Here is a 115,343-nt window from a genome sequence, read left to right as displayed (position 1 = left end):
CCGTTGGTGATACTGGTTTGGATTGGCTTACAAAAGCCGAATAGACATGGTTAGCAGATTATTGACAGAATAACGATGGAGGGCAGACTTTCCCGCAAATGAGCGAATAGCGAGCCTTTCGGCTTGCAAAAGCTTGGAATCGGAAGAAATCTCCGGCAAACCCGCCGAAAAATCTGTAACGAGATCATCATGACAGCCAAGCCGACTATCACATTCACCAAGCTTTCTGCGCCAAAAAAAGGTTCGGTGATTCTGTTGCTGGCAGATGATTTGGCGCTTTCGCCCACCGGGTTGCTCTGCGATCCGGCTGGTCAACTTGCTCGCAGCTTTCCGATCAGCGGTTTCAAGGGCAGTTTTGGCGCGGCATCGGAGCTGCTCGCCCCGGAAAGCGCATCGCTGGACAGGCTGACTGCGCTTGGCGTGGGCAAGGCCGATACCCTCAACGAATATTCATGGTTGCGCCTTGGCGGCGCTGCCGCCGCGGCATTCCGCGGGCGCGGCGATGTCGCCATCATTGCAGAGCTGAGCGGCAGGGCCGTGGAGCCTGCACAGGCGGCGGCAATCGGCGCTGGCATTCTTCTGCGCAGCTATCGTTTCGACAAATACAAAACGCGCAACAATGAAGATGAGGATTCGAGCGCCGGCGGTGGGCTGCGCGTAACAATCGCCTGCGCCGATCCAGCCGCTGCAAAGCGCGCATTTGCGAATATTCAGAACGTTGTCGAAGGTGTTTGGTTGGCGCGCGATCTGGTCAACGAACCGGCCAATACGCTGGGCCCGATAGAATTTGCCGCTGCGGCTAAAGCACTGGAATCATTCGGCCTTACGGTGGATGTTTTGACCGAACGGGAGATGAAGAAGCTCGGCATGGGCGCTCTGCTCGGTGTTGCACAAGGTTCTTCCCGCCCGCCGCGCGTGGTCGTCATGCGTTGGAATGGCGGCAAGCCCAAAGAGCAGCCTGTCGCCTTGATCGGCAAGGGCGTGGTCTTCGATACGGGCGGCAATTCCATGAAAACCGCCTCCGGCATGGAGGACATGAAGGGCGACATGGGCGGCGCGGCTGCGGTCATTGGTGCGATGCGCGCCATCGCCGGCCGCAAGGCGAAGGCGAATGTCGTGGGCATCATCGGCATTGTCGAAAACATGGTCGATGGCAATGCCCAGCGCCCCGGCGACATTGTGAAATCAATGTCGGGCCAGACCATCGAAGTTTTGAATACCGATGCCGAAGGCAGGCTCGTTCTGGCGGACGTGCTTTGGTATTGCCAGCAGCGTTTCCAGCCGCGTCTGATGATCGATCTTGCTACCCTGACCGGCGCGATCATGGTGTCGCTCGGCCAGTTCCACGCCGGCCTGTTCAGCAATGATGATGAGCTTTCTCAACAACTTATAGCCGCTGGCCTTTCCACGCATGAGCGCCTGTGGCGAATGCCGCTGGGCGATGATTACGACAAGCTGATCAACTCCAAGAATGCCGACATGAAGAATATCGGCGGCCGGTATGGCGGTGCCGTTTCAGCAGCGCAATTCCTGCAGCGCTTCGTGAAAGACACGCCTTGGGCACATCTTGATATTGCGGGCACCGCTATGTCCGCGCCCGCGAGCGAGATCAATCAGTCGTGGGGAACAGGCTTTGGCGTGCGCCTTCTGGATCGCTTCGTGCGAGACAACTGCGAGGGCGCGTGACGGAAGTTCTCTTCTATCACCTCACTGTTTCGACGCTGGAAGATGCTCTTCCGGGCTTGCTTGAGCGCAGCGTGTCGCGCGGGTGGCGCGCTGTCGTGCAGACTTCGAGCGAAGAGCGCCGCAACGCCATCGACACGGTGTTATGGACGTTTCGCGACGATTCTTTCCTCGCCCACGGATTGGATTCCGAACCCAATGCGGGCGAGCAGCCGATTCTCCTCACCACCGGGCCGGAAAACGACAACTCCGCGCAGATCAGGTTTCTGGTCGATGGCGCGCCCCCGCCGGATCTCGGCTCTTATGAACGCGGCGTCCTTTTGTTCGACGGGCATGACAAGGCCCAGCTTGCAGCAGCGCGCAGCCATTGGCGCGAGTTGAAGGAGCAGGGGCACGCCGTTACGTATTGGCAGCAGACGGAGGATCGCCGCTGGGAACGCAAGGCTTGACGCGCGCCTCTCAACCGAACATCAGACGCAAATGCGCTTTATCTCTCTTCTTCTCCTGATCGCCGGTGCCGCTCTTGCCGGAGGCTACCCGTGGTACATGAACAATTTCAGCGGGCGGGAACTCGGCTCAATGACCGTTTTCCAGCAGCCTGGCGGCTTTCAGCCGGTCACGGTTCGGCTTTCATCCGCAGATGATCCGGTTCGGGCGCTGGTAGACCTCACCAGTCGCGGGCCTGCCAATTTTTCCGGCGGCATAGCGGTTCTCACGCTCACCGCCTCGACCGGCGGCAAAACTGTTCTCGCGGACACGCTTTCCTTTTCAAAATCGGTGCAGCGCGAGCAAAGCCCCCAGTCTACGCAATCGGTGTTCAGAGGTGATGCGGGTCTTATAACGCCGGTCCAGAACGCTGATTATTCGTTCAAGATAGGTCCCGGCGACGCCGAGGGCGTGAATTACAGCAAGGTTGAACTGGTATTGCGCGCAAACGCTGGCAGCGTGGACCCGCGCGCGCAACCCGCCGGTTTTGTCCTCGTCGGCCTTGGTGTCGTCGGGCTTATTTTGAGCAGCAGGCGCAAGCGCGAAAATCCGAACAGCCAGCCGCCAGCGCCGCGTTGGGGGCGGGGCGGAAACGCATAAGCTCGATGAATTACCGGCATTCCTTCCACGCGGGCAATTTTGCAGACGTGATGAAGCACGTCACGCTTGCGCGCATCCTTGAATATTTGAAGCGCAAGGATAAGGCGTTTCGGGTCATCGATACTCATGCCGGGGCAGGGATCTATGATCTTTCCGCCGAGCAATCCGCACGAACCGGTGAGTGGGAAGCGGGCATCGCGCGGCTCGAAAATGCATCGCTGCCGGATCCCGTCGCCGCGCTTTTGGCACCCTATCTTGAGGCTGTTGGCGCGGCGCGAAATCTTGGCAAAACCCTCTATCCCGGTTCGCCGTGGATCACCCGCCATCTGCTTCGCCGTACGGATCGCCTGACTGCGATTGAACTGCATCCGCAGGATTTTGAGCAGCTAAAACAATTATTTGCGGGCGATGTTCAAGTCCGCACAATTCATCTGGACGGTTGGTTGTCCTTGGGTGCGCATGTGCCGCCAAAGGAAAAGCGCGGGCTGATTCTGGTCGATCCACCGTTTGAGCTTCCCGGCGAATTTGACCGACTGGTGGACGGCGCTATCAAGGCCCATCGCCGGTGGCCGGGCGGCGTTCAGGCGCTCTGGTATGCGATCAAGGATCGCAAGGCTGTTGCCGCCTATCGCGATGCGCTGCGCGAAAGCGGAATCCCGAAGATCCTCGACCTCAGCCTGATGATCCGGGAAGGCGGCGCGGTGCCTACGCTCGATGGCTGCGGCATGACCATCATCAATCCACCCTTCGTGCTTGAAGAAGAAATGCGACTCATCCTTCCGGCTCTCGCCCGGCTGCTCGGCGAGCAAAAAGGGGCATCATGGGACGCGGTCTGGTTGGCCGGTCCCGAAACCGGCGCTTGACCGAACGCCTCACCTTACGCATTGTGCGCGCAATCGTAGATTGTAGGGAGAAGGCCATGCGCCGGATCGTAAACAGCCTGATTGCGGGGATTTTGACGCTGGCGCCAATGAGCATCGCAACACCGTCAATGAGCGCGGATGCAATCTATAGTGGTCCTTCGGACTATAGTGGTGCATGCGGAAATAGCGGCGTTCTCGGCCGCATAAAGTCGCGCTTCCACTATCAAGTTACGCATGTTCCGCATTTGCCGAATGTGTCGATCCTTGAATTCAACAATATCCATGAACACCGCTACGAACCGGCCTATGAGGATAGCCCGATTGCACGCCGCTATTGCGGCGCGACAGTCGTACTTTCAGACGGCCATCAGCGCGACATCTGGTATTTGATCGAAGAAAAAATGGGTTTCGCGACGCTTGCCGCCGGGTTTGGACTGGCGAACGAAACGCATGGCTCGAACGTCGAATTCTGCGTTTCGGGCTTTGATCGCTGGTTCGTTTACAACGGTCGCTGCCGCGTTCTGCGCTGATTTCGATGGCCTTCCTGAATCGCGCAGCAATTGCTGCCCTGGCGGTGATTGCCCTTTGTTTTCCGTCGCTTGCGTTTGATCAGCGCCGCGCTGGCGATTTTGATTTCTACGTTCTTTCGCTGAGTTGGTCGCCAAGCTTCTGTGCAGAGGAGGGCGACGACGCCAACAGCCAGCAATGCTCCACCAACCGGCCTTATGGGTTCATCGTGCACGGCCTGTGGCCGCAATATGAACATGGCTATCCGCGCGAATGCTACACGAGTCAGCGGCGCGTGCCGGATTGGATTGTGAATGCCATGCGGGATATTATGCCGTCCGGCAGTCTCGTTGGGCACGAGTGGCGAATGCATGGTTCTTGTTCTGGCCTGAGCCAGCGGGACTACTTCGGCGCCGTACGAACAGCCTATGGAAATCTGTCAATTCCCGAGCAGTTTCAAAACGTTAGACAGGATGACCAAGAGGGCGCCCAGGACATTGAGCGCGCATTCATGTCAGCCAATCCGGGACTGCCGGAGGATGGAATTTCGGTTGCTTGCGGAAAAAATCTCTTGCGCGAAGTCCGCATCTGCATGACGAGGGATTTGAAATTCCGAACCTGCGGCGAGCTGGAACGAACGGCCTGCCGCGCGAACAATTTGCAAGTACCGCGCCCCGGCGGAAATTGATCTAAAGGACTGAAATATATGCCAAAACTTCTCTATGGACCGACATCGCCCTATAGCGCCAAAGTTCGCATGGCGGCCGAGTTGGCGGGCATCGCGCTGGAAACGCAGGTTGTGGACACCAGCGCTGATCCATCGTTGTTGATCGATGCCAATCCGCTCGGCAAGATCCCCACGCTAATCACGGAAGATGGCGTGACGGTTTACGACAGCAGGGTTATCACGCAGTACCTTAACCGATTGAGCGGAAACAAGATTTTCCCGCGCAACGCAGCCAAACGACTGGAAGCCGAGACGCTGGAGGCGCTGGCCGATGGCATTTGCGATTGCCTTTTGACGATCGTTTATGAGCGGCGGATGCGCCCCGAAGAGAAGGTTCACCAACCTTGGGTCGATCGTCAGTGGGAGAAGGCGCTTCGTGGGCTGGACGCACTGAACACAAACCCGCCAAAACTGCCGAAATCCATCTCCGTCGGGCAGATCGCGGTTCGTTCCTTGATCGCGTATCTGGACATCCGTTTTGCCGGAAAATGGGAGAAGGGAAGGGGAAAATTGAAGAGGTGGGCCGTTCGTTTCGACGAAAAGTGGCCTGATCTTGCCGCAAAAACCCCGAAAGCGTGAAAAATACGGCCGTATAAATTCGATTTTGCAAAAAAAACCGGGCTTTTTAAGCCCGGTTTTTTCGATCTTGGGACTGACAACCCCTAGATCTTAGAACTTGAAACCGACGCCGAGGCTGACCCGATTATCCTTGCTGTCGACCGAACGAGTGCCACTTCCGGTTGTGAAATCTTCATTGCCGAAATCAGTGTAGCGATACTCGCCGCGAACAAACATGTTCTCGGTGACCTTGACGTCAACACCGGCGCCGGCGGTCCAGCCAAGCATGGTGTTGCGGTCGCTTACGCCGCCTTCCGTAACCTTCAGGCTCTGCGCAGCACCACCACCGGTGATGTAGGGCAGGATGTCCGGGGTCACAGCGTAACCGAGACGAGCGCGCAACGAACCGTCAACACCCGACTTCGCTTCGGTTCCGGCATTGTCGCCCTTGATGTTCGAGTAACCGACGTCACCTTCAACACCGGCAACGAGGCCGTTGCCGAGTTCTGCCTGATAACCGCCGAACGCACCGCCGACAAAGCCATCAGTATCAACGGTATTGCCCGGCTCCTTCACGCGGCCGGAAAAGCCGTAGCCAAGCTGGATACCGGCATAAGGCCCGGTCCAGGTAGCGAGCGGCGGCTGTTCCATGGGAACTGCTGGCTCTGGCGCCTGCTCAATGGCGTCGGCGGCGAACACAGGCGCCGCACCAAGCAGCGCGATTACACTGGCGAGCGCAAGCGGGCGCGCGAACTTAAGATTGGCTGACATAACTTTACTCCTTGCCAAAGACGCAAATCTATTTTGCGTTGGGCATCCGATCTGCCTTGGGAGGGAAACGACCGGCGTGCCACACAGTTCCCTATCTGGGCGCTAAATGCGGCCTCACCAGAACGAAATAAGGGTCATTCGCTGGCGAGAAAACGGCGGAAACGTGACGTTGCGAAACTGCAACATATTGAAATCATTAATGAAATCGAGATGCCGATTTACGTTCAATTTACCTTGAATTTTAACGATCGCCTTCTAGACGCACGCCCACAAAGGCACAATCATCGAATATATCCGGTTTTGCAGTTTCGACCACGACGTGCATAACCTCTGGATTCGACAGCACAAAATCCAATATGCGCCGGGCGATGGTTTCCTGCAGTTCATGGTGCGCACCATGTTCCAATTGCTTCGCGAAATGGCGAATGGTGTCATAATCCAACGTGCCACCTAGAAGATCGCCTTCATCTTTGGAGCCATCAAGCGTGGCTTCGACCGATATGAGCAGCCGTTGAGGCGCGGTTTTCTCATGATCATGAACGCCGATTGAGAGCAGCAATTCCAGATCGCGTACTATGATTGTCTTGCGAATTGCAGGCATGTTCATTTCACCACGAAAGCTACGTCGCGCTCCATCGACAGAAGGCGCTGGCCGCCGTCAAGCACGATGGTGTCGGCATTGATTGCTTTGGTTTCCCAGATAAAGCGAGCGGTGCGGGCAATTTGCTCTGGCGTCGAGCCGGTGCCAGTCAATGAATATTGCCAGCTTTTCTCGAAGTTCTCGTCGGTCTGATCGCCGCTGCGCAGCGTTACACCAGGCGCAATACCGCATACACGCATCTTGCCGCGATAGTGCAGGGCGAGCATGTCAATCGCGCTTTTCATGGCGAATTTCGCAAGGCTGTAGCTGAAAAAGTCCGGGTTTGGCGCAAAAACCTTGTTGTCCAATATATTGATGAGGGTCGCGTCAGGAGTGCCGACCTTGCCGAAAGCGCGCGCCACCACCATCTGCGCAACGAGGTTCACCGCCAAAATGCGCTGCATGGTGTCAGCGGAAAATTCGGAAGGTGAATCATATTCGAACGTGGATGCCGAGTTGATCACCAGATCGAGGCGGCCAAAATGCGCAGCGACGGATTCGACCATTTCGTCCGCAGAATCAGGGTTCGAAAAGTCTGCGAGGAACACGCCTGTTCTGGCGCCAGCAGATGAGAGTTCGTGGGCGAGAGAGTCCGCTTCGTCTCGAGATTGATTGGCATGGATGGCCAAATCAAAATCGGTTGAGAGTTCTTTCAGGATCGCCCGACCGATGCGTCGCGCACCGCCGGTTACAAGGCAGACAGGTCTTCTGGCCGAATTGCTCATGCGGCATTGTTTTGCCGATGCCGCAGCGGCTGTCTAGGGTAAGGGCACTTGTTCCTGATTTTTAGGCGGATGAGGGGTGAAAGATCGAGATGAGCCACCGTGCCATATTGGCAGGAGGGTGCATCAGGACAGTTGAAACCAAGCCGAAATTGGCCGATTTGCTTGTCATGAAAGACAGTTGGAAATGAGTCCGGGCAAAAACACAGCGCCAGACATGCCCGACCTCGACTTCGATGATGAAGACGAGGCGCCGGAGGTCGAGTCTCTCCCGACGGGCGCGGAGCCATCATTCACGGCTATCGACTGGACCGCAGACCCCGGCGATGCGGCAGGCAAGGCGGGCGCGGATTTAATCCAGACATTGGTGAAGCGCTTGCCGAACGCTCCCGGCGTTTATCGCATGATGAACGCGGCAGGCGATGTGCTTTACGTCGGCAAGGCGCGCAGCCTGAAAAAGCGCGTCACGGCCTATGCGCAGGGGCGTTTCCATACAAATCGCATCGGGCGGATGGTGCGCGAAACGGCGACGATGGAATTCGTCGTCACGCGTACGGAAATCGAAGCGCTGCTGCTTGAAGCCAACCTCATCAAGCGGCTGCGCCCGCGCTTCAACGTTCTGATGCGGGACGACAAGTCGTTTCCGTATATTTTGATTACCGACCACACCTCGCCGGGCATTTTCAAGCATCGGGGCGCGCGCTCGAAGAAGGGCGAATATTTCGGGCCGTTCGCTTCGGCGCAGGCGGTGGGGCGCACGATCAACTCGCTGCAGCGAGCGTTTCTCATTCGAAGCTGCACGGACAGCTTTTATGAGAACCGCACGCGGCCCTGTCTGCTTTATCAGATCAAGCGCTGCTCCGGCCCATGCACAGGCGAGATCTCGCACGAGGGCTATGCCGAACTCGTGAAGGAGGCGAAGGATTTTCTCTCTGGCCGAAGTCTTTCGGTGAAGGAAGAAATTTCCGCGCAAATGCAGGAGGCATCGGACGATCTGGATTTCGAGCGCGCCGCGATCTATCGCGACCGGCTTGCCGCGCTGTCTCATGTGCAGAGCCATCAAGGCATCAATCCGCAGGGCATCGAGGAAGCGGACGTGTTTGCAATCCATCAGGAGGGCGGGCAGACCTGCATTCAGGTGTTTTTCTTCCGCACGGGCCAGAACTGGGGCAACCGCGCCTATTTTCCGAAGGCTGACCCGGCGCTGGAAGCTGGCGAGGTGCTCGGCTCGTTCCTGTCGCAGTTTTACGACGACAAGCTCATTCCGCGCGCGATCCTGCTTTCCGGGATTGTGGATGAGCAGGAATTGCTCGCCGAAGCTTTTTCAACGCGGGCAGGGCGCAAGGTTTCGATCAGCGTGCCGCAGCGTGGCGAGAAAAGGGATCTGGTAGATCACGCCTTGCAGAACGCGCGCGAGGCGCTGGGCAGGCGGCTGGCCGAGACTTCAACGCAGGCGCGGCTGCTGGATGGATTTGCAACCACATTCGGGTTGGAAAAGCCGCCGGTTCGGATCGAAGTTTACGACAACTCGCACATTATGGGCACAAATGCCGTTGGTGCGATGATCGTTGCAGGGCCGGAGGGCTTCGTCAAAAACCAGTACCGCAAATTCAATATTCGTTCGACGGACATTACGCCCGGCGACGATTTCGGAATGATGCGCGAGGTGATGGAGCGGCGATTCTCGCGACTGTTGAAGGAACATGCCGAGGGCGGCGAGGTTGAAAACGGCAGCGATTTTCCGGCTTGGCCAGATGTGATTTTGATCGATGGCGGGCAGGGGCAAATGACCGCCGTGCGCGCGATCCTCGCCGATCTCGGCATTGAAGATCGTGTCGTCGCGATTGGTGTCGCCAAGGGGCAGGATCGCGACGCCGGGCGCGAACGGTTTTTCGTGCGCGGGCGTGATTCGTTTTCGCTCCCGGTGCGCGATCCGGTGCTCTATTTCGTGCAGCGTATGCGCGATGAAGCGCACCGCTTTGCGATTGGTTCGCACCGCGCGCGGCGCAAAAAGGAAATGATCCGCAACCCGCTGGACGAAATTGCGGGAATTGGGCCGACGCGCAAGCGCGCATTGTTGCTGCATTTCGGAACGGCAAAAGCTGTCGGGCGCGCCGCGATGGATGACCTGATGGCGGTGGATGGTATTTCCGAGGCCGTCGCCCGAGTTGTGTACAATCATTTTCACGAGAAATAGGTCGGACGAAAAAACGCCTCGGTTGCGCAGTTATTTACCCCTCATCCGGCTGCCGCCACCTTCTCCCTCAAGCGAGAAGGCACCGGCAGCGGATTGGGGGGTATGTCCGCAGCGGAGGGGCAGCGGCTTGGCAGGCGGATGAGGGGTAGCGCCGTCTTGTGGCTCAGCAAACTTGACCGATGGCGCATCAATCTGATTTGTCTAGCAACCTCGCTTGTTCAGGAAAAGAAATAGGCCATCATGGCATCTCGCGCATTCAACCTTCCCAATATGCTCACCTATCTGCGGATCCTCGCCGTGCCGCTGGTGGTGTTGTGCTTTTTTCTGGAGGGCAGGCTGCAATCCAGCGATTTCGCGCGCTGGTCGGCGCTGGCGATTTTCGTGCTGGCAAGCGTGACGGATTATTTCGACGGCTATTTTGCCCGCGCCTGGCAGCAAACATCGAATATCGGGCGGATGCTGGACCCGATTGCCGACAAACTGCTGGTGGCGACGTGCTTGCTGCTGCTGGCGGCGGATACGGACCGCACCATCGCGGGCTGGTCGCTTTGGGCTGCGATCATCATCCTGTGCCGCGAAATTCTCGTTTCCGGCCTGCGCGAATATCTGGCCGACCTCAAGGTTAGCGTGCCGGTGACGCGATTGGCGAAGTGGAAAACGACGATCCAGATGGTGGCGATTGCGGTGTTGCTCGCTGCGCCTGCGCTGGACAAGATCATTCCCTATTCGACCGAAACGGGTATCATTCTGCTATGGATTGCCGCTCTCATCACGCTGTATACGGGATATGACTATTTCCGCGCGGGCCTGAAGCATATTATCGACGAATGACAAAGATCGTTTACTTCGCATGGGTTCGTGAGCGCATCGGCAAGCGCGAGGAAGAGCTTGAGCTTCCCGCCGATGTGAAGACGGTTGCCGACCTGTTGCAATGGCTGCAAGGGCAGGGCGATGGCTATGCGCACGCGCTGCAGCACCCCAAGGTGATCCGCGTCGCGATCAATGAAGAGCACGTCGATCACCGTGAGCCAATTGCGGGCGCGCGGGAGATCGCGCTGTTTCCGCCAATGACAGGCGGGTGATCCTTGTCGCTCAAGCCGACAGTTCGAATCCAGCCGGACGATTTTGATCTGGCCGCGGAAGTGGCCGCGCTGACGAATGGTCGACCGGGTGTGGGGGCGGTCGTTACCTTCACCGGACTTTGCCGTGACGAAGGCGGCATTCTCGCCGCGCTGGAACTGGAGCATTATCCGGGCATGGCGAAAGCTGAGATTGCTCGCATTGCGAACGAGGCCATGAATCGCTGGCCGCTGACGGGACTGACAGCGATCCACCGCTATGGGCGGATCAAGCCCGGCGAAAACATCGTGCTTGTGGTTGCGGCCTCGACGCACCGGCAGGCGGCGTTTGAAGCCGCATCGTTTCTGATGGATTATCTCAAGTCCCGCGCGCCCTTCTGGAAGAAGGAACACAACGCGGATGGCTCCCAAGGCGATTGGGTCGAGGCCAAGGATTCCGACGAAGACGCCGCACGGCGATGGGCGAAATGAAACGCGCCAATTCGCGCCGGCATCATGAAACGCCACCTCTCCCCTCGTCATCCTAGGGCTTGTCCCCAGGATCTGCATCGATCAAAATTAAATCGCGACGGTTCGTAGATGTTCGGGACAAGCCCGAGCATGACGGCAATGGGTGGGGAGGCGCTGAGTAGTGAGGCGGTGGGCGAAATGAAACGCGTCAATTCGCGCTGGCATCATGAAACGCCACCTCTCCCCTCGCCATCCCAGGGCTTGTCCCCAGGATCTGCATCGATCAAAATTAAAACGCGACGGTTCGTAGATGCTCGGGACAGGCCCGAGCATGACGGCAGTGGGTGGGGAGGCGCTGAGTAGTGAGGCGGTGGACGAAATGAAACGCGCCAATTCGCGCTGGCATCATGAAACGCCACCTCTCCCCTCGTCATCCTAGGGCTTGTCCCTAGGATCTGCATCGATCAAAATTAAAACGCGACGGTTCGTAGATGCTCGGGACAAGCCCGAGCATGATGATGCTATATAGCGAGGCCGTGGTGAAATGAGAAAGGCCAGCGCGAAGCTGGCCTTTTACAATTGGTTCAATGGCTTCCGACGCAAGCCGGACTCATTTTATCAGCCGACGACTTCCGTGTCGGAGAACCAATACTTGATTTCCTGAGCAGCGGTTTCCGGCGCGTCGGAACCGTGAACCGAGTTCTCGCCAATCGATAGGGCGTGAACCTTGCGGATGGTGCCAGCGTCAGCGTTTGCCGGATTGGTTGCGCCCATGACTTCGCGGTTCTTCGCAATGGCGTTTTCGCCTTCCAGAACCTGAACGACCGTCGGGCCAGACGACATGAATTCGCACAGCTCGTCGAAGAAGGGGCGTTCCTTGTGAACAGCGTAGAAGCCTTCGGCTTCGCGGCGGCTCATCCACACGCGGCGGGAGGCCACGACGCGCAGGCCGGCATCTTCGAGCATCTTGGTGATCGCGCCGGTGAGGTTACGCTTGGTTGCGTCCGGCTTGATCATGGAAAACGTGCGTTCAATCGCCATGATTTATCCTTTGAGTGAAGGGGAAAAGTGGCGGCTCTATACAGGCAGCATTCCAGCTTGCCAAGTGTCAGGCGGCAGTCGGCGTTTTTCGCGCTACGCCTTCGTGCAGGTCCAGGCAGCGATTGACCCAATCCCACAACGGATCATTGTCTGCGAGGAAGGCATAGGGCGACGAGACGCGGACCCACTGGAACGCGCTGAACACGATATAATCAGGATAAAATGGGGTCTGGCCGCCGATGAAAGGCTGGTAGTTCAGCATGTCACGCAGCGGTTCGAGCCGCTTGCGGAACGCATCGAGATGGGCGTCGCGGTCGGCGGATACCGCCTCCAGCGACTTGCCGTAGCGCTTCTCCCGGCTTTCGCGGAAATAGGGTTTGTTCGCGCCATCCTGCATCTCATAGATATCCATCAGCGCAGCCGACCCGAGGAACGGGTGAAGCTGTGTCTGGGACCAGCGCTCAATGAAACGGGCCATCGCCTCGCCACCCTTGCCGCGAAACAGCGAGGGGCGGTCCGGGTAGGTTTCTTCCAGATAAAGCGCGATGGCGAAGGAATCCGCGACGATCTTGTCGCCGTCGCGGATGACCGGAATGGTCTTCGACACGCCGCCTTCGATCTGCGGCACCTCGATGAACCGGGTTGGTGCAGACCTCCACGGAAGGCCCTTGTGTGCCAGGGACATGACTGTTTTCCAGACATGCGGGCTAAATGGCCGCTTTTCATCGGCACCGACCAACTCGTATAGAACAATCGTCATGGGCACGGTTCTCCGATCCGGTTAATGGCGCTAGCGCAGCACAAGGGCAGTTTTATGAAACAGCATTTCAGAATGTTCGCAGCCTATAATCAATGGGCCAATATGCGGATTTATGACGCTGCGGCCGAACTGACCGCCGAGGAGTTCGAGCGCGACGTCGGCGTATTCTTCAAGTCGATAATGGGTACTTTAAACCATCTGGTAGCTGCCGACCGTATCTGGATGAAAAGATTCACGAATGGCGGCGATGCGCCGGCGTCGCTGGATCATATTACGAGCCGCGATCTGGCAAAGTTGCGCGCGATCAGAGAGGCCGAGGATAAACGCATAATCCAATGGATCGACTCACAAAGCGACCGCGCGCTGGTGGGCCGCTTTACGTATATGACAGTGACAGACCTGCGCACGATTTCACAACGGCTGGCTCCGGCGCTGGATCACTTCTTCAACCACCAGACACACCATCGCGGGCAGGCGCATGCGGTGTTGACCGTTCTTGGCAAGCCGTCTGTGACGCTCGATCTGGTTTATTTCCAGCGGACTGAAGAAGGACGCGAATTCGCCTGACGGCTTGCAGTCACCCCGGCGAGCGTGCAAAAGCGCGCCATGCTCATCATCGACGATCTTTCCCTGCGCATTGCTGGTCGGCTGCTTATCGACCACGCCTCTGTAACGCTGCCAAGCGGAACCAAAGCCGGACTTGTTGGCCGCAATGGCACTGGCAAGACCACGCTTTTTCGCGCGATAACGGGTGATCTGGGTGCTGAAACCGGCTCCATCTCCATGCCCAAAAACACGCGCATCGGGCAGGTTGCGCAAGAAGCGCCGGGCACCGAGGAATCACTGATCGAGATTGTGTTGAAAGCCGACAAGGAGCGCGCGGCGCTTTTGGACGAAGAGCGCACGGCGACCGATCCGCATCGTATAGCGGAAATCCATACCCGGCTTGCCGATATCGACGCTCATTCCGCGGAATCGCGCGCCGCGACGATTCTGGCAGGACTGGGCTTTGATGAGGATGCGCAGCGACGGCCTGCATCGTCGTTTTCGGGCGGTTGGCGAATGCGCGTTGCACTGGCAGCGGTGCTGTTTTCACAGCCGGACTTGTTGCTGCTGGACGAGCCGACCAACTATCTCGACCTTGAAGGAACGCTGTGGCTTGAGAACTATGTAAGCCGCTATCCGCATACGGTGCTGCTGATTAGCCACGACCGCGATTTGCTGAACCGCGCGGTGGATTCGATTGTGCATCTCGACCAGAAAAAGCTGACCTTCTGGCGCGGCGGCTATGATCAGTTTGAGCGCCAGCGCGCTGAAAAAATGGTGCTGCAGGAAAAGAGCCGAGTGAAGCAGGAGGCGCGGCGCAAGCATCTGCAATCCTTCGTGGATCGGTTTCGCGCCAAGGCTTCCAAGGCCAGACAGGCGCAGTCGCGCATCAAGGCGCTGGAGAAGATGGAGACAATCGCGGCGGTCATGGACGACACGGTTGCGGCCTTCAGCTTCCCCGAGCCGGTCAAGGCCGTGGCATCGCCCATTATCGCGATGGACAAGGTGTCGGTAGGCTACACGCCCGGCCAGCCAATCCTGAAAAACATGTCGCTGCGCATCGATGCTGACGACCGGATTGCGCTGCTCGGCGCGAATGGCAACGGCAAATCCACGTTTGCCAAACTGCTGGCAGGACGATTGAAGCCGGACGCAGGCACGATAACCGTCGCGCCGGGGCTGAAAGTGTCGATCTTCGCGCAGCATCAGCTTGACGATTTGAGGCCGGAGGAAAACGCATACGAGCATGTGCGGCGCATGATGCCGGATGCGCCGGAGCCCAAGGTTCGGGCGCGGGTGGCACAGTTCGGGCTGGCGACAGAAAAGATGAACACGCCCGCGAAGGATCTGTCTGGCGGAGAAAAGGCGCGGCTATTGATGGGCCTGTCGGCGTTCGATGGGCCGAACCTGTTCATTCTCGACGAACCGACGAACCATCTGGATATCGACAGCCGCGAAGCGCTGGCGCTGGCGCTCAATGATTTTCCGGGAGCGGTGATCCTGATTTCGCACGACCGCCATTTGATCGAGGCGACCGTAGACCGGCTGTGGCTGGTCAAGAACGGTTCGGTACACGTTTATGATGGCGATTTGTCTGACTACCGCACCGAAGTGACCGGCGTTGCAGCAGACCGGAAAGAGCGGCGCGAAACCGACAAGGCTTCAAAGGCCGATCGTCGTCGCGAAGCTGCGGCGCGACGTCAGACGCTGGAACCGCTCGCCAAGGAAATTCGCGCGACGGAAGGGCTGATGGAACGCCTGCGCAAGCGGATCGACGCGATTGAAGATGATCTGGCAAATCCCGCGCTGTATGAAAAGGACCCGGTGGGCGCGACCCGACTGGCGAAAGAGCGCTCTCAATTGACCGCGCAGCTCGAGACAAACGAAGAGCGCTGGCTGTCGCTTTCAGCAGAGTATGAGGAAGGGATCGCGGAATAAAAATAATTTGGTGGCGGGTCAAATACAAGCAAAGCTTTCTTTCCCCTTGAGGCAGGCGGATGAGCGCTATCTGGGTAAAGTTTCGCGCGACGCTGCCCCTATCTGTTATGGCGCACACCGTGTAAAAGGGCTCGCATGAACCAGCACTCCAGCATTCAGCAAGCCAAGGTGAAGATAGGTCATTCGGCCTGTCCGCATGATTGCCCTTCAACTTGCGCACTCGACGTGGAACTGCTCGGCCCGGATCGCATCGGGCGCGTGCACGGAGCCAAGGAAAACAGCTACACCGCTGGTGTGATTTGCGCCAAGGTTGCGAGATATTCGGAGCGCGTCCACCATCCTGACCGCCTGCTGAAGCCGCTGGTACGCGCCGGAGCCAAGGGCGACGGCAACTGGAAAGAGGCAAGCTGGGAAGCGGCGCTCGACCTTGTGGCCGAAAAATTCATCGAAGCGGAAGCGCGGCTCGGCAGCGAAACGGTGTGGCCCTATTTCTATGCGGGCACGATGGGGCTGGTGCAACGCGATGGCATCGACCGGCTGCGGCACGCCAAAAAGTATTCCGGCTTTTTCGGTACGATATGCACGAATCTCGCATGGACGGGGTGGGTTGCCGGAACAGGCTCATTGCGAGGCGCCGACCCGCGCGAAATGGCGAAATCTGATTGCGTCGTGATCTGGGGCACCAACGCGGTGGTCACACAGGTCAACGTGATGACTCATGCGGTGCGCGCGCGAAAAGAGCGCGGCGCGAAGATCGTTGTCATCGACATTTACGACAATGCGACGATGAAGCAGGCTGATATGGGGCTGGTGCTCAAGCCCGGTACAGACGGCGCGCTGGCCTGCGCGGTAATGCATGTGCTGTTCCGCGACGGGCTGGCTGACCGCGAATATCTGGCGCGGTTTGCGGACGATCCGGTGGGACTGGAAGCGCATTTGCAAAACCGCACGCCGGAATGGGCGGCAGCGATAACCGGGCTTTCGGTCGAAGAAATCGAGGCGTTTGCGCGGCTTGTCGGCACGACCAGGCGGACGTTTTTCCGGCTGGGATATGGCTTTGCGCGACAGCGCAACGGCGCGGTGAACATGCACGCGGCGCTGTCGATTCCAATGGTGACGGGTGCCTGGCAATATGAGGGCGGCGGCGCGTTTCATTCCAATTCCGGCGTGTTGAAACTCAACACCGAAACCGTGCAGGGAACGCGGCTCGTCGATCCTTCGATCCGGCATCTCGACCAGTCACGCATCGGGCCGGTGCTGGTGGGTGACGAAAGCGCGCTGAATGGCGGGCCGCCGGTTACGGCGATGCTGATCCAGAACACAAACCCGGCAAATGTTGCGCCGGAGCAGCGACTGGTGAAGCAGGGTTTTCTGCGCGACGATCTTTTCACCTGCGTGCACGAGCAATTCATGACGGATACGGCGAAGCTGGCCGATGTCGTGCTGCCCGCAACAATGTTTCTGGAGCACGACGATATTTACAAGGGCGGCGGCAACCAGCACATCACGCTCGGGCCAAAGCTGATCGATCCGCCGGTTGGCCCGCGCGCAAATCATTATGTGATCGAGGAATTGGCCAAACGGCTGGGTGTGGCGCACATGCCTGGATTTGGCATGACGGAGCGCGAGCACATTGAGATCATGCTCGAACGGAGGGGGCTCGGCACCTTCGATGGCTTCAGGCAGGAGCGCTGGGCGGATTTGCAGCCGGATTTCGAGACAGCGCACTTCCTCGGCGGGTTTGGTCATCGGGATGGAAAATTCCGCTTCAAACCTGATTGGACAGGTCAGCCCAGCCCGAACCGTCCGCCCAAAAGCATCGGTATATGTGGACCGGCGGACCAATTGCCGGAATTTCCCGACCATGTTGATTTGATCGAGGTCGTCGATGAAGCGCATCCGTTCCGGCTGTCGACCTCACCAGCACGCTCGTTCCTCAACTCGACATTTACGGAAACGCCGACTTCCGCGAAGCGCGAGGGTCGACCGGAATTGCTGGTTCATTCGCAAGACGCGTCAGCGCTCGGATTGGCAGAAGGCGACAGGGTGGAGATCGGCAATCAGCGCGGCGAAGTCGTGCTGCATGTGAAATTGTTCGACGGCATAAGGCGCGGGGTGGTGATCGCCGAGGGCATCTGGCCTAACAGCGCGCATGAACGCGGCGAAGGCATCAATGTGCTGACTGGCGCCGACGCCCCCGCGCCATATGGCGGCGCAGCTTTCCATGACAATAAGGTTTGGGTGCGCAAGGCGGCGTAGTGTTTGGGCGATTTTGCCGTGGGGTCGTTGGCGACAACTTGCGAACTCGCGCCGCCCCTCGCTAAGGCGTGATGCGGGCGAGGCGTTCGAGATCAGGCAGATCAGGAAGCGGCGAGGGCGAGGAAATCGATGAATCCGCGCCGCCATCCTCAAAGCCGCTGCAAACCGTGCGGCCATGCTCCATGCGCACCTTGCCCTCAGCGACAAGCCGAAGCGCGATGGGATAAAGCCGATGCTCCTGCTTCAATACTCGCGCAGAAAGCGCCGCTTCGGTGTCGTTCGACAACACCGGAACGGCGGCCTGCGCGATGATCGGCCCGTCATCCATATCGGCGGTGACGAAATGCACCGTGCAGCCATGCACGCGCACGCCAGCGTCAATCGCGCGGCGGTGTGAGTTCAGGCCCTTGAAAAGCGGCAGCAGGGAAGGGTGAATGTTGATCATGCGGCCCTGCCATTGGGACACAAACCCCGGCGTGAGCAGGCGCATGTACCCAGCCAAGGCAACGATGTCGGCCTTAAACGCTTTCAAATGCGCGTCGATGGCTGCGTCGTGCGCGTCCTTGGAATCGAAATCCCTGCGCGACACGACAAGCGTCGGAATGCCCTGCGACGAGGCAAAATGCAGACCCGCGGCGTCCGACTGATCCGAGATTACGCACACGATCTCGGCAGGGTAATCCTGCTCGGCAGCGGCGTTGACCAGCGATGCCATATTCGAGCCGCGCCCAGAAATGAGGACGGCAACACGCTTGCGCTCGCTCATAGCCCGATTGCTCCACGATAAATAACGCCGGTTTCGCGGCGCGGGACGATGCGGCCAATTGGCGTGACGGTTTCGCCTGCCTCTTGAAGCACGGCAGCGACCTGTGCGGCCTGACCGCTGGCGACAACGATGATCATGCCGATGCCGCAGTTGAAAGTGCGCATCATTTCTTCCGGCGCAACGCCACCCGTCTTGGCAAGCCATGAAAAGACGGGCGGAACGTCAATGGTTTCAAGATCGAGCTCGGCGGAGAAATCCTTCGGCAGTACGCGCGGGATGTTGTCAGGGAAGCCGCCGCCGGTGATGTGTGCCAACGCCTTAATGCCATGCGTGGAGCGGATCGCCTTGAGCACCGAGCGAACATAGATGCGGGTCGGTTCCAGCAGAGCTTCGCCGAGGGTGAGGTTCGGCGCGAAGGGGGCCTTGTCGTTCCAGCCAATACCACTGTCAGAAACGATGCGGCGCACGAGCGAATATCCGTTCGAATGAACGCCGGAGGATGCGAGGCCGAGCAGCACGTCGCCCTCGACGATATCATCCGTCGGAAGCAATTGGCCGCGCTCGGCCGCGCCAACGGCGAAGCCTGCAAGATCGTAATCGCCTTCGCGATACATGCCGGGCATTTCTGCCGTTTCGCCGCCGATGAGCGCGCAGCCGGCCTGACGACAGCCATCGGCAATGCCCTTGACGATGGCCACGCCCTGCTCGGGATCGAGCTTGCCGGTCGCGAAATAGTCGAGGAAGAACAGCGGTTCCGCACCCTGCACGACGAGGTCGTTCACGCACATGGCGACGAGGTCGATGCCGATCGTGTCGTGCTTGCCCGCGTCGATAGCGATCTTGAGCTTGGTGCCGACGCCATCATTGGCTGCGACGAGAACGGGATCAGTGAAGCCTGCGGCCTTGAGATCGAACAGGCCGCCAAAGCCGCCGATTTCGCCATCGGCTCCGGGCCGGCGGGTGGCGCGCACCAGCGGCTTGATTTTTTCGACCATGTCGTTGCCGGAATCGATGTCGACGCCCGCATCGGCGTAGGTTAGCCCGTTTTTCTTTTCCTGCATCGCGCGTTGTCGCCTAGTTGCCGGTTTTCTTGCCGCGCTCTTTGCATGAACTGGCGCGCGCTTCAACAAAACACATCCATTGAGTTATGGATAAATCGGATCGCGCGCCTGGACCACTTGCCTCCGGCCTCTCGCTCGACCATTTACAGGCAAACCAAGAAAACTCCGGAAACGTCTGATTGACCATACCGAATCTCATCACGATCCTGCGCTTTTTGCTGGTTCCGGGTGTCGTTTACGCGCTTTTGAGCGCCGAATGGGGCTGGGCCTTCGTGGGATTCGTCGTCGCGGGCGTATCTGACGCCGTCGACGGCTTTGTCGCGCGGCATTTCCAGCAGGTTTCTACGCTCGGAACTTATCTCGATCCGGTTGCCGATAAAGTGCTGCTGGTGAGCGTGTTTATCGTGCTGGGCTATCTGAACCAGTTGCCGCTGTGGCTGGTTATTGCGGTGGTTTCGCGCGATGCACTAATTGTTTGCGCGGTGCTGCTGTCTTTCGTGATCGGAAATCCGGTCGAGATGAAACCACTGATGGTTTCGAAGGTTAATACGACAGTTCAGATCATGCTGGCGGCATTTATTCTGGGCGAACAGACATTCAGTGCAGACACGGGCATAATCAGAACCTCACTCGTCGCGGCAAGCGGGCTCTTGACCATAGCGTCCGCCGCTGCCTATCTCGTAGCCTGGCTGAGGCATATGACAACGAATGGCGAAAACGCTCCCTCCTAAGGACGAAGCCCTCGCGGAGGCTGCACTAAGCCTCGCGTTGCGCCGCCAAATCCGCTTCTGGCTCATCGCCGTGGCGGTGTTTGCGCTGTTCCTCTACATGTTCAGCGATATATTGCTGCCGTTTCTGGCGGGCCTCGCGCTGGCCTATTTCCTCGATCCAGTAGCAGACCGGCTGCAGAAGCTGGGCTTCTCGCGACTGATCGCGACGGTGATAATTCTCGTAACGTTTCTCTTCATCGTTGTACTGGGACTGGTGATATTGATACCGCTGCTGGCCTCGCAGCTCACGGAATTTGCTGAGCGTCTGCCGCAATATCTGACGCAACTTCAAGGGCTTGTGACGAGCTTCAATCCTGAATGGTTGAAGCGCAATTTCGGCGTCGACCCATCTGCGCTGAGCGATGGGCTCAATTCGCTGATGACGTCCAGCGTCGGCATATTGTCGACGGTGTTCCAGTCGATCTGGAGTTCCAGCGTAAAGCTGTTTTCCATCGCGAGCTTGCTGGTTGTGACGCCGGTGGTGGCTTTCTACATGCTGCTGGACTGGGACCGCATGGTGGCCGTTGTGGATAGCTGGGTGCCGCGCGACCATGTGCAGACCGTGCGGCAGATTGCGCGCGACATAAACTCGGCAACGGCGGGATTTGTGCGCGGGCAGGGTACGCTGTGCCTGGTGCTTGGTGCGATGTACGCGTTTGGCCTGACTTTGGTCGGCCTGAATTTCGGCATTCTGATTGGCCTGTTTGCAGGGCTGATCTCGTTCATTCCTTATGTAGGATCGCTAACGGGGCTGGCGCTTTCGCTGGGCATCGCGTTTGTGCAGTTCTGGCCGGACTGGATCATGATTGCGCTGGTAGCCTGTGTGTTCTTCGTAGGCCAATTCATCGAAGGCAATATTTTGCAGCCGCGGCTCGTCGGCAAAAGCGTAGGACTTCACCCGGTGTGGCTGATGTTTGCGCTGTTCGCGTTTGGCGCGCTGTTCGGGTTTGTGGGGCTGCTGATCGCTGTGCCTGCGGCGGCGGCAATCGCGGTGCTGATCCGGTTCGGAATTTCCCGCTATCTGGAATCGCCGCTCTACAGGGGCCACGGCACTGATGAGAGCGTGGAATTCGTACATGTTGAGGTTATGGAGGCCGAGACGGTGCGCCGTAAGCCAACCAGATCATCCGTAAAACGTGCGCAATGAACCATTCGACAGTGCCGCAGCAACTGCCTCTCGATCTGGCAGGAACGCCCGCCTTCTCGCGGGATGATCTGGTTGTTACCGAAGCCAATGCGGGTGCAGTTTCGCTGATTGACCGCTGGCCGGACTGGCCTGCGCCGGTGGTGGTGTTGGCGGGACCGGCGGGCAGCGGCAAATCGCACCTTGCATCGATCTGGCGCGCAAAGGCGGGAGCGTCGGTCGTGAAGGCAGACGCAATCGAGCAAAGCATTCCGCAGGTTCGCGAGGCAGGGCCGTGGCTGCTGGACGATGCAGACATTGCCGATCTGGACCAGAACGGGCTGTTTCATTTGATCAACCTCGCACGCCAGCAAGGCTCGCATGTGCTGTTGACGGCGCGGCGCTTTCCCGCTGCGTGGGGCGTTACGCTGCCGGACCTTGCCTCGCGGCTGAAGGCGGCGACGCTTATTGAAATTCACGAACCGGACGATGCGCTGCTGGCAGGCGTTATCACCAAGCTGTTTGCTGACAGGCAAATCGAGGTGGAGCCACATACGGTGAGCTATATTGTGCGGCGCATCGAGCGCTCGCTGGCGGCTGCCATCAATGTCGTGGAACGCCTCGACTATGCGGCGCTTTCGCAGCATAGCCGGATCACCCGCGCGCTGGCTGCCGAGGTGATTAGCTCGCTGGACGAGAGACAGGGCGAACTACCGCTTTAAAATGCTAAAGTCGAAGTGCTTTGTGCTTGCAGTCGGACCCGAAACTTCGCAGCATCCCTGACGTTTGAACATTCTCCCCAACAGACGGAACCGGAGTTAGCATGACAAAACCAAAAATTGCGATCATCATAGGCTCGACCCGCCAAACTCGCTTTGCCGACAAGCCAGCGCAATGGGTGTTCGAGCAAGCAAAGAAGCGCGACGATCTGGAATTTGAACTGGTCGATCTGCGCGATTACGACCTGCCGTTCTTCAATGAAGCAGCATCTAATCTCTGGATGCCCTCGAAGGACGAACACGCCGTGAAATGGCAGAACAAGATTGGCGAATTCGACGGCTATCTGTTCATTGTGGCGGAATACAACCGCTCCATCACCGGCGCGCTGAAGAATGCGCTCGACCAATGCTACAAGGAATGGAACCACAAGCCGATGGGCGCCGTGGCTTATGGCGGCGTTGGCGGCGCGCGCGCGTTGGAGCATTTGCGCAACATTTCCGTTGAACTGCAGATGGTTCCGGTGCGCAACGCGGTTCATATTGGCGGTGGCGAATTCATGAAGGTTTCGCCGCTTGGCGCGAACGAGCCGATGTCGTCGATTGAAGGCATTCTGCTGCCTTCGCTGAAGAACACGCTTGATGATCTCGCCTGGTGGGGCAACGCAACAAAGGTTGCGCGCGGCAAATAATCGCGAGCGCCCATGCGGGTTATTGACAAGCCGCAGGAAGGGGCGCAGACGCCCTTCCCGCGGCAGTCATATGATTGTCGTGAAGGAACAGGAAACAACGATGCAAGCGGACGGTCGAAGACCCGGCCTCAATTAATCGTCCACCTGAACTGACCGCCGGTCGGCTCCCTGGACGAGAAACGTTCGAGAAGGAGCACGGCGATGCTGCGTATCTATGCGGGCCAGAACGGCCACCTTGTGGCAATTGCTGAACTGGAAACGCTGCAAGGCTCCAATCCGCTTTGGCTGGATCTGTTTAATCCCACCGTGGAAGAAGTGCGGCTTGTCGAGCAGGCACTGAATCTTGAAATTCCGACCAAAGCAGAAATGGCCGAGATCGAGCTTTCGGACCGGCTGTATCGCGAGAACGGTGCGGAGTTCATGACCATGACCGTTGTTGCCAATATCGAAGCCGAACGCAGCATCAAATCGCCTATTACCTTCATTTTGAAGGGCGAGACGCTGGTGACGGTGCGCCACGCTGAACCGCGTCCTTTCCTGACCTATGCGATGAAAGCGCAGCGGGAAGGCGCCGAGCCCTGCACCTCCGGCGAGATGACGATGCTTGGCCTGATCGAAGCGGTGATCGACCGCACTGCTGACGCGCTGGAGCGTATCAGCGATGAGGTTGACGCCATTTCGCATGACGTGTTCCAGAACAAGGCCAAAACCGTTTCCAAGAAGACGCGCGACCTTCAATCGCTGATCGTGCAGATTGGCGTGAAGGGGGACTTGCTCACCAAGCTCCGCGAGAGTCTTGTGAGTATCCAGCGTCTGGTGAGCTATCATGGCGCGAAAGAAAAATCGGCACGCAAGGGCAAGAAGGATACGGCGCAGCGCATAAGGCTGATCCAGCGCGATGCCGCATCGCTCGGCGACCATGCGATCTTTCTATCCGGCAAAATCAACTTCCTGCTGGATGCAACGCTTGGGTTGATCAATCTGGAGCAGAACCAGATCATCAAGATTTTCTCAGTCGCAGCCGTAGTGTTTCTGCCGCCGACAATGGTCGCCTCGATCTATGGCATGAATTTTGAGCAGATGCCGGAATTGCACTTGCCGTTTGGCTATCCGCTGGCGCTGTGCATTATGGTGGCATCCGCGCTTGTCCCATTCCTCTATTTCAAGCGTCGCGGCTGGCTATAATTGTCGATAAGGGGTGGCGGTTGAAACCTCCGTCACCTCGCTGAGTTGTATCGCCTGGGGGCGAGCATCTCGAATGGACTATAACGGAAGCTCTAAAAAAATTGTGCTGGCCGCAAAGCTATCCCGCGCGCGAGAATGACGCTCGTCGAATGGACACAATCTCATAATTAATCGAGCATGCGAATCGTGAAATCGACCGCGAGCAGCCGGTGCCGGAAACGGGGCAGAAAATGCAATACGTATCGACGAACGTCAGTAACAGCTGCTTCATTTTTCTGACGGCGGTGCTTTTGCAAGGATGTAACGATAGCGGCGGCAATGGCTCGGGCCGACAGGGTGGGGCGCAAGGCCCGGCTCAAGTCGGCGTGGTTGAACTGCACCAGCAAACCAGCCCGAAACTCATGGAACTTCCCGGCCGCGTGGTGGCGCTTGCGACTGCCGAAATCAGGCCGCAGGTGAACGGTATCATCGAAGAAATCGCCTTCAAGGAAGGTGGCTCTGTGAAGGCCGGGGACGTTCTCTACCGTCTCGACAACAAATCCTACACCGCGGCGCGCGATGCGAGCGCAGCGGCGGTGAAGAAGGCAGAGGCGACAGTTGCCGGTGCGCAATCAACTTTCAACCGCACGCAGGCGCTGGTGGACAACAAGACCGCCAGCCCACAGACACTGGACGATGCGCGCTCAACGCTGTTGCAGGCAGTTGCGGATCAGGACGCTGCGCAAGCGGATTTGCAGGCCGCCGAAATCAATCTCGGATACACGGAGATCAAAGCGCCAATCTCCGGCGTGATCGGAAAGTCCGCAGTGAGCGTTGGCTCGCTGGTGACCGCGAACCAGACCGATGCAATGGCGACTGTGCGGCAGATCGAGCCGATCTACGTCGATCTGGTCGACAGCAGCGCCAATCTTTTGCGCATACGCGAGCAGATCGAAGAGGGCAGGCTGGGCATCGCCAAGGCAGATGGCAAGCCGACGCCGCCAAAGGTGAACATAACCCTCGAAACTGGGCGGCCTTATTCGGAAACGGGAACGATCACGACGACGGATACCGCGGTGAGCGAAAGCACCGGGACGTTTTCGATACGCGCGACGCTGGGCAACCCACGGCATATCCTGCTGCCGGGCATGTATGTGCGGGCGAGTGTCGATCTGGGCACGCTGAACGATGTCTACCTGGTGCCGCAACGCGCGGTGAGCCGCAACGCGGCAGGCAAGGCGCAAGCCTATTTCGTTTCGCAGGATAACAAGGCTGAGCTTCGCACGCTGGAGACGGATGGCTCCACGGCGAATGCGTGGATCGTGACGGCGGGGGTCAGCGAAGGCGACAGGCTTATCGTGGACGGGCTCTCACACATTTCCGCGGGAGCGGCGGTGAAGCCTGTGGAAGTGAAGATCGATGATGGCGGCGTTGTGCAGCCCGCATCGACTTTGCCGCCGGCAAGCGAAAGCGATGGGGCCGCAGGCCAATGAACGCCGCATTTCGCAAAAACGCGCTGGCGAGCTTCTTCATCGCGCGCCCGGTTTTCGCAATCGTTCTCGCGATTGCGGTGATGCTGGCGGGCGTGATGGGTATCTATCAGCTGCCGATTTCGCAATATCCAGAGGTCGCACCCGTAACGGTACGCATTACGGCCAGCTATCCAGGTGCTACGGCGGCTGCGGTCGAAAACTCTGTGACGAAGAAGATCGAGGCCGGAATGACGGGCCTCGACGGCATGATCTACATGGAGTCGACCTCCAATATCGGTTCGGCCTCTATCTCGATAACGTTTTCCAACGGCACGGACGCGGCGCTGGCGCAGGTGGACGTTCAGAACAAGCTGGCACGCGTGGTGCCGCGGCTTCCCGATGTGGTGCAGACAAACGGCGTGGTTGTTTCTCGCTCCGGCACCGGCATTTTGATGATTGGCAATCTCGTTTCGGAAGATGGGCGCTACACCTCAGCAGAACTGGCGGACATAATGTCCAGCCAGATCGAGGAACAGGTGGAACGCGTCGAAGGCGTGGGGTCGATACAGGCGTTTGGGTCGAGCTTTGCGATGCGGATCTGGCTCGACCCATCCAAGCTGCAGAAGTTCAGCCTGCTGCCATCCGACGTGACAGCCGCGGTGCGCGACCAGAATGTGCAGGTGTCGGCCGGTTCGATCGGCGCGGCACCTTCCATTCCCGGCCAGCAATCGCGCGCTTCGATAACTACACAGTCGCAGCTGACGACGGTGGACGAGTTCGAGCGGATAATTCTAAAGACCACGCAGGACGGCTCTGTCGTGCGACTGCGCGATGTGGCGCGCGTAGAGGTAGGGGTTGAAACCTACGGCCAGACATCGAGCTACAATGGCAAGCCAGCCGCCGGGTTTGGCGTGCAGCTTGCCAGCGGTGCAAATGCGATTACCACCGCCCAGGCGGTGCATGCGGAACTCGACAGGCTGGCGCCGAGCCTGCCCGCAGGCGTGAGCGTTGCCTATTCCTATGAGACGACGCCATTTGTGGTGCTTTCCATTGAAAAGGTGGTGCGCACGCTGATCGAGGCGATTGTGCTCGTGTTCTTCGTCCTGCTGCTTTTCCTGCAGAATCTGCGCGCAACGCTGATACCGATGATTGCCGTGCCAGTGGTGCTGCTTGGCACGTTCGGCGTGCTCGCGGCATTTGGCTTTTCGATCAACATGCTGACCATGTTTGCGATGGTGCTGGCCATCGGTCTACTGGTCGATGACGCGATTGTGGTGGTCGAGAATGTTGAGCGCATCATGTCGGAGGAGGGGCTTTCCGCGAGCGAGGCTACCGAGAAGTCCATGGGCGAAATCACAGGCGCGCTGATCGGCATCGCGCTGGTGCTTACCGCTGTGTTCATCCCGATGGCGTTTTTCTCCGGCTCGGTGGGCGTGATCTACCGGCAATTTTCCGTGACGATTGCGAGCGCAATGCTGCTGTCGATGATGGTGGCGATTATCCTGACGCCAGCACTGTGCGCGGCAATTCTGAAGCCATCGCACGAGGGCCGCATGGCACGGGCGTTCGGCTGGTTCAATCGCGGATTCGAGCGGATGACGAACGGATATGTGTCGGGTGTCGCCTATGTCGTGGTTCGCCCACTGCGGGTGATGCTGGTGTTTGCCGCGATTATTGGCTGCGCGTGGCTGCTCTATTCGCAGCTGCCATCCTCCTTTTTGCCGGAAGAGGATCAGGGGGTGTTGATGACGCAGATCACGCTGCCGGCGGGCGCAAAAGCCGAACGCACGCAGGCGGTGATGAATCAGGTGGAGAACTATTTCCTGACGCAGGAAAAGGACACAGTGCAAAGCGTGTTCATGACGCTGGGTTTCGGATTTGGTGCGACCGGCGAAAACGCCGCGATGGCCTTCGTGAAGCTCAAGGATTTCGCCGACAGAACAGAAACGGCAAAGACGGCGCGAAGCATTGCAGCGCGTGCGACGGCGCATTTCCGCCAGATACGCGATGCGGATATTTTTGTGCTGTCGCCGCCTGCGATACAGGGGCTTGGCCAGTCGAACGGCTTTTCGATGGCGCTTCTGGACAGCGCCAATCAAGGTAGCGATGCGCTGCTCGCGGCTGCGAACCAGCTTGCCGACCTTTCGAACAAGAGCGACCTGGTGACCAACGTGCGCGGCAATTCCAAAACGCTTGAGCCGCAATTGAAGGTCCATATCGACCACGAAAAGGCGGGCGCGTTTGGCCTCGATATCAGCGCGATCAACAACCTGATTTCGACGGCCTTCGCAGGAACCAATGTCAATGACTTCATTCTCAACGAAAATTTGAAGCCGGTCTATGTGCAGGGTGATGCGTCATTCCGCATGCAGCCGTCTGACATTTCATACTGGTATGCGCGCAACGACGCAGGCGAAATGGTTCCGTTCTCCGCGTTCTCCTGGGCGACGTGGGCGCAGGCCCCGCCCGGACTATCACGCTTCAACGGGTCGGGTTCCGTCTCGATCAGCGGAGCGGCGGCTGCGGGCGCAAGCTCCGGCGCGGCGATGGACGAGATGCAACGCCTCGTTGCGGAGTTGCCCGGCGGGTACACTGTGGCATGGTCCGGCATTTCATATCAGGAGCGGTTGGCCGGGTCGCAGGCGGCGATGCTCTACGCGATTTCGCTGCTGGTCGTCTTCCTTTGCCTCGCAGCGCTTTATGAAAGCTGGACGATTCCGCTTTCGGTGATTCTGGCCGTGCCTGCAGGCATTCTGGGCGCACTGCTGGCGGCGCGGCTGTTCGGCCAGTCCAACGACGTTTATTTCAAGGTGGGGCTGCTGACGACAATCGGCCTGACCGCGAAGAACGCCATTCTGATTGTCGAGTTCGCGAAGGATTTGCGAGAGCAGGGGCGAAGCGTGCGCGACAGCGTTCTGGAAGCTGCGCGTTTGCGCCTGCGACCGATCCTTATGACATCGCTGGCGTTTATTCTGGGCGTGCTGCCACTCGCGCGCGCGACGGGCGCAAGCTCGGCGGCGCAGAACGCCATCGGCGTCGGCGTCATGGGCGGCATGATTGCGGCGACAGTTCTGGGCGTATTCCTCGCTCCGTTCCTCTTTGCACTCGTGGCGCGAATGACGCGGAGCGAGCAGTAAGCGCCCGCCCCAATTGGTCAAGTTTACAAGCGGGCGTGTAGATTTATCCTGCTTTGCGAATTGACCGTGAGGGATACTCGATGCGTCTGGATTTGCTGTGCGGTGCTGCACTTCTGTGTGCGATTCCAACAGCGCACGCCGATACGGCCTCTGATCTTGCGATATGCGCGGACGAGCGCGTCAAAACCGCAATTCTGCCGATAGAAGAACTGACGAAGGCAGAGAGGTCCTGCACCAAAGTGCTGGACGACGCAGCAACCAGCGAGCCGGATCGCCAGAAGGCAGCGTTTTTCAGAAGTTTGAGCCGGTTTTTACAGGTTGTGCAGAGCGGCATGGCGTTTGAGCCTAATCCCGATGGCTCAATGCCCGAATATAAGGTGCCCACGAAGGAGGACGTAAGCGCGGCGCTTGCGGACATAGATGCGGCTATCAAGCTGAACGGACCGCTGAAGAGCGAAGCGCTCGCCCTGCGTGTGACCATCAACCAGACCATCGGTGTGGATGACGGCATCGGCAGCGACATACAGGAAGCGATGCAGGCGGCGCCGAATGACCCGACGCCCTATGTGCAAAGGGCGCTGGAAGCGGAGCGAAAGGGCGAGGTGAGCGCTGCATTTGCCGACCTCAATCGAGCGCTCGAACTCGATCCGCAACTGGGTACGGCACTGACCGCGCGCGGACTGTTGTTCAGGCGCATCGGGGAACTTGGAAAGGCGCGCGAGGATATGATCGCGGCGGCAGCGTTGGGACCGCCATACAGGCGGCTGGCGCTGATGCGGAAGTCGGACATCGAAGCTCGCACAGGCGATTTGCGCGCTGCCTATGAGGATATGCTGGCGGCCGCGAAGGAAACGGGCGACATGCCGGAAGAGGACGCCAACTCGACAAACGCCGATCTTCTGGTGCGCGCTGGCGATCTGGCGCTGGATAACCTGAAAGATCCCGGTACGGCGGAGGTTCTCTACAATGAGGCGGGCAAGCTGAAGCCGGATGATTGGAAATGGGTGCTCGGTCTGGGCCGCGCGGCGGAGGCGCAGCAGGACAAGGCGAAAGCGATAGAGATTTATCGACGCATTCTGGATGGCACGCGCGACACTCCAAACCTGCTTGAACGAAATGACGCGTCATGGCGGTTGAAGCAACTAACGCAGGTGCTGTTGCAACGCCGGGCAGGGCAGTTTGCGCCGGGATTCGAGTTTGGTGTCGTGCCAGAAAACCCTTCGCCGGATGGCGTGAAGCGGCTGGCTTTCATCATGGGATCAAGCAACTACGCGGAACTGCCAAGCCTGCCAAATGCGCGCCGCGATGCAGCGGCGATTGCGAGCAGGCTGGCGGATATGGGGTTCGACGAGGTTGAGATTGCCGAGGATATTGACGGCGCAAATCTGAAAAGCTTGCCCGGCTATGTCGCCGAACGCGCAAAGGAAGCCGACATCGTCGTCGTATTCTACGCCGGTCACGGCGTGGAGACGGAGGGTGTCAATTATCTCGTGCCAGTGGATGCCACGCTGGAAACCGACAAGGAGCTACAGACAAAGGCGCTTGCATTGCGTGAACTGACGGATGCGGCAAGCAATGCGCGGCACGGTGCGCTGGTTATAGTCGATGCATGCCGCGATGATCCTTTTATCGAGGCAAAAGCGGTGGCGGCTTCACGCAGCGCCGCAGGCGGGCATCGAGAAGCGATGCCGGAGCGGCTTCACATGGGTCTGGCGGTTTCGCCCACGCCGCTGGAAAACAATGTTGTGCTTCACTCAACCCAGCCGGGGAAAACCGCAGCGGATGGCAGCGGACTGGATAGCCCATTCGTGGTGGCCTTGCTGCAAACACTATCGACGCCCGGTCTGACGCTTGACGAGGTGGTGCAAGAAACATCAACGCGCGTATCGGAATTGACGAACGGGGAGCAGGTTCCGGCGGCATATGGCGAAGCGCCTGCCGCCCGCATCTTGCCGGATGCGACGGCGCAATAAGGCTCGTTATGGCGCGGTGACCGTGAGCGTAACCTCGCCGCGCCCCGTGCGACCTTCCCTGTCGACCGCCTCGATGACAATTACATGCTCTCCAGCAGGCGCGACCACTTCCGGAGCTTCAATGCCCTCAGCAGTAATGAACGGCTTGATGCGCGCCGTGAGGTCGACATTGGGCTCGCGCAGATATGTTACGCGCACCTGCTCGGGGTCGATCTGGACGCCGTTGCGCGGCTTGAACTTGACCGCAAAGCGAAAAACACCATGCACGCCGATGGGCGATGGAGCCAGCGTGTCAATGCCAGGACCGCGCGTGATGTTGCGGCTCGTTCCATCGGCATCCGAGGCGGGCAACTTCGCCTCCTCCGGCGTAATGAGTTGAACAGGCTCGGCTGCGAACGCGGGCAAAAGGCTTGCGGACAAGATGGCTGACGCAGCGAAAATGGCGCGTATTCCCGACAGTGCACTCATCCAGACAACCCCACTATTCCTGCGAAAAGACCCGTGATTGCGGATACCAAGGTTCCGAGGAGTAAAACCGTCAATTCAATGGCTTTCAACGTATCCAAAGGCATGCTCTTGTTCATGGCGAGCAGCCCTTGGCGCAGGCGCGGAAGACTTGTGAGGCCGCGACCTGCCATTGCAACAAACAACATGCGCAGCAGCATACCAGACAGCATCGATGCGCCGATGCTCAGCATGTAATACATTGTCTCGCGCCAAGCTGCCGTGCTTTGCGGGAGGATCGGGATTCCATCGATCCAGCCTAGGATGGCGTTCATCGACCATACGCACACGATGGCAAAGACGACCGCGGTGACTGCATCCATCCAGCCAAGGCGCGGCCTGCGACCAAGATACGCAAAGCCAGCCGCCAGTGGTATCGCTATCGAGGAAAAGCGCAGGACCGATAGTGGCAGGTCCAGCCACAAAACAACCATCGCATAGGCAAGCAGAAGCGCTGCGAAGCCGATCAGAAGCGGCCAAAATCGTCTCGGACCAGCGCGGAATGCTTCTTCTGACATTTGACCGGTGGGGGCAGGAAGCAGTTGCGTGCTGATCCTTTCGGCGCGCATCAGGTTCAACTGGCTTTCAAGGGAAGCGATTGAACCTTCCAATTTGGAAATGCGCGAAATGAGCGGCAAAACGGGCGTCAAATCCCGGCTGCAGCAACGGCAGGAAATCACGCCGGTTTCCAGCAACGCGTTGCAATAGGGACAGGCGAATGTCTCCAGCTTTTGCGCTTCAATCTTCAAAAATGTGCCCCGCATTTCCGCACCGCCGTGCAGTTGGGACTAATTGTTAATGTAAAGAAGGGCTTGCCGCTAGCGGGGGCTTCGATCACGGTTAGCGGAATGATCTGCGAGCGCAACAGCAACCGCGTTCATGATCGACTCGCTGTCATAGGGTTTGCGAACGACAGGAACATCCGCGAAGCGTTCCGTGTGGCCAGCGGCGTCGCCATAACCCGTGGCAAAGGCGAAAGGGATGCCGCGTTCACTCAAGGCGTCCGCAACGGGAAGCGACGTTTCATGGCCAAGATTGAGGTCAAGAATCGCGACGGTCGGTTGACGTTCTTCAAGCAGGCTCAAAGCCTCGGCGGTGGAACTGGCGACGATAACCTCCTTGGCGCCCGCGTCTTCGAGAATGGCTTCCAGATCCATCGCTATCAGCATCTGGTCTTCGACAACCATGACGACCATGTCGCCTGACAATCCGCTGGTTTGTGCAGCATCGACGGATTGGGCGCGCTCGCCGGTCGTCGGCTGATCAGCCAGGCTCACAAATTTGGAAGGTATGGAAAACTGGGCGGTGACGCCGTGAGGATCATAATTGATACGGCTGCTGCCTTTGAGATCGTAGGGGACGCTGCGCTCAATCAGCACCGAGCCAAAGCCGGTGCGCTTCGGCGGCAATACGGCGGGCCCGTCGCTTTCTTTCCATCGAATTTCGCAATGGCCGTTCTCGATGCTCCACTTTACGGCAAGCTTGCCATGCTTGGAGGATAGCGAGCCATATTTGGCAGCGTTCGTGGCAAGCTCGTGAAGCACAAGCGCCATGACCGAATAGGCGCGCGCATCAAGCCATACCGCAGGCCCGGCGATGGTGATGCCCTCGCGCCAATATGGTGAGAGTTCCGAGCGGACCAGATCTTCGAAAAGGCCGCCATTGTCGCCACGCACAACCTGATCATGCGCGTGCGAGAGAGCCTGAATCCGGCCTTTCAGGGAGCTGACGTATTTTTCGAGCGAGCCTTCCGGCTCAAGCGGATGCTCAATCAGCGATTTTATGATCGCGAGAATGTTTTTGACGCGGTGATTCAACTCCTGATTGAGCATTTTCTGGCGAAGGTCCGATTTCTGCCGCTCTTCTTCAAGCAACTCGCTCTGTTGAAGCAGGATATCGACCAAGGCCACGCGCAAGGTTTCGGCGGTTTGCAACTCGGTGTCTTCCCACGGCTGCGCCTGGTTTCGAACCGTCTCTTTCCAGATGGAAAAGCTCTTACGCGGAGTGAGGCGGTCGCCAAGCGGGCCTGTCTCATACGTTTTGTCGGGATTGCCCGCCCAATCCAGATTTTTCACCTTCTCCCGGCGAAAGAAGAACAGACAATCATCGCCAAGCTTGGCCAAAGGTATAGCGAGCACGCCAGCGAAATTCGCATGATGACCGGCAAACTCGGTCGCGGTGGCGCTCAGGCTGTGTGTCGACCAAATCCTGGCGTCACCGTCGCCTCTCAGCCACGAAACAAGAGGCTTTGCATCGCCTGCGGCAGGCGCTGCGCCATAGCCGAACCATTGGCCATCCAGCCACACGCCGGCACCGTCCGACGGTATGAGGTCCATCAACGCAGAGAAATTTGATTTCAGCAGATCACCGACCGATGAGTAAGTCGAGGCCGAGGACAGCAGGCAATCAAGGCTTGAGCGAGCGTGGGTTGCTGCCGCCAGCTTTTCTTCGGTCAGGCTTGCGGCCAGATGCAGGCTGAAGAATTCCCCGAACATTTCAGCGGCCACTCGCTGCGCCATGCCAAGATATTTGGGCGAGTAGTGATGGCAGGCGATGAGCCCCCATAGCTCGCCGTTCAGAATGATAGAAATCGACATGGACGCGCCGACGCCCATGTTGCGCAGATATTCGAGGTGAATGGGCGAAACGCTTCTGAGATGCGCAAAAGTGAGGTCGAGCGCTGCGCCAGATGGCGGGAGAATCGCAGCGCGCGGCCCGCTTGCGTCGGAAATGATGCGGATCGTGTTTCGCAGATAAAGCGCGCGCGCCTGCTGGGGAATGTCGGTCGCGGGGAAATATTGCCCGAGGAAGCTTTCCAGATCAGGCCGCTTTAATTCGGCAATGACCTTGCCGGAACCATCGGTGTCGAATCGATACACCATGACCCGGTCATATTTCAGGAGGGTCTTGATGGAGCGCGCGGCCGCCATAATGAGCTTCTCTGAGCTGCGCAACTCGCCCATATTACCGATAAGCTGACGGGCGAGCGCAAAAGGCTCCTCGGCGTTTTCAGCCGGTTCAAACTCAATGATGACCGTACCGCGATGCTCGTGGACGGCGAGGTCGAAACGCCTGCCGCCCGGCAACTCGACGCCGAACAGCATGGCTGGCCGGCCAATTGTGTGAAAGCTTTTCAGCGCCGTCATAACCTTGGCGCGCGCTTCCCGGCCAATCGTCTGCTCGACTGGCGCACCTATAAGATCGCCGTCGGCGATGCCAAGCATGTTCGCTGCATTTTCCGAGCATCGGGAAAATGTGGCGAGAGCGGAATCGCAGGCCAGCAGACAGCCGTGCGGCTGAATGCTGCCGGGCACGTGAATAGGCTCACGGTCGCAGTTGGTCAGATTTACGGGTTCGCTATTCATCTACCGTATCGACAAAGCCATCTATTGCTTGATGAAACGCAGACCGCGCGGTGGATACGGCCAGTTCAAGGTCAAAAGGTTCCCACGCGTTGAGACATGAGAGAAACTGCCGCCACGGCGCAATATCATTCGACATAACCGCCAGATGCATCGCGCCATTGCCTTTGTGGATGTCGAGCGCAGCAGCCCGCACCACCAACAGCCGGGCGCCCAGCGACGAGCCCACAACAACATAAAGCAGGCCAAGCAACTGGCTGACCGATGTGATGTCCGGACGGCGTGACGGTTTTCGGCTGATTTCGAGACCCATAGCAGACAGATCGCGCTCAAGGGCAGGGGCTATGAAGGGAGGGTGCCAGCCATTCCATTCCGCGGGCCAATGAGCGATTTGGAGCGTCCTTTCGATGTCGAAGCGGAACCTCGCAATTCCCTGCAAATAGCGTCGATAGTTCGAGAGGGAATCGAAAGAACCGACGCGCTGATCCAGCAATTCGTGAATATCGGCGGTGCGCTCTTTGATTTCAAAACGGCGATCCGGAATCGCCTTGGCCGGCGCCGGAACTAGCATTTCAGCGATCTGCATAAACCCGCTTCTTCTGCCCGCGTTTTAGGCGCGTTGAATTTTGATCAAGACATAGCTTGGACGAACCTGGCTAGCAACGCGCGAAATACCGCCTGTGTTCCATGAAATGGCAAATGTATAGGCGGTGAAGAATTGAGCGTGAGTGAAAAACGCCAGTTGATTGGCAGTCTAGTGGTCGGAGTGGCAGGATTCGAACCTGCGACCCCCTGATCCCAAATCAGGTGCGCTACCAGGCTGCGCTACACTCCGACGGCCGTAATGGCGCGGTGCACTGCCTATGATGTTAGGCGAGCGCATGCAAGCCCCCTGACGCCAAATTATTCAAGAAGTAACAGCGATGCCATTCGGCGGCTTGCGACATTGGTCCACTCGCAGTATTGAGCAGGCAATATCCTGTTCCAGATATACAAAGTGAGCGACATGTCCGCCCGTATATTCAGCCCGGCCAAAACGGCCATGCAATCCGGCAAGGCAAAGACCGGCTACTGGGTTCTGGAATTCGATCCGTCCCAGCCGCTCAAGATCGACCCGCTGATGGGCTACACCTCATCTGGCGACATGAGGCGTCAAATCAAGCTGACGTTTGAAACGCGCGAGGAAGCCGAAGCCTATGCCAAAAAGCACGGCATCGAATATCGCGTGCAGGAGCCCAAGGAAGCCAAGCGCCGCACGATTTCCTACTCCGACAATTTCCGGTATGACCGCAAAGTGCCCTGGACGCACTAAGCACAGCAGCATCCGGTCCCGTAGCTCAGTTGGATAGAGCAACAGCCTTCTAAGCTGTGGGTCGCAGGTTCGAGCCCTGCCGGGATCGCCATTTTAGCTCTGCTGTCCGTTAAAAAGATCGGTTCGCAGTGACATGGCCCCATATGCCAGTGTGGGCCACGCAAACGATTGCAGGCAATGGTTATTGTTGGCGCGGCGCGTTTAGGCCGAGTGGCGGCGCCATGCTGATTTTCATGCTGCGCAGTCTGGCTGCGAACTTTTCTTATGAGGGAGGCCGAATCGGGCTTGAATTAATTAGCCGGATTATGAATCCTTCGTCTGGATGAAGCAGAAAAAAGCAAAAGCGCTCATAGAGAGAGGGAAAGACATAAGGCAAGTCGCTGCCTTACCCTTTCGCATATCCGATGATGGTGAACTCAAAGTGCTGCTGATCACCTCGCGCGGCACGCGACGTTTCGTAATTCCCAAGGGCTGGCAGATGGACGGCCTGAAGGATTGGGACGCTGCCGCGCTGGAAGCGCGCGAGGAAGCGGGCATCAAAGGCGAAGTGCAGAAAAAGCCGATCGGCGAATATCAATATTGGAAGCGGCTCAAAACCGCGTTCGTGCCGATCAATGTTGTGGTCTATCCGCTGGAAGTGACCGGCAGCATGCCCCGCTGGCGCGAAGCCAAGCAGCGCCGACGCGGCTGGGTGGATTGGGAACAGGCCAAGGTTCTGGTTGATGAGCCGGAGCTCATCAGCCTGATCGATGAATTTGCAACTTCTGTGAAGAAGTAGAGTTTCACGCAGCCCGCGCTGCCGCAAGGCCGCGTTCAAGGTCTGCCTTGATGTCCGTTACATCCTCAAGACCGATTTGCAGACGCAGAACCGGACCGGGGTAGGGACCCTTTGCAACCACGCGGTCGCCGAGGAAAACTGGAACCGCAAGGCTTTCGTAGCCGCCCCACGAATAGCCCAGACCGAAGATTTGCAGCGCATCGAGGAAGGCATGGGCCTGCTCTTGGCCGCCGCCGTCCAGCGCAATTGAGAAGATGCCGCTTGAGCCGCTGAAATCGCGCTTCCACAGCGCGTGGCCCGGATGCGATTCCAGAGCCGGATGCAGAACTTGCGCGACGCCGGGCTGTTGCTCCAGCCAGCGGGCGATTTCAAGCGCGCTTTTCTGATGATGTTCAAGCCGCAGGCCCATCGTGCGCAGGCCGCGCAGCACTTGATAGACATCGTCCGGCCCAGCGCAACAACCCATGCTTATGAATGTTTCATGGAGCTTCGGCCAGCAGGCCTCGTTGGCCGAAACAGTGCCCAGCAACACATCGGAATGACCGGCGGGATATTTGGTGGAGGCGTGGATCGAAATGTCCACCCCGTGGTCGAGCGGGCGGAAATAAAGCGGCGTGGCCCAGGTGTTGTCCATCATGACAACGGCTCCAGCGGCTTTCGCAGCTTTGGCAATTGCCGGAATGTCCTGCATCTCGAAGGTGTTCGATCCTGGTGATTCGGTGAATACCACGCGCGTGTTTGGCTTCAGCAGGGCCTTGATGCCAGCGCCGACAAGCGGATCGTAATACTCCACCTCAACGCCCAGGCGCTTGAGCATCGTGTCCGCGAAGTTGCGGGTGGGGTGGTAGACCGAATCAACGATCAGCACATGGTCGCCTGACGACAGAAAGGCGAGCAGCGGAATCGTGACCGCGGCGAGCCCGGAGGGCACCATGATGGTTCCGGCTGAACCTTCCAGCGAATCGATCGCGATGCCGAGCGCATCGGTGGTGGGGGTGCCGCGCGTGCCATACGTATATTTCTGTGCACGGCGCGCGAGCGTGTCAGCATTGGGGAAAAGGACGGTCGAAGCATGCACGACCGGCGGATTGACGAAGCCGAAGAAGGCATGCGGATCATTGCCCGTGTGGGCTAGCCGCGTATTTATGCCAAGCTTTTCCTTGTCAGTCTTTGCCATTTTTTACCCCGTTGAACTGTGGAAAAAGCAATTAGCGGTGCGCGGTGGCGCCTGCAATACGTCATTGTTGAGCCAGCAAATCAGGCGGCCGCCAGGGAACAATTTATCCCAGATCACGAAACCATTAGGCCAATTCAACTTGACCTGACTAAAATAATGTCATTGGTTATTTTTCGTGAGCGAAGCGCGAACCGCGGAGCAGGACGATGTTGCCAATGGGGTACAGGGCCGGCAGGAACGTTCGCCTTCAGACGCAACGGGACATCTGAAAAACAAAAAGGGTCAGAGGGTTATGAACAAAGCAAAAGTTATTCTCGGCGCCGCCCTACTGGGCTTGGTGGCCGGGGCAGCCTCGGCAGATACACTGGATGACGTCAAAAAGAAGGGTTTCTTACAGTGCGGCGTAAACACCGGTCTCGCCGGTTTCTCCTCGCCAAACGACAAGGGTGAATGGACCGGTCTCGATGCCGATTTCTGCCGCGCGGTTGCAGCAGCAGTGTTCGGAGATGCGACCAAGGTGAAGTTCACACCATTGAGCGCAAAAGACCGCTTCACGGCGCTTCAGTCCGGTGAAGTCGACATTCTGTCGCGCAACACCACCTGGACGATCAACCGCGATACCGCACTCGGCCTGAACTTCGCGGGCATCACCTATTATGACGGTCAGGGCTTCATGGTGAACTCCAAGAAGCTGCCCGGCATCACCTCCGCGCTTCAGCTTTCCGGCGCCGCTATCTGCGTGCAATCCGGCACGACGACCGAGTTGAACCTCGCCGACTACTTCAAGGCGAACAAGATGGAATACACGCCGGTCGTGTTCGAGAAGTTCGAAGAAGCCAACGCCGCCTATGACGCTGGCCGCTGCGACGCCTACACCACCGACCAGTCGGGTCTCTATGCTGTTCGCCTCCAGATGAGCGCGCCGGACGATCACGTCGTTCTGCCGGAAATCATCTCCAAGGAACCGCTCGGGCCGGCAGTGCGCCAGGGCGACGATAAGTGGTTTGACATCGTGAAGTGGACCTACTTCGCTCTGCTGAACACCGAAGAAGCCGGCATCACGCAGGCAAACGTCGAAGAGATGAAGTCCACCGAAAATCCGGACCTGCGCCGTCTGCTCGGTGTCGAGGCTGATACGAAGATCGGCACCGACCTCGGCCTGACCAACGATTGGGTTGTCAACATCGTCAAGGGCGTTGGCAACTATGGCGAAATCTTCGAGCGCAATGTCGGCACCGGCAGCCCGCTGAAGATCGCACGCGGCGCGAATGCGCTTTGGACCAAGGGCGGCCTGCAATACGGCCCTCCAATCCGCTAAGCGGATCAGGCCGGGAGCGCAAAAAACGCCCCGGCCTTTTTTCCGGGCGAGACAAATATGTCCGTCCGGCAATGGAAGGGGAACGATATGGCAACACAGGACGTGTTACCAGCGGGGCGATCGGAGAAGGTTTCCCTGCTCTATGATCCACGAGCGAGAAGTATCTTTTTTCAGGTGCTTATTGTTGCGCTTTTGGTGCTGGGCGGATGGTGGATTGTTGAAAATACACTCGAGAACCTGCGCCGCTCGAACATTCAGACAGGCTTCGCCTTCCTGAAAGGCCGGGCCGGGTTCGATATTCTTACGTCACTCATCCCGTATTCGTCGGATTCGACATTTGGCCGCGCCATTGTCGTCGGCATCTTGAATACCGCGCTGGTGGCTGTGACGGGTATTATCGCCGCGACGATCATTGGGTTTCTGGTTGGCGTCGGGCGCCTGTCCAACAACTGGCTTATCCGCAAGATTGCGACGGTTTACGTGGAATTGTTCCGCAATATCCCGCCTTTGCTGGTTATCCTGTTCTGGTATCAGGGCGTGCTTTCGCTGCTGCCGAATGTTCGCGACAGCTACTCGCTGCCGCTAAGCTCTTTCCTGAACAATCGCGGATTTTATCTACCGAGACCGGTTTGGGGGGAGGGTTCGTGGCTCATCCTCGTCGGTTTGGTGCTCGGCATCATATTCAGCTGGTTTGTGGCGCGGTGGGCGCGTGCACGGCAGGTGGAAACGGGCCAGCAATTTCCGGTGATCTGGACAAGCGTCGCGCTGATCCTGGGAATGCCGTTTCTCGGTTTCGTGCTTGGTGGATTCCCGCTGACGTTCGATCTGCCGCAGAAAGGGACGTTCAACCTCACCGGCGGCGCGAACATCAAGCCGGAATTCCTGTCGCTGTTCCTCGCGCTTTCTTTCTACACTGCAGCGTTCATCGCCGAGATTGTGCGCGCGGGCATCATGGGTGTGCCGCGCGGGCAGACGGAAGCCTATTCGGCGCTTGGCATTCGCCCCTCACAGGGGTTGCGGCTGGTGGTTATTCCGCAGGCGATGCGGATCATTATCCCGCCGCTGACAAGCCAGTATCTTAACCTGACGAAGAACTCATCACTGGCTGTGGCGATCGGCTATCCCGACCTCTACGCCATCGGCGGAACGATCCTGAACCAGACCGGTCAGGCCATCGAGGTGGTTGTCATTTTCATGGCGGTCTACCTCAGCTTGAGCATTCTGACCTCGCTGTTCATGAACTGGTTCAACGCCAAAATGGCGCTGAAGGAGAGATAAGCCATGCAGGAACATGATGTTGCATGGGTGAGAACCGAAATGGCCTTGGCGCAGGCTGCGCCAAGCTCGGCGGTTGGCCCGAATGCGTGGGTACGCAAGAACCTGTTCGCATCGCCCATTGACACGGTGCTGACCTTGATTGCCGCGCTGGCTGTTGTGTGGTTTCTGCCGCAAATCCTCAACTGGCTTTTCTTCAGCGCGGTTTGGTCTGGCGCAGACCGCACGGCATGCCTGACGACGGAGCAGGGCGGCCAGTTGCCAGCGGGATGGTCCGGCGCCTGCTGGCCATTTGTTGAGGCACGCTTCGGACAGTTCATGTTCGGTCGCTATCCTTTGGAAGAGCGCTGGCGCGTGATCCTGACAGGCGTGATTTTCATCGCACTGCTGATACCGTTGCTGACGCCGAGTGCACCATTCAAGAAACTCAACGCGATCCTCTTCTTCGTGGTGTTCCCGTTTGTTGCGTTCTTCCTGCTGGTCGGCGGCTATTTCGGCCTGTCCTATATCGAAACTCCGCTTTGGGGTGGCCTCATGGTCACGCTGGTCATCTCCTATGTCGGCATCGTGGTTTCGCTGCCGCTGGGTATCCTGCTGGCACTTGGGCGGCGGTCGAAAATGCCGATCATCAAGATGCTGTGCGTGGTGTTCATCGAGGCAATCCGCGGTGTGCCGCTGGTGACTGTACTGTTCATGGCAAGCTTCATGCTGCCGCTGTTCGTGCCGCCGGGCATGACCTTCGACAAGCTGTTGCGCGCGCTGATCGGCGTGGCGCTGTTCTCCTCGGCCTATATGGCGGAGGTGGTGCGCGGCGGTCTGCAGGCCATCCCGAAGGGGCAGTATGAAGGCGCGGATTCGCTCGGCCTGGGCTATTGGCAGAAGATGGGTTTCATCGTCATGCCGCAGGCGCTCAAGCTGGTCATTCCGGGCATCGTGAACACCTTCATCGGTCTGTTCAAGGACACGACGCTGGTGCTGATTATCTCCATGTTCGACCTGCTGGGTGTGGTGAAGCAGAGTATTTCGGGCGATCCGACCTGGGCAACGCCGCAGACAGCCAAGACCGGTTATGTCTTTGCAGCCGCAATCTTTTGGATATTCTGCTTCAGCATGTCACGCTACTCGATGTTCATGGAACGCCGTCTCGATACGAGCCATCGGAAATAACCCGATGGCTGCTAACGTAAACACATAGGGGAATTGGCAATGACCACAGAAAACGCCGTCGCTGCCGACGAGATCAATGTCGACGGCTCCAAAATGGAAGTGTCGAAAACCGACGTCGCAGTCGATATTATCGGCATGCATAAATGGTATGGCGAGTTCCACGTTCTGAAAGACATCAACCTCAAGGTTATGCGTGGCGAACGGATCGTCATTTGCGGGCCGTCCGGCTCGGGCAAGTCAACCATGATCCGCTGCATCAACCGATTGGAAGAGCACCAGAAGGGCCAGATCATTGTCGACGGCAAGGAACTGACCAACGACCTGAAAAAGATCGACGAGGTGCGGCGCGAGGTCGGCATGGTGTTCCAGCACTTCAACCTGTTTCCGCATCTGACGATTTTGGAAAATTGCACGCTGGCGCCGATCTGGGTGCGTAAGGTCCCGAAGAAGCAAGCCGAGGAAACGGCTATGCATTTCCTGCGCCGCGTGAAAATTCCGGAGCAGGCGCACAAATATCCGGGTCAGTTGTCGGGCGGCCAGCAGCAGCGCGTGGCGATTGCCCGCTCGCTGTGCATGAACCCACGCATCATGCTGTTTGACGAGCCGACATCGGCGCTCGATCCGGAAATGATCAAGGAAGTTCTGGATACTATGGTGGGTCTGGCCGAAGAGGGCATGACCATGCTCTGCGTGACCCACGAAATGGGCTTTGCGCGCAAGGTCGCCAACCGCGTGATCTTTATGGATGCGGGGCAGATCGTGGAGCAGAACACGCCGAAGGAATTCTTCGACCATCCGCAGCACGAGCGCACCAAGCTCTTCCTTAGCCAGATATTGCATTGAGGATAGTGCGGGTGGGTTAGATCGGACCATCCCACCCGTACAGCCAATCCATATCGGCCATCAGGGACTCTGGACTGCGCATTTTTAGCACCAGATCGCGCGCGGTTGCGGCCGGTCCCCATGCGTGCCACGCGAAGTGATTGAACGCACCGCGACGTGCGACTTTCAGCACGCGCCGACGCCGTTCGACGGTCCAGGTGTGGAGCGCTGCGGCGAGGTCAGGTGTATCAACAGTGCGAGCGGCGAGCGTTTCGGCGTCTTCAATCGCCATTGCCGCGCCCTGCGCCGCAAAGGGCGTCATAGCGTGGGCAGCATCACCAATGAGCGCCAGGCCAACGGGCGCTGACCAAGGCGCATCGAGATCTGCGACATGAATCGGCCAGGCGAGCCAATCGCCATCCGTGGCCAACGCGGCGACGGCCGGTGCGGTGCCGTACATGGCTTTTTGAAGCTTCGATGTCTGGCCCTCATGGCTCCAGCCGGTCGACATTTCAACACGGGTGGGCGTGAATGCGGCCAGATTGATCGCCTTACCTCCCCGCACGGGATAGGCAATCATATGAAAGCCAGGATGCAGAAACGCGGTTACGCATCGGCCGGGGCAGGCGGCGAGCAGCGCCTGCGCAGCAGGGGAATCCGTCGCCATAGTGCGCCGCCATGCGATCTGCCCGACGAATCGGCTTTCGCCGACTTTGCCCGAAAGCGCGCGAATGGTTGACCAGACGCCATCCGCGCCAACAATCAGTCGGCCCGAAACGTCCCGCTCGCCATCGTGTCGACCCACGGCGATGCGCGGTGCGTCGCTTTCCAGATCAATGTCGCTGACTGGCGCGTTCGTTGAGAGTTTGATGCTGGATTGTCGCGCGACGGCATTCAGCAAAGCGCGCTGCAAATCGGCGCGGTGCGATACGAGGTAGGGCGAACCCCAGCGAGCGCGGGCGGCTTGTCCGAGCGGCACGCGGCCAATCTCCCGCAGCGTATCGGCCCGGCGCAGCACGATAGCATCCGGCTCGACTGCGGTTTCCATGAGCTCGTCGAGCACACCAATGCGCGAGAGAAAGCGCGTGGCATTCGGCGAAAGCTGTAGCCCTGCGCCGACTTCTTCAAGCTTTTCGGCGCGCTCAAAGATTTGCACATCCGCGCCACGCCGCGCGAAAGCCAATGCGGCAGACAGTCCGGCAATACCAGCTCCGGCAATCAGAATGGATTGAGCTTTGGCTATCATGCGCGACCTTGGCGCGCGCCGCCCTCAGGCAGCGTGATCCAGATAGGCGCAGCCTTCCGGCAGGGTCTGGTCCGGGCGGAGCGACGGGTTGTAGCGGAACAGGGTCGAGCAATAGGGACAGACGCTTTCCGTATCGTCGCCCATGTCGAGAAACACATGTGGGTGATCGAAGGGCGGGTTCGCGCCCATGCACATGAACTCGGTGACGCCGATTTCAATGGTCGCATAGCCGCCGTCATTGTGGAAATGAGGGATCGCGCCCGCCGCCATGACTATGCTCCTTGCCGATGTTCTGGTTCCAAGCGTTTGAAACAATTCCGCGCGCTTTGCAAGAAGCCGCTGCGTCGCGGGTGAATAACCTTCGAACGGAAATTAGGCACCCTTGGCGAGCCGTGCTTCGCAAAGCATTTCCCCCATGGAGACTGTCACATCATTGAAACGAAAATGTCGCAAAAGCCTGTCAAATGGTTAGACTAGAGACGTTGCGGGGTCGGTGCAAAGCACCGGATATTGGAACATGAATGAGCTAAAGCCATTGCGAGTGGAAGTTTCGGGTGCGGGGAGTGAAACGGAGGGGAATCCCGACCGTTTCGTGAATCGTGAGTTTTCGTGGCTCCAGTTCAACCGGCGCGTTCTGGAAGAGTCGGAAAATATTTCGCACCCGCTGCTTGAGCGCGTGCGGTTTCTGTCGATTTCAGCCGCCAATCTCGATGAATTCTTTATGGTGCGCGTCGCCGGCCTGGCCGCGCAGGTGCGGCAGGGAATCGCGATAAAAAGCCCGGACGGACGCACGCCGCAGGAGCAACTTGACTATCTGCTGCTGGAGGTGGGGCGCCTTCAGGAGGACCAGCACAACAGCTTCGATAATTTGAACGCGGTGCTCAAGAAAGAGCATATTGAGATTGTTTCCGCCGACGCGCTTTCCAAAGACGAGCAGGTTTGGCTGCAGGAGCATTTCCGCGACCAGATTTTCCCGGTTCTGACACCGCTTTCCATCGACCCGGCGCACCCGTTCCCGTTCATTCCCAATCTCGGTTTTTCGATAGCGCTGCAACTGCGGCATCTGCGCAACGGCGAAGAAATGTCCGCCTTGCTGCGTCTGCCGGTGGCGCTGAAGCGGTTTATCAGACTACCCGACACCAAGAAGAAGCATGTGCGCTTCATCCCTCTGGAAGCGACAGTGAACCTGTTCGTGGGCAAGCTGTTTCCGGGCTACGAGGTCAAAGGTTCCGGCACGTTCCGCATCATTCGAGACAGCGATATCGAGGTTGCCGAAGAGTCTGAAGATCTCGTGCAACTGTTTGAGACGGCACTCAAGCGCCGCCGCCGCGGCTCGGTTATTCGTATCGAATTTGACGGCCAGATGCCGGCAGAATTGCGCGACTTCGTTGCGCAGGAACTCGGCGTTTCCGGCAGCCGCATCAGCGTGCTGAAAGGTATGCTTGCCATAAACCAGATTTCCGAACTGGTATCCGTAGCGCGCGATGATCTTAAATTCACGCCTTATAATCCGCGCTTTCCCGAACGAATTCGTGACCACGGCGGCGATTGCTTCGCGGCAATCGGCGAAAAGGACATTATCGTTCATCACCCCTACGAATCGTTCGACGTGGTGGTTCAGTTTCTGCGGCAGGCGGCGGCTGACCCGGAAGTGGTGGCGATCAAGCAGACGCTTTACCGTACTTCAAACGACAGCCCGATCGTACGCGCGCTTGTGGATGCGGCGGAAGCGGGCAAGTCTGTCACCGCGCTTGTCGAATTGAAGGCGCGCTTTGACGAAGAAGCAAACATCCGCTGGGCGCGCGACCTCGAACGCGCTGGCGTGCAGGTGGTTTTCGGCTTTATGGAGCTGAAAACACACGCGAAAATGTCGCTTGTGGTACGGCGCGAAGACGGCAAGCTGCGCAACTATGTGCATCTTGGAACGGGCAATTATCACCCGATCACCGCGCGCATTTACACCGACCTGTCATTCTTTACGACGGATGCGCAAATCGCGCGCGATGTGGCCCTGATCTTCAATTTCATCACGGGTTACGCTGAGCCGACAAAAGAAATGACCATCGCTGTGTCGCCGTTCACGCTCCGCAGCCGCATTCTCGGTCACATCGAGCAGGAAGTCGTCCACGCGAAGGAGGGGCGGCCCGCGCGCATTTGGTTGAAGATGAATTCGCTGGTCGATCCGCAGATTATCGACGCGCTATATGCGGCGAGCCGCGCGGGCGTGGAAATCGAACTCGTGGTGCGTGGCATTTGCTGCCTGCGACCGCAGGTGCCGGGCCTTTCCGACAATATCCGCGTGAAGTCGATTGTCGGGCGTTTCCTGGAACACAGCAGGATTTATTGCTTCGGCAACGGCCACGGCCTGCCATCAGACGAGGCGATTATCTATATTTCGTCGGCGGACCTTATGCCGCGCAACCTCGATCGCCGTGTGGAATGCATGGTGCCGATCAAGAACAAGACTGTGCATGAGCAGGTTTTGAACCAGATCATGCTGGGCAACATCGTGGACAACCAGCAAAGTTTCGATGTACTGGCTGATGGCACTTCGCGGCGCGTGGTGCTCGAAGAAGGCGAGGAACCCTTCAACGCTCAGGAATATTTCATGACCAACCCAAGCCTCTCGGGCCGGGGTGACGCACTGAAATCTCACGCGCCAAAGCGGATTGCCCAGTTTAAGCGGCGCAAGAAGGCATAGCAGTTTGATCGAACGCTCACAGGGCAGACTTCAGGACCGTCGCCCGGTTTCCGTGATCGACATAGGATCCAACTCGATCCGTCTTGTTGTGTATGAGGGTCTGGTGCGCTCGCCGACAATCTTCTTCAACGAGAAGATGCTGGCGGGTCTCGGTCGCGGGATTGTCTCAACCGGCAAGCTGGACCCGGAAGCGGTGACGCGCTCAATCGAAGAATTTCGGCGGTTTCGCGCGCTTTCCGAGCAAGCAGGCGCGCGGGAACTGCATGTTGTTGCAACAGCGGCGGCACGCGAGGCCAAGAATGGGCCAGACTTCATCCGGCGCGCGGAGAAAATTCTCGGCACGTCGATCAATGTTCTGTCGGGGCGTGAAGAAGCGCATTATTCGGCGCTTGGCGTTATTTCCGGCTTCCGCAACCCGGTGGGCGTCGTGGGCGATCTCGGCGGCGGCAGTCTCGAACTCGTCGAGGTGAATGGCTACGAAATCGGCGAGGGGATTACCTTGCCACTCGGCGGATTGCGGCTTCAGGATATGGCGAATGGCTCGCTGCTGCAGGCAATGAAGATCGCGCGCCAGGAACTGGCAGGCGCAAAACTACTTAAAAACGGTGAGGGCAAGGCCTTCTACGCCGTTGGCGGAACGTGGCGAAACCTCGCGCGGCTGCACATGCACGCGACGGGCTATCCACTTGGAATCATGCACAATTACGAGATGGATCCTGTGCAGTCTATGGATTTTCTGGCGACGGTCGCGACGGGAAATATCGACCGCATGGCGGGCATCGACGCGGTTTCCAAAAGCCGGCGCGCGCTGCTTTCATATGGTGCGATTGTGCTGCGCGAAATCGTGGAGCGGATGAAGCCCTCTAAAATTGTGCTGTCGGCTACTGGCGTGCGCGAGGGCTATCTCTATTCGCTGCTGCCGCGCCGCAAACAGCGCGAAGACCCGCTGATTGCCGCCGCTGAGGAGCTTGCCGTGCTGCGCGCACGCGATGTCGAACACGCGCATGAACTGGTGGATTGGACGGCCGCGTCGTTTCGTGCATTTGGCATTGATGAGACGGAGGACGAGGCGCGCTATCGCGAAGCGGCGTGCCTGCTGGCCGATATCGGCTGGCGCGCGCATCCTGAATATCGCGGAACGCAATCGCTGAACATCATCGCACACGCGTCGTTTACCGGCGTGGATCACCCGGGACGGGCCTATATCGCGCTGGCGAACCTGTTCCGGCACGAAGGCGTGATGAATGATTCCGCGGCAAGCGCCGACCTGTTGCGGCTGGCAACACCACGCTATCTCGAACGCGCGCGGATTCTGGCTGCACTTTTCCGCGTGGTGTATTTGCTGTCCGCTTCCATGTCCGGGATCATTCCGCGACTGAAATGGGAAAAGCGCGACAATGGCGTGCTGGCGCTGGTCATTCCGGCTGAGGATGCTGCACTGTTCGGGGAGCGTCCGATCGGACGGCTCGCCCAACTTGCCAAGCTGACGGGCAAAAAGCTCGAACTCGCCGTTGAGGGCGGAACGCCTATTCCGGAAAAATAACCGGTGACGGAAAAGAAGAAGGCCCGCAACTGGCGGGCCTTTTTTGTTTGTGTCAGGTGTTATGTGCGCTTTGCGTCAACCGAGTAGATGCCAGCGCCGAACGCTGCCAGCACAAGGAAACCGCCAGCAATTGCGAGGTTCTTCTGTGCCATCAGAAGCTGCATCGGATCAGCAAAGTTCATGTGCGCGATAGCCGTTGCTGCGAGCGTGAATACAGCCAAAACCAGTGCGACAGCGCGGGTCTTGAAGCCCACGAGGATTGCAAGGCCGCCAAACAGTTCGAGCAGACCGACGAGGACCGCAACGATCATCGGTGCGGGCAGGCCAACAGCCGCGAAGAATTGAGCCGTACCGGCGAGCCCGGTGAGCTTGGCAAAGCCGGACATAATGAAAAGAACCGACAGGAAAATCCGGCCGACGAGGACAAGAAGGTTGGAGGACATGAATCTGCGTTCCCGGTTGAATATGCGGCACTATTAACGCGCGAGTGCTGGTTCGGCGAGCCAGCAGCTTGCGAACGGATCGTTCATTAATGGTGAACGGCAAAGGGCGGGGTGTTCACAACGAAGGTTCTTGAACAAGATGATCAAGCCCGGTGCCCGGTTCCTCAGCCCGGATGGGTCATAAGCTCGGCGCGGACGATGGTGTCGTATTCCTTCTCCGTAACGAGGCCGGTCTTCAGCGCTTCTTCGCGCAGGGTGGTGCCGTTCTTGTGCGCGGTCTTGGCGATCTTCGCAGCGGCGTCGTAGCCGATGGTTGGAGCCAGCGCCGTGACCAGCATCAGGGAGCGCTCGAGAGCGGCCTTGATATTGTCCTTGCGCGCCTCGATGCCGACGACACAATTGTCCGTGAAGGACACAGCAGCATCTGACATGAGTTGCACGGATTGCAGGAAATTATACGCCATGACCGGGTTGTAGACGTTCAGCTCGAAATGGCCCTGACTGCCCGCGAAACTAATGGTGGCATTGTTGCCGAACACCTGCACGCAAACCTGCGTCATGGCCTCGCACTGGGTGGGATTCACCTTGCCCGGCATGATGGACGAGCCCGGCTCGTTTTCTGGCAACGAAAGCTCGCCAAGACCGGAGCGCGGACCCGAGCCAAGGAAGCGAATGTCGTTTGCGACTTTGTAAAGAGCGGCAGCGGCGGCGTTGATCGCCCCGTGCGAGAACACCATCGCGTCGTGTGCAGCGAGCGCTTCGAACTTGTTCGGTGCCGTTACGAAAGGCAGCTTCGTGATCTTGGCGATGCGCCTGGCGACCTTTTCGGCAAAACCAATGGGCGCATTCAGCCCGGTGCCGACGGCAGTGCCACCTTGGGCCAGTTCGTAAAGACCGGGCAGGGTGCTTTCGATGCGCTTGATCGAAGATTCGACCTGCGCGGCATAACCACCAAATTCCTGCCCAAGCGTGAGAGGCGTGGCATCCTGCGTGTGCGTGCGCCCAATCTTGACGATCTTGTCGAACGCCTTCGACTTTTTTGCCAGCGCCTTGTGCAGATGCTTGAGAGCGGGCAGTAGGTCGTGAACGATGCGCTCAGCGCAGGCGACATGCATCGCCGTCGGGTAGGTGTCGTTCGACGACTGGCTCATGTTCACATGGTCGTTCGGATGAACCGGCTTCTTCGAGCCCATCTCACCACCAAGCATTTCAATAGCGCGGTTGGAAATGACCTCATTGGCGTTCATGTTTGACTGAGTGCCCGAGCCAGTCTGCCAGACGACCAGCGGAAAATGATCGTTCAGCTTGCCGTCGATGACCTCTTGCGCGGCAGCGACGATGGTATCGCCGATCTTCGGATCGAGCTTTTTCAGCTCCATATTGGCCTCAGCAGCGGCGCGCTTGACGATGCCAAGCGCACGCACGACAGCCACGGGCTGCTTCTCCCAGCCGATCTTGAAGTTTCCAAGCGAGCGCTGTGCCTGCGCGCCCCAATAACGGTCGCTTGCGACTTCGATTGGGCCAAACGTATCGGTTTCGATGCGGGTCTTGTTCGCCACGACAGGCTCCTGAATTCAGAAATGCTGTCAGCGGACTAACCCTTCGCTGCGCTGCATTCAAGCCGCCCAAGCACCTGAATAGAAAACAAAATCGGTTAGAAAGCTGTGACCTGCTCCAGCGCTCACGGATTTGTCAGTTGCCCGCGATGTTGCACTGCGATTTGGCATGCTAGGGAGCGAGTGGCAAAAAACTTTCATCATGAGGTCAAGTTTATGGATTTTGCTTTTCTTCGGCCATATGCGCCGCATCTGCTCAGCATTCTTCGAATTTTCTCCGCGGGTACATTTTTCACCCATGGAACGATGAAACTGCTGGGCTGGCCGGCCGAATTTCCCTATCCTTTGAATGGGTTGACCACGACCGCAGCCGTGCTCGAAATTGTCGGCGGCCTGTTGCTGACAGTTGGTCTGTTCTCACGGCCGGTGGCGTTCGTTCTGTCGGGTCTGATGGCGTTTGCCTACTTCCTCGGCCATGCAGGCAGCGGATTCTTCCCCGTACTGAACGGCGGCGAAGCGGCAATGCTATTCTGCTTCATATTCCTCTACATCGCCGCTGCCGGTCCGGGACCGATCAGCGTCGATGCGCAAATGGGCCGTAGCTGACAGGCTTCGGGCGATGCGGATTCCGCATCGCCCATTCGGTATTATTCAATGATCTGAACGATCTCGCGGGTTTCGGGGTCAACAATCAACGTGTGATCTCCCATCACGACATATCCGTAAGTCATGTCGGGCGCTTCAATTGGCGCAAGGGTGACTTCCGGCGGAAGTCGCTGGCCCACGGCAACGCCGTCGATAGCTTCGATTGGTTCAACGGGGTGCGCGATTACATATTCGCGAATTACCACTTGCTGCTCAGGCGCGATGATGACTTCCTGCGCCGAGGCAACGCCGATTCATGCCAGTAGCGCAGCACCAGCTATCAAGCCGATCATGCGTTTCATCTGATTTCTCCAGTTCGTTGAACACGGAGCCAAACGCGGTCGGCAAAGCCGCGTTCCTACACGCTTTGTTTCAGCGTTCACGCAAAAAACGCAGCGCACAAAGAAAAAGGGCGACCGTGAGGCCGCCCTTTCATAGTGGTGTGCCTTGGGAGGCTTAGAAATCCATGCCGCCCATGCCGCCCATTCCGCCGCCCGGCATAGCCGGCATCGGAGAGTCCTTCTTCGGAGCTTCGGCGATCATGGCTTCGGTGGTGACGAGCAGACCGGCAACCGAAGCTGCGTCCTGCAGAGCAGTGCGGACAACCTTGACCGGGTCAACGATGCCGAGGCTGATCATGTCGCCATATTCGCCCGTCTGAGCGTTGTAGCCGAAGGTAGACGACTTGTTCTCGAGGATCTTGCCAGCAACGATGGAAGCTTCTGCACCAGCGTTGGCAGCGATCTGACGGGCCGGAGCCTGCAGAGCGCGCTTCACGATGGCGATACCAGCGTCCTGATCGGCATTGGCGCCACGCGAGGTGACAGCCGAAGCAGCGCGCAGAAGCGCGGTGCCACCGCCAGGAACAATGCCTTCTTCAACCGCAGCGCGGGTTGCGTTCAGAGCATCGTCAACGCGGTCCTTCTTTTCCTTGACTTCAACTTCAGTCGCACCGCCGACGCGGATAACGGCAACGCCGCCGGCGAGCTTGGCAAGACGCTCCTGGAGCTTCTCACGGTCGTAGTCGGAAGTGGTTTCCTCGATCTGCTGCTTGATCTGGGCAACGCGGGCCTGAATCTCGGCCTTCTTGCCTGCACCGTCAACGATCGTGGTGTTTTCCTTCTCGATACGCACCTTCTTGGCGCGGCCAAGCATGTTGAGCGTAACGCTCTCGAGCTTGATGCCGAGGTCTTCGGAAATAACCTGACCACCGGTGAGGATCGCGATGTCTTCCAGCATTGCCTTGCGGCGGTCGCCGAAGCCCGGAGCCTTGACGGCAGCGATCTTGAGACCACCGCGCAGCTTGTTCACGACCAGCGTGGCAAGCGCTTCGCCTTCAACGTCTTCCGAGATGATGAGCAGCGGCTTGGAGGTCTGAACGACAGCCTCGAGAACCGGCAGCATCGCCTGGAGGTTGGAGAGCTTCTTCTCGTGGAGCAGGATGTAAGCGTCTTCGAGTTCCGCTACCATCTTGTCCGGGTTGGTGATGAAGTAAGGCGACAGGTAGCCGCGGTCGAACTGCATGCCTTCGACAACTTCGAGTTCGGTGTCGGCGGTCTTGGCTTCTTCAACCGTGATGACGCCTTCGTTGCCGACCTTCTGCATCGCTTCCGCAATCATCTTGCCGACCGACTCTTCGCCGTTAGCCGAGATGGTGCCGACCTGCGCGACTTCGTCCGAAGACTTGATCTTCTTGGCCTTCTTGATGAGGTCTGCGACGACTTCAGCAACCGCGATGTCGATACCGCGCTTGAGGTCCATCGGGTTCATGCCAGCAGCAACGGCCTTTGCGCCTTCCTGCACGATGGCCTGAGCCAGAACAGTAGCGGTCGTGGTGCCGTCACCAGCGATATCGTTGGTCTTCGAAGCAACTTCGCGGACCATCTGTGCGCCCATGTTTTCGAACTTGTCTTCGAGTTCGATTTCCTTGGCGACGGTGACGCCGTCCTTGGTGATGCGCGGAGCGCCGAACGACTTGTCGATAACGACATTGCGGCCCTTCGGCCCAAGCGTTACCTTCACAGCGTCAGCGAGAATGTTGACACCGCGCAGCATACGTTCGCGGGCGTCACGGGAAAATTTTACTTCTTTTGCAGCCATAGCTTAGCTCCTGGGCAAAATGCCCAATTCAGGTGATTGGTTGCGGGTGAGATCAGCCAATGATGCCCATGATGTCGGATTCCTTCATGATGAGAAGGTCTTCGCCATCGAGCTTCACTTCTGTGCCGGACCACTTGCCGAACAGCACGCGGTCACCGGTCTTGACGTCCAGCGGAACCAGCTTGCCGCTCTCATCGCGAGCGCCAGCGCCGACAGCGATGATTTCGCCTTCCTGCGGCTTCTCCTTGGCGGAGTCCGGAATGATGATGCCGCCTTTGGTCTTTTCTTCGGAATCAACCCGGCGGACGACCACGCGGTCATGAAGCGGGCGGAACTTCGTTTTTGCCATTTGGAATTATCCCTATCGGATGTTCTGAAATGTCCTCAATCCGGCAGAACCGGATGCGCATTAGCACTCTGTAGAGGTGAGTGCCAATGATGGCTGGGAGATAGTTTGGCCCCCTCCTAGTGTCAAGGATCGGCCATCAAATTAGCGCAAATTTTTTGCGAGGAATGCAATATCAAGGTCTCGACCAAGGCATTCCTATGTGCTGCAGCGCGATATAAAAGAGCGACAGCGGATTCGCAATTGAATGACGGAACAAATCACCAGGCGCGCAATATTTTTCGTCGGCGGCTACGACCCGAAGTCGCCGCAGGCATTCTTTACGCGCATGGATAAGGAACTCGCCCGGTTTGAAAAACTGTGGGGAGCGAAGGCGCAACGCGCCGACGCTGGCGGCGAGGCCGAAACGGGCAGGGCGGTGATAACGAACGAGATTGACGGCAAAGCGGTCGAGACAGAGTTCAACTTTTTTGTGCTGGACAGCTTGGTGCTGGCGGATTTCGCACGACCGCTGCCGGTGCGGCTCGCCAAATATCTGGCGGCGTTCGCGGATTTCGTGGTGACGGGCACTGCCTTCCGCATATTCGCGAAAGCGTGGCGGTTTGGCCTTTATTTCCTGTTTCCATTTTTGATGATTTGCGCCTTTGCCGCGCTCGGCTGGATTGTCGCGAAGCTGACGCAGCAGTGGCTCGGATGGATGTCCATAATTTTGGGACTGGTGGTTTTCGCGCTGGCACAGTGGAAACTGGGCGAGCGCTGGCCGGTCAACCATCTGATGGACCTATGGTCGTTCTCGCGCAATTTCATTCGTGGAAACCGCGCCGACGCAGATGCGCTGATGGATAGATTTGCGGATTGCGCCATAGAACGTGTGAAATCCGGCAAGTTCGATGAGGTAATACTGATCGGGCATTCGACCGGCGGATTGCTCATTCTCGATATTGCTGGTCGCTGTCTTGAGCGCGATCTGAATTTTACCGGCTATGCACCCCACGTTTCGGTGCTGACGCTCGGCTCGACAGCGCTGAAGGCAGGGTTACATCCTGCCGCAAAGCAGTTTCGTTCAAAGGTGAAAACACTGGCTGATGATGGGCGGCTACACTGGGTCGAGATTCAATGCCTTACGGATGTCATTAATTTCTATAAGACGAACCCTGCCGCGGAAATGCATATGGCGGTGCGGGACGATTTCACACTCGTGCGGCGCATGAGGGTAAAGGACATGCTTGAGGCCGAAACCTACAAGCGCATCAAAAAGAGCTTCTTTCGCGTGCATTATCAGTACATTTTCGGGAACACGAAACCTTATTGGTTCGATTTCTTTCAGGTTTGCTGCGGCCCAATTCCTCTGCTTGAACGGGCAGAAGAGATGATTGTGGGATCAGGCACGGCAAAGGACAACGCCACGATATGACACCAATAATTGCTGCAATCATCTGGGCTTGCGGGCTGGTCGGATGGACGGTCATCCGCCATCCGCATCAAAGGCGGGCGCGCAAGACCCAGACTGTCACGGATGCGCGCTCGATGGGCGACCGGCTGGCGCTCGGCTTTGCCTCGATCTGCCTTTCCATCGTGCCGCTGGTCTATGTTTTGACGGGATTTCCTGCCTTTGCGGATTATGCTTTCAGGCCGTTGATGGGTTGGCTTGGACTCTTTGTGGAGATCGGATTCCTGACCCTGTTCTATGCAAGCCATCGGCAGCTTGGCAAGAACTGGTCAATCTCACTGGAGATACGCGATAGACATGAACTGGTAACGGATGGGCTTTACCGTTTTGTTCGCCATCCCATGTATTCGTCGTTCTGGCTCTGGGGCATCGCGCAGGCCTTGCTGATACCAAACTGGATTGCCGGACTGGCGGGATTGGTGGGAATTGCAGTGCTTTATATTGTACGGGTCGGGCCGGAAGAGGCGATGATGCGCAAAACCTTCGGTCCATCCTATGACGAATATGCACGACGGACTGGGCGCGTCGTGCCGCGCATTTTTGGGTAAGATCTATGGGCGACGGGGTTAATAGAAGGCAGGTGCTGACTGGCGCTGCCGCGCTGGCGGGGTCGAGCCTGATTTCGCGACCGGTTGCGGCTGCTCAGGCGCCGGCTGAAGTCTATCTGCTGCGCGGCGGCGTAGTCGGTATTTTTTCGACCGGCATGAACGATATTGGCAGTTTGCTGGCGCAGCGCGGCGTGAATGCCGTGGTGCAGGGGCACACAAGTTGGAACACCATTGCCAGCCGCATCATTATGGAACGCCAGAAATTTGGGCGCGCACCGCTTGCGCTGGTCGGCCACTCCTTTGGTGCGGATGCGGTCGTGAAGATCGCGGAAGTGGTTCGGCGCGAGAAGATTCCGGTCAATGTGCTGATTTCGCTGGCCGCTACAAACCCCGATCCGGTTCCATCCAATGTGAAGCGCGCGGTCGGCTATTATTTCTCCGAGCATGGCTGGGGGCTGCCGCTGGCGGCCGGGCCAGGCTTTAGCGGCAAGCTGTCGAACCGCGACTATTCGGGCGATTCGGGTGTGAGTCATTTCAACATCGACAAGCAGCACGCCATACAAGACGAAATTATGCAGCTTGTGCTCTGGTCAGTCGGCCAATAGCCGAAAAGCAGTGACACATTCAGCGGGTTCGTTTAATCGCTGCACGCGGAAGTTGGGGACGCCATGCATATTGACGCTCTGAGTGAAATATCGGGCCGCTACAAAGCGATTTTGTGCGACATCTGGGGTGTCGTGCACAATGGCGTGCGGCCATTTCCGCATGCGGTCGAGGCGCTGAAAGAAGCGCGGCAGGCCGGGCTTGCAGTAGTACTGATTACCAACGCGCCGCGTCCGCACAGCGCCGTCGAGGGGCAATTGGCGGGGTTGGGCGTCGATCCCGAAAGCTGGGATCGGATCGTGACCTCCGGCGATGTGACGCGCGACTTGATCGAGTCCGGGCCGCGCAAGATTTTCCATCTTGGACCTGACCGCGATCTGGAAATCTATGACGATCTGGATGTGGAACTGGTCGAGGAGTTCGAGGCGAACGCCGTGGTTTGCACCGGCCTGTTCGATGACGAGACTGAAACGCCGGAAGATTATGCGGAGCTTTTGCAGCGCTTTCGGTCGCGCAATCTCCCGTTTGTGTGCGCCAATCCCGATATTGTTGTCGAACGCGGCCACAAGCTGGTTTGGTGTGCGGGCGCGCTGGCGCGCGATTACGGCCAGCTTGGCGGACGCACGCTGATTGCCGGCAAGCCGTTCAAGCCGATCTACGATCTTGCGATGCGCGAGGCGGTGGAAATCCGCGGCGCGACAACGATTAGCGAAGCGCTCGCAATCGGCGACGGTATGCTGACCGATGTGAAGGGTGCAGCCGATTATGGGCTGGACTATGTATATATTTCCGGCGGCATCCACGCGCGCGAATATGGCGATTCCGACGGACCGACGCGCGATAGGCTGGAGCAATATCTGGCGGATCATGGTCGCCAGCCGGTCGCCACCATGCATCGCCTGCGCTGAAATGTCTGGAACGCCCATTCGCCGCATATCGCCAAACGCGCTGCTGCCCGACGATTTGCGGGGCGGGGTGGTTGCAATCGGCAATTTTGACGGCGTGCATCGCGGCCATCAGGCGGTTTTGCAGCGCGCACTGGATGAAGCTGCGCGCCGCAATGTGCCGGCGCTGGTACTGACCTTTGAGCCGCATCCGCGCAAGTTGTTTCGACCGGACCAGCCGCATTTCGTGCTGACCCCGCCGCCGATGAAGGCGAGACTGCTCGAATTGCTCGGGTTCAATGCGGTGGTGGAATATCCGTTTACCCGCGAATTTGCTGCGCTTTCGGCGGAAGCATTCGTCACCGACATTCTGGATGGACTGCTGGGCGTCAGCCACGTGGTCACGGGGTTCGACTTTCACTTTGGCAAGGACAGGCGCGGCGGTCCGGCTTTTCTGATGGAATCCGGCGAGCGGCACGGTTTCGGCGTTACGCTGGTGGACGCATTTCGCGATGAGAATGCGAATGTGGTTTCCTCCAGTCGCATCCGCCAATTGTTGGAAGAGGGCGAGATTGTCGAAGCAGCAGGTCTGCTGGGCTATCGGTACACTGTGGAAGCGCCGATTGTTGGCGGTCAGCAATTGGGTCGCACGCTTGGATTTCCGACAGCCAATATGGCGCTGGATGTCGACACGCAACTGCGGCACGGGATTTACGCCGTGCGGTTTCGTCGTGAGGACGGAAGCCTTTACGATGGGGTCGCGAGCTTCGGGCGTCGCCCCACAGTGACGGAGAATGGCGCGCCGCTGCTCGAAACTTTTGTGTTCGATTTTACGGGCGATCTTTACGGCGAGGAATGCGAAGTGTCGTTCTTCGGCTTTCTGCGCGGCGAAGAAAAGTTCGATGGGCTAGATGCGCTGGTTGTGCAGATGAAGCGCGATGAAGAAGAAGCGCGGGCGATGCTTTCCGCTTGCCGCCCGCTCTCCGAACTGGATGCTGCGATAGCCTTCTAGGCTATTTGCGCAGCGCAAATCCCGTCGCTATCAGCGCCCAGCCTTGGAAAGTCAGGTCGATTGCGAGGAAAAGACCGAGAATCCAGAGGCTGTTGACCGGCCAACCAACAGCAATGATAAGGCCCGCGAGAATGGTGATGATGCCGCCGGCAAGCATCCAGCCCCAATTCGTCTTCGCCTTCTGGCCGAGCGCGAAAACCACGCGCAGACCGCCGGACGCGATGAGCGAGATAGCGAGCATGAGCGTGAGTATCGCTGACGTGAACACCGGATTGTAGAAGGCAAAGAAGCCGGCCACCGCGTAAAGCACGCCGCTGAGCAGCAGCCACAAGAAATGGCTCCAGGTGCGCATGTAAAAGGCGTGAATGATTTCGGCGATGCCCGCGATGAGCATCATCGTGCCGACAACAAAAACGGACGCGATTGTGGCCGCCAGAACGTTGTAAAAGGCGTAAAGACCGAAAAGTACAAGCAATACGCCAACGGCAACAAACCAGCCCCATTTGGAGCGAGCTTCACCGATTTGTTCCCTCAGTGCTTCAGGCAGATCAACGTTTGTCATGGCTGTCCCTCTCCGTGATGATCTAAATCCTGTTTCAATGTGGAGGGCATGTCCAGCGATTTGCGACTCTGGCCCATTAAAGAAACGGCTTTATTCGCCGCGTGGCTTGTTCTAAAAGCGCCGCCCATGACGATCCTTTTCGCCATACGAATTATTGGCCCGGTGTTCCGGGCGGCCTGAACGCCGCCGGAACCGCCGGGATTGACTGTTGTCGCCGTTTTTCGGCGCGTCCCCTACGAGATTTGATTTGGCCCGGCGCGGCTGCGCGGGCAACGATATGGCCGGAAAATGACCGCTGAGAAGATCGACTATTCAAAGACCCTGTACCTGCCGCAGACGGAATTTCCGATGCGCGCCGGATTGCCCGAAAAAGAGCCGACAACCGTAAAGCGCTGGCAGGAGATGGACCTTTACAAGCGCTTGCGCGAGGAAGCGACAGGCCGCGAGAAATATGTGCTGCATGACGGCCCGCCCTACGCGAACGGCAACATCCACATTGGGCACGCGCTGAACAAGATCCTCAAGGACATAATTGTTCGCTCATTCCAGATGCGCGGCTATGACTCGAACTACGTGCCGGGTTGGGACTGCCACGGCCTGCCAATCGAATGGAAGATCGAGGAGCAATATCGCGCCAAGGGCAAGAACAAGGACGAAGTGCCGATCAACGAATTCCGCAAGGAATGCCGCGAATTCGCGCAGCACTGGATCGGCGTGCAGTCCGAGGAATTCCAGCGCCTCGGCGTGATCGGCGATTTCAAGAACCCATACACGACAATGGCGTTTCACGCTGAGTCGCGCATCGCGGGCGAATTGTTGAAGTTCGCAATGTCCGGCCAGCTCTATCGCGGCTCAAAGCCGGTGATGTGGAGCGTGGTCGAACGCACCGCTCTTGCCGAAGCCGAGGTCGAATATCACGACCACGAAAGCGATACGATCTGGGTGAAGTTCCCTGTTGCAAACGGGGCGGGCGATCTGGCGGAGGCGGATGTCGTCATCTGGACCACCACGCCGTGGACCATCCCCGGCAATCGCGCCGTCGCCTATTCACCACGCGTTGCGTACGGCCTTTTTGAAGTGACCGAAGCGGAGAATGATTTCGGCCCGCAGCCCGGCGAAAAACTGATTTTTGCGGATGCGCTGGCGGAGGATTCATCCGCCAAAGCCAAGATCAAGATGAATCGGATTCGCAGCGTTTCGGCGCAAGAGATTGACTCAATTGTTCTTTCCCATCCGCTTAGGGGTCTTGGGGGTGGATACGAGTTCGACGTGCCTATGCTAGCCGGCGACCATGTGACCGACGATGCGGGTACGGGTTTCGTGCACACCGCGCCGGGCCATGGCCGCGAGGACTTTGATGCGTGGATGGATGCAGCATCCGATCTCTCCAAGCGCGGCATTGCGACGGAAATCCCGTTCACGGTTGGTCCGGATGGTTTCCTTACCAAAGACGCACCGGGCTTCGGGCCGGATCGCGACGGCGGCGCGGTGCGCGTGATCGACGATAACGGCAAGAAGGGCGATGCCAATCAGGCGGTTATCACCGCGCTGATCGAGCGCAACAAACTGTTCGCGCGCGGCAGGCTCAGGCACCAGTATCCGCATTCGTGGCGCTCGAAAAAGCCGATCATCTTCCGCAACACGCCGCAATGGTTCGTCTATATGGACAAGGAACTGGGCGATGGCACGACGCTGCGCGGCCGCGCGCTGAACGCCATCGACGCCACGCGCTTTGTGCCTGCCGCGGGGCTGACGCGGCTGCGCGCCATGATCCAGGAGCGCCCGGATTGGGTGCTTTCACGCCAGCGCGCATGGGGCGTGCCGATTGCCGTTTTCGCGGACGAGGACGGCAATGTGTTGAAGGACGTCGCTGTGAATGCGCGCATCACTGCCGCCTTCGAGCAAGAGGGCGCGGATGCCTGGTTTGCAGAAGGCGCTAAAGAGCGTTTCCTCGGCAGCGATCATGACCATGCAAAATGGCAGAAGGTCACGGACATTCTGGACGTGTGGTTCGATTCCGGCTCGACGCATACCTTCACGCTGGAAGATCGCCCCGACCTGAAATGGCCTGCGGATGTGTATCTGGAAGGCTCGGACCAGCATCGCGGCTGGTTCCATTCCTCGCTGCTGGAAAGCTGCGGAACGCGCGGACGCGCGCCTTACAATGCTGTTGTGACACATGGCTTCACAATGGACGAGGAAGGCCGCAAAATGTCCAAGTCGCTGGGCAATACGGTCGTTCCGCAAGATGTGATCAAGCAATCCGGCGCCGATATACTGCGTCTTTGGGTCGCGACCACCGATTATTGGGAAGACCAGCGCCTCGGCAAGAACGTGCTGCAAACCAATGTCGATGCCTATCGCAAAATGCGCAACACGATCCGCTGGATGCTCGGCACACTGGCCCATGATGAAGGCGAGGCGGTTGCCGTCGAGTCGATGCCGGAACTGGAACGGCTGATGTTGCATCGGCTTGCCGAACTGGATGAGGCGGTGCGCACCGGATACGACGCGTTTGAATTCAAACGGATCACGCGCGCGCTGATCGACTTCATGGTGGTCGAGCTTTCGGCTTTCTACTTCGATATTCGCAAGGACGCGCTCTATTGCGACGCGCCTTCCAGCCCGAAGCGGAAGGCGGCGCTTTTCGTCGTGCGGCAACTCTTCGAATGCCTGACCAAATGGCTCGCGCCCGTGCTTCCGTTCACGATGGAAGAGGCCTGGCTTGAGCGGCACCCCGGCGCTGAATCGATCCATCTTGAGCAATTCCCGGAGGTTCCGGCGAATTGGCACGACAATGCGCTGGCGGAAAAATGGCGTGCGATCCGGCAGGTGCGCGGCGTGGTGACGGCTGCTCTGGAATTGGAGCGCGCGAAGAAAGTCATCGGATCATCGCTGGAAGCTGTGCCCGTGGTTTATCTGGATGACCCTGCATTTGAGAAAAAAATCTCGGCATCGGATTTCGCTGAAATCTGCATCACCAGTGATCTGGTATACGCGGCCGGGCAGGCTCCGGCGGATGCATTCCGCGCGGCGGAATTGCCGGGCGCAGCGGTGGTTATAGAGCTTTCCGACGCACGCGGCCTGCGCAAATGCGCGCGCTCGTGGCGCTATACCGCTGACGTCGGCCTGGATGCAGAATTCCCCGACGTTTCGGCCCGCGACGCGGCTGCGTTGCATGAGTTGCAGGCGTTAGGACGTCTTTAAGACGAAACGAAACAGACTGTGAGGGTTGCCTACGTTGCCCTCACAGGCCGATTCGGATACAAGGCCCGCCATTCCGTGCGCCTAATTGTCGCCGGAATCCCAAGGATAAGCGGTATGGCAAGAGCCGTGATTGGCGGCGAGCTTCCAGAATGAGGCGGGATTACGTGAGTTTTTCAAACATCAAGCCGATGCGGGCGCTCTTGGCAGGGTCTGCCATGGTGTCCGCTTTTCTCCTTTCCGGCTGCATGTCTTCGCCCACCTACGGCACCGACAAGACTGCTACTGCGCAGTTGATCGATGACGTGTCCAACATCACGAAGCTGACGCCGGAACGCAAGAACGACATCAGCTATCGTCCGCGGCCGGATCTCGTGAAGCCGGGTTCGGTGCGTGATGCAACGCTGCCGCCGCCGCAGGATTCAGTTGCGGGTGCAGGCGACAGCGCATGGCCTGAGTCGCCTGAGGAACGCCGCAAGCGTTTGCGTGCCGATGCTGACGTGCGCAACGATCAGGGCGCATTCCGCAAGACGCCAACCACGGCGGCGAGCGAGGAGATCGACGCTCCGATGTCGACGACTTCCATCGACGAAGGCAAAGTTGGCCAATCAACGCGCTATCGTCCGGGCACGGATATCGTCGGGCAAGAGGCACGTCGCGCTGAATTCAAGAAGCGCCTTGCCGAAAACAATCAGGGCAGCCCGACCTCGCGCAAATTCCTGAGTGAGCCGCCGCTGGAATATCGCAAGCCTGCTGCGGATGCACCGACCAATGATCTCGGCGAGGACGAGTGGAAAAAGGAGCGCCGCCTGAAGGCCGAAGCGCGCAAGAAGGCTGGCAAGACAAGCTGGCGCGACTATATTCCGAGCTTCTAATCCCGGCGCGATTGAAAGAACGAGCGGAGCAGGTGTGCTGATTCCTGTTCTGCCAGCCCGGAATAAACGTCCGGTACGTGGTGGCAGGTCGGCGCATTGAAAAAACGAACGCCGCTGACCACGCCACCACCTTTCTCATCAACGGCACCGAAATAAAGCCGCCTGATGCGGGCGAACGAGATCGCGGCGGCGCACATGGTGCAGGGTTCCAGCGTTACGTATAGATCGGCTTGAAGCAGACGTTCGGCGGAAAGTCTCGCCGCGCCTTCACGCAAAACCAGCATTTCGGCATGGGCAGTGGGGTCGTTGAGTTCACGGGTGCGATTGCCAGCGCGGGCGATGATAGCGCCTTGCACGATAAGCACTGCGCCGATGGGCACTTCGCCGCGAGCGGCAGCGGCCTTGGCCTCATCCAGTGCCAACTCCATGAAATCGGTGCGGCTCACTGATATTCCCCTCGCGCGCTTCCAACGATCTTGATATCTAACCGGCCAAACGAGCTAGGACCATATGGACGACAATCGAAAAAAGCCGAACAGGGGCAAGCCGCCACGTTCAGTCGGCAGCAGCAGACCCGCAAAGGGTGGAGACGGCGGCAAGCTATTCAGGAAGTCTGGCGAACAGCGCAGCTTCCGCAAGGACGGCGAAGAAGGCCGCACGCGTTTTGAACGCAGCGAGGGCGGCCCACGCAAATTCGACCGCGAAGGCGGCGAGGGCGAAAAGCGCTTCCGCAAGTTTGATGGGCCGCGTCCACCGCGCAAGGACGACGAGGAAGGCCGCACGCGTTTTGAACGCAGCGAGGGCGGCCCACGCAAATTCGACCGCGAAGGCGGCGAGGGCGAAAAGCGCTTCCGCAAGTTTGATGGGCCGCGTCCACCACGCAAGGAAGGCGAGGAAGGCCGCAAGCGGTTTGAACGCAGCGAGGGCGGCCCACGCAAATTCGACCGCGAAGGTGGCAGTGGCGAAAAGCCTTTCCGCAAGTTTGATGGGGCGCCTCCACCACGCAAGGACGGCGAAGAAGGCCGCAAGCGGTTTGAACGCAGCGAGGGCGGCCCACGCAAATTCGACCGCGAAGGCGGTGACAAGCCATTCCGCAAATTCGACGGTCCGCGCAAGTTCGATAAGGATAAGCCGCGCGGCGACCGTGAAGCGCCTCGCCGTTTTGAGCGCGGTCCGGCACGCGAGCAGGAATGGTCTGAAGGCGAGCGCATTGCAAAGCGACTGGCGCGCGCCGGTATTTCCTCGCGCCGCGATGCGGAAAGCCTGATTACGGACGGACGCGTGCGCGTGAACGGCAAGCTTGTCGAAACGCCTGCGCTGAACGTGTTCGCGTCGGATCGGATCGAGGTCGATGGTCAGGAAATTCCGGCAATCGAGCGCACGCGTCTGTTCCTGTTTCACAAGCCTGCCGGGCTGGTAACGACGAATCGCGACCCCGAAGGACGCAAGACTGTTTTCGAGGTGCTGCCGGAAAATCTGCCGCGCCTGATGACGGTTGGCCGTCTCGACATCAATACGGAAGGGCTGTTGCTGCTTACCAATGATGGCGGTCTGTCACGCGTGTTGGAATTGCCTGCGACGGGCTGGCTGCGCCGCTATCGCGTGCGTGTGCATGGCGAAGTGGATGAAGCGCGCCTTGCTTCGCTGAAGGAGGGCATTGCCGTGGAAGGAGTGTTCTACGGGGCGGTCGAGGCCGAACTGGAGCGCACGCAGGGCACGAATGCCTGGCTCAGCATCGGTTTGCGCGAAGGCAAGAACCGCGAGGTAAAGAATATTCTCGGCGCTCTTGGCCTTGAGGTGACGCGCCTGATCCGCGTTTCGTACGGGCCGTTCCAGCTTGGCGACTTGCCGGAGGGCCATGTGCTGGAAATTAAGGGGCGTATGCTGCGCGAACAGCTCGGCGACCGCCTCATTGAAGAATCGGGCGCGAATTTCGATGCCGATATTGCAACGCCTTTCCCGAACAGACCGGTGCGGCGTGGTTTTGAGGAAGAGCGGCCACGCGAGCCGGCGCGACGTTCACGCGAACTGAATGTCGGCGAAGGCGGGCTGGTGAAGGGCGGGTTCCGCCGTGACCGCGAGCGCGGGCGCGAGGAAGTGCTAGGCCGGCTTACGACAAAGCCTGATCGCAAACCGTTTGGCGCAAAGCTTGCGCGCAGCGGGGCTCCGGCCAAGCGCGGCGACCGTGACGAAAAGCCATATGAAGTGCCGACGCCTCGCAAGGTGAATGTCTGGATGGCGCCTGGCGCAAAGCCGCAGGGCAAGCGCCCAAGCGAGCGCGCCGCTGAACGGCGCGAGCGCGAAGAGGGACAGGAAACGCGCGGACGTCCGCCATTCCGCAAGGAAGGCAAGCGCTTCGACAAGCCGGGCGGCGCGCCACGCAGCGGCCCCCGCGGTGGCGGCAAGCCTCCGCGCAAGGGGTAGCCCATGCGCATTGTTGGCGGGGAGTTCCGGGGCAGGGCGCTGGCGACCCCCCGCGACCAATCGATCCGGCCCACCACGGACCGGACGCGCGAGGCGTTATTCAACGTGCTGACGCATCGTTATGCGGACCAGCTTGAGGGCGCGCGCGTTCTGGATCTTTTTTCCGGAACGGGCGCGCTTGGACTCGAGGCGCTTTCGCGCGGCGCAGCGCAGTGCTTTTTCATTGAGGAATCAGCGGAAGGGCGCGGCCTGATCCGCACCAATGTGGAAGCCTTCGGCCTGCAGGGGCGGACCAAGATTTTTCGACGCGATGCGACGAGTTTGGGCGTGGTAGGAACAATTCAGCCGTTCAACCTGCTTTTTGCCGATCCGCCCTATGGAAAGGGGATGGGCGAGGCGGCGCTGCAATCGGCACGACAAGGCGGATGGCTGGTTCCCGGCGCGCTTTGCGTCGTCGAGGAAACAGCGGACGTGCCGTTCGATCCGGGCGACGGTTTCGAACTACTGGATGAACGCTCCTACGGTGATACGATCATAAGGATGTTCAACCTGCTGTGACGGCCTTGCTTGCGCCACAGATCGCCGACATTCAAAGCGCGAACGCGCAAACAGGATTAGTCTCTTGGCAACATCATTTCGGTTCGCGCTGGCGGCGATTTCGCTGCTTGCGCTCACGGCTCCGGCACTCACCGAGGACGGGTCGGGCGTTTCAAACTTCAAGCTGAGCAACGGCATGGAGGTAGTCGTCATTCCCGACCATCGCGCGCCTGTCGTAACGCATATGGTTTGGTACAAGATCGGCAGCGCCGACGAACCGCCGGGCAAATCCGGCATCGCGCATTTCTTCGAACATCTGATGTTCAAGGCCACAAAGAACCATCCGGCGGGTGAGTTTGACCGCAAGGTGTCGGAGATTGGCGGCGACGGAAACGCGTTCACGACGGACGATTACACGGCCTATGTCCAGACGGTTTCGCCCGATGCGCTGCCAACCATGATGAACTTCGAGTCAGACCGGATGCGCAATCTGGTGTTGACCGATGATGTGATCACAACCGAACGGGACGTTATTCTGGAAGAGCGCGCCTCGCGCGTGGACAATGACCCCGGCGCGCTGCTTTCTGAAGAGGTGGACGCGACGCTCTACCAAAACCATCCATATCGCATTCCGGTGATTGGCTGGAAGAACGAGATCGAACAACTGAACCGCACCGATGCGGTGGCGTTTTACGACCGCTATTATGCGCCCAACAACGCGATACTTGTGGTTGCGGGTGACACGACGCCGGAGCGCGTGAAGGAATTGGCCGAGGCGACTTACGGGAAAATTCCGCGCGGGGCGGACCTGCCGCCGCGGGTGCGCCCGCAGGAGCCTGAGCAAAATACAAGCCGCACCGTGACGCTGACAGACCCGCGCGTGAGCGTGCCGAGCTTTTCCAAGCGCTGGGTGGTGCCGTCTTATCGCACCGCGCAGCCCGGCGAGGCGGAAGCGCTCGACCTTTTGTCCGAAATTCTGGGTGGCGGCACGCGCAGCAGGCTGTACCAAAAGCTGATCGTGCACGATGGCGCGGCTTCAAGCGTCGGCGCGTTCTATCAAGGCAGCATGTATGACGCGACCGCTTTCGGCGTTTACGGCGCCCCGCAGGGCGGCGATGGGGTGGCGGGCGTGGAAAAGGCGATCGACGCGGAAATCGCTCGGATCGTGAAGGAAGGCGTGACCAATGACGAGCTTGAGCGCGCAAAGACGCGGTTCCGGCGCGGCGTGATTTTCGCGCGCGACAACTCGACCGGCATGGCGAATATGTACGGCAGCGCGCTCTCGACCGGCTCGACCTTGAAAGACATCGACGAATGGCCGGACCGCATTGCGGCAGTGACCGCAGCGCAGGTACAGGCCGTTGCCGCAAAATATCTCGTGCCGGGCAAATCCGTTGCTGGCTATCTCTTGCCCTCGCCGGAGGCCGTACAATGATTGGGTATCGGTTGGTGCGTTCTTTCGGTTCAACGGCGCTGATCGCGCGCGCTCTTCTTGCACTCGCTCTCCTGATGTTCAGCGCGCTGGCTGCGTCGGCGGAGATGAAAATTCAGGAGGTCGTTTCCTCCAAAGGCGTGCGGGCATGGCTGGTCGAGGATTACTCGGTTCCAGTCATTGCGATGCGTTTCGCGTTTGAAGGCGGCAGCACGCAAGATCCGGTCGGCAAGGAGGGCCTTGCCAATTTGATGACCGCATTGTTCGACGAGGGTGCAGGCCCGCTCGATAGCGATGCATTCCAGATAAAGCTCGATGATGCAGGCGCGGAAATGGGCTTCGACGCGGACCGCGACCGCTTCGAGGGCGGCATGCGGATGCTCGCGGACCAGCGCGAGGAGGCGTTCAACCTTCTGGCGCTTGCGGTGAATCAGCCGCGTTTCGATCAGAACCCTATCGACCGCATGCGTGCACAGATTATTTCCGGCATCGTGGCGCGCTCGCGTGACCCGGAATATGCGGCCGGATTGAAATGGGGTGAGGCGCTTTATCCCGGCCATCCCTACTCACGAAGGTCGCAGGGAATGCCGGAAACGCTGAAAACCATTTCGGCTGACGATTTGCGCGCGTTCCACAAGAACGTTTTTGCGCGCGAAAAGCTTCATGTGGGCGTTGTGGGTGCAATCGATGCTGAAACGCTCAAGAAGGAACTTGATCGCGTGTTCGGCGACTTGCCGGAAAAGCCAAATCTGATTGCAGTGCCGGATGTTGCGCCAAAGCTCGGCCAAACGCTGTCCGTGACCTATGATTTGCCGCAGACAATAATCCAGATGGCATATCCGGGCGTGGCGCGTGCGGACCCCGAATTTTTCGCGGCGTTTTTGATGAATCACATTCTGGGAGGCGGCTCATTTACCTCGCGCCTGTTCGAGGAGGTGCGCGAAAAGCGCGGGCTGGCTTACGGCGTGGATTCCTCGCTGTCCTCCTCCGAGCATTCCAATCTGCTTTCCATTTCCACGGCAACGCGCTCAGACCGAGCTTCGGAAACGCTGGACATCATGCGAACGGTGATCAAGGATGTTGCAGAAAACGGCGTGACCGATGACGAGCTGGCGGCGGCCAAGAAATATGTGATCGGCGCTTATGCAATCAACAATCTCAACAGTTCGGCGGCGATTGCACGCACACTGGTTGAGCTGCAGGCGGAAGACCTCGGCATCGACTATATGCAGCGCCGGGGCGCACTGATCGACGCTGTTACGCGCGAACAGGTCAACGCCATTGCGAAAAAGCTGCTAACGGTTGATCCTGCAATCATGACCGTCGGACCGGAGAAGCAGGGATGAAGGCGAGCGCGCCCAAGCCAGCAGCCAATTCGCCAAGCTTTGCTGTGGCCTTTGGCGGCGGCGGGGCGAGGGGGCTTGCGCACATCCATGTGATCGAGGCGCTGGACGAGCTTGGCATAAAGCCAACTGCAATTGCGGGCTCGTCCATCGGCGCGATCATGGGCGCGGGCATGGCGGCCGGGATGAAAGGCGCGGAAATTCATGAATATGCGCATGAAATTCTGGGTCGCAGGGCTGAGGTGGCCAGCCGCATGTGGCGCGCACGACCCGGCTCGTTTGCCGAGTTCTTCAAGAGCGGCATTTCGGTCAGCCAGTTCAATGTAGAGCGCTTGCTGAGCGCTTTCCTGCCCGCTCAAATTCCCGAAACATTCGAGGAATTGGCGGTGCCGCTTCAGGTGACGGCAACGGATTATTTCGGCCACACCCTGCATGTTTGCGATAGCGGCGAGTTGATTTCAGCGCTGGGCGCTTCTGCTGCCATTCCGGCAGTTTTCAAGCCCGTGCGGCGCGACGGACGGCTACTGATCGACGGCGGTATCTATAATCCGGTGCCGTTCGATCTGGTGCTCGGCAAGGCCGACATAACGATTGCTATTGATGTGGTGGGCGCGCCGACCGAAGGTCTGCGCAAGGTGCCGAGCTCCATCGACCTGATGTTCGGTGCGAGCCAGCTCATGATGCAGTCGATCATCGCCAACAAGCTGCAGCAATCGCAGCCGGATATTCTGCTGCGCCCACCGGTTTCGCGGTTTCGGGTGCTGGATTTCCTGAAAATCGATTCCGTCATGGCGGAAACAGCGTCGATTAAAGACGATCTGAAGCGCACGATCGATGCCGCGCTGGCTGCGCGAAAGGCCGCTTAGCATTGCACATGGCCTGCCGGCACAATAGATGAAGCATCAGAATTACCTGCCGCCTGCGAATGGAATCACCGAATGTCCGAAACGCTAGACACCAATCGACTGACCGATCGGGTCGCTTCCCTCGTTGAAGCGGCAAAGCGGGCCGGTGCGGACGCCGCCGATGCGGTGGCTGTGCGCAGCCGTTCGACTTCGGTGACCGTGCGCTTGGGCAAGGTTGAAAGTACGGATGCATCTGAAAGCGACGACGTTTCGCTGCGCGTTTTCGTCGGCCAGAAGGTCGCCAGCGTTGCGGCGAATGCCGGGGCAGACGCAGTGGCGCTTGCCGAGCGCGCCGTCGCGATGGCGAGGGTTTCGCCGGAAGACGCGTATCAAGGGTTGGCGGATGCCAATTTGCTGGCACGAAACATTCGTGATCTCGACTTGCTCGACCTGACGGCCGTTTCCGCTGCCGACCTCACCGCGCAAGCGCTTGCCGCCGAGCAGGCCGCGATGGAGGTGAAAGGCGTTACCAATTCCAGCGGCAGCAGCGCCGGTGCAGGTATTGGCGGGTTGGTTCTGGCCACCTCGAACGGCTTTGTCGGTCAATATGCGGGCTCGCGTTTCTCGCGCTCGGTAAGCGTTATCGCTGGTGAAGGCACTGGCATGGAGCGCGACTATGACTTTTCCTCGCGCATCCATTTTTCCGAACTTGAGCGGCCCGAAATCATCGGTCGCAATGCAGGCGAGCGCGTCGTGCGCCGCCTCAATCCGCGCCGCATCGCGACGGGTACGGTGAATGTCGTATTCGATCCGCGCGTGGCCCGTGGCATGGCGGGACATCTGGCGGGCGCGATCAATGGTGCTGCGGTTGCACGCAAAACGAGCTTCTTGCGTGACATGATGGGCAAGCAGATTGCGAGCGCAGCCATCACCGTTACCGACGATCCGCTGAAGCTGCGCGGACAAGCGTCGCGGCCTTTCGACGGCGAGGGCGTAGAAGGCGAAGCGATGGTGATGGTGGACAAGGGCGTGCTTGGCCACTGGTTTCTCTCGACCTCGGCGGCGCGTGAACTGGGCCTGCAAACGAACGGGCGCGGCTCGCGTTCGGGTTCCTCGGTTTCCCCGACCTCGACCAACCTGGCCATCGAACCGGGCGAGATTTCGCCGGAAGACATGATTCGAAATGTCAAGAATGGGCTCTATGTAACTGAAGTCATTGGCCAGGGCGTGAACATGGTGACGGGCGAATATAGCCGCGGCGCGTCGGGCTTCATGATCGAAAATGGCGAGCTGACCTATCCTGTTTCGGAAATCACCATCGCGTCAAACCTCAAGGATATGTTCCTGCGCATGGTTCCGGCAAACGACACGGACCGCAATTACGGCACCGCCGCGCCGACGCTGCTTGTCGAAGGGATGACCATTGCAGGTACGTAAGGCATCGGCGGCAAGCTCTGCGGACTCCGATCTCGACCTGCTGCGCGATGCGGCGGGCGAAGCGGGGCGCATCGCCATGCGCTACTTCAAGCAGAACCCCGAAGTCTGGATGAAGGGCGGAACCTCGCCCGTGAGCGAGGCCGACTATGCAGCCGACCGCTATCTGTTCAAAACGCTGCTGGATGCGCGACCGGGTTATGGCTGGCTTTCGGAGGAGACTGTCGAGAACAGGCGAACTGCAACGGGCGAGCGCAGCTTTATCGTCGATCCCATAGACGGCACACGCGGCTTTCTGGAAGGCAATCCGCAGTGGTGCGTGAGCGTGGCGATTGTCGAGCAGGGCCGCACAATTGCGGGCGTGCTGGAATGCCCCGCCAGCGGCGAACGCTTTGAAGCGCAGCGCGGCGGCGGCGGGCGCTTGAACGGCGTACCTATCCGGGTGCGCGCGCAAGGCGATACGAATTTGAGTTTGGGCGGGCCGAAGTTGATGGGCGGTCTGTTGCCAGCCGCTTGGCGCGCGCGGATACGACCTTACAGCTATGTGCCTTCGCTGGCTTATCGCATTGCGCTGATTGCCAGCGGCAGGCTGGACGCAACTTTCATCAAGCCGAACGCGCATGATTGGGATATTGCAGCGGCTATGCTCATTCTTGAGGAGGCAGGCGGGCTTGTTCTGAACGAGTATGGCAGGCAGCCGGAACTTGGCCTTGATGACCCGCGCCATGCTGCGCTCGCCGCTGGCAGCGGGCCATTGCTCGAAGTAATGGTTGAAGCACTCGCTGAATACCCGGGAAGTGCTGACTGACAACTTGAATTAGTGGCCGAATTGGCCCAAACCGGACCAAATTCAAAATTGAGTACGACAGCGATGAGCGATGAAAAAGGCGAGAAGCAACTGCTTCATCTGGTGTTTGGCGGAGAATTGAAAAACCTGCGCGGCAATGACTTCCGAAATCTGGACGAACTGGATATCGTCGGCATATTCCCGAACTACCAGGCTGCCCTAGCGGCATGGAAATCCAAGGCTCAGGCAAGCGTAGACAATGCGCATATGCGCTACTATGTGGTGCATCTTCACCGCTTGCTGGACCCCGAAGAAACTGGCAAGCAAGGCTGAATGGTGGCCTGAATCTTGACCCAGCGCACAATCGAAACCGAAGCCAAAGCGGAGGCGAAAAAGTCGCGACCGCTCAAGACAGCTTGGCGGAAAATCCGCAAACCTCTGGCTGACTCGCGTTTCGTCAAAGGCGCGCTGACGGTTATGCTGACGGGCGCGCTGCGATTTGTGAGGCTGACAAACCCGGCGGTTAAGGGTTCCGTCTCCAAAATCACGCCGGAATGGGCCGAGCACGAACCGGGAATCCTGGCGCTTTGGCATGGGCAGCACATTCTCGCGCCCGCGTTTTATCCCAGCGGCCGCAAGCTGGTGGCGATGGTTTCAAAAAGCGCCGATGCAGAGTTGAACGCAAAGGTGCTGGAGAGTTTCGGCGTTGCGACCGTACGCGGCTCCGGTGGACGCACGACCGGGAACAATGCCGACAAGGGCGGGGCGCGCGCGCTGCTGCAACTCAAGAAAGCGCTGGATGCGGGCTCGAATGTTTGCATGATCGCGGACATTCCACACGGAACGCCGCGCGAGGCGGGCGACGGCATTATCTTGCTGGCGCGCATTTCCGGCAGGCCGATCATTCCGGCAGCGATTGCCACGAGCAGGCGCAAAGTGCTTGAGCGCAGTTGGGACAAGACAACGATTAACCTGCCTTTCGGTCGCGGCGTGCTGCATTTCGGCAAGCCGATTTATGTGCCTGCAGACGCGGACGCGGAGACGATGGAAGCGCTGCGCGTCGAGGTGACACGCGCGATGAACGAAACATTTGAAACCGCGTATGAAATGGTGGGGGTTAAGCTGTGAGCGAACGCTGGGCGCGCACATTGCTGTCGATCTACCGTTTTGCGGGTGCTGCTGCCTATCCGGTGATCGGCGGCTACGTTGCCTATCGCGCGACCAAAGGCAAGGAAGACCGCGCGCGCAGGCGCGAACGGTATGGCAAGACCAAGGTGGCGCGGCCCGCGGGTCCGTTGATCTGGCTGCACGCGGCAAGCGTGGGCGAAACGCTGGCGATTTCCGCGCTGATCGACCATCTGCTTACGCATGGCGTCGGCATTGTTTTGACGACAGGAACCGTGACCTCCGCGAAGGTGGCGGAAGAGCGGTTTCGCGGCAGGATCATTCATCAATATGTGCCGCTGGATTTGAAGCCCGCGGTGCGGCGCTTTCTGGATCACTGGAAGCCGGATCTCGCGATTTTCGCGGAATCGGAAATCTGGCCGGTGATCATCACTGAACTCAGCCACCGACACATACCGCAAGTGCTGGTGAACGGGCGACTGTCGGACCGCTCTTTCGCGTCATGGCAAAAGCGGAACTATCTGGCAGAGGCGCTGTTCGAGAATTTCGCGCATGTGGTCGCGCAATCGGCAACCGATGGTGAGCGCTTCTCCGAACTGGGCGCGCGGCCTGTAACGGTTTCCGGTAATCTCAAAACCGATGCGCACATGCCGAAATTCGATGATGCGCAAGTTGAGAAATTGCAGGCGCAGATTGGGGATCGCCCGGTTTGGGCTGCCGTTTCTACCCATGACGGCGAAGAGGTGATTGCTGCGCAAGCGCACCGCGCGCTCAAGAAGCGCTATCCGAACCTGCTCACGATTATCGTGCCGCGTCATCCTGACCGCGCTGCGGTACTTGCCGAACGCTTCACCAAGGAAAAGCTTGGCGTGGTGCGCCGAAGCACCGGCGAAAAGATCACGCCCACGACCGACATTTTTCTGGGCGACACGATCGGCGAGATGGGAACCTATCTGAAACTGTCCGAAATCGCGTTTGTTGGACGTTCGCTCACTGCGGAAGGCGGACAAAATCCGCTCGAACCTGCAATGCTTGGTGTTGCGGTGCTCTCCGGCCAGAACATCCAGAATTTCCGTGAGGCGTATCAAAAGCTGATTGACGGCGGTGCAGCCAAGCTGGTGCGTGATGGGCAGTCGCTTGCAAAAGCGGTCAATCATTTGCTCAAGAATGATGAAGCGCGCCACAAGATGATGGCGGCGGGCATTGCTACAGTCGATGAAATGCGCGGCACGCTGGATCGCACCTTGAGAGCGCTGGACCCTTACATTCAGCCGCTGCAGGTGCAGACGCGGCTGAAGGGCAGGCGGTGACCGGCGCTCCCCCATTCTGGTGGGAGAGGGCTGGATGGCAGGCTGCCGTGCTGCTGCCGGTATCGGCGATTTACGGCAGCGTGGCTGCGCGGCGGCTCGCCCACGCAAAGCGCCAAAGCATCGATGCGCCGGTTATTTGTGTCGGCAATTTCACCGTGGGTGGCACGGGCAAAACGCCAACTGTTATCGCGCTGGCGCAGGCCGCTGTTCGACGCGGCATGAAGCCCGGCATTCTTTCGCGCGGCCACGGCGGGCGTGGACATGCACGCATTGTCGACCCTGAATCCGACAGCGCGGCGGTGGTGGGCGATGAGCCGCTGCTGCTGGCCCGCCATGCGCCTGTTGCCGTAGCTCGAAAGCGCGCCGAAGGTGCGGCCTTGCTAGTGGCGCAAGGCTGCGACCTGATCTTGATGGATGACGGGTTTCAAAGCTCGCAAATACGGATCGACCACGCGCTGCTGGTGATCGACGCGCGAACCGGCATTGGAAACGGCCACATTATTCCCGGCGGACCGCTGCGTGCGCCGGTGATTGACCAAATTCGGTTTGCAGATTCGCTGCTTCGAATAGGTGAGGGTACAGCCAGTGACGCGGTTGTGCGGATGGCTGCGCGCGCGGGCAAGCCGGTCTATGACGCGCGCACTGTCGCAATTGATGCGCTGTCCGTTTCCGGCAAGCGCGTGCTGGCCTTTGCGGGCATTGGTCATCCGGAGCGATTTTACGATGCACTGTCAGCGGCGGGCGCGAATGTCGTCGAAAAGCGCAGTTTCGATGACCACCACCCATTTAAACCGGGCGAACTGACACAGCTGGAGCGCGACGCCACGCGGGCACGCGCTCAACTTATCACCACAGAAAAGGATGTGGCACGGCTGCGCGGCGGTATCGTGCCCGGCGGGTTTCTGGATCGGCTGGCGGTATTCGCCATCGAAACGCGCTTTGAGCCGGAACATGTGCCCGATCGCATCATAGATGAAGCGGTGGCAAGCTGGCGAAAGCGCCGGTTTTATGCCTGTTAATATTGGCGAAATGGCGCCTTGAACGGCTTCGATCTGCAGCGTCAAAGATCTTGACCGGGCAACCAGCCGACCTGCGGTCGTTTCCTGGCATATCCTTGCCGTTCAAGCCATTGCGCCAATATCAGCAGGTACTGACCCTAGTTTCGGCTGCGCAGCTGCGGATTGCATTCCAGTTCGCGCGCCAGCGAAACCTCGGCGTTGAGATAAGGTTCCTGCCGCGCGACGCTCCAGTAGCGGAGCTCATCGAGCGGAATGGATTCGCCCGTCACAGCGCAACGCACGAATGCTCCGGGGCTCGTCACCTGAAAATCGCCATCGAGATAGCGAATGCGCGCTTCTCGCGCTCCCGGACCTTCAAACCTGTTCATTGCCTGATAATTCTCCTTGCCGCCGCAAAATAGCGATGCGGCGGGCTTGCTGCAACTATCGCCGACCGAAGAGTCGCTCAATGTCCGCAAGCTTCAATTCAATATAGGTGGGGCGGCCATGATTGCATGTGCCGGAGCCCGGCGTGGCTTCCATCTGTCGCAGCAACGCATTCATTTCGTCCGGCTTCATGAGGCGACCGGACCGGACCGAGCCGTGGCACGCCATCGTTGACGCAATCCGATCCAGCCGGCTCTTCAGCGTGTCGACAGTGTCATTGTCCGCGATTTCGTCTGCCAGATCGCGCAACAGCGCCTGTACATCGACCTCGCCAAGCATGGACGGCGTCTCGCGCACGGCAATTGCACCGGGGCCGAAGCGCTCCAGCCGAAGGCCGAACCGCGCGAGCGTTTCGGAATGGCTGGCCAGCCGGTCAACATCATCTGTAGGCAGATCAATAATTTCCGGCAGAAGCAGCATTTGTGACGGGATGGGTCGCGAATGCATTGCTTCCTTGAGAGCCTCGTAGACAAGGCGCTCATGCGCGGCGTGCTGATCGACAATAATCAGCGAACTCTCGGTCTGCGCCACGATATAGTTTTCGTGAACCTGCGCGCGCGCTGCGCCAAGCGGGCTGGCGAGCAAATGCGCCGGCGACGGCTCCGCTGCCGCGCGGCTGTCCGCGCTGATCGCAGGTCCGGTTTCAAAATGCGCCTGTGCGCCATTCGAAAAGCCGCCGAACGAGGCCATGTCCAATGGGCGATGCACGGAGCGGTCCGCATCGAAACCAGCGCTGCGCGGTGGCATATGTTCATAAGCGCCGGGCGCGGTCGGCCCCCAACCGTTGGCGTTTGCTCCCGTGAAGGCGCCGGGCTGAAATGCCCCTGCCAGCGCCATGCCTGCACCGCTTGCGGGACGAATGCCGGCGCCAGCCAGTGCCTGCCGAATGGCGCCGATGATCAGGCCGCGCACCAGACCTGGCTCACGAAAGCGCACATCTGCCTTGGCTGGATGCACGTTTACATCGACATCAGCCGGGTCCAGCGTGAAAAACAATGCCGCGACCGCGTTACGATCCCGCGCCAGCGTATCGGCATAAGCGCCGCGAATAGCGCCAGCAATGAGCTTGTCGCGCACCGGCCTGCCGTTGATATATGCGAATTGCTGGAGCGCATTGGCCCGGCTGAAAGACGGGATCGAGACAAAGCCCGACAGATGCACGCCCTCGCGTTCCGCATCCAGTTCCAGCGCGTTTTCCGGAAATTCCTTGCCGAAAACCTGCGCGATACGTTCGATCTGGTCGGGCACCGCATTGAGGTCCAGTGTTGCACGATCCGGCCCGGAGAGCGTGAACCGCACATGCGGAAATGCGATGGCAATGCGCTTTACGACTTCGTTGATTGCTGTGGTTTCGGCGCGCTCGCCCTTCATGAATTTCAGACGGGCAGGTGTGGCGAAAAACAGGTCGCGCACCTCCACAAGCGTGCCCCGATTTGCGGCGGCTGGCCGCGTTGCGCCAGTGCGACCACCATCTACAAGGATTTCAAAACCGCTGTCCGAATCTGCAGTGCGCGACCGGATCGTAAGACGCGAAACGGAGCCGATTGAAGGAAGCGCCTCACCACGAAAACCGAGAGAACGAATATCGTTGATGTCTTCGGACAGTTTGGACGTGCAATGACGCGCAATCGCCAGTTGCAGCTCGTTTTCGGGGATGCCCGCGCCATCATCGCTCACGCGGATGAGATTCAGCCCGCCGCCGACCGTGGCGATTTCAACGCGGCGCGCGCCTGCGTCGAGCGCGTTCTCGACCAGTTCCTTGACCACACTTGCGGGGCGCTCAATAACCTCGCCCGCGGCGATCTGGTTGATGATAGTTTCCGAAAGCTGACGAATAGCCATCCACCAACCATAAACAGATTCGCTCTCATGGTCACGTTTTGTTCACAGTTTTAAACAAGCATTTTAAGTGGACCGTCGGGTGGCTTGTGCTGGCCCTTTCCATCCTGTAGCGAGTATCCCAAAGCGCTGGTGACAAATGCCAATTCCATCCTGTGCTCAACTTCTTGGTGAAAGCGCAGCTTTTTCGAGGGTGCCATGAACGTAGAAAACAAGGGTTTGAAGCCTGCAAGTTTCGTTTGGGACGACCCGTTCCTGCTCGAAGAACAGCTCACGGAAGATGAGCGCATGATCCGCGATGCCGCGGCCGCCTTTGCGGCGGACAAGCTCGCGCCGCGAATCGAACAAGCCTATCTGGAAGAAAAGACCGATCCAGCCATCTTCCGCGAAATGGGTGATTCCGGCTTGCTGGGCATAACCGTGCCGGAAGAATATGGCGGGCTGGGTGCTGGCTACGTTACTTACGGTCTCGTCGCGCGCGAGGTTGAGCGCATCGATTCCGGCTATCGCTCCATGATGAGCGTGCAGTCATCGCTGGTTATGTTTCCGATCTATGCTTATGGCTCGGAAGAACAGCGCAAGAAATATTTGCCGAAACTGGCATCAGGCGAATGGATAGGCTGTTTCGGATTGACCGAGCCTGATGCGGGCTCTGATCCGGGCGGCATGAAGACGCGCGCAGAAAAGACCTCAGGCGGATACCGGCTGTTCGGCTCCAAAATGTGGATTTCGAATGCGCCGATTGCAGATGTTTTCGTCGTTTGGGCTAAGTCGGCCGCCCATGACAACCAGATTCGCGGCTTTGTGCTGGAAAAGGGCATGAAGGGACTTTCCGCGCCGAAGATCGAGGGCAAGCTCTCGCTGCGCGCGTCAATCACGGGTGAAATCGTGATGGAAGGCGTTGAAGTGGGTGAAGATGCGCTGTTGCCGAATGTTTCGGGCCTCAAGGGTCCGTTCGGCTGCCTCAACCGGGCGCGTTACGGCATTTCATGGGGCGCCATGGGCGCGGCGGAAGATTGCTGGCACCGCGCGCGGCAATATGGGCTTGACCGCAAGCAGTTCGGCAAGCCGCTGGCTGGAACGCAGCTTTACCAGAAGAAACTCGCAGACATGCAGACGGATATTGCGCTTGGGCTACAGGGCTCGCTGCGCGTCGGCCGGCTGATGGACGAGGGCAAGATGGCCCCTGAAATGATATCCATCATGAAGCGCAACAATTGCGGCAAGGCGCTGGATATTGCCCGCATGGCGCGCGATATGCACGGCGGAAACGGCATCCAGATCGGTTATCATGTGATGCGCCACGCCGCGAACCTCGAAACAGTCAACACTTACGAGGGCGCGCATGACGTTCACGCGCTGATCCTTGGCCGGGCGCAGACAGGGTTGCAGGCATTTTTCTAATGAATGGAGTGCAGACAATTCAGCCCGCCGACCCCCGCAATGAGGTTGGCGAGCTTGCGACTTTGCGCGATGTGCTGCGCTATGCGGTAAGCTGTTTTGCGGCGGCTGGCCTGCACTACGGGCATGGCTCCGCGACGGCGCTGGACGAAGCGGTGTTTCTGATTCTTGAAAGCCTGAATCTGCCGATTGATGACTTCAACGCATTTGCAGATGCGCGGCTGACTGCGCGTGAAAAGACGCTGCTCGGCGAGCGCATCGCGCTGCGCGTCGAGAAGAAACTGCCGACGGCATATCTCACAGGCCGTTCCTATCTGGCGGGTGTGCCGTTCCGGTCGGATGCGCGGGCGCTGGTGCCGCGATCTTACATTGCGGATTTGCTCGCTTCCCCGTTGTTTGACGGTTCGGGCGATCCAGCAGCGCTTATCGCCGATCCCGAGTCGATCGGCTCAGTGTTGGATCTCTGCACCGGCGGCGGGTCGCTGGCGATTCTGGCGGCTTATGCTTTTCCGAATGCGGAAGTCGATGCGGTGGACCTTTCTGCTGACGCGCTTACGCTGGCGGCAGAAAACATCGAGGATCACGGGCTAGGCGACAGGATTTCCTTGCTGCGGGGTGACTTGTTTGGGCCGCTTGGCGAGCGCAAATATGACCTTATCATCACCAATCCGCCTTATGTCGGCAGAGATGTGATGGAAATATTGCCGGAGGAGTTTCGTCATGAGCCCGCGATGGCTCTTGATGGCGGAATGGACGGCTTCGACATCGTTCGCCGCATTCTCGAAGGTGCTGCACAGCATCTGAATGAAGGCGGCGGAATGCTCTGCGAAATTGGCACGGACAGGGAGGTGCTGGAGCGCTATTATCCAGATACCCCATTCTTCTGGCTCGACACAGAGAACAGCGACGGCGAAGTGTTCTGGATTACTAAAGAACAGATGGCTTGAACGCCTAATTCTGTTTGCGATATCGCTCTCTCGGTGTTAGCCAGCGCTTAATTAGGGAGAGCATTCATGCCGGGATCGTTTATCGACCATATGAGCCAGGAACTGGAAGGGCTCAAGAGCGCCGGGCTCTACAAGAGCGAACGCGTTATCACCTCGATGCAATCGGCGGAAATCACCGTTGCTGATGGCAGCAAGGTTCTCAATTTCTGCGCAAACAACTATCTCGGGCTTGCCGACAATGAAGAGTTGCGCGAGGCCGCGAAGGATGCGCTGGACCGATATGGCTACGGCATGGCCTCGGTGCGGTTCATCTGCGGCACGCAGGAAGAGCACAAGGCACTGGAAAAACGCATTTCATCGTTTCTCGGAATGGAGGACACGATCCTCTATTCCTCGTGCTTCGATGCAAATGGCGGCCTGTTCGAAACGCTGCTTTCAGAAGAAGACGCGGTAATATCGGACGCGCTGAACCATGCGTCGATCATCGACGGCGTGCGGCTCTCGAAGGCGAAGCGCTTCCGCTACGCGAACAACGACATGGCCGATCTCGAAGCAAAGCTGAAAGAAGCGCAGGATTGCCGGTTCCGCCTGATCGCGACGGATGGCGTGTTTTCGATGGATGGCATCATCGCGGATCTGCGCGGCGTATGCGATCTGGCCGAAAAATATGATGCGATGGTGATGGTGGATGACAGCCATGCCGTGGGCTTCGTCGGTAAGCATGGGCGCGGTTCCGCGGAGCACTGCGGCGTTGAGGGCAGGGTGGATATCATCACCGGCACGCTCGGGAAAGCGCTTGGCGGCGCTTCGGGCGGATACACTTCGGGCAAGCGCGAAGTTGTCGAATGGTTGCGCCAGCGCTCGCGGCCTTATCTGTTCTCCAACACGCTGATGCCTGCAATCGCAGGCGCGTCGTTGAAGGTTTTTGACCTGATCGACCAAGGCGATGCGCTGCGCGAAAAGCTTTACGCAAACGCGAACCACTTCCGCGAGTCTATGACGAAGGCGGGGTTCACGCTTGCAGGCGCTGATCATCCAATCATTCCCGTGATGATCGGCGATGCGGCGTTGGCACAGGCAATGGCCGAAAAAATGCTGGCGCGCGGGATTTACGTGGTCGGCTTCTCGTTCCCCGTGGTTCCGCGCGGTCAGGCGCGCATCCGTACGCAAATGTCGGCTGCGCATTCGACAGCAGACATCGACCGGGCGGTTGCGGCGTTCACCGAAGTCGGTCGCGAACTTGGCGTGATTTGAGGAAGGACGGATTCAATGTCCAATATGATGCGCGCCTTGGTGAAGGCGAAGGCTGAGCCCGGTATCTGGATGGAGCGCGTTCCGGTGCCGGAAATCGGCCCGAACGATGTGCTTATCAAAGTCAAGAAATCCGCGATCTGCGGTACGGACGTCCACATTTATAACTGGGACCAGTGGGCGCAAAAGACCGTGCCTGTGCCGATGGTGACGGGGCATGAATTCGTCGGCACGGTGGCCGATGTTGGCACTGCTGTGACCGAATATAAGGTTGGGCAACGCGTTTCCGGCGAAGGCCATATTGTGTGCGGTCATTGCCGCAACTGCCGCGCTGGCAGGGGGCATCTGTGCCGCAATACGCTCGGCGTGGGCGTGAACCGTCCCGGCTCTTTTGGCGAATATGTAGCGATCCCGCAGCACAATGTCGTGCCGATCCCGGACGATGTGCCTGATGAGGTGGCGGCGATTTTCGACCCACTTGGCAACGCCGTTCACACCGCGCTTTCGTTCGATCTGGTGGGCGAAGACGTGCTGGTAACCGGCGCCGGGCCGATTGGCATCATGGGCGCTCTGGTCGCTCAATGTGTCGGCGCGCGCAAGGTCGTCATTACGGACATCAACCCCGTGCGATTGGAACTCGCGCGAAAGCTCGGCGTACAGCATGTGGTGGACGCTTCGCAGCAGAAATTGCGCGACGTGATGCCGGAAATCGGCATGACCGAAGGGTTTGACGTTGGGCTTGAAATGTCCGGCGCGGCGCCTGCGTTTCGCGATATGATCGACACGATGAACAATGGTGGCAAGATCGCAATATTGGGCATTGCGCCAACCGGATTCGAGATCGATTGGAACAAAGTGATCTTCAAGATGCTGCATCTGAAGGGCATCTATGGTCGCGAGATGTTCGAGACCTGGTACAAGATGATCGCGTTGGTACAGGGGCCTCTGGACGTGAGCGGGCTGATTACACACCGCATCGGCATCGATGACTATCAATCCGGTTTCGAGGCGATGAGAAGCGGCAACTCCGGCAAAGTCGTAATGGACTGGTAGGCAGTATGGGTCCTGGAGCGCCGGCAGACGGGTAGTCTCAAGTAAACACTCCCTCCCCTTGTGGGGAGGGATAATGGGTGGGGGTAAACCGGAAAAAGCGGTCTACGCCTTATTCGATGTCGAACGAAACGCCCTGAGCGAGCGGCAGCGCGCGCGAATAGTTCACTGTGTTGGTCGCGCGGCGCATATAGGCTTTCCATGCATCCGAGCCGCTTTCGCGTCCGCCCCCGGTTTCCTTCTCACCGCCAAACGCACCGCCGATTTCCGCACCCGACGTGCCGATATTGACGTTTGCAATGCCGCAATCAGAGCCGTCCGCCGACAGGAAACGCTCTGCTTCGCGCAGGTCGAGCGTGAAGATGGAGGATGAAAGCCCTGCGCCGACCGCATTGTGATCGCTAAGCGCATCATCGAAATCGGAATATTTCATCACGTAGAGGATAGGCGCGAAGGTTTCTTCCAAAACGGGACCGGCCTGCTCTGGCATTTCCACCAGCGCGGGGCGCACGTAATAGGCGTTTGCCTGACCGGCATCAAAACGATCACCGCCGGTGATCTTGCCGCCATGTTCCTTTGCGCCGGCAAGCGCCTTCTGCATGCCATCGAACGCGGCCTTGTCGATGAGCGGACCAACCAGAGCCGATGTTTCCAGCGGGCTGCCGATGGACACGCTCTCATATGCCTTCTTCAAGCGCGGCAGCAGCTTGTCGTAAACGCTTTCGTGCACGAACAGACGGCGCAAAGTGGTGCAGCGCTGGCCAGCGGTACCCATCGCGCCAAATGCGATAGCGCGCAGCGCCATGTCCAAGTCTGCACTTGGGCAAACGATGCCTGCATTGTTGCCGCCAAGCTCGAGAATCGCGCGCGCAAAACGCTTGGCAAGACGAGGACCGACATCGCGGCCCATGCGCGTGGAGCCGGTGGCGGAAACCAGCGGAACCAGATGGTGATCGACCAGCACTTCGCCGATAGCTCGATCGCCGATCAGAACCTGACTCAAATTCTGCGGCGCCTCGCCGAAGCGCTTGACTGCCTTGTCGAAAATGGCTTGGCAGGCGAGCGCGGTAAGCGGCGTCTTTTCGGACGGCTTCCACACGATGGAGTTGCCGCAGACGAGCGCAAGAGCCGCATTCCACGACCAGACCGCGACGGGGAAATTGAAGGCCGAGATGATGCCGACAACGCCAAGCGCATGCCATGTTTCCATCATGCGATGGCCGGGGCGTTCCGTGGCAATGGTCAGGCCGTAAAGCTGGCGCGACAAGCCGACCGCAAAGTCGCAGATGTCGATCATTTCCTGCACTTCGCCAAGACCTTCGGACGTGATCTTGCCAGCTTCGATGGAAACGAGGCGTCCAAGGTCGGCCTTGGCGGTGCGCAACTCCTCACCAAGCAGGCGAACCAGCTCGCCGCGCTTCGGGGCAGGCACGAGCCGCCATTCGCGGAACGCGGCGTCGGCTTTGTCGATCATCGACTTGGCTTCGTCAGCGGTGACGGTCTTAAGGTCGGCCAGCTTTTCGCCTGTTACCGGCGTGTAAGATGCCATGTTGCCGCCCGTATAAAGGCTTTCGGCAACGCCGAGTTTCGACAGAAGATCGCGGGTTTCTTTCGCTACGGTCATATTGTTCATCCAGTTTGGCGACCGCGGGGTGGGTCGCTAGATTTGAGGCTGCTTTATCGCATCGGGGCCCGTGCCGTCGAGGGCAGTTCACTGGGCCAGTGAATTTCAAAGTCGGAACCAGGCTGCATCATTCGTCCTTGATGTAGTTCAACGGAAGGAGATTGGAATGACCTACGTAGATGGATTCGTATTGCCGGTGCCGAAAGATGCCTTCGACCACTATGTGAAGGTGACGGAGGTCGCAAAGAAGGTGTGGATGGAATTCGGTGCGCTTTCCTATGTGGAAGCGCGCGAGGACGATGTGCCGGATGGCGAAATTACGTCCTTTCCCCTCGCCGTGAAAAAGGAAAAGGACGATATTATCGTGTTCTCTTACGTCACCTACAGATCTCGAGCGGCACGCGACGAAATCATGAAAAAGGTGATGGAAGACACGCGCATAAAAGACGTGATGGAGGAAATGCCCGCCTACATGAAGCGCATGATCTATGGCGGGTTCGAGGTGTTTACTGAGGCCTGATTGGCTTTAGCCCTTCATCTGCTGAATGCCGGCGAAAAGGTTCGCGCTTCGCGTGCCCGACCGGCAATAAGCGAGAACCGGAGAGGGCAGGTCGTGCAGCGCGGCGGCCTGTTCCTCCACATTATGCGGCGTCATCTGGCCACTGATTACCGGGTTCCAGCGAAAAGCCAGGCCGACAGCTGCCGCAGCCTTGCCAATTTCTTCGGCGGTTAGCTGGTTCGCGTCTTCGCCGTTGGGACGGTTGCAAATCACGCTGTTGAAGCCTGCATCCTTGATGAGCTTCAAATCCTCGATGCTGATCTGAGGGGACACGGCGTAGTCTTCGGTGATCTGACGATATTGCATGTGCAGGCTCCATTTCCGGGCCGATTGCGGCCACGCGCGTTTTGCCACCGTCGGCGCAGATGCGCAACCGACATGCGATCAACTGCCAAGAACAGCGCCTTTAATAGTGCTGACATTGTGGCGCATCATATCAAAATAGGTCGAGGCCGGGCCGTTTGCATCCGAAAGCGCGTCTGAATAAAGCGTGCCGCCAATCTTGAGTCCGGTTTCATCGGCAATTTGCTTGGAAAGGCGCGGATCGGTGATGTTTTCCACGAAAATCGCGGAAGCCTTGTCTTCACGAACCTGCCGCACGAGCTTGGCAACATCGGCGGCGGAGGCTTCCGACTCCGTCGAAATGCCCTCGGGCGCGAGGAAGCGAATGCCATAGGCATTCTCGAAATAGCCGAACGCGTCATGCGAGGTGATGATGGTGCGCTTATCGGCAGGGATCGATGCAATCGCAGCCTTCACCTCATCATCCAGCGCTTCGAGCGTGATGGTGTAGGCAGCGGCGTTTGCCTTGTAGGTGTCGCACCCAGCAGCATCGGCGACGCAAAATGCGCCCGCGATATTCGCGACATAGATCTCTGCGTTGGCGATTGACTGGAAGGCGTGCGGATCGATTCCGTCATGGTGGTGGCCGGGTTCCTCGTCGCCTTTGGCTTCGATGGTTTCGACTCCCTTGGTCAACTCGACGACGGAAGCCTTGGTAGCGCTGGAATCCACCAGACGCTGGAGGAAGCCTTCAAAATGAAGCCCGTTTACGAGGACGACATTGGCCTGCTGCATCGCGGCGGCATCGGCTGGCTTCGGCTCATAGACGTGCGCGTCTCCACCGGGGCCGACAAGCGTGGTCAACTCAATGCGGTTGCCGCCGACTTGCTTTGCGAAATCACCGATGATGGAAAAGCTGGCGACGACATTGAGCTTGTCCTGCGCCGATGCGGGGAGGGCGAATGCGAGAGCCGCTGCGCAAGCTGAATAGCGTAGAATTGACTTCATGGGAGCGCTCCTATGCAGTTCTGTGACGGCGGGTTGCCAGCCGGGTGCGGACAAGACCTCGCGTGCCGACCAGCACTGAGGTGAGATAAATCGCGCCTGCGGCCAATATGATGGATGGGCCGGAGGGCAGGGCGGCATGATAGGAAACAAGCAAGCCGATGACGCAGGAAACGGCTCCGAAAAGCACGGCGAGCAAGCACATTGTTTCGACGCGGTTCACCCAGAAGCGCGCGGCTGCAGCGGGCAGCATCATAAGACCGACGGACAGCAAAGTGCCCAGCGCCTGAAATCCCGCCACGAGGTTGAGCACAGTCAGCGCCAGAAACACGAAATGCACCGGCGTTCCGAGGCGGCTGACCGAGCGCAGAAACAGCGGATCAAGGCATTCCGCGACCAAGCCGCGCCAGAAAATCGTGAGCCCGACAAGGGTGATGATGGCAATCGAGCCGATTAATGTGAGGGCAGCATTGTCCAGCGCCAGAACCGTGCCGAATAGCACATGCATCAAGTCAACGCTTGAACCACGCAGCGAAACGACCAGCACGCCGAGCGCCAGCGAAATGAGATAAAAGGCGGCGAGCGAGGCGTCTTCTTTTTGCAAGGTCAGGCGCGAGACTGCGCCGGCACCGAGAGCCACAACCAGACCGGCAATCAAGCCGCCGATGGTCATGGGCACAAGGTCCAGGCCGAACAGCAAGTATCCCACCGCCGCGCCGGGCAATATGCCGTGGGCAACCGCATCACCCGTCAGGCTCATTCGGCGCAGCATCAGGAACACGCCAACCGGGCAGGCCGATATTGACAGCAGCAGCGAACCCGCCAGTGCGCGTTGCATAAAGCCGAACTCGATGAACGGCGCGAAAATCAGATCGTACATGCTGCGCCTTCACTGTCGCGATTTTTTGACCCCCCATCCGGCTGCGGCAACGCTACGAATAAATGGGCAGCTTGGCCTTTTGCACGTAACGCCTCCGAATTTACGCTTCTCACCTTGCGGGGAAAGGTGGCGGCAGCCGGATGAGGGGTAATTGCGCTAGGCATGGTTGTGGGAATGCTGCGCGTGATCGTGCGCATGTGGGTGCTTATGTTCGTGCTTGTGTTCATGCTCGTCGCCGCACCACGGCGCATCTTCATGCCAAGCCTCATCGAACCGGCGTGCGGCCAGCAATTGCTGCGGGTGGAGTGCGGTGCTTGTGGGACCCCAAGCGACCGCGCGGCGCGCAAGCAAAAGGCTGTCGGGGAAGTTTTCGCGGACCATTTCAAGGTCGTGCGCAACGACCATCACCGTGCGGCCCTCGCCATGCCAACGCCGCACGACTTCCAGCAAATCGCGAACGGTCTTGGCGTCGATTGCGTTGAAAGGCTCATCAAGCAGGATCAAATCAGCATCTTGCAACAAAACACGTGCGAACAATGCGCGCTGCATCTGCCCGCCGGATAGCGTGTCAATCGGGCGACCTTCAAAGCCGCCGAGGCCAACGGCCATCAGCGCTTCCGAAAGACGCCGACGGTCTTCCGCGCTGATGCGGCCAAGCAGCCCACGCTTCGGCCAAAGGCCCAGCGCGACCAGATCAACCACGCGCGCGGGAAAGCTGCGGTCTATCTCCGACTGTTGGGGCAGATACGCGATGCGGGTGCCGGGCGTTATCGAGATGCGCCCCGACATCGGCTTCAACACGCCGACAATGCCCTTCAGCAATGTGGATTTGCCCGACCCGTTTGCGCCGACAACCGCCATAAGCGAACCCTTGCGGACGGACCCATTCAGGTGATGCACGGCCGGATGGCTGTTGTAGCCCAGCGTCAGGTTTTCAAAGGAAAGGCAGGTGTCAGCCATATCTTGCAACCGAGATGTAATGTTATTACGTTGCTAAGTGATGTTATTACATTCGTCAAGCGCAAAGGGTGGCTTTTCGCCCGTAAAATGATGTAAGTGAAGTCATGGCCGAACTGACAAAAAACCAGTCACTTGTATTCGATGCTTTGAGCAAGGCGCATGGGCCGCTCAGTGCCTATTCGCTGCTCGACCAGTTGCGCGACCATGGGTTTCGCGCGCCATTGCAGGTCTATCGCGCATTGGACAAGTTGCAGGAGGCGGGGCTGGTGCATCGGCTGGAAAGCCTGAACGCCTTCGTAGCCTGCGCGCACAAGCATGGTGAGCACGAAACCCATTGTCATGGGCTCGTGGCTTTCGCGATTTGCGACAAATGCGGGCAGGTGGACGAGTTTTCTGATCCGGAAATCGAGGCGCGGCTGAATGGCTGGGCCAATCGCTCCGGCTTTCGTGCCGAAAAGACAACCGTCGAAATTCGTGGTCATTGCGCAGCTTGCGCATAGGGCCTGACGTGACGGACAGATTCGAAACCGACATTCTGATTGTGGGAGCAGGCATCGCGGGCGTTGGGCTGGCTGCCGACCTCACCGGTGATTATCGCGTTACGATTATCGAGCAGGAGAGCCGCCCAGCCTATCATTCGACGGGCCGTTCGATGGCGATTTTCATTCGCAACTACGGCAATGCAGCGATCCGTGCGCTGAGCCGCGCCAGCGCTCCGCTATTTGAGAAGCCGGACGCAACGCTGTTTCCGCATCCGCTGATAAGCCAGCGCGGCGTGCTTTTCATTTCCGACGAATCCGGGATTTCGCATCATAATGATTTGCTGGATCAGGCGGACGGCTTGCGGCGGATCAGTCTTGATGAAGCGTTCGACATGGTGCCGATCTTGCGGCGGGATTGGGTCGCCGCTGCAGCCTATGAGCATGATGCGCAGGACATCGACGTAAACGCGCTACATGAGGGCTGGCTTCGCAAGGCGCGGTCTGCGGGTGCGCAATTGCTGACGGATTGCGGGTTGCGTTCTGCCGAGCGCGTGGGCGGAAAATGGCGCGCGCAAACGGCGAAAGGCGAGATTGTCGCTGACGTGATAGTCAATGCGGCCGGTGCCTGGGCAGACCCGGTTGCGCAAGCGTGTGGTGTCGCGAGTCTGGGCATCCAACCAATGCGGCGCTCCATCGCGGTGCTGCCCGCGCCAGCGGAATATGACACGACCAACTGGCCGCTGATCGATGATTCCGCCGAGCGCTGGTATTGCAAGCCGGGCGGCGGAAAGCTCTATGTGTCGCCCGCGGATGAAATTCCCGTCGAACCGCATGACGCTTACGTGGACGATATGATTCTCGCGGAAGGGCTGGACCGTTTCGAGCAGGCTGTGGACTATCCGGTGACCCGCGTTGAGCGAAGCTGGGCGGGTCTGCGCAGCTTTGCGCCCGACCGCACGCCCGTTGCGGGTTTTGCGCCTGTTGCCGATGGTTTTTTCTGGTTGGCGGGGCAGGGCGGCTATGGAATGCAGACCGCTCCCGCCTTGTCACGACTGGCCGGGCAGTTGATAAGACGCATCGAACCTTCCGAGCTATCGCCAGCAATCGTAGCAAGCCTGCTGCCGGATCGCTTTTTTCACGCAGACAAAAATGAGGAACTGCAATGACTATTCGCCGTCTCGAAACCGGACCCCGCATGAGCCAGGCCGTAATTCACGGAAACACCGTCTACCTCGCAGGACAGGTGGGCAAACCCGGCGGCAGCGTTGCTCAGCAGACGGCTGACGTGTTGGCGGAAATCGATCGCCTGCTCGCTGCCGCTGGAAGCGACAAGACCAAAATCCTTCAGGCGATTGTCTGGATGGCAGACATGAAGGACTTTGCCGAGATGAATTCGGTTTGGGACAAGTGGGCTCCGCAGGGCCATACGCCCGCCCGCGCCACCGGCGAAGCAAAGCTTGCGACGCCGGAATATCTTGTCGAGATTATCGTGACGGCAGCGGTCTAAGGCAGATTAAAACACCACCCCACCTCCGCAACGCAGCCTTTCAACTGGGCTCGAACCGTGCGACGAGAGAATGGCTTACGCCCGCATAAATAAAGCGGGCGTAAGTTACCGGCAGGTCGGCGGTCCATGTGCGGCGCTCGATGACCAAACAGGGCGCGCCCTCATCAATGTCCAAGCCTGCGGCCATGAGGCTGTCCGCGCCTTCCGCACTGATCCGATGTTCGGCGGTGCTCCACGGCACGCGACCAATGAGCCAAGGGCCGGGTGCGATTTCCTGAAATGTTTCCACCGAAGCATCGGGCACAGTCTCAAGGCTGATAAGCCGATGCTCAACGCAGAACGGTCGCGTGCCGGCATAGTGTAGACAGTTCAACTCGACCAGCTTCTTGGGGCAGACAGGACTAAGGCGTTCGGCATCATTGGGCTGGCTGCGGCGTTCGCGTCGCTGTTCGAGCGCATAGCGATATGGCAGGCCAAGTGCCTCGACCTCGATGCGAATATCGGTGATTTCCAGTACAGCGGCCTGACTGCGCGGACTGCGCACGAAGCTGCCGGACCTGCGCCGCCGCTCGATGAGCCCCGCCGCTGCAAGCTGCGACAGCGCTTTGTTCACCGTCATTCGCGAGCAGTCATATTGCACGGTCAGCTCATGCTCGAACGGAATACGATAGCCGGGCGCCCACGCGCCGGAGACGATCTTGCCGCGAATGTCGTTGAGAATGCGCTGATATAGCGAGGTGGATTCCTCGCCGTCGGTCGTTTCGATCTGTGCGGAATCGTTCATCAATCCAGCCATAAACTCATGTGGCGGCAAGTTCCATCATTGTGGCGCGGAATCTTCGCGCAATCGATTCGCGGTGATTGTGCCGACCGGTCTCGACCAGCTTGCGGCCATGCACCCAGACGCAATCGACGGCAGTGCCGTTGGCGAAGATCCACGCGTCCAGAATCGCGTCGTGCGACTTTCCGGCGAGGGTAGGGCTGTTTGCATCCAGCGATACGAAATCCGCGCTGTTGCCGACCTGCAAACCGCCAGTTGCGCCGAGGGCGCGACTGCCACCCGAAAGCGCGCGATCAAACAGGTTGCGACCGTTCGATTGGCCCGGCGCGGCCAGCACATTGCGCGCGCGATGATGCAGGCGCTGGGAATATTCAAGCTGGCGCAGTTCGTCGGAAACGCCGATCAGGACGTTGGAATCCGAACCAACGCCGAAAGCGCCACCGGCAGCGATGAAGTCCACGCCCTCGAACGTGCCGTCGCCCAGATTTGCCTCGGTGATCGGGCAGAGCCCCGCGACAGCGCCGCTTTTGGCCATCGCTACGGTTTCGGTACTGGTCATGTGGGTGGCGTGAATCAGGCACCAGTTTGCGCCTACCGGCTGATTGGCAATCAGCCATTCGACAGGCCGCTGGCCGCTCCAGCCGACGCAATCCTCGACCTCTTTAACCTGCTCCGCGATATGAATATGGACCGGGTTTTTGCCCGCCAGCGGCACGATCTCATTGAGCTCGGCCGGCGTTGCGGCGCGCAGACTATGGGGGGCGACACCAAGCACTGCTTGATTCAAATTCTGAAGAGATTCGCGCGATTTCTCCAAAAGGTGCGCGAACCGATTCACATCATTGATGAATCGGCGCTGCCCCTCATTCGGTGTGGCTCCGCCGAAACCGGAATGCGCGTAGAAAACCGGTAGAAGCGTCAAGGCGATGCCGGTTGTTGACGAGGCGGCGGCGATACGTTCCGCCATTTCGGCGATGTTGGAATAGGGTTGGCCGTCCTTGTCGTGGTGCAGATAATGGAACTCGCCCACGCGCGTGAAGCCCGCCTCCAGCATTTCGGCATAAAGCTGGGCGGCGACCGCTTCCACCTGATCCGGCGTCATGGAAAGCGCAAAACGGTACATGACCTCACGCCACGACCAGAAGCTATCCGCGCCGGGACCTCGCGTTTCGGCCAGTCCGGCCATGCCGCGCTGAAAGGCGTGACTGTGCAGATTCGGCATTCCGGGTATGATAATTGCGTGGCGCTCATCGCCGGGTAGCGCTATTTTACCCGCCTCAATAGAGGTGATCGCGCCGCTCTCGACGCCGATACGAACATTGTTTCGCCAGCCTTCGGCAAGCAGGGCCTGTTCGGCAAAGATGCTGGTCAACGCGCTCTCCCGACTGTTTTCTTCCAATAAAGGCAACATCTGCCTCTTGCACGCAACTGTCAATATGTATATACATAAGAAAGTCGACGAGGGAGAGATATGGCTGGTCCGACGCAATCAGGGGGAGGAAATGTAAAGGTCTGGCGCAATGCGCGCCTCGCGACCTTTGCGGAAAACCTGACGGGCATGGGCATTGCCGAAAAGGGCGCTGTTGCGGCTCGCGATGGGCGTATCGCTTATGCCGGCCCTGAAGCCGAACTCCCCAACGAATTTTTGAAGTCCGAGACGGTCGATTGCGAAGGCCGCTGGATTACGCCGGGCCTGATCGATTGCCACACACATCTTGTCTATGCGGGCAACCGCGCCAACGAATTTGAAATGCGGTTGGCAGGCGCAAGCTATGAGGAAGTCGCGCGGGCAGGGGGTGGCATTGTTTCATCTGTGAAGTCGCTGCGTGCTGCCAGCGAGGACGATCTGGTGCGGGAAAGCACACCGCGCCTGCGCGCGCTGATGGCTGAAGGCGTGACGACTGTCGAAATCAAATCCGGCTATGGCCTCGATTTGCAGAGCGAGTCAAAGGCGCTGCGCGCCGCTCGCCGGTTGGGGCATGAAAAGCCGGTCACCGTGCGCACGACATTCCTCGGCGCACATGCGCTGCCGCCGGAAGCGAATGGCGACAAGGACGCCTATATCGCTAAGGTCGTTGACGAGATGCTTCCCGCAATTGTGGCTGAGGGATTGGCCGATGCGGTGGATGGTTTCTGCGAGGGCATCGCCTTTTCGCCGGAACAAATTGCGCGGGTATTCGACAAGGCGCGCGCACTCGGTCTGCCGGTGAAACTCCATGCCGACCAGCTCTCAGACCTTGGCGGCGCTGCGCTCGCGGCAGGTTATGGCGGGCTGTCGGCAGACCATCTGGAATATACGAACGAAGACGGCGCGCGGGCGATGGCACAGGCGGGCACGGTCGCCGTGATGCTGCCGGGCGCATATTATTTCATCAGGGAAACCAAGAAGCCGCCAGTCGATCTGTTCCGCAAGCACGGCGTGCGGCTGGCGCTGGCGACGGACAGCAACCCAGGAACATCGCCGCTGACCTCGTTGCTGCTGACCATAAATATGGGAGCCACGCTGTTTTCCATGACGGTTGAGGAATGCCTCACCGGCGTGACGCGGAACGCGGCGCATGCGCTCGGCCTTTCCGGTGAAATCGGGACGCTGGAGACAGGAAAATGGGCCGACCTCGCCATCTGGGATATCGAGCGGCCCGCTGAACTCGTTTATCGCATGGGCTTCAATCCGCTCCATGCTCGCATCTGGAGAGGACAATGACAGAGATCGTGTTGAAGCCCGGCGCCGTATCGCTGACGGACTGGCGCGCAATTTATCGCGGCGCTGTACCGACGCTCGATCCGAGCTGTAAGGCGAATATAGAGGCGAGCGCCAAGGCGGTGGAACGTATCGTTGCCAAGGGCGAGCCGGTCTACGGCATCAATACTGGCTTCGGCAAGCTGGCGAGTGTGCGCATTCCCGCTGAAGATCTTGAAACCTTGCAGAAGAATATCGTGCTGAGCCACGCGGCGGGCGTTGGCGAACCTATGCCGGTCGCGGTTGTGCGGCTCATGATGGCGCTGAAGATGGCAAGCCTTGCGCAAGGTGCGTCGGGCGTGCGTCCGCAGACGATTGCCATGTTGCAGGCGATGCTGGCGGCCGACGTGATCCCGGTCGTGCCATGCCAGGGATCGGTCGGCGCTTCGGGCGACCTTGCGCCGCTTTCGCACATGACCGCGACGATGATCGGCGTTGGCGAATGCTTCACCCCGCATGGACGGGTGCCCGCGCATGTCGCGCTCGTGACGCATGGGCTAGCGCCGTTGACGCTCGGCGCCAAGGAAGGGCTTGCGCTGCTGAATGGCACGCAGTTTTCAACTGCCTATGCGCTGGCCGGTTTGTTCGAGGCGGAAACGCTTTTCCAGTCGGCGCTGGTAGCTGGCGCGCTTTCGACGGACGCGGCGAAGGGTTCGGATGCACCATTCGATCCGCGCATCCATGTGCTGCGCAAGCACGCCACGCAGATTGAAACGGCGAAAACGCTGCGAAATCTGATGGCTGGCAGCGCAATCCGGGAATCGCATCGCGTCGGCGATGAGCGCGTGCAAGACCCATATTGCCTGCGTTGTCAGCCGCAGGTGATGGGCGCGGCGCTCGATGTTCTGCGCAAGGCCGCTGATACGCTCGCGACGGAAGCGAATGGCGTTACCGACAATCCATTGATTTTTGCGGAGGACGATACGGCGCTTTCGGGCGGCAATTTCCACGCCGAGCCGGTGGCGTTCGCGGCAGACATGATCGCGATGGCGGTTTGCGAAATCGGGTCGCTTTCGGAACGGCGTATCGCCATGCTGGTCGATCCTGCTCTGTCGGGAATGCCGGCGTTTCTGACGCCGAAGCCGGGACTGAATTCGGGCTTCATGATCCCGCAGGTTACGGCGGCAGCACTGGTTTCGGAGAACAAGCAAAAGGCGTTTCCGGCAAGCGTGGATTCGATCCCCACCTCGGCAAATCAGGAAGACCACGTTTCGATGGCCGCACATGGCGCCCGTCGGTTGCTTGGCATGGTAGAAAATGCTGCCGGTGTGATCGGCATCGAGTTGTTGGCCGCAGCGCAGGGTTGCGACTTTCATGCGCCGCTGGCTTCGAGCCCGGCACTTGAGGCCGTGCGTGCGCTGGTTCGTGGCGAGGTGCCGCATCTGGACGAAGACCGTCATTTCCATCCCGACATGGAAAAGGCGATTGCCATGGTCCGCGACGGAAGAGTTGTGACGGCAGTGGCTGGTGCTACCCTGCCGCGGGTGAGCGGATGAGGGGGCGCTCAATGGAAAAAAAATGGCTCACCATCACGCGCGGCGATGCCCCTCTGCTCGTCAGCCTGCCGCATACGGGGACGGACCTGCCGGGGCTGGAAAACCGCGTGGTTTCGCCGTGGCTCGCGCGCCACGATTGCGATTGGTGGATCGACAAGCTTTACGATTTCGCCACCGACCTCGGCGCGACGGTTGTTCACACCTCGATTTCGCGCACGGTTATTGACGTTAATCGCGATCCTTCGGGTGTTTCGCTTTATCCGGGGCAGGCGACGACAACGCTGTGCCCGCTGGATACATTCGACGGCGATCCACTTTATAAAACAGGCGAGGAGCCAAGCGCGGCTGAGATTTCCGAACGCCGCTCAACATATTTCGACCCATACCACGCAGCACTGAGCGCCGAGCTTACCCGTCTGCGCCAGAAGCACGAAAAAATCGTGCTCTATGACTGCCATTCGATCCGTTCGGTATTGCCGCGATTGTTCGACGGTCAGTTGCCGGTTTTCAATCTCGGCACCAATGACGGCAAAAGCGCCGACTTGGCGTTGCAGGATGCGGTAGCGAAGCTGATGGCCGCTTCCGGTCAAAGCTGGATTGTCAACGGACGGTTCAAGGGTGGCTACATCACGCGCCATCACGGCCAACCGGGAGATGGCATCCATGCGCTGCAAATGGAGCTTTCGTGCCGCGGATATATGCGCGAGCCGGATGGCAAGGGCACGCCGGAGAACTGGCCGACGCCATACGACTCCAACTATGCCGCGCCGATCCGCGCGCAACTGAAGAAAATTCTTGAAACCGCCCTTGCGTGGGCAACCGATTGAGGACTGCGCAATGACCCAACATACCCGCATTGATAATGAGCGCGTGATCCGCGCACCGCATGGCACCGAGCTTTCGGCGAAAAGCTGGCTGACAGAAGCACCGCTGCGCATGCTGATGAACAATCTCGACCCGATGGTGGCCGAGCGTCCGGGCGAACTCGTTGTCTATGGCGGCATCGGGCGCGCGGCGCGCGATTGGGAAAGCTATGATCGCATCGTCAAGGCGCTGAGGCTGCTGGAAGCCGACGAAACGCTGCTGGTGCAGTCGGGTAAACCGGTTGGTGTGTTCAAGACGCACAAGGATGCGCCTCGGGTGCTCATCGCCAATTCCAACCTCGTGCCGCATTGGGCGAATTGGGATCATTTCAACGCCCTCGATAAAAAGGGACTCATGATGTACGGCCAGATGACAGCCGGATCATGGATCTACATCGGCAGTCAGGGCATCGTGCAGGGCACCTACGAAACCTTCGTGGAGATGGGGCGTCAGCATTACAATGGTGACCTGTCGGGCCGCTGGATTTTGACGGGGGGCCTCGGGGGCATGGGCGGCGCACAGCCGCTGGCCGCAACGATGGCGGGCGCATCGTGCCTCGCGGTGGAATGCCAGGCAAGCCGCATCGAGTTCCGCCTCAAGACTGGCTATGTCGACGTGCAGGCCAAAGACCTCGATGACGCGCTGGCTATCCTCGACAAGGCGGGCAAGGAAAAGAAAGCGATTTCCATCGCTCTGCTGGGCAACGCTGCTGACGTGTTTGCTGAACTGGTGAAGCGCGGTGTGCGTCCCGATTGCGTGACCGACCAGACGTCCGCGCACGATCCGGTAAATGGCTACCTGCCGCAGGGCTGGACCGTTGCCGAATGGGAACAAAAGCGTGAGCGTGATCCAAAGGCGGTTGCCGCGGCGGCGAAAAAGTCAATGGCGGTGCAAGTGCGCGCTATGCTCGACTTCCATAAGCAGGGCATTCCGACAGTCGATTACGGGAACAATATCCGCCAGATGGCGCTCGAAGAGGGCGTGAAGGACGCGTTTGATTTTCCGGGCTTTGTGCCGGCATATATTCGTCCGCTGTTCTGCCGGGGCATCGGGCCGTTCCGCTGGGCCGCGCTTTCCGGCGACCCGGAGGATATATTCAAGACCGACGCAAAGGTGAAGGAACTGCTGCCCGACAACAAGCATCTGCACAACTGGCTGGACATGGCGGCGAAGCGCATCCATTTCCAGGGTCTGCCCGCGCGCATCTGCTGGGTCGGGCTTGGCGACCGGCACCGTCTGGGTCTGGCGTTCAACGAGATGGTTGCCAAGGGCGAGTTGAAAGCGCCGGTGGTGATTGGCCGCGATCATCTGGATTCCGGCTCGGTGGCTTCGCCAAACCGCGAAACGGAAGCGATGAAGGACGGCTCGGATGCGGTTTCCGACTGGCCGCTGCTCAACGCTCTGCTCAACACGGCGAGCGGCGCGACCTGGGTGTCTCTGCATCATGGCGGTGGGGTTGGCATGGGCTTCTCGCAGCACTCCGGCGTGGTAATCTGCGCCGATGGCACGGAAGAAGCTGCCGCGCGGCTTGCCCGCGTGTTGTGGAATGATCCGGCGACGGGCGTCATGCGCCATGCGGACGCCGGTTACGACATTGCCATTGACTGTGCGCGGCAAAATGGGCTCAACCTGCCGGGGATACTCGATTAGGAACACACATGCGGCTTATCCGCGCCAAAGATTATCGCCGCATGCCGTGGAAAAACGGCGGCGGCGAAACTATCGAAATCGCTGTTTTTCCAAAGGATGCGGATACGTCTGGTTTCGACTGGCGCGTGTCGATGGCGCGGGTGGAAAACGATGGGCCGTTTTCAGCCTTTCCGGGCATAGATCGCACGCTTGCGATATTGGAAGGCGCGGGAATTGATCTGACAGTTGCGGGACAGGGTGAGGCGCGCATTGTCGATGCGCCCCATAGCTTCCCCGGTGACGTGGAGACAAGCGCGCAACTGATCGACGGACCGATTACGGATCTGAATATCATGACCCGGCGCGGCGCATTTCAAAGCCGGGTAACGCCATTGCAGCTTTCAACGCCGCGCGAAATCGTCGTCATGTCGCCGATAGCGCTGGTTTATTGCCAGACGGGCAAAGTAACCATCGAACAGGAATTCGTATCGCCGATAGAACTTGTCGCGGGCGACACGCTGTTCATCGAAGCCATGCCGAACGGGCTGGAATTACAGCCCGTGCAGCCCTCTAAATTGTATCTGATCGAGATCGGACCGGCGCGGGCGGCTTGATATATCCCTCATTCGCCTGCCGGGACCTTCGCCCTCAAGGGGAGAAGGGGAAGTGTCGACGTTCGCTTCAATCGCAGGCGTTGCAAAGCGAGCGATGCATCGCAATTGCCCCTTCTCCCCTTGAGGGCGAAGGTCGCGGCAGCGGGATGAGGGGTTATTTCCCTTTGTGGTGTGAGGGGTGCTTTCGCGACCCCTCAGTGCTTGTGACCAGCCTCGTAAAGCCTGATCTCTTCAAACACGGCTTCGCGCACACCATCGCGGCCAAGAGCCATGTGCAGGTTCGCGCCGACGAAGCCGGCCGGCGAGCCGCAGTCGAATGTGCGACCCGTAAACTCGAACGGACGGATTTCCTGCGAGCCGAGCAGCGAAATGATCGCGTCGGTGAGTTGGATTTCGCCGCCGGCACCCGGTTTCTGATTTTCCAGATAGGTGAAAACTTCTGGCTGGAGAACGTATCGGCCCGAAATGAAAAGGTTCGACGGAGCTGTGCCCGGCGCGGGCTTTTCCACCATTCCGGTGATCAGCGGGCCGTCTTTGCCTTCCGCAAGCGACACAATGCCGAACTTGTGAGCCAGAGCCGGATCGACCTGCTCAACCGCGATGACGTTACCGCCATGCTTGTCGAAAATATTGATCATGGATTCGAGGCAGGGTTCCGAATCGACCATCAGCATGTCGGGCAGCATGACTGCGAAGGGCTCGTCGCCGACGATATGGCGGGCGCTCCAGACGGCATGGCCGAGACCCTTGGCTTCCTGCTGGCGCACGAATGACATTGCACCGACAGTCGGAACGCCTTTAGCCAGTGTTTCCGCGATTGACTCCTTGCCGTTGCGCCGCAGTGAGGTGTCGAGTTCGAACGCATGATCGAAGTGATCTTCAATCGCTGCCTTCATACGGCCTGTGACCATGATAATATGCTCGATGCCAGACGCGTATGCCTCGGCGACGATGTAGTCCAGCACAGGGCGGTCAACGATTGTGAGAAGTTCCTTTGGCACACTCTTTGTCGCTGGCAACATCCGGGTACCGAAACCGGCGACAGGAATAACGGCTTTCCGAATTTTCTGCTTCATACTTTCATCCCGTCTGAAAATAGCCCTGTTTGGGCGCAACCACGAGCTTCCGCAAGCGTTTCTTGCCGCTAAGTCAAACTGATGTAGAAATTGTGTCGTTAGACGTTGCGATTGAACCAATCGCGTTTAAGACGGAAAGTTCCCGCCCGCGTTTCAGGACGCAAGCATGTTTCGAACGGAAGTGTTTTCATGAATGCTCATGCGCGTACAGATGTGAGCGCCACAATGGCTCCCCTTCTTCCCGTTGCAGAAGTACCGATTCGCGCCAATTTCCTCGACGAAGAGAGATTGCGCAAGCTGGGAGAAAGTCTGGCCAAGGGCGAGCTGGATAGCTATTTCGGCCTGACGGAAACGGACTACCTTGCGCGCAACAAGGAAAACGCTGCGAAAATTCTGGAAGTCTATCTTTCCACCAATGCTGCGCAGGCGAAGGGCGAATCGATTACGCCTGCCGCGCAATGGCTGCTGGACAACAACTACCTCGTTGAAGAGACGATCTTTCAGATCAAGCGCGACTTGCCGCCGCGCTTCCTTCGCGAACTGCCGAAAATGGATATCGGCAACGGCCAGCGCGTGCCGCGCACGCTCGCAATCGCGTGGCTTTATGTCGCCCACGTAGACAGCACGGTTTCATCCAACAGTTTCAAAGCCATAGTGGATGGCTATCAGTCCATACAGCCGCTGCAGATTGGCGAACTCTGGGCGCTGCCCTCACTGCTGCGTTACGTACTGGTTGAAAATTTGCGCCGTCTTGCGCAGCGCGTTGGCCGGGCGCGCAACATGCGCCATCAAGCGAACGAGCTTGCTGACAAGCTGCTGGCACTGGACGACGAAGGCGATGTCGAGCTTCTGCGAAACTACACAGCGCATGCGCGCGACATAACCTTCGCGACGCAACTGCTCTATCGCCTGCGCGACGGCTCGCAGAACGCGGGCCGGGCGCTGATGTGGCTCGAGGGTGAGCTTGAGGCCGCCGGCACCGATGCCGAGCAGATAACTGTCAGCGAACATCGTCAGCTTTCGAGCGGCAATGTCACGACCGGCAACATTATTCGCGGCCTGCGGCTCATCAATGACGTTGACTGGACGGTCTGGTTTGAAGAAGTCAGCCGCATCGACGCGCTGTTGCGCGAGCGCACGAACTTTGCCCAACTCGATTTCCAATCACGCGACCAATATCGCACGGTGGTTGAAGAACTGGCGCGCCGCTCCAAAAAAACTGAATATGAAGCAGCCGAGAAGGCGATTGAGCTTTCGAGTGCCGCGGCCAGCGCACCTCTGCCGGAAGCTGTCGAAGATAGTCCAGCCGCGCGTCGCGCTGACGTTGGCTTCTTCCTTGCCGGTTCGCGCCGCAGGGAGCTTGAGCAGGCTATCGGCTTCAACGTTCCGTTTTATCTGCGTTTCCGCCGCGCGTTTCAGGCGGCAGGGTGGATCGGAATCTTCCTGCCAGTGATGGCAATCACCATGCTGCTGCTGGGGATGACGACTGCGGCGCTTGCTGCGGCGGGCCTGTCCACTCCGGCAATCGTGGTTTTGCTGATGCTTTTCGCGCTGCCGGCAGGCGAAGGTGCGATGAGCATCTTCAACACGGTCGTGCTGCTGTTCCTCAAGCCGACCCGCCTTGTGGGATATGAATATAAGGATGGCGTGCCGGATGAGGCGCGCACGCTGGTCGTGGTGCCGACGCTGATCGGCTCACGCGATGATGTGGATGAGGCGGTGCGCACGATTGAGGTGCACCATCTTTCCAACATGCACGGCGATCTGCGCTTCGCGGTTCTTTCGGACTGGCCGGATGCACAGGAAGAAATCCGCCCGATCGACAAGGAAATTCTGGAATATGCGCAGGGCGAAATCGCCAAGCTCAATGCACGATATGAAAGCGAAACGCCGCTATTCCACCTCCTGCACCGCCGCCGCCTGTTCAACAAGGCGGAAGGTTTTTGGATGGGCTGGGAGCGCAAGCGCGGCAAGCTCCACGAACTGAACCTGCTGCTGCGCGGCGACAGTGACACGACATTCATACCGCCCGTAAATCCAGTGCCCACCGGCATTGTGCATGTAATGACGTTGGATGCGGATACGAAGCTGACGCGCGATACGGTCGCGCAGCTTGTTGGCAAAATGATGCATCCGCTCAACAAGCCGATGGTCGATCAGGTGCGCGGCAAGGTCACGGCAGGCCATGCGATCATGCAGCCGCGCATCACCGCTTCGCTGACAACCGGCGATAATGCGTCGTTCTTCCAGCGCGTGTTCTCCGCGCATCGCGGGCTTGATCCGTATGTCTTCGCCGTTTCGGACCTTTATCAAGACCTGTTCGGTCAGGGCACCTTTACCGGCAAGGGGCTTTACCACGTCGATGCATTTGAAACGGCGCTGCGCGGCAAGATTCCTGAAAACGCAATCCTGAGCCACGATTTGCTTGAAGGTTCGCTGGCGCACGCGGCGCTCGTGACAGATGTTGAGGTGGTCGAAGATTACCCGACGCGCTACGCGGTCGATGCATCGCGCCAACACCGCTGGGCGCGTGGCGACTGGCAGCTTCTGCCATTCATTTTCGATCGCAAAATGGGCATTCCGGGCATTTCGCGCTGGAAGATGGTCGACAATCTGCGTCGTTCGCTGACCCCGATTTTCTGGGTGCTGGCGTCTATTGCGGGTTGGACGTTGCTGCCGTTTACGCTGGCCGCGCAATGGCAGGCGTTGCTGATCCTCAGCCAGTTCATGGCGCCCACTTTCGACATTGTAAACTCGATCATTCCCAAGACCCGGGAAATGACGTTCCGCGGGCACGTCTCCGCGCTTGTGCGTGACGTTGTCTATGGAACCGCCATGGTCGTGCTCAAGACCGTGCTGATGGCCCATACGGCTTGGATGATGGGCGATGCCATCATGCGCACCTTCTATCGCCTGCATTTCAGCCGTCAGCATTTGCTGGAATGGCGCACTGCATCGCAGGCGCAAAAGAGCGGCAGCAACACGATAAGCGCCTACTACCGGCTCATGTATGGGGCGGTGTTGATCGCGATCATCGGCCTGATCGTGCCGCTGGCGGCTCATTCGACCGGCGCAGTTGTGGCGTTTTTCTTTGCGCTTTTCTGGGCAGGTTCGCCCGCGTTTGCGTGGCTCATCAGCCGCTCGGCTGAAACGGACGACAGGCTCATTCTTGAAGCGGACGACCGCCGCAAACTGCGCAACATCGCGCGGCGCACCTGGCATTATTATGAGGTGCATGTGACGGCGGAGCATTCCTTCCTGCCGCCGGACAATATGCAGGAAGTGCCGGTCCCGGTTGTGGCCAACCGCACATCGCCAACCAATGTCGGCGTCTATCTGCTGTCGGTGATTTCGGCGCGTGATTTCGGCTGGATTTCGATGCGAGACGCTGTCGAGCGCATGGAAGCCACGCTCGGCACGCTGGAGCGCATGGAGCGTCATCGCGGCCATCTCTACAATTGGTACGATACGAAGACCCTGCTGCCCCTGCACCCGCTGTATATCTCCAGCGTCGACAGCGGCAATCTGGCCGGGCATCTGATCACCATGGCGGCGGCATGTGCGGAGTGGGCCGAAGCGCCGACGGTTTATTTGCAGGGCGATTTCGAGGGCATGCTGGACGTTGTGGGCGTGCTTGAAGAAAGCCTGCGCGTTGTGCCGGATGACCGCCGCACGCTGCGCCCGCTGCGTCAACGTTTGGGCGACCGCATCGATGGTATGCGCCGCGCGGTTCAAACCGTGCAGAGCGAGCCGGAAATGGCGTCCATCCGCACGATCAATCTGGCCGTGCTGGCCGGTGAAATCCGCAAGCTGGCAGATGGCATTCACCACGAGGCGGGGACGGCGCAGAGCGCGCAACTGGCCGACTGGGCCGCCATGCTGGAGCGCACTGCGGAAGCGCATGTGGATGATTCCCACGGCGACAAGGAGCGCGTGGACGACATTCGCAAACGCCTGAACGCAATCCGCGCCCGCGCCCGAGAATTTGCACTGGTCATGGATTTCTCGTTCCTGCTCAGCCGCGACCGCAAGCTTTTGTCCATCGGCTATCGTGTCGAGGAGCATCAGCTTGACGAGAGCTGTTACGATCTTCTGGCATCCGAATGCCGCATGACCAGCCTTTACGCTATCGCGAAGGGCGACATTCCAACCGATCACTGGTTCAAGCTCGGTCGGCCCATCGTGGAAATCGGCTTTTCCGGCGCGCTGATGTCGTGGTCCGGCTCAATGTTTGAATATCTGATGCCGCCACTCGTGATGAAGGAGCCGACCGGAGGTCTGCTGAGTCAGACAAGTCATCTCATCATCAAGCGGCAGATCCAATACGGAAACTCGAAGAGCATTCCGTGGGGCATATCGGAGGCGGCTTACAACGCCCGCGATCACGAGATGACCTATCAGTACACCAACTTCGGCGTGCCGGGTCTGGGCCTGAAGCGTGGGCTTGCACAGAACACCGTGATTGCGCCTTACGCGACCATTCTCGCCGCGCAATTCATGCCGCGTGAGGCAGTCGAAAATCTGGACCGGCTTGCGTCCATCGGCGGTCTTGGCCGCTACGGCTATTACGACGCGATCGATTTCACGCCGCAGCGTGTGCCGGAGGGTGCGGACTGCGCCGTCGTCTACAATTACTATGCTCACCATCAGGGCATGTCGATTGCGGCCATCGCGAATGTGGTTTTCGAGGGGCGTCTAAGGGACCGGTTCCATAGCGATCCAATCATTGAAGCTGCTGAGCTTCTGCTGCAGGAACGCGCGCCTCGCGATATTCCAATCGCAACCGTCCGCACCGAGGCAGACGAACGCGTCAAGGTCGATGTTGTCGAACATACGCCAGACACACGTCTGGTTATGGAACCGCTGTCAGCTTTGCGCGCCACGGGCGTCATGTCGAACGGCAGCTATCAGGTCATGGTGGCGTCCACCGGTTCGGGCTACAGCCGATGGAACGATCTTTCCGTCACGCGCTGGCAGGCCGACCCGACCGAGGACCGGCTCGGCACCTTTATCTTCCTGCGCGATGTATCGACAGGGGATTGGTGGTCTGCGACGGCGGAGCCAAAAACTGCACCGGACGAAAAGACCAATGTGCTGTTCAGCGACGACAAGGCGACCTTCAGCAAGCTGGTCGGCACGCTGCGCTCTGAGGTTGACTGCATTGTCGTTTCGGAAGGTAACGGCGAGGCGCGGCGCGTCACGCTTTACAATGAAGGTACGACCGACAGGCATATCGAACTGACGTCTTATGCCGAACTGGCGCTCGCTTTTGAGGCGAACGACAGCGCGCACCCAGCCTTCTCGAAAATGTTTGTGAAGACCGAAATCGCTGACGCTGGCGGGGTGATCTATGCCGAGCGGCGCAAACGTTCGTCCGGCGAGCCGGATATTGCGCTAGCGCATTTCGTGACCGAAACTTCCGGCGGCTCTCGTGAACGGGAAGCCGAAACCGACCGCCGCGCCTTCCTCGGTCGCGGACGTACGATTGCCGACCCGGCCGCGTTTGACACGCAAGAGCGGTTCGCCGGCAATCAGGGCTTCGTGTTGGATCCGGTGATGGCGATGCGTTGCCGCGTGCGCGTTCCGGCCAACAAGAAGGTAATGGTCACGTTCTGGACTGTTGTCGGCAAGGATCGCGCCGAAGTCGAAAGCTATCACTCGCAGCTCAACCACCCCGACAGTTTCCAGCGCCAGATGACGCTTTCGTGGACGCGCTCGCAGGTGCAGACGCGCCATTGCGGGCTGAGTCTTTCGGATGCGGCCAATGTCCAGAAAATCGCGGGCTATCTGCTTTATCCAGAACGCTATCTGCGTATGCCATCGGAGACGATTGCGCAGGGCATGGGCAGCCAGTCCGCGCTTTGGCCCATGGCGATTTCCGGCGATTTCCCGATTTTCGCGCTGCGCATCGCAGATGTTGCGGACATCGAAATCGTCGCGCAGGCGCTGCGCTATCAGGAGTACATGCGCGCTCGTGGCCTCCTTGCCGATCTTGTGATCGTCAACGAACAGGCATCAACCTACGTGCAGGATCTGCAGCAGGCGATTGAAAATCTCTGCGAAAACAGCCGCCTGCGCGGGCGCGAATATGGCCCGCGTCAGCACATTTTCGCCGTGCGTCGCGATTTGATGGACCAGCATTCCTATCGCACATTGCTGGCGGTCGCGCGCATCGTCTTGCACACGCGCAACGGCACCATCTTCGACCAGATCGAGCGTGCCGAAGCGGCGATCATTCAGGAGCGCGAAACGCACGCCGTCGAGGTTGTCAAACCAGCCGACAGCGCAAAGACGTCGCTTCCGGTCGTGCGCCAGCCACGCAAGCCTGCGCGCGAGGCCGCGCCCGCGGATGGCGCGGGCCTTGCTTATTGGAACGGCATCGGCGGCTTCGACAAGAAGGGTGCAGAATATGTCGTGCGGCTCACTGGAACGCGGCACACACCGCAACCGTGGATCAATGTGATCGCTAACGAGAATTTCGGCTTCCATACCTCGTCGGAAGGCGCTTCGTTCACCTGGAGCAGGAACAGCCGCGACTTCCAGCTTACGCCGTGGTCAAACGACCCTGTGTCGAACAGGCCAGGTGAGGCCATTTACGTCGTGAACCGGGACACAGGCACTGCGTTTTCGCCCTTCGCGGCCGTGATGCGCGATCCTTCGATCACCTATGAGGCGCGGCACGGGCAGGGCTACAGCACATTTAGCGCAGCGCGGGGCGGGCTGAGTGTTGAGGCTACGCAGATTGTCGATCCGGTCGATCCGGTAAAGATCACGCGCCTGAAGCTTGCAAACACAAGTCGCTCGACGCTTCGCCTGCGTGTCTATTCCTACGTGGAATGGGTGATGGGCAACAACCGTGCGCGCTCCGGCCCGGCTATTGTTCCATCTCACGACGAGGCGACTGGCGCACTATTTGCGGCCAATCCGTATAGCCTCGATTTCGGCGACCGTGTCGCGTTCCTCGGTGCAAATCGGGATGCGCAGTCGTTCACCGCAGACCGTGCCGAGTTTTTCGGACGGGAGCGCAGCGTGGTTACGCCGGGCGCGGTTCTGAACTGCCGCGATCTGAGCGGCAAGGCTGAGGCTGGCGTTGATCCATGCGCAGCGCTTGCGCATGACATCGAGGTGCCGGCTGGCGGCGAGGTTACCATGCTGCTGTTGCTCGGCGATGCCGGTTCGACGGCGGAAGCGAGCCAGCTTGTCGCAAAGCATCGCGAACGCAATTTCGACGAGCGGCTTGGCGAAATCGAGAAGAATTGGCGCGCGTTCCTCGACACTTTGCAGGTCGAGACGCCGGACCCGGCGTTTGACGCGATGGTCAATAGCTGGTTGCCCTACCAAAACTTATCCTGCCGCATTCGCGCACGGTCGGCGTTCTATCAATCGAGTGGTGCGTTCGGCTTCCGCGACCAGTTGCAGGATACGCTCGCGCTGATGCTGCAGGAACCGTCGCTTGCGCGGGGCCAAATCCTCAACGCCGCTCGACGTCAGTTTGCGGAAGGCGATGTGCAGCACTGGTGGCTGCCCAGAACCGGGGCGGGCGTCCGCACGATTATTTCCGATGACGTTGCCTGGCTCGGCTATGCTGTTTCGCACTACATCGGTGTTACGGGCGACCGGGCAATTCTCGATGAGCAAATTCCGTTCATCGAGGGGCAGGCGCTGCAACCCGGCCAGCATGATGCCTTTTTCACGCCGGAAGTCTCCAAGACGCAGGCATCGCTCTATGAGCATTGCACTCGGGCGCTGGACCTCGCCATCAAGCGCACGGGCGAAACCGGCTTGCCGCTGATACTCGGCGGCGACTGGAACGACGGCATGAACAATGTCGGCGTTGAAGGACGCGGCGAAAGCGTGTGGCTCGGCTGGTTCCTGCTCAAGGTACTGACTGATTTCGCGCCAATTGCCCGCGATAAAGGTGACACAAAGCGCGCCGACGCGTGGAAGAAACATGCTGGGCGCCTGAAGCGCGCACTTGAAAATGCTGCGTGGGATGGTGAATGGTATCGGCGTGGCAGCTTCGATGACGGCACACCGCTCGGCTCGCGCAACTCAAGCGAATGCAAGATCGACTCCATCGCGCAATCGTGGAGCGTGCTTTCGGGCGAAGGCGATGAAACACGGTCACTTACGGCAATGGACGCGGTCAAACGCGACCTTGTCGATGACGAGTTGAAAATCATCAAGCTGTTTACGCCGCCCTTCGAGGATACGACGCTGGATCCGGGATATATCAAGGCCTATCCGCCCGGCGTTCGTGAAAATGGCGGTCAGTACACCCATGCCGCAACTTGGGTGGTCTGTGCACTGGCCGAACTTGGGCAGGCGGACGATGCCTACCGTTGCTTCTCGATGTTGAATCCGGTCAATCATGCACTGACCGCTGAGGATGCAGAGCGCTATCGTGTCGAACCCTATGTCGTCGCAGCCGACGTTTATTCGGAAGGCGACAAGGCAGGGCGCGGCGGCTGGACCTGGTATACCGGCTCGGCGGGTTGGCTCTATCGTGCTGCCATCGAATATATTCTGGGCATACGCCACACTGGCGAGGGGCTGACGGTCAACCCCGTCATTCCGAGTAACTGGAATGGCTTCACCGCGACAGCGCGTATTAATGGCGCGGAGTATCGGGTCACCGTCGAACGCAAGAAGGGCCTTAAAGCCCGGAAATTGCTGGTTGGCGGCAAAGATGCTGGCAATGTCATTCCAATCGGCAAGGGAAAGCCCGTGCAGTTGACGGTGCAAATTCCAGCCTGATTTCCACAGGCTGGAATTAACCTGTCTTAACCTTGCCATGTTGATGTGATTTTATTTTATCCGGATGGTTTCGGGCGAAGGGTGTGCAAAAATTGCATACCCCCAATGCAACCATAGCTGGCGTCAGACATTGCTTTTTGCCGCTGATAACTGTATCTGAATGCGCCAGGAATGGTGCAGTGCACAATCCCTAGGGAGAGGGAAAAGTCAGTGACTTTGCTTCAGGTCTACTTCAGGGCGCTACGCTACTTGGGTGCCGACAAGAAGCGCACGGTCTTCATCTGTGCTGCTAATGTCGTTTTGTCACTCGTCGTAATCGCTGAGCCGATCCTGTTCGGGCACGTAATTGATGCGATAACCGAAAAGCGCGATGTCGTGCCGACGCTGGCACTGTGGGCTGGTCTCGCTGGCTTCAATATCATTGCATTCGTGCTTGTTGCGCGGGGCGCAGATCGCCTTGCTCACTCGTTGCGTGCGGAGGTCCTGACCAAGACCTATGAGCGCGTACTTTCCATGCCGCTTTCCTGGCACATGGGTCGCGGCACTTCTAACTCGCTGCATACGATGCTCCGAGCTGTCGACTCCCTGCAGACGCTTTGGCTCGAATTTCTACGTACACATCTCGGCACGGCGGTGACGCTTGTGCTGCTCGTGCCCACCGCACTGGCGATGGACGTGCGCATGTCCTGCGTGCTGCTCGTGCTTGGTGTGGTCTATGTCGCGATTGGCCGTCTGGTCATGCGCAAGACCAAGCAGGGTCAGCAGCATGTCGAGAAGCATCACCACAACGTCTTCGCGCATGTAACCGACACTGTCGGAAACGTCTCGGTGGTGCAGGGCTACAACCGCGTGGCGATCGAAACTGAATCGCTGCGCAATCACTTCCGCAAGCTGCTGTCGGCTCAGAACCCTGTTTTGGACTGGTGGGCGCTGGCAAGCGCGCTGAATCGCCTTTCGGCAACCATCTCGATGATGGTCGTGCTGGTGATTGGCTCTTATCTCGTTATGCGCGGCGAACTGCCGATTGGATCGATCATTGCCTTTACGGGCTTTGCGAACCTGCTCATCGCGCGCCTCGACCAGATCTCGAACTTCTTGAACCAGATTTTCGACGCTCGCGTGAAGCTTGAAGAGTTCTATGCGATGGAGGAAGCCTCCGCGCTTGCTCAGGAGCCTGTGGGTCTGCCTGACCTCCAGAACGTCAAGGGCCGTGTCAGTTTCGAGGACGTTACGTTCCACTTCGAAAATTCGGGGCAGGGCGTCGAGAACGTCAATTTCGCAATCGAGCCGGGCCAGACGGTCGCCATTGTCGGCCCCACGGGCGCAGGCAAGACGACGCTCATCAACCTACTGCAGCGCGTGCAGGAGCCGAACGAAGGCCGCATCTTAATCGATGGCGTGGATATTTCCAACGTCACACGCAAGTCGTTGCGACAGTCGGTTGCCACCGTGTTCCAGGATGCGGGCCTGTTCAATCGCAGCATCGAAAGCAATATCCGCGTCGGTCGCGAGGATGCTTCCCTTGGGGATGTTCGCGATGCGGCGTCCGCAGCATCCGCCGCTGACTTCATCGCGGCGAAGAGCGACGGCTATGAAACTGTGGCCGGTGAACGTGGTGGTCAGCTTTCGGGCGGCGAACGTCAGCGCATCGCTATTGCACGCGCGATGCTGAAGGACTCGCCGATCCTGGTGCTCGACGAGGCGACAAGTGCGCTCGACGTCGAAACCGAGGAAAAGGTGAAGACCGCTATCGACGGCCTGCGCTCGAACCGCACCACCTTCGTGATTGCGCACAGGCTCTCGACCGTGCGCGATGCCGACCTCGTAATCTTCATGGATCGCGGCAAGGTGGTGGAAATGGGTGGCTTCGACGAGCTGGCCAGACAGGGTGGCCGCTTTGCCAGCCTGCTGCGCGCCGGTGGTCTGCTCAGCGAAGGCCCGGTTGCAAAGCCGATTCGCGCGCTCGCGAGCGCCTAAGCCCGGTCAAGGGCTTTGGCGCTGCGCATTCGAACAATTCCGCTACGAGCAGTTCGGCCGAATTAACAGGTCTTGAACTAGGCGTTGGCGATTTCTTCCTGCAAAGCATTGAGATGAGGCAGGGCTGCACTGGATGCGGCCCTTTCGATTGCGCGAAATCGCCCAACCACTGAAAGACCAAGCTGCGTGAGCTGCGCCCCGCCGCCATGTTTGCCGCCTGTTTGCGCGGCAATCAGCGGCTTTCCGAACAGCTTGTTCATTTCCTCGACCAGATCCCACGCATGCTTGTAGGACATCTCCATTTCGCGCGCGGCGGCGGAAATTGAACCGAATGACGCGATGTTTTCGAGCAGTTCGACCTTGCCGGGACCGATGCGGCCTTCCGGATCAAGATTCACGCGCAAACTAAGTGAGGGCATGTTAAAAACTTCCATCCCTATGCGTGCCGAGCGCTAGATTGGGCCTGTCGAAACTGACAGTTTTTATCACGGCAAAGACGTCACGACCTACGGCCAGCCCAAGTGCATCATAGGACTGTCGCGTTATGCGTGACAATATGTTGGCCTGCCCGCAAGCGATTTCGATCTGTATCTGTGTGGACCCAGAAGCCGACGCGGAGACTATGCGCCCTGGCAGCACGTTGAGAGCGCTCAATCCCTCTGGCCGCCGCACGGCGATCATGACATCGCGCGCGCGAATGCGCAGGCCGAGTTTCGCACCAATTGCAGCGTCAAGCGCGGGCACGAGGACGCGGCCCGCAGAAGTGCTCAGCGCGGTCATGGCGTAGCGTTCGTCGTGTCCTTCAACCGTTGCCGCAAGAACAGACCCGCTCTCGCCCTGTTCTTCGATTGGCAGCAGGTCCGGCCGCCGCATGATGTCGGCTGTAGGTCCGGCAAGCACGACATGCCCGGCGGAAAGCACGACAATGTCTGTGGCCAGCCGCGCGACTTCGGCAATCGAATGGCTGACATAGACAACTGGAATTTCCAGCTCATCCCGAAGGCGCTCGATATAGGGCAGAATTTGGTCTTTGCGCGCATCGTCTAGCGAGGCCAGCGGCTCGTCCATGAGAAGCAGTTTCGGGCTGGCCAACAGCGCGCGGCCAATCGCGACACGCTGCGTCTCACCGCCTGACAGCGATGCAGGCTTGCGAGCGAGTAGATGCGAGATTCCCAGCAGTGATGTGATGCGGTCGAGGTCCGTGTAGCGCTCCCGGCGCGGCGTAAACCAGCGCCCATATTTCAGATTTTGCTCGACGTTGAGATGCGGGAAAAGCCGCGCATCCTGAAACACATAGCCGATGCGGCGACGATGCGGCGGAACGAAAATGCCGGCATTCGCATCCACGAAAACCTTTCCATCGACTTCGATCCTGCCGCTGTCTGGCCTCAACAGACCGCTGATCATATTGGTGATTGATGTTTTGCCGGAACCCGACGGGCCGAAAATCGCCGTCAGCCTGCCCGAACTCTCGAAGCTGGTCGCGATTTCGAAATCGCCCTGCCGGTGATGAACGTCAACAAGCAGGGTCATTCGACAATCAACCTGCGTCCCGCCTGCCGAGCGAGATATTCAGACGCAACGAGCGCACCCATAGCGATGATGATTGAAATTAGCGTGAGCCGCATGGCTCCGGCATCTCCGCCCGGCACTTGTGTGAACGTATAAATTGCCGATGGAAGTGTTTGCGTTTCGCCGGGAATATTGGAAACGAAGGTGATGGTCGCGCCAAACTCGCCCATCGCTTTTGCGAAGGAGAGAACCATTCCAGCAATGATGCCGGGCAGGATAAGCGGGAGCGTTACAGTGGCGAAAACCCATAGGCGCGACGCGCCGAGTGTGGATGCTGCGGCCTCCAGCTTTCGGTCCACTGCTTCCACAGACAACCTTATCGCGCGCACCATCAGCGGGAAGCCCATGACGGCGCAGGCAAGTGCGGCACCGGTCCAGCGAAACGAAAATACAATGCCGAAATAATCTGCAAGGAACGCGCCGACTGGCCCGCGCTTGCCGAAGGTGATTAGCAGCAGATAACCGGTGACGACCGGAGGCAGAACGAGCGGCAGGTGCACAATGCCGTTCACTATCGACTTGCCCCAGAACTCCTTGCGCGCGAGCAGCATCGCAACGCAAATGCCGACAGGCAGGCTTCCCACCATCGCCCAGAACGCAACTTTGAGCGACAGGTGGATCGCCGTCCATTCCTCTGGTGTGAGATGCATCGAGTTCGCCCCTATATTCATGGGGATATAGCCATCCGCGGGATCGTCGCGTCAAGCAAGGCGATTTATCAGAGCTTGCGGCTGAGGAAGGGTGAGCCCGCCAGTCCGAAGCGCCACGGTTGCTCGACCGCACGCGTGATGCCTATGCGTGTGCCTATGGCAACCGCGGCCTGGGTGGTAGCTGGCAAAATGCGCATCGGCTCTTGATCCAGCGGCAAGCCGTTGAGCGATAGATCAATGCCCAGAGCTTGGCACAGGCGACCGGGGCCGGAGCAAAGCAGCCGCAACGGTTCGAGGCCACGCCTTTGGCGCATCTGGTCTATGCCTTCTACGGGCTCGATTGCCCTTATCAGCACTGCACTGGCTGGCAGGCACACGATGTTAAAGCACCAATGGATGCCGTAGGAGCGGTACACATAAGCGCGACCCGCTTCGCCGAACATTGCCGTGTTGCGCGGCGTCGGGCCTTTATAACTATGCGAGGCTGGATCGTCAGGCTCGTATGCTTCCGTCTCGACGATGATGCCGCCGACACCGCCCACGGTCAGCGAGCAGCCGATAAGGTCACGTGCAACGATAGTGCTGGAGCGGCAGAAAAAGTCAGATTGCATCGCACGTAGATAGCGCGCCCGCGCCGGGATTTCGACGGCGTTTTGTCGTTATCGATCAAACAAAATTGGCCCGGATCGATTGATCCGAGCCAATTGCAATCGCAATGCACGACGCAAATGCGTGGCGTGTTAGACCACGGTCAATACGTTCGTGATGTCCTGATCGATCACCAGCGTTGCGGAACCATCAGTGTATACATTGTATGTGTGGGTGTTGATCGTCTGGGTGCCGGTATTGGTAAATCCATACGCTTCCACAGTGTCGTTGCTATCACCATCAATGACTAACTGGTTGGTAGTCGATGAAATATTGAAGACGTCGTTTGCCGTGACATTAAGCGTGTTGGCACCCGACCCCGTTATATCGATGGTCTCGACGCTTGTTACCACATCGCTGGCACGACTGCTAAGGTCGAGATGAAGGCCGCTGCCGCTAAGGATCAGCGTATCATTTCCTTCGCCACCATCGATCCGCGCGAAATCCGTATCAGCGACGGTTAGGATGTCATCGCCATCATAACCCAACAGCACGTCTGCGCCGCCGGCGCCGGTGAGGTTGTCGCTATGGTCCGTACCGGCCATGAAATCAGCGGCGTTGGTTCCCATCGCGACCCGACCATCAGTATGGTGAACGCCATAGATTATATAGGCCTCACCGTTTGTGGATGATCCATTGGTCGCGCCAACGATTAAATCCGCATTTCCGTCGCTGTTAATATCACCAGCACCAGACACCGAGATGCCTAAACTATCACCGCTCTCGTTGCCCTGGATTCTAAAGCCTGTTTCGGGGGTCAAAGCTGAAACATCAATGACTTGGCGGCCACTTACCTCCGCGCCAAATCCTGTGCTGGAGCCGTAAATAACATAAGCAGCGCCTTCATCTTCACCCGATGCGCCGACGATTAAATCGTTGATGCCATCCCCATTGAAGTCGCCCGCGGAGGAAACGGAAAAGCCGAGATTCCCGGAATTCTCGCTGCCTTGAATGACAAAGCCTTGTGAGGATGAGAGCACGGCTGTGTCAACCACCATGCGACCACCGGTTAGCACGCCGAAGCCTGCGGTGGTGCCGAAGATCACATACGCCTCACCGGCTGATGTTCCGCCGTCGTTGTTATTATAAGCGCCGACGATCAGATCAGCGATGCCGTCGCCGTTGATATCGCCCGCCGATGAAACGGAATAGCCGAGTGTATCGGCAGCCGTGGTTCCCTTGATAACGAAGCCCTCGGAAGCAGACAGCTGGGACACGTCGATGGTCATGTGACCAGAACCATCATCGACGCCAAATCCAGCCTGGGAGCCATAGATGACATAGGACTGGCCGGCGTTCACCCCGGCCTCGTCGTTTTCTGACGCACCTACAATGATATCATCGTATCCATCGTCGTTTATGTCGCCAGCAGATGATACCGAGATACCTAGCTTGTCATCTTCTCCGCCGCCGACAATGACGAAGCCTGTGCTTGCGTTGAGGTCGCCTATGCTCAGAACTGCATGCCCGCTGCCGTCATCGGTGCCAAATCCGGTGGTGGAACCAAATACTACATAGGCGCTCCCGGTCATAGCGCCCCCGGCAACGGTGCGTGTTGCTCCAACGATGATATCGTCAATCCCATCGCCGTTTACGTCGCCAGCAGACGCTACCGATCCACCGAGCATCTGCAACGTGTTTTCGCCTTGGATACTGAAGCCTTGCGATGCCAGAATGTCTCCTAGATTGAGCACCATGTGCCCATTGCCGTCATCTGTACCAAACCCGCTTTGCGTGCCGAAAAGAACGTAGGATGTACCAGCCATCCCATTCGAACCGACGGTTGTTCCCTGCGCGCTGAATATAATGTCGTCGATGCCGTCTCCGTTGACGTCACCTGCAGCAGAAACCGAATTGCCGAGAAATTCCTGTACGCCGTTGCCGTTGATTATGAACCCTTGGGAGGCGGTGAGCGTCGAAACGTCAAGAACGGTTCGGCCAGTGCCATCGACTGTTCCCAGTCCAGTTTCGGAGCCAAAGACGATGTAGGTCGTACCGGTGTAGCTTATTGTGCCGGGTGCACCCACAATGAAATCATCAATGCCATCGTTGTTCAAATCGCCAGCAGCACTTACTGAAAAGCCGAATTGAGAGCCGGCTTCATCTCCCTGTATGACCAATCCACTGTCGGCTGGCATGATTGAGGTGTCGATGTCGCTCAATAAAGGCTCGTCAGACTTTGTGATAATCTGCGTGGCGTCTGGCGAGACATTGCCAGCCGTATCGAACGAACGCACCGTGACAGTGAGCGTTTGGCCTGTCGTTAGTGTGCTGAGATCAACCGCATCGGACTGCCAGACACCTGTACTGTCGACAGTCAAGGTTCCCATCGAGGTCGAGCCGATCAATATTTCGATCGTGGAATGTGCTCCTGCACGTCCTGAGACAATGGTGGTGTTTGCAGAGGAGGTGAAATCGCTCTCCGGATCATTCGATATCTGCAAGATTGAGGGCGTAACCGGCAGCGTCGTATCGACGGTGATGCTTCTGGCGCTTGTTTCGGCGCTCATATTCCCGGCGGCGTCGCTGACACGCGCGGTAAACGAATAGGTTTGGCCGTCAGTGAGGGCTGCACTTTCGAAAGACCATCCGGTTCCCGTAACCGTAGCCGTGCCAACCACCGTAGCATCGCGCAGAATTTGTACGAACTCGCCGGTAGCCAACTCTGCCGTAAGGCTGCCCGTCAGCGTCGGTGTCGTATCGTTGGTAAGGCCATTGTTGGCGATGTCACCGGTGATCCTGCCGACATTGTCGGTGATGTGATCAAGCGTAGTTGCCGCGGGAGCCTCCGTATCGATGATAATCGATATCTCGTTGCTGCCGTAGCTCTTGCCGTTGGTCGAATTCACCACGCGGGCGGAATATATATATGTTTGCCCATGAACAAGTTCGCCGTCCTGATAGGTCCAGCTTGTGCCCGACACAGTTGCGGTGCCGATAATTGCCCCGTCGCGCATGACCTCTACCGTCATGTCGCTTGTAGATGTGGACGGCATCGTGCCCGTAATTAGCGGCGCGGTATCGTTCGTTACAGTTCCAGTGGCAACGGAGCCCGTAATCGTTCCAACATCATCGATGACTTCCGAGAGGGTAGGCGCGTCCAATATAACGGTATCATTGCCCTTGGTATCTTCGCTGCCACCACCGCCACCTGCGCCCACAGCCCCCAGCGCGCCACCAGCCGCACCGAGAATGCCTAGAAGGGCAGAAGCTGAGAGGCTGGCGTTCATCGCCGTTTCAGCAATAAGGCCTTCCAGAATGCCATCCCCAACCGATGCGACAGCGGGTCCAAGGTTGACCACGACCTTATTTGCACCGTCGGTGAAAACCAGATTGTTGAAATCAAATCCGTGCCCGCCATAGTTCTGGATATGGTAGACGTGGCCATCGTTCATCTGGATGGTCAGATCGTTGCCGTTGCGGGAGTAGTTCATGACATCGCGCGGCGAACCATGAATGACGAAGTCGGTCGGTTCTCCGGTCGCCGTGGTGTTGCCCGAAAGCTTTACCGATTCCTTGCCTTTAAAAATTGAAGCCACCAAACATCTCCAAAACTGTCACGTGCCGCGTTGCCTTCAGGACGCCTGTTTGCGCGCGCGCACAAAGCATCAAGTGATGGCTCAGTAAAATATGTAGATGAATAAAATCTAATTTAGCAATATCAAATTATACAAATGCGGCGCATTTCGTCGGTCGATGTACGTTCCGTAAGGGTACTCGAAATAGAAAACCGGCCCGGACATCGCTGTCCGAACCGGCTTTGGAGGTCGTCTCTAAGATTGTTTAAGTTCAGATTAGCGGCGTGCGGCCGAGAAATCGGTCGGGAACAGATCGTTGATCTTGCAGGCAACCTCGGTACGATTCGTCGCCTTGAGCTTGCGCATGATGTTGCGGATGTGAACCTTGACGGTGCTTTCACGCAGGTTCAGTTCATAG

General features: G+C 58.8%; 101 protein-coding genes and 2 tRNA genes. 65 read left to right on the top strand and 38 right to left on the bottom strand.

Features of this window, described 5'->3' with window-relative positions; genetic code table 11:
• The first annotated feature begins 189 nt into the window (after positions 1 to 189).
• From DY251_RS03060 to DY251_RS03030, 7 genes are read left to right on the top strand one after another with little or no spacing between them, the layout of a single operon-like run.
• Entirely contained in the window at positions 190 to 1,686 is a 1,497-nt protein-coding gene (locus DY251_RS03060; RefSeq protein ID WP_116622389.1) for a leucyl aminopeptidase, read from the top strand.
• Positions 1,683 to 2,132 (top strand): DNA polymerase III subunit chi, encoded by a 450-nt coding sequence (locus DY251_RS03055; protein ID WP_116622388.1) that lies wholly within the window; start codon positions 1,683 to 1,685, stop codon positions 2,130 to 2,132. The genes DY251_RS03060 and DY251_RS03055 overlap by 4 nt, the downstream gene beginning before the upstream one ends.
• 31 nt (positions 2,133 to 2,163) lie before the next feature.
• A complete protein-coding gene (locus DY251_RS03050) occupies positions 2,164 to 2,769 on the top strand; it encodes a hypothetical protein (RefSeq protein WP_116622387.1) in 606 nt (201 codons plus the stop codon).
• A gap of 5 nt (positions 2,770 to 2,774) precedes the next feature.
• Positions 2,775 to 3,632, top strand: a complete 858-nt coding sequence (locus tag DY251_RS03045) for a 23S rRNA (adenine(2030)-N(6))-methyltransferase RlmJ (protein WP_116622386.1) — start codon at positions 2,775 to 2,777, stop codon at positions 3,630 to 3,632.
• Positions 3,633 to 3,688: 56 nt separating this feature from the next.
• Positions 3,689 to 4,162: a hypothetical protein gene (locus DY251_RS03040; protein ID WP_116622385.1), complete on the top strand. Its 474-nt coding sequence runs from the start codon at positions 3,689 to 3,691 to the stop codon at positions 4,160 to 4,162.
• A gap of 14 nt (positions 4,163 to 4,176) precedes the next feature.
• On the top strand, positions 4,177 to 4,827 hold the full coding sequence (locus tag DY251_RS03035) for a ribonuclease T2 family protein (protein WP_425373274.1): 651 nt from the start codon (positions 4,177 to 4,179) through the stop codon (positions 4,825 to 4,827).
• Between the two features lie 18 nt (positions 4,828 to 4,845).
• Entirely contained in the window at positions 4,846 to 5,445 is a 600-nt protein-coding gene (locus DY251_RS03030) for a glutathione S-transferase family protein (RefSeq protein ID WP_116622383.1), read from the top strand.
• Between the two features lie 90 nt (positions 5,446 to 5,535).
• Here the strand turns inward: DY251_RS03030 and DY251_RS03025 are convergent, their stop codons facing one another.
• The 3 genes from DY251_RS03025 to DY251_RS03015 form a co-directional block, all read right to left on the bottom strand.
• Positions 5,536 to 6,195, bottom strand: coding sequence for an outer membrane protein (locus DY251_RS03025; RefSeq protein ID WP_116622382.1), 660 nt, complete (start codon positions 6,193 to 6,195; stop codon positions 5,536 to 5,538).
• Positions 6,196 to 6,436: 241 nt separating this feature from the next.
• Positions 6,437 to 6,796, bottom strand: a complete 360-nt coding sequence (locus tag DY251_RS03020) for a dihydroneopterin aldolase (protein WP_158553212.1) — start codon at positions 6,794 to 6,796, stop codon at positions 6,437 to 6,439.
• Between the two features lie 2 nt (positions 6,797 to 6,798).
• Positions 6,799 to 7,560 (bottom strand): SDR family NAD(P)-dependent oxidoreductase, encoded by a 762-nt coding sequence (locus tag DY251_RS03015; RefSeq protein ID WP_116622380.1) that lies wholly within the window; start codon positions 7,558 to 7,560, stop codon positions 6,799 to 6,801.
• A 184-nt stretch (positions 7,561 to 7,744) separates the two neighbouring features.
• On the opposite strand from DY251_RS03015, the gene uvrC reads away from it, so the two are divergent.
• The 4 genes from uvrC to DY251_RS21560 all read left to right on the top strand — a co-directional run bounded on the left by uvrC (position 7,745) and on the right by DY251_RS21560 (position 11,304).
• Positions 7,745 to 9,754, top strand: coding sequence for an excinuclease ABC subunit UvrC (gene uvrC, locus DY251_RS03010; protein WP_116622379.1), 2,010 nt, complete (start codon positions 7,745 to 7,747; stop codon positions 9,752 to 9,754).
• Positions 9,755 to 9,994: 240 nt separating this feature from the next.
• Positions 9,995 to 10,585 (top strand): CDP-diacylglycerol--glycerol-3-phosphate 3-phosphatidyltransferase, encoded by a 591-nt coding sequence (gene pgsA, locus DY251_RS03005; RefSeq protein WP_116622378.1) that lies wholly within the window; start codon positions 9,995 to 9,997, stop codon positions 10,583 to 10,585.
• Positions 10,582 to 10,836, top strand: coding sequence for a molybdopterin converting factor subunit 1 (gene moaD / locus DY251_RS21565; RefSeq protein ID WP_137113473.1), 255 nt, complete (start codon positions 10,582 to 10,584; stop codon positions 10,834 to 10,836). The genes pgsA and moaD overlap by 4 nt, the downstream gene beginning before the upstream one ends.
• A gap of 3 nt (positions 10,837 to 10,839) precedes the next feature.
• A complete protein-coding gene (locus DY251_RS21560; RefSeq protein ID WP_137113474.1) occupies positions 10,840 to 11,304 on the top strand; it encodes a molybdenum cofactor biosynthesis protein MoaE in 465 nt (154 codons plus the stop codon).
• A gap of 597 nt (positions 11,305 to 11,901) precedes the next feature.
• Here DY251_RS21560 and ndk read toward each other — a convergent pair.
• The gene (ndk, locus tag DY251_RS02995; protein ID WP_116622377.1) at positions 11,902 to 12,324 is read right to left on the bottom strand and encodes a nucleoside-diphosphate kinase; all 423 of its coding nucleotides are present in this window, start codon (positions 12,322 to 12,324) and stop codon (positions 11,902 to 11,904) included.
• 67 nt (positions 12,325 to 12,391) lie between these two features.
• Entirely contained in the window at positions 12,392 to 13,084 is a 693-nt protein-coding gene (locus DY251_RS02990) for a glutathione S-transferase family protein (protein WP_116622376.1), read from the bottom strand.
• A 54-nt stretch (positions 13,085 to 13,138) separates the two neighbouring features.
• Here DY251_RS02990 and DY251_RS02985 point away from each other — a divergent pair, with 54 nt between their 5' ends.
• The 3 genes from DY251_RS02985 to DY251_RS02975 all read left to right on the top strand — a co-directional run bounded on the left by DY251_RS02985 (position 13,139) and on the right by DY251_RS02975 (position 17,827).
• Complete coding sequence (locus DY251_RS02985; protein ID WP_116622467.1) at positions 13,139 to 13,651, top strand: DinB family protein; 513 nt, start codon at positions 13,139 to 13,141, stop codon at positions 13,649 to 13,651.
• 39 nt (positions 13,652 to 13,690) lie between these two features.
• On the top strand, positions 13,691 to 15,568 hold the full coding sequence (locus tag DY251_RS02980; protein ID WP_116622466.1) for an ABC-F family ATP-binding cassette domain-containing protein: 1,878 nt from the start codon (positions 13,691 to 13,693) through the stop codon (positions 15,566 to 15,568).
• 135 nt (positions 15,569 to 15,703) lie between these two features.
• Entirely contained in the window at positions 15,704 to 17,827 is a 2,124-nt protein-coding gene (locus DY251_RS02975) for a molybdopterin oxidoreductase family protein (RefSeq protein ID WP_116622375.1), read from the top strand.
• Between the two features lie 61 nt (positions 17,828 to 17,888).
• Here DY251_RS02975 and purN read toward each other — a convergent pair whose 3' ends face one another.
• Positions 17,889 to 18,593 (bottom strand): phosphoribosylglycinamide formyltransferase, encoded by a 705-nt coding sequence (gene purN / locus DY251_RS02970; RefSeq protein WP_116622374.1) that lies wholly within the window; start codon positions 18,591 to 18,593, stop codon positions 17,889 to 17,891.
• The gene (gene purM / locus DY251_RS02965; RefSeq protein WP_116622373.1) at positions 18,590 to 19,654 is read right to left on the bottom strand and encodes a phosphoribosylformylglycinamidine cyclo-ligase; all 1,065 of its coding nucleotides are present in this window, start codon (positions 19,652 to 19,654) and stop codon (positions 18,590 to 18,592) included. The genes purN and purM overlap by 4 nt, the downstream gene beginning before the upstream one ends.
• Before the next feature lie 179 nt (positions 19,655 to 19,833).
• Here purM and DY251_RS02960 point away from each other — a divergent pair, with 179 nt between their 5' ends.
• The 8 genes from DY251_RS02960 (at position 19,834) to DY251_RS02925 (ending at position 30,701) form a co-directional block, all read left to right on the top strand.
• Positions 19,834 to 20,385, top strand: a complete 552-nt coding sequence (locus DY251_RS02960; protein WP_116622372.1) for a CDP-alcohol phosphatidyltransferase family protein — start codon at positions 19,834 to 19,836, stop codon at positions 20,383 to 20,385.
• Positions 20,363 to 21,571: an AI-2E family transporter gene (locus DY251_RS02955; RefSeq protein ID WP_116622371.1), complete on the top strand. Its 1,209-nt coding sequence runs from the start codon at positions 20,363 to 20,365 to the stop codon at positions 21,569 to 21,571. The genes DY251_RS02960 and DY251_RS02955 overlap by 23 nt, the downstream gene beginning before the upstream one ends.
• Positions 21,568 to 22,269 carry a DnaA regulatory inactivator HdaA gene (gene hdaA, locus DY251_RS02950; protein ID WP_116622370.1) on the top strand — a complete coding sequence of 234 codons (702 nt, stop codon included), beginning with the start codon at positions 21,568 to 21,570 and terminating at the stop codon, positions 22,267 to 22,269. Before DY251_RS02955 ends, hdaA begins: the two co-directional genes overlap by 4 nt.
• 101 nt (positions 22,270 to 22,370) lie before the next feature.
• Positions 22,371 to 22,955 carry an NADPH-dependent FMN reductase gene (locus DY251_RS02945; protein WP_116622369.1) on the top strand — a complete coding sequence of 195 codons (585 nt, stop codon included), beginning with the start codon at positions 22,371 to 22,373 and terminating at the stop codon, positions 22,953 to 22,955.
• 201 nt (positions 22,956 to 23,156) lie between these two features.
• A complete protein-coding gene (locus DY251_RS02940) occupies positions 23,157 to 24,140 on the top strand; it encodes a magnesium transporter CorA family protein (RefSeq protein WP_116622368.1) in 984 nt (327 codons plus the stop codon).
• A gap of 230 nt (positions 24,141 to 24,370) precedes the next feature.
• The gene (locus tag DY251_RS02935; RefSeq protein WP_137113475.1) at positions 24,371 to 25,612 is read left to right on the top strand and encodes an efflux RND transporter periplasmic adaptor subunit; all 1,242 of its coding nucleotides are present in this window, start codon (positions 24,371 to 24,373) and stop codon (positions 25,610 to 25,612) included.
• A 23-nt stretch (positions 25,613 to 25,635) separates the two neighbouring features.
• Positions 25,636 to 28,728, top strand: a complete 3,093-nt coding sequence (locus DY251_RS02930; RefSeq protein ID WP_116622465.1) for an efflux RND transporter permease subunit — start codon at positions 25,636 to 25,638, stop codon at positions 28,726 to 28,728.
• Between the two features lie 80 nt (positions 28,729 to 28,808).
• Complete coding sequence (locus DY251_RS02925) at positions 28,809 to 30,701, top strand: caspase family protein (RefSeq protein WP_116622366.1); 1,893 nt, start codon at positions 28,809 to 28,811, stop codon at positions 30,699 to 30,701.
• Positions 30,702 to 30,707: 6 nt separating this feature from the next.
• On the opposite strand, the gene DY251_RS02920 is transcribed toward DY251_RS02925, so the two are convergent.
• From DY251_RS02920 to DY251_RS02900, 5 genes are all read right to left on the bottom strand, one after another.
• Positions 30,708 to 31,169: a hypothetical protein gene (locus DY251_RS02920; protein WP_116622365.1), complete on the bottom strand. Its 462-nt coding sequence runs from the start codon at positions 31,167 to 31,169 to the stop codon at positions 30,708 to 30,710.
• A complete protein-coding gene (locus DY251_RS02915; RefSeq protein WP_116622364.1) occupies positions 31,166 to 31,969 on the bottom strand; it encodes a hypothetical protein in 804 nt (267 codons plus the stop codon). Before DY251_RS02915 ends, DY251_RS02920 begins: the two co-directional genes overlap by 4 nt.
• Positions 31,970 to 32,023: 54 nt before the next feature.
• Positions 32,024 to 34,570: an HWE histidine kinase domain-containing protein gene (locus DY251_RS02910; RefSeq protein WP_116622363.1), complete on the bottom strand. Its 2,547-nt coding sequence runs from the start codon at positions 34,568 to 34,570 to the stop codon at positions 32,024 to 32,026.
• Positions 34,563 to 35,153 carry a biliverdin-producing heme oxygenase gene (locus tag DY251_RS02905; RefSeq protein ID WP_116622362.1) on the bottom strand — a complete coding sequence of 197 codons (591 nt, stop codon included), beginning with the start codon at positions 35,151 to 35,153 and terminating at the stop codon, positions 34,563 to 34,565. The genes DY251_RS02910 and DY251_RS02905 overlap by 8 nt, the downstream gene beginning before the upstream one ends.
• A gap of 172 nt (positions 35,154 to 35,325) precedes the next feature.
• A tRNA-Pro gene (locus tag DY251_RS02900) sits at positions 35,326 to 35,402 on the bottom strand.
• Between the two features lie 171 nt (positions 35,403 to 35,573).
• On the opposite strand from DY251_RS02900, the gene DY251_RS02895 reads away from it, so the two are divergent.
• The 3 genes from DY251_RS02895 (at position 35,574) to DY251_RS02885 (ending at position 36,657) form a co-directional block, all read left to right on the top strand.
• The gene (locus tag DY251_RS02895) at positions 35,574 to 35,879 is read left to right on the top strand and encodes an ETC complex I subunit (RefSeq protein ID WP_116622361.1); all 306 of its coding nucleotides are present in this window, start codon (positions 35,574 to 35,576) and stop codon (positions 35,877 to 35,879) included.
• Between the two features lie 14 nt (positions 35,880 to 35,893).
• Positions 35,894 to 35,970: transfer RNA gene (locus DY251_RS02890), tRNA-Arg, on the top strand.
• 231 nt (positions 35,971 to 36,201) lie between these two features.
• Positions 36,202 to 36,657, top strand: a complete 456-nt coding sequence (locus DY251_RS02885; RefSeq protein ID WP_116622360.1) for an NUDIX hydrolase — start codon at positions 36,202 to 36,204, stop codon at positions 36,655 to 36,657.
• Positions 36,658 to 36,661: 4 nt separating this feature from the next.
• Here DY251_RS02885 and DY251_RS02880 read toward each other — a convergent pair whose 3' ends face one another.
• Positions 36,662 to 37,834, bottom strand: a complete 1,173-nt coding sequence (locus DY251_RS02880; protein ID WP_116622359.1) for a cystathionine beta-lyase — start codon at positions 37,832 to 37,834, stop codon at positions 36,662 to 36,664.
• Between the two features lie 292 nt (positions 37,835 to 38,126).
• Here DY251_RS02880 and DY251_RS02875 point away from each other — a divergent pair, with 292 nt between their 5' ends.
• The 4 genes from DY251_RS02875 to DY251_RS02860 all read left to right on the top strand — a co-directional run bounded on the left by DY251_RS02875 (position 38,127) and on the right by DY251_RS02860 (position 42,437).
• The gene (locus tag DY251_RS02875) at positions 38,127 to 39,152 is read left to right on the top strand and encodes an amino acid ABC transporter substrate-binding protein (protein WP_116622464.1); all 1,026 of its coding nucleotides are present in this window, start codon (positions 38,127 to 38,129) and stop codon (positions 39,150 to 39,152) included.
• Between the two features lie 87 nt (positions 39,153 to 39,239).
• Positions 39,240 to 40,430: an amino acid ABC transporter permease gene (locus DY251_RS02870; protein WP_116622358.1), complete on the top strand. Its 1,191-nt coding sequence runs from the start codon at positions 39,240 to 39,242 to the stop codon at positions 40,428 to 40,430.
• A 3-nt stretch (positions 40,431 to 40,433) separates the two neighbouring features.
• The gene (locus DY251_RS02865; RefSeq protein WP_116622357.1) at positions 40,434 to 41,594 is read left to right on the top strand and encodes an amino acid ABC transporter permease; all 1,161 of its coding nucleotides are present in this window, start codon (positions 40,434 to 40,436) and stop codon (positions 41,592 to 41,594) included.
• A 39-nt stretch (positions 41,595 to 41,633) separates the two neighbouring features.
• The gene (locus DY251_RS02860; protein ID WP_116622356.1) at positions 41,634 to 42,437 is read left to right on the top strand and encodes an amino acid ABC transporter ATP-binding protein; all 804 of its coding nucleotides are present in this window, start codon (positions 41,634 to 41,636) and stop codon (positions 42,435 to 42,437) included.
• A 16-nt stretch (positions 42,438 to 42,453) separates the two neighbouring features.
• Here DY251_RS02860 and DY251_RS02855 read toward each other — a convergent pair whose 3' ends face one another.
• On the bottom strand, positions 42,454 to 43,662 hold the full coding sequence (locus DY251_RS02855) for an FAD-dependent monooxygenase (protein ID WP_116622355.1): 1,209 nt from the start codon (positions 43,660 to 43,662) through the stop codon (positions 42,454 to 42,456).
• A 24-nt stretch (positions 43,663 to 43,686) separates the two neighbouring features.
• On the bottom strand, positions 43,687 to 43,932 hold the full coding sequence (locus DY251_RS02850; protein ID WP_116622354.1) for a zinc-finger domain-containing protein: 246 nt from the start codon (positions 43,930 to 43,932) through the stop codon (positions 43,687 to 43,689).
• A 247-nt stretch (positions 43,933 to 44,179) separates the two neighbouring features.
• On the opposite strand from DY251_RS02850, the gene DY251_RS02845 reads away from it, so the two are divergent.
• Together DY251_RS02845 and ppx are read left to right on the top strand one after the other, a co-directional pair.
• The gene (locus DY251_RS02845; protein WP_116622353.1) at positions 44,180 to 46,363 is read left to right on the top strand and encodes an RNA degradosome polyphosphate kinase; all 2,184 of its coding nucleotides are present in this window, start codon (positions 44,180 to 44,182) and stop codon (positions 46,361 to 46,363) included.
• Positions 46,364 to 46,367: 4 nt separating this feature from the next.
• A complete protein-coding gene (ppx, locus tag DY251_RS02840) occupies positions 46,368 to 47,906 on the top strand; it encodes an exopolyphosphatase (protein WP_116622352.1) in 1,539 nt (512 codons plus the stop codon).
• A gap of 59 nt (positions 47,907 to 47,965) precedes the next feature.
• Here the strand turns inward: ppx and DY251_RS02835 are convergent, their stop codons facing one another.
• Positions 47,966 to 48,349, bottom strand: a complete 384-nt coding sequence (locus DY251_RS02835) for a DoxX family protein (RefSeq protein WP_116622351.1) — start codon at positions 48,347 to 48,349, stop codon at positions 47,966 to 47,968.
• 164 nt (positions 48,350 to 48,513) lie between these two features.
• Positions 48,514 to 49,908 (bottom strand): class II fumarate hydratase, encoded by a 1,395-nt coding sequence (gene fumC, locus DY251_RS02830; RefSeq protein ID WP_245415837.1) that lies wholly within the window; start codon positions 49,906 to 49,908, stop codon positions 48,514 to 48,516.
• 213 nt (positions 49,909 to 50,121) lie between these two features.
• Here fumC and DY251_RS02825 point away from each other — a divergent pair, with 213 nt between their 5' ends.
• A complete protein-coding gene (locus DY251_RS02825) occupies positions 50,122 to 50,511 on the top strand; it encodes a DoxX family protein (RefSeq protein ID WP_116622463.1) in 390 nt (129 codons plus the stop codon).
• A gap of 41 nt (positions 50,512 to 50,552) precedes the next feature.
• Here DY251_RS02825 and DY251_RS02820 read toward each other — a convergent pair whose 3' ends face one another.
• From DY251_RS02820 to groES, 3 genes are all read right to left on the bottom strand, one after another.
• Positions 50,553 to 50,756 (bottom strand): DUF1236 domain-containing protein, encoded by a 204-nt coding sequence (locus DY251_RS02820; RefSeq protein ID WP_245415836.1) that lies wholly within the window; start codon positions 50,754 to 50,756, stop codon positions 50,553 to 50,555.
• A gap of 250 nt (positions 50,757 to 51,006) precedes the next feature.
• On the bottom strand, positions 51,007 to 52,650 hold the full coding sequence (groL, locus tag DY251_RS02815) for a chaperonin GroEL (RefSeq protein WP_116622349.1): 1,644 nt from the start codon (positions 52,648 to 52,650) through the stop codon (positions 51,007 to 51,009).
• Between the two features lie 52 nt (positions 52,651 to 52,702).
• Complete coding sequence (groES, locus tag DY251_RS02810) at positions 52,703 to 52,999, bottom strand: co-chaperone GroES (RefSeq protein ID WP_116622348.1); 297 nt, start codon at positions 52,997 to 52,999, stop codon at positions 52,703 to 52,705.
• A 244-nt stretch (positions 53,000 to 53,243) separates the two neighbouring features.
• On the opposite strand from groES, the gene DY251_RS02805 reads away from it, so the two are divergent.
• From DY251_RS02805 to DY251_RS02785, 5 genes are all read left to right on the top strand, one after another.
• On the top strand, positions 53,244 to 54,410 hold the full coding sequence (locus DY251_RS02805; RefSeq protein ID WP_116622347.1) for a lipase: 1,167 nt from the start codon (positions 53,244 to 53,246) through the stop codon (positions 54,408 to 54,410).
• Positions 54,407 to 54,994, top strand: a complete 588-nt coding sequence (locus tag DY251_RS02800; protein ID WP_116622346.1) for a protein-S-isoprenylcysteine O-methyltransferase — start codon at positions 54,407 to 54,409, stop codon at positions 54,992 to 54,994. The genes DY251_RS02805 and DY251_RS02800 overlap by 4 nt, the downstream gene beginning before the upstream one ends.
• 5 nt (positions 54,995 to 54,999) lie before the next feature.
• Positions 55,000 to 55,599, top strand: a complete 600-nt coding sequence (locus tag DY251_RS02795; protein ID WP_199498764.1) for a lipase — start codon at positions 55,000 to 55,002, stop codon at positions 55,597 to 55,599.
• 63 nt (positions 55,600 to 55,662) lie between these two features.
• The gene (locus tag DY251_RS02790) at positions 55,663 to 56,505 is read left to right on the top strand and encodes a TIGR01459 family HAD-type hydrolase (protein WP_116622345.1); all 843 of its coding nucleotides are present in this window, start codon (positions 55,663 to 55,665) and stop codon (positions 56,503 to 56,505) included.
• A gap of 1 nt (position 56,506) precedes the next feature.
• On the top strand, positions 56,507 to 57,493 hold the full coding sequence (locus DY251_RS02785) for a bifunctional riboflavin kinase/FAD synthetase (protein WP_116622344.1): 987 nt from the start codon (positions 56,507 to 56,509) through the stop codon (positions 57,491 to 57,493).
• A gap of 1 nt (position 57,494) precedes the next feature.
• Here the strand turns inward: DY251_RS02785 and DY251_RS02780 are convergent, their stop codons facing one another.
• Complete coding sequence (locus DY251_RS02780; RefSeq protein ID WP_116622343.1) at positions 57,495 to 58,055, bottom strand: HdeD family acid-resistance protein; 561 nt, start codon at positions 58,053 to 58,055, stop codon at positions 57,495 to 57,497.
• A gap of 288 nt (positions 58,056 to 58,343) precedes the next feature.
• Here DY251_RS02780 and ileS point away from each other — a divergent pair, with 288 nt between their 5' ends.
• Together ileS and DY251_RS02770 are read left to right on the top strand one after the other, a co-directional pair.
• Entirely contained in the window at positions 58,344 to 61,262 is a 2,919-nt protein-coding gene (gene ileS / locus DY251_RS02775) for an isoleucine--tRNA ligase (RefSeq protein ID WP_116622342.1), read from the top strand.
• Between the two features lie 164 nt (positions 61,263 to 61,426).
• On the top strand, positions 61,427 to 62,134 hold the full coding sequence (locus DY251_RS02770; protein WP_245415835.1) for a hypothetical protein: 708 nt from the start codon (positions 61,427 to 61,429) through the stop codon (positions 62,132 to 62,134).
• Here the strand turns inward: DY251_RS02770 and DY251_RS02765 are convergent.
• The gene (locus tag DY251_RS02765; protein ID WP_116622460.1) at positions 62,131 to 62,562 is read right to left on the bottom strand and encodes a nucleoside deaminase; all 432 of its coding nucleotides are present in this window, start codon (positions 62,560 to 62,562) and stop codon (positions 62,131 to 62,133) included. The two genes, DY251_RS02770 and DY251_RS02765, sit on opposite strands and share 4 nt — an antisense overlap.
• Positions 62,563 to 62,644: 82 nt before the next feature.
• Here DY251_RS02765 and DY251_RS02760 point away from each other — a divergent pair, with 82 nt between their 5' ends.
• The 11 genes from DY251_RS02760 (at position 62,645) to lpxK (ending at position 74,390) form a co-directional block, all read left to right on the top strand.
• A complete protein-coding gene (locus DY251_RS02760) occupies positions 62,645 to 64,558 on the top strand; it encodes a pseudouridine synthase (RefSeq protein ID WP_116622341.1) in 1,914 nt (637 codons plus the stop codon).
• 3 nt (positions 64,559 to 64,561) lie between these two features.
• Entirely contained in the window at positions 64,562 to 65,116 is a 555-nt protein-coding gene (gene rsmD / locus DY251_RS02755; protein WP_116622340.1) for a 16S rRNA (guanine(966)-N(2))-methyltransferase RsmD, read from the top strand.
• 97 nt (positions 65,117 to 65,213) lie between these two features.
• Entirely contained in the window at positions 65,214 to 66,530 is a 1,317-nt protein-coding gene (locus DY251_RS02750; protein ID WP_245415843.1) for a M16 family metallopeptidase, read from the top strand.
• Positions 66,527 to 67,873 carry a M16 family metallopeptidase gene (locus DY251_RS02745; RefSeq protein WP_245415834.1) on the top strand — a complete coding sequence of 449 codons (1,347 nt, stop codon included), beginning with the start codon at positions 66,527 to 66,529 and terminating at the stop codon, positions 67,871 to 67,873. The genes DY251_RS02750 and DY251_RS02745 overlap by 4 nt, the downstream gene beginning before the upstream one ends.
• Complete coding sequence (locus DY251_RS02740) at positions 67,870 to 68,736, top strand: patatin-like phospholipase family protein (RefSeq protein ID WP_116622339.1); 867 nt, start codon at positions 67,870 to 67,872, stop codon at positions 68,734 to 68,736. The genes DY251_RS02745 and DY251_RS02740 overlap by 4 nt, the downstream gene beginning before the upstream one ends.
• A 72-nt stretch (positions 68,737 to 68,808) precedes the next feature.
• A complete protein-coding gene (locus DY251_RS02735; RefSeq protein WP_116622338.1) occupies positions 68,809 to 70,152 on the top strand; it encodes a TldD/PmbA family protein in 1,344 nt (447 codons plus the stop codon).
• Positions 70,139 to 70,957 carry an inositol monophosphatase family protein gene (locus DY251_RS02730; protein WP_245415833.1) on the top strand — a complete coding sequence of 273 codons (819 nt, stop codon included), beginning with the start codon at positions 70,139 to 70,141 and terminating at the stop codon, positions 70,955 to 70,957. Before DY251_RS02735 ends, DY251_RS02730 begins: the two co-directional genes overlap by 14 nt.
• Positions 70,958 to 71,020: 63 nt before the next feature.
• Positions 71,021 to 71,269, top strand: coding sequence for a DUF4170 domain-containing protein (locus tag DY251_RS02725; RefSeq protein WP_116622337.1), 249 nt, complete (start codon positions 71,021 to 71,023; stop codon positions 71,267 to 71,269).
• A gap of 15 nt (positions 71,270 to 71,284) precedes the next feature.
• Entirely contained in the window at positions 71,285 to 72,064 is a 780-nt protein-coding gene (locus DY251_RS02720; RefSeq protein ID WP_245415832.1) for a lysophospholipid acyltransferase family protein, read from the top strand.
• Complete coding sequence (gene waaA / locus DY251_RS02715; RefSeq protein WP_116622336.1) at positions 72,061 to 73,371, top strand: lipid IV(A) 3-deoxy-D-manno-octulosonic acid transferase; 1,311 nt, start codon at positions 72,061 to 72,063, stop codon at positions 73,369 to 73,371. Before DY251_RS02720 ends, waaA begins: the two co-directional genes overlap by 4 nt.
• Positions 73,368 to 74,390 carry a tetraacyldisaccharide 4'-kinase gene (gene lpxK, locus DY251_RS02710; RefSeq protein WP_116622335.1) on the top strand — a complete coding sequence of 341 codons (1,023 nt, stop codon included), beginning with the start codon at positions 73,368 to 73,370 and terminating at the stop codon, positions 74,388 to 74,390. The genes waaA and lpxK overlap by 4 nt, the downstream gene beginning before the upstream one ends.
• Positions 74,391 to 74,527: 137 nt before the next feature.
• On the opposite strand, the gene DY251_RS02705 is transcribed toward lpxK, so the two are convergent.
• Entirely contained in the window at positions 74,528 to 74,758 is a 231-nt protein-coding gene (locus DY251_RS02705; protein WP_116622455.1) for a DUF2093 domain-containing protein, read from the bottom strand.
• Positions 74,759 to 74,813: 55 nt separating this feature from the next.
• On the bottom strand, positions 74,814 to 76,658 hold the full coding sequence (gene mutL, locus DY251_RS02700) for a DNA mismatch repair endonuclease MutL (protein WP_116622334.1): 1,845 nt from the start codon (positions 76,656 to 76,658) through the stop codon (positions 74,814 to 74,816).
• A 195-nt stretch (positions 76,659 to 76,853) separates the two neighbouring features.
• On the opposite strand from mutL, the gene DY251_RS02695 reads away from it, so the two are divergent.
• The 4 genes from DY251_RS02695 (at position 76,854) to tdh (ending at position 81,307) form a co-directional block, all read left to right on the top strand.
• Complete coding sequence (locus DY251_RS02695; protein ID WP_116622333.1) at positions 76,854 to 78,059, top strand: acyl-CoA dehydrogenase; 1,206 nt, start codon at positions 76,854 to 76,856, stop codon at positions 78,057 to 78,059.
• Positions 78,059 to 79,003 (top strand): 50S ribosomal protein L3 N(5)-glutamine methyltransferase, encoded by a 945-nt coding sequence (gene prmB, locus DY251_RS02690; protein WP_116622332.1) that lies wholly within the window; start codon positions 78,059 to 78,061, stop codon positions 79,001 to 79,003. Before DY251_RS02695 ends, prmB begins: the two co-directional genes overlap by 1 nt.
• A 66-nt stretch (positions 79,004 to 79,069) precedes the next feature.
• On the top strand, positions 79,070 to 80,257 hold the full coding sequence (locus tag DY251_RS02685; RefSeq protein ID WP_116622331.1) for a glycine C-acetyltransferase: 1,188 nt from the start codon (positions 79,070 to 79,072) through the stop codon (positions 80,255 to 80,257).
• 15 nt (positions 80,258 to 80,272) lie between these two features.
• Positions 80,273 to 81,307, top strand: a complete 1,035-nt coding sequence (gene tdh / locus DY251_RS02680; protein WP_116622330.1) for an L-threonine 3-dehydrogenase — start codon at positions 80,273 to 80,275, stop codon at positions 81,305 to 81,307.
• 109 nt (positions 81,308 to 81,416) lie between these two features.
• Here tdh and amaB read toward each other — a convergent pair whose 3' ends face one another.
• The gene (gene amaB, locus DY251_RS02675) at positions 81,417 to 82,937 is read right to left on the bottom strand and encodes an L-piperidine-6-carboxylate dehydrogenase (RefSeq protein ID WP_116622329.1); all 1,521 of its coding nucleotides are present in this window, start codon (positions 82,935 to 82,937) and stop codon (positions 81,417 to 81,419) included.
• A 157-nt stretch (positions 82,938 to 83,094) separates the two neighbouring features.
• Here amaB and DY251_RS02670 point away from each other — a divergent pair, with 157 nt between their 5' ends.
• Positions 83,095 to 83,448, top strand: a complete 354-nt coding sequence (locus tag DY251_RS02670) for a DUF1428 domain-containing protein (protein WP_116622328.1) — start codon at positions 83,095 to 83,097, stop codon at positions 83,446 to 83,448.
• Positions 83,449 to 83,454: 6 nt separating this feature from the next.
• Here the strand turns inward: DY251_RS02670 and DY251_RS02665 are convergent, their stop codons facing one another.
• The 4 genes from DY251_RS02665 to aztA form a co-directional block, all read right to left on the bottom strand.
• The gene (locus tag DY251_RS02665; protein WP_116622327.1) at positions 83,455 to 83,793 is read right to left on the bottom strand and encodes a protein tyrosine phosphatase family protein; all 339 of its coding nucleotides are present in this window, start codon (positions 83,791 to 83,793) and stop codon (positions 83,455 to 83,457) included.
• A gap of 78 nt (positions 83,794 to 83,871) precedes the next feature.
• On the bottom strand, positions 83,872 to 84,777 hold the full coding sequence (gene aztC / locus DY251_RS02660; protein WP_116622326.1) for a zinc ABC transporter substrate-binding protein AztC: 906 nt from the start codon (positions 84,775 to 84,777) through the stop codon (positions 83,872 to 83,874).
• A 10-nt stretch (positions 84,778 to 84,787) separates the two neighbouring features.
• Positions 84,788 to 85,654, bottom strand: coding sequence for a zinc ABC transporter permease AztB (aztB, locus tag DY251_RS02655; RefSeq protein WP_116622325.1), 867 nt, complete (start codon positions 85,652 to 85,654; stop codon positions 84,788 to 84,790).
• Between the two features lie 156 nt (positions 85,655 to 85,810).
• Positions 85,811 to 86,614 carry a zinc ABC transporter ATP-binding protein AztA gene (aztA, locus tag DY251_RS02650; RefSeq protein ID WP_116622324.1) on the bottom strand — a complete coding sequence of 268 codons (804 nt, stop codon included), beginning with the start codon at positions 86,612 to 86,614 and terminating at the stop codon, positions 85,811 to 85,813.
• 104 nt (positions 86,615 to 86,718) lie between these two features.
• On the opposite strand from aztA, the gene DY251_RS02645 reads away from it, so the two are divergent.
• Genes DY251_RS02645 through DY251_RS02635 form a run of 3 tightly spaced genes read left to right on the top strand, consistent with a single transcriptional unit; the run spans position 86,719 to position 88,603 of the window.
• Entirely contained in the window at positions 86,719 to 87,114 is a 396-nt protein-coding gene (locus DY251_RS02645; RefSeq protein ID WP_116622323.1) for a Fur family transcriptional regulator, read from the top strand.
• A gap of 8 nt (positions 87,115 to 87,122) precedes the next feature.
• Complete coding sequence (locus DY251_RS02640) at positions 87,123 to 88,262, top strand: NAD(P)/FAD-dependent oxidoreductase (RefSeq protein WP_116622454.1); 1,140 nt, start codon at positions 87,123 to 87,125, stop codon at positions 88,260 to 88,262.
• Positions 88,259 to 88,603, top strand: a complete 345-nt coding sequence (locus DY251_RS02635; RefSeq protein WP_116622322.1) for a RidA family protein — start codon at positions 88,259 to 88,261, stop codon at positions 88,601 to 88,603. Before DY251_RS02640 ends, DY251_RS02635 begins: the two co-directional genes overlap by 4 nt.
• A gap of 40 nt (positions 88,604 to 88,643) precedes the next feature.
• Here DY251_RS02635 and hutC read toward each other — a convergent pair whose 3' ends face one another.
• The gene (gene hutC, locus DY251_RS02630) at positions 88,644 to 89,387 is read right to left on the bottom strand and encodes a histidine utilization transcriptional repressor HutC (protein ID WP_116622453.1); all 744 of its coding nucleotides are present in this window, start codon (positions 89,385 to 89,387) and stop codon (positions 88,644 to 88,646) included.
• A gap of 16 nt (positions 89,388 to 89,403) precedes the next feature.
• Entirely contained in the window at positions 89,404 to 90,756 is a 1,353-nt protein-coding gene (locus DY251_RS02625) for a formimidoylglutamate deiminase (RefSeq protein ID WP_116622452.1), read from the bottom strand.
• Between the two features lie 99 nt (positions 90,757 to 90,855).
• On the opposite strand from DY251_RS02625, the gene hutI reads away from it, so the two are divergent.
• The 5 genes from hutI to DY251_RS02600 are packed head-to-tail and all read left to right on the top strand — an operon-like array spanning position 90,856 to position 96,727.
• Positions 90,856 to 92,088 (top strand): imidazolonepropionase, encoded by a 1,233-nt coding sequence (gene hutI, locus DY251_RS02620; RefSeq protein WP_116622321.1) that lies wholly within the window; start codon positions 90,856 to 90,858, stop codon positions 92,086 to 92,088.
• Complete coding sequence (gene hutH, locus DY251_RS02615; RefSeq protein ID WP_116622320.1) at positions 92,085 to 93,620, top strand: histidine ammonia-lyase; 1,536 nt, start codon at positions 92,085 to 92,087, stop codon at positions 93,618 to 93,620. Before hutI ends, hutH begins: the two co-directional genes overlap by 4 nt.
• An 11-nt stretch (positions 93,621 to 93,631) precedes the next feature.
• Positions 93,632 to 94,447 (top strand): N-formylglutamate deformylase, encoded by an 816-nt coding sequence (gene hutG, locus DY251_RS02610; RefSeq protein ID WP_116622319.1) that lies wholly within the window; start codon positions 93,632 to 93,634, stop codon positions 94,445 to 94,447.
• Positions 94,448 to 94,457: 10 nt separating this feature from the next.
• Positions 94,458 to 96,134, top strand: coding sequence for a urocanate hydratase (gene hutU, locus DY251_RS02605; RefSeq protein ID WP_116622318.1), 1,677 nt, complete (start codon positions 94,458 to 94,460; stop codon positions 96,132 to 96,134).
• 8 nt (positions 96,135 to 96,142) lie between these two features.
• Positions 96,143 to 96,727 (top strand): HutD/Ves family protein, encoded by a 585-nt coding sequence (locus DY251_RS02600; protein ID WP_116622317.1) that lies wholly within the window; start codon positions 96,143 to 96,145, stop codon positions 96,725 to 96,727.
• Positions 96,728 to 96,921: 194 nt separating this feature from the next.
• On the opposite strand, the gene DY251_RS02595 is transcribed toward DY251_RS02600, so the two are convergent.
• The gene (locus tag DY251_RS02595) at positions 96,922 to 97,803 is read right to left on the bottom strand and encodes a UTP--glucose-1-phosphate uridylyltransferase (RefSeq protein ID WP_116622316.1); all 882 of its coding nucleotides are present in this window, start codon (positions 97,801 to 97,803) and stop codon (positions 96,922 to 96,924) included.
• Positions 97,804 to 97,992: 189 nt separating this feature from the next.
• Between DY251_RS02595 and DY251_RS02590 the strand changes: the two genes are divergently transcribed.
• Together DY251_RS02590 and DY251_RS02585 are read left to right on the top strand one after the other, a co-directional pair.
• Positions 97,993 to 106,560 (top strand): glycoside hydrolase family 94 protein, encoded by an 8,568-nt coding sequence (locus DY251_RS02590; protein ID WP_116622315.1) that lies wholly within the window; start codon positions 97,993 to 97,995, stop codon positions 106,558 to 106,560.
• Positions 106,561 to 106,770: 210 nt separating this feature from the next.
• Entirely contained in the window at positions 106,771 to 108,537 is a 1,767-nt protein-coding gene (locus tag DY251_RS02585) for a glucan ABC transporter ATP-binding protein/ permease (RefSeq protein ID WP_116622314.1), read from the top strand.
• 77 nt (positions 108,538 to 108,614) lie between these two features.
• Here the strand turns inward: DY251_RS02585 and DY251_RS02580 are convergent, their stop codons facing one another.
• From DY251_RS02580 to DY251_RS02555, 6 genes are all read right to left on the bottom strand, one after another.
• A complete protein-coding gene (locus DY251_RS02580) occupies positions 108,615 to 108,956 on the bottom strand; it encodes a winged helix-turn-helix domain-containing protein (protein WP_116622313.1) in 342 nt (113 codons plus the stop codon).
• Position 108,957: 1 nt separating this feature from the next.
• Entirely contained in the window at positions 108,958 to 110,070 is a 1,113-nt protein-coding gene (modC, locus tag DY251_RS02575; RefSeq protein ID WP_116622312.1) for a molybdenum ABC transporter ATP-binding protein, read from the bottom strand.
• Positions 110,067 to 110,759: a molybdate ABC transporter permease subunit gene (gene modB / locus DY251_RS02570; RefSeq protein WP_116622311.1), complete on the bottom strand. Its 693-nt coding sequence runs from the start codon at positions 110,757 to 110,759 to the stop codon at positions 110,067 to 110,069. Before modB ends, modC begins: the two co-directional genes overlap by 4 nt.
• A gap of 68 nt (positions 110,760 to 110,827) precedes the next feature.
• Positions 110,828 to 111,370 carry a DNA-3-methyladenine glycosylase gene (locus tag DY251_RS02565; RefSeq protein ID WP_116622310.1) on the bottom strand — a complete coding sequence of 181 codons (543 nt, stop codon included), beginning with the start codon at positions 111,368 to 111,370 and terminating at the stop codon, positions 110,828 to 110,830.
• Positions 111,371 to 111,499: 129 nt separating this feature from the next.
• A complete protein-coding gene (locus DY251_RS02560; protein WP_158553211.1) occupies positions 111,500 to 114,946 on the bottom strand; it encodes an Ig-like domain-containing protein in 3,447 nt (1,148 codons plus the stop codon).
• 255 nt (positions 114,947 to 115,201) lie between these two features.
• The coding region (locus tag DY251_RS02555; protein ID WP_147307414.1) for a LuxR C-terminal-related transcriptional regulator at positions 115,202 to 115,343 on the bottom strand (142 nt) is incomplete at its 5' end.

This window comes from Mesorhizobium denitrificans (assembly GCF_003403035.1).
Lineage (GTDB): Bacteria > Pseudomonadota > Alphaproteobacteria > Rhizobiales > Rhizobiaceae > Mesorhizobium_G > Mesorhizobium_G denitrificans.
The sequence above is the reverse complement of the archived record's forward strand: the minus strand, read 5'-3'. Positions and strand labels throughout refer to the sequence as shown.

Excerpts from the sequence above, each read along its gene's own strand:
- DY251_RS02725 (WP_116622337.1), top strand. The coding sequence starts at position 71,021 with ATGAGCGATGAAAAAGGCGAGAAGCAACTGCTTCATCTGGTGTTTGGC.
- moaD (WP_137113473.1), top strand. The coding sequence starts at position 10,582 with ATGACAAAGATCGTTTACTTCGCATGGGTTCGTGAGCGCATCGGCAAG.
- purM (WP_116622373.1), bottom strand. The coding sequence starts at position 19,654 with ATGCAGGAAAAGAAAAACGGGCTAACCTACGCCGATGCGGGCGTCGAC.
- DY251_RS02695 (WP_116622333.1), top strand. The coding sequence starts at position 76,854 with ATGAACGTAGAAAACAAGGGTTTGAAGCCTGCAAGTTTCGTTTGGGAC.
- DY251_RS02975 (WP_116622375.1), top strand. The coding sequence starts at position 15,704 with ATGAACCAGCACTCCAGCATTCAGCAAGCCAAGGTGAAGATAGGTCAT.
- hutG (WP_116622319.1), top strand. The coding sequence starts at position 93,632 with ATGGAAAAAAAATGGCTCACCATCACGCGCGGCGATGCCCCTCTGCTC.
- DY251_RS02705 (WP_116622455.1), bottom strand. The coding sequence starts at position 74,758 with ATGAACAGGTTTGAAGGTCCGGGAGCGCGAGAAGCGCGCATTCGCTAT.
- DY251_RS02855 (WP_116622355.1), bottom strand. The coding sequence starts at position 43,662 with ATGATAGCCAAAGCTCAATCCATTCTGATTGCCGGAGCTGGTATTGCC.
- DY251_RS02845 (WP_116622353.1), top strand. The coding sequence starts at position 44,180 with ATGAATGAGCTAAAGCCATTGCGAGTGGAAGTTTCGGGTGCGGGGAGT.
- DY251_RS02590 (WP_116622315.1), top strand. The coding sequence starts at position 97,993 with ATGAATGCTCATGCGCGTACAGATGTGAGCGCCACAATGGCTCCCCTT.
- DY251_RS02985 (WP_116622467.1), top strand. The coding sequence starts at position 13,139 with ATGAAACAGCATTTCAGAATGTTCGCAGCCTATAATCAATGGGCCAAT.
- groES (WP_116622348.1), bottom strand. The coding sequence starts at position 52,999 with ATGGCAAAAACGAAGTTCCGCCCGCTTCATGACCGCGTGGTCGTCCGC.
- DY251_RS02935 (WP_137113475.1), top strand. The coding sequence starts at position 24,371 with ATGCAATACGTATCGACGAACGTCAGTAACAGCTGCTTCATTTTTCTG.
- DY251_RS02925 (WP_116622366.1), top strand. The coding sequence starts at position 28,809 with ATGCGTCTGGATTTGCTGTGCGGTGCTGCACTTCTGTGTGCGATTCCA.
- DY251_RS03040 (WP_116622385.1), top strand. The coding sequence starts at position 3,689 with ATGCGCCGGATCGTAAACAGCCTGATTGCGGGGATTTTGACGCTGGCG.
- hutU (WP_116622318.1), top strand. The coding sequence starts at position 94,458 with ATGACCCAACATACCCGCATTGATAATGAGCGCGTGATCCGCGCACCG.
- DY251_RS02825 (WP_116622463.1), top strand. The coding sequence starts at position 50,122 with ATGGATTTTGCTTTTCTTCGGCCATATGCGCCGCATCTGCTCAGCATT.
- DY251_RS03030 (WP_116622383.1), top strand. The coding sequence starts at position 4,846 with ATGCCAAAACTTCTCTATGGACCGACATCGCCCTATAGCGCCAAAGTT.
- DY251_RS02880 (WP_116622359.1), bottom strand. The coding sequence starts at position 37,834 with ATGGCAAAGACTGACAAGGAAAAGCTTGGCATAAATACGCGGCTAGCC.
- DY251_RS02635 (WP_116622322.1), top strand. The coding sequence starts at position 88,259 with ATGACTATTCGCCGTCTCGAAACCGGACCCCGCATGAGCCAGGCCGTA.
- DY251_RS02740 (WP_116622339.1), top strand. The coding sequence starts at position 67,870 with ATGAAGGCGAGCGCGCCCAAGCCAGCAGCCAATTCGCCAAGCTTTGCT.
- DY251_RS02990 (WP_116622376.1), bottom strand. The coding sequence starts at position 13,084 with ATGACGATTGTTCTATACGAGTTGGTCGGTGCCGATGAAAAGCGGCCA.
- hutC (WP_116622453.1), bottom strand. The coding sequence starts at position 89,387 with ATGAACGATTCCGCACAGATCGAAACGACCGACGGCGAGGAATCCACC.
- aztB (WP_116622325.1), bottom strand. The coding sequence starts at position 85,654 with ATGTACGATCTGATTTTCGCGCCGTTCATCGAGTTCGGCTTTATGCAA.
- DY251_RS02780 (WP_116622343.1), bottom strand. The coding sequence starts at position 58,055 with ATGACAAACGTTGATCTGCCTGAAGCACTGAGGGAACAAATCGGTGAA.
- DY251_RS02595 (WP_116622316.1), bottom strand. The coding sequence starts at position 97,803 with ATGAAGCAGAAAATTCGGAAAGCCGTTATTCCTGTCGCCGGTTTCGGT.
- pgsA (WP_116622378.1), top strand. The coding sequence starts at position 9,995 with ATGGCATCTCGCGCATTCAACCTTCCCAATATGCTCACCTATCTGCGG.
- purN (WP_116622374.1), bottom strand. The coding sequence starts at position 18,593 with ATGAGCGAGCGCAAGCGTGTTGCCGTCCTCATTTCTGGGCGCGGCTCG.
- DY251_RS02860 (WP_116622356.1), top strand. The coding sequence starts at position 41,634 with ATGACCACAGAAAACGCCGTCGCTGCCGACGAGATCAATGTCGACGGC.
- DY251_RS02580 (WP_116622313.1), bottom strand. The coding sequence starts at position 108,956 with ATGCCCTCACTTAGTTTGCGCGTGAATCTTGATCCGGAAGGCCGCATC.
- DY251_RS02805 (WP_116622347.1), top strand. The coding sequence starts at position 53,244 with ATGACGGAACAAATCACCAGGCGCGCAATATTTTTCGTCGGCGGCTAC.
- DY251_RS02600 (WP_116622317.1), top strand. The coding sequence starts at position 96,143 with ATGCGGCTTATCCGCGCCAAAGATTATCGCCGCATGCCGTGGAAAAAC.
- prmB (WP_116622332.1), top strand. The coding sequence starts at position 78,059 with ATGAATGGAGTGCAGACAATTCAGCCCGCCGACCCCCGCAATGAGGTT.
- DY251_RS02685 (WP_116622331.1), top strand. The coding sequence starts at position 79,070 with ATGCCGGGATCGTTTATCGACCATATGAGCCAGGAACTGGAAGGGCTC.
- DY251_RS02800 (WP_116622346.1), top strand. The coding sequence starts at position 54,407 with ATGACACCAATAATTGCTGCAATCATCTGGGCTTGCGGGCTGGTCGGA.
- DY251_RS02665 (WP_116622327.1), bottom strand. The coding sequence starts at position 83,793 with ATGCAATATCGTCAGATCACCGAAGACTACGCCGTGTCCCCTCAGATC.
- hdaA (WP_116622370.1), top strand. The coding sequence starts at position 21,568 with ATGAACCATTCGACAGTGCCGCAGCAACTGCCTCTCGATCTGGCAGGA.
- DY251_RS03060 (WP_116622389.1), top strand. The coding sequence starts at position 190 with ATGACAGCCAAGCCGACTATCACATTCACCAAGCTTTCTGCGCCAAAA.
- DY251_RS02765 (WP_116622460.1), bottom strand. The coding sequence starts at position 62,562 with ATGGAGTTGGCACTGGATGAGGCCAAGGCCGCTGCCGCTCGCGGCGAA.
- DY251_RS02835 (WP_116622351.1), bottom strand. The coding sequence starts at position 48,349 with ATGTCCTCCAACCTTCTTGTCCTCGTCGGCCGGATTTTCCTGTCGGTT.
- amaB (WP_116622329.1), bottom strand. The coding sequence starts at position 82,937 with ATGAACAATATGACCGTAGCGAAAGAAACCCGCGATCTTCTGTCGAAA.
- DY251_RS02940 (WP_116622368.1), top strand. The coding sequence starts at position 23,157 with ATGCTGCGTATCTATGCGGGCCAGAACGGCCACCTTGTGGCAATTGCT.
- DY251_RS03015 (WP_116622380.1), bottom strand. The coding sequence starts at position 7,560 with ATGAGCAATTCGGCCAGAAGACCTGTCTGCCTTGTAACCGGCGGTGCG.
- DY251_RS02980 (WP_116622466.1), top strand. The coding sequence starts at position 13,691 with ATGCTCATCATCGACGATCTTTCCCTGCGCATTGCTGGTCGGCTGCTT.
- hutH (WP_116622320.1), top strand. The coding sequence starts at position 92,085 with ATGACAGAGATCGTGTTGAAGCCCGGCGCCGTATCGCTGACGGACTGG.
- DY251_RS02870 (WP_116622358.1), top strand. The coding sequence starts at position 39,240 with ATGGCAACACAGGACGTGTTACCAGCGGGGCGATCGGAGAAGGTTTCC.
- DY251_RS02645 (WP_116622323.1), top strand. The coding sequence starts at position 86,719 with ATGGCCGAACTGACAAAAAACCAGTCACTTGTATTCGATGCTTTGAGC.
- DY251_RS02875 (WP_116622464.1), top strand. The coding sequence starts at position 38,127 with ATGAACAAAGCAAAAGTTATTCTCGGCGCCGCCCTACTGGGCTTGGTG.
- DY251_RS02565 (WP_116622310.1), bottom strand. The coding sequence starts at position 111,370 with ATGCAATCTGACTTTTTCTGCCGCTCCAGCACTATCGTTGCACGTGAC.
- rsmD (WP_116622340.1), top strand. The coding sequence starts at position 64,562 with ATGCGCATTGTTGGCGGGGAGTTCCGGGGCAGGGCGCTGGCGACCCCC.
- DY251_RS02735 (WP_116622338.1), top strand. The coding sequence starts at position 68,809 with ATGTCCGAAACGCTAGACACCAATCGACTGACCGATCGGGTCGCTTCC.
- ndk (WP_116622377.1), bottom strand. The coding sequence starts at position 12,324 with ATGGCGATTGAACGCACGTTTTCCATGATCAAGCCGGACGCAACCAAG.
- aztC (WP_116622326.1), bottom strand. The coding sequence starts at position 84,777 with ATGAAGTCAATTCTACGCTATTCAGCTTGCGCAGCGGCTCTCGCATTC.
- DY251_RS02745 (WP_245415834.1), top strand. The coding sequence starts at position 66,527 with ATGATTGGGTATCGGTTGGTGCGTTCTTTCGGTTCAACGGCGCTGATC.
- tdh (WP_116622330.1), top strand. The coding sequence starts at position 80,273 with ATGTCCAATATGATGCGCGCCTTGGTGAAGGCGAAGGCTGAGCCCGGT.
- DY251_RS02920 (WP_116622365.1), bottom strand. The coding sequence starts at position 31,169 with ATGAGTGCACTGTCGGGAATACGCGCCATTTTCGCTGCGTCAGCCATC.
- uvrC (WP_116622379.1), top strand. The coding sequence starts at position 7,745 with ATGAGTCCGGGCAAAAACACAGCGCCAGACATGCCCGACCTCGACTTC.
- ileS (WP_116622342.1), top strand. The coding sequence starts at position 58,344 with ATGACCGCTGAGAAGATCGACTATTCAAAGACCCTGTACCTGCCGCAG.
- hutI (WP_116622321.1), top strand. The coding sequence starts at position 90,856 with ATGGCTGGTCCGACGCAATCAGGGGGAGGAAATGTAAAGGTCTGGCGC.
- modB (WP_116622311.1), bottom strand. The coding sequence starts at position 110,759 with ATGCATCTCACACCAGAGGAATGGACGGCGATCCACCTGTCGCTCAAA.
- DY251_RS02865 (WP_116622357.1), top strand. The coding sequence starts at position 40,434 with ATGCAGGAACATGATGTTGCATGGGTGAGAACCGAAATGGCCTTGGCG.
- DY251_RS02955 (WP_116622371.1), top strand. The coding sequence starts at position 20,363 with ATGGCGAAAACGCTCCCTCCTAAGGACGAAGCCCTCGCGGAGGCTGCA.
- DY251_RS02850 (WP_116622354.1), bottom strand. The coding sequence starts at position 43,932 with ATGGCGGCGGGCGCGATCCCTCATTTCCACAATGACGGCGGCTATGCG.
- DY251_RS03045 (WP_116622386.1), top strand. The coding sequence starts at position 2,775 with ATGAATTACCGGCATTCCTTCCACGCGGGCAATTTTGCAGACGTGATG.
- DY251_RS03050 (WP_116622387.1), top strand. The coding sequence starts at position 2,164 with ATGCGCTTTATCTCTCTTCTTCTCCTGATCGCCGGTGCCGCTCTTGCC.
- DY251_RS03020 (WP_158553212.1), bottom strand. The coding sequence starts at position 6,796 with ATGCCTGCAATTCGCAAGACAATCATAGTACGCGATCTGGAATTGCTG.
- mutL (WP_116622334.1), bottom strand. The coding sequence starts at position 76,658 with ATGGCTATTCGTCAGCTTTCGGAAACTATCATCAACCAGATCGCCGCG.
- DY251_RS02795 (WP_199498764.1), top strand. The coding sequence starts at position 55,000 with ATGGGCGACGGGGTTAATAGAAGGCAGGTGCTGACTGGCGCTGCCGCG.
- DY251_RS02790 (WP_116622345.1), top strand. The coding sequence starts at position 55,663 with ATGCATATTGACGCTCTGAGTGAAATATCGGGCCGCTACAAAGCGATT.
- modC (WP_116622312.1), bottom strand. The coding sequence starts at position 110,070 with ATGACCCTGCTTGTTGACGTTCATCACCGGCAGGGCGATTTCGAAATC.
- DY251_RS02885 (WP_116622360.1), top strand. The coding sequence starts at position 36,202 with ATGAAGCAGAAAAAAGCAAAAGCGCTCATAGAGAGAGGGAAAGACATA.
- groL (WP_116622349.1), bottom strand. The coding sequence starts at position 52,650 with ATGGCTGCAAAAGAAGTAAAATTTTCCCGTGACGCCCGCGAACGTATG.
- DY251_RS02905 (WP_116622362.1), bottom strand. The coding sequence starts at position 35,153 with ATGCAGATCGCTGAAATGCTAGTTCCGGCGCCGGCCAAGGCGATTCCG.
- DY251_RS02910 (WP_116622363.1), bottom strand. The coding sequence starts at position 34,570 with ATGAATAGCGAACCCGTAAATCTGACCAACTGCGACCGTGAGCCTATT.
- DY251_RS02945 (WP_116622369.1), top strand. The coding sequence starts at position 22,371 with ATGACAAAACCAAAAATTGCGATCATCATAGGCTCGACCCGCCAAACT.
- aztA (WP_116622324.1), bottom strand. The coding sequence starts at position 86,614 with ATGGCTGACACCTGCCTTTCCTTTGAAAACCTGACGCTGGGCTACAAC.
- DY251_RS02785 (WP_116622344.1), top strand. The coding sequence starts at position 56,507 with ATGTCTGGAACGCCCATTCGCCGCATATCGCCAAACGCGCTGCTGCCC.
- DY251_RS02895 (WP_116622361.1), top strand. The coding sequence starts at position 35,574 with ATGTCCGCCCGTATATTCAGCCCGGCCAAAACGGCCATGCAATCCGGC.
- DY251_RS02915 (WP_116622364.1), bottom strand. The coding sequence starts at position 31,969 with ATGCGGGGCACATTTTTGAAGATTGAAGCGCAAAAGCTGGAGACATTC.
- DY251_RS02670 (WP_116622328.1), top strand. The coding sequence starts at position 83,095 with ATGACCTACGTAGATGGATTCGTATTGCCGGTGCCGAAAGATGCCTTC.
- DY251_RS02760 (WP_116622341.1), top strand. The coding sequence starts at position 62,645 with ATGGACGACAATCGAAAAAAGCCGAACAGGGGCAAGCCGCCACGTTCA.
- DY251_RS03025 (WP_116622382.1), bottom strand. The coding sequence starts at position 6,195 with ATGTCAGCCAATCTTAAGTTCGCGCGCCCGCTTGCGCTCGCCAGTGTA.